General features: G+C 38.6%; 113 protein-coding genes, 1 pseudogene and 1 other annotated feature. Of the genes and pseudogenes, 91 read left to right on the top strand and 23 right to left on the bottom strand.

Going from position 1 to position 113,097, the window contains the following annotated elements; genetic code table 11:
* Positions 1 to 99 precede the first annotated feature (99 nt).
* A complete protein-coding gene (locus C9J34_RS07845) occupies positions 100 to 579 on the top strand; it encodes a DUF2247 family protein (RefSeq protein WP_107839305.1) in 480 nt (159 codons plus the stop codon).
* Between the two features lie 607 nt (positions 580 to 1,186).
* The gene (locus tag C9J34_RS07835; RefSeq protein WP_107839304.1) at positions 1,187 to 1,438 is read left to right on the top strand and encodes a hypothetical protein; all 252 of its coding nucleotides are present in this window, start codon (positions 1,187 to 1,189) and stop codon (positions 1,436 to 1,438) included.
* A gap of 212 nt (positions 1,439 to 1,650) precedes the next feature.
* Here C9J34_RS07835 and C9J34_RS07830 read toward each other — a convergent pair whose 3' ends face one another.
* Positions 1,651 to 1,866 carry a DUF5325 family protein gene (locus C9J34_RS07830; protein WP_107839303.1) on the bottom strand — a complete coding sequence of 72 codons (216 nt, stop codon included), beginning with the start codon at positions 1,864 to 1,866 and terminating at the stop codon, positions 1,651 to 1,653.
* A 119-nt stretch (positions 1,867 to 1,985) separates the two neighbouring features.
* Here C9J34_RS07830 and typA point away from each other — a divergent pair, with 119 nt between their 5' ends.
* From typA to C9J34_RS07805, 5 genes are all read left to right on the top strand, one after another.
* Positions 1,986 to 3,833: a translational GTPase TypA gene (gene typA, locus C9J34_RS07825; protein WP_107839302.1), complete on the top strand. Its 1,848-nt coding sequence runs from the start codon at positions 1,986 to 1,988 to the stop codon at positions 3,831 to 3,833.
* 86 nt (positions 3,834 to 3,919) lie between these two features.
* Positions 3,920 to 4,240: a YlaH-like family protein gene (locus C9J34_RS07820; RefSeq protein ID WP_107839301.1), complete on the top strand. Its 321-nt coding sequence runs from the start codon at positions 3,920 to 3,922 to the stop codon at positions 4,238 to 4,240.
* Between the two features lie 399 nt (positions 4,241 to 4,639).
* Positions 4,640 to 5,635 carry an ABC transporter substrate-binding protein gene (locus C9J34_RS07815; protein ID WP_107839300.1) on the top strand — a complete coding sequence of 332 codons (996 nt, stop codon included), beginning with the start codon at positions 4,640 to 4,642 and terminating at the stop codon, positions 5,633 to 5,635.
* Position 5,636: 1 nt separating this feature from the next.
* Entirely contained in the window at positions 5,637 to 6,407 is a 771-nt protein-coding gene (locus C9J34_RS07810; protein WP_107839299.1) for an ABC transporter ATP-binding protein, read from the top strand.
* On the top strand, positions 6,343 to 7,179 hold the full coding sequence (locus tag C9J34_RS07805) for an ABC transporter permease (protein WP_107839308.1): 837 nt from the start codon (positions 6,343 to 6,345) through the stop codon (positions 7,177 to 7,179). The genes C9J34_RS07810 and C9J34_RS07805 overlap by 65 nt, the downstream gene beginning before the upstream one ends.
* Positions 7,180 to 7,281: 102 nt before the next feature.
* On the opposite strand, the gene C9J34_RS07800 is transcribed toward C9J34_RS07805, so the two are convergent.
* Complete coding sequence (locus tag C9J34_RS07800) at positions 7,282 to 8,514, bottom strand: MFS transporter (protein WP_238600593.1); 1,233 nt, start codon at positions 8,512 to 8,514, stop codon at positions 7,282 to 7,284.
* A gap of 203 nt (positions 8,515 to 8,717) precedes the next feature.
* Here C9J34_RS07800 and C9J34_RS07795 point away from each other — a divergent pair, with 203 nt between their 5' ends.
* A complete protein-coding gene (locus tag C9J34_RS07795) occupies positions 8,718 to 9,299 on the top strand; it encodes a TetR/AcrR family transcriptional regulator (protein WP_107839297.1) in 582 nt (193 codons plus the stop codon).
* Between the two features lie 237 nt (positions 9,300 to 9,536).
* On the opposite strand, the gene C9J34_RS07790 is transcribed toward C9J34_RS07795, so the two are convergent.
* Both C9J34_RS07790 and C9J34_RS07785 read right to left on the bottom strand, forming a co-directional pair.
* Entirely contained in the window at positions 9,537 to 9,740 is a 204-nt protein-coding gene (locus tag C9J34_RS07790) for a YlaI family protein (protein WP_107839296.1), read from the bottom strand.
* Between the two features lie 14 nt (positions 9,741 to 9,754).
* Positions 9,755 to 10,252, bottom strand: coding sequence for a hypothetical protein (locus C9J34_RS07785; protein WP_107839295.1), 498 nt, complete (start codon positions 10,250 to 10,252; stop codon positions 9,755 to 9,757).
* 247 nt (positions 10,253 to 10,499) lie between these two features.
* On the opposite strand from C9J34_RS07785, the gene C9J34_RS07780 reads away from it, so the two are divergent.
* The 3 genes from C9J34_RS07780 to pyc are packed head-to-tail and all read left to right on the top strand — an operon-like array spanning position 10,500 to position 15,466.
* Positions 10,500 to 10,781: an Fpa/YlaN family protein gene (locus tag C9J34_RS07780; protein WP_107839294.1), complete on the top strand. Its 282-nt coding sequence runs from the start codon at positions 10,500 to 10,502 to the stop codon at positions 10,779 to 10,781.
* Positions 10,782 to 10,837: 56 nt separating this feature from the next.
* Positions 10,838 to 12,016, top strand: coding sequence for an FtsW/RodA/SpoVE family cell cycle protein (locus tag C9J34_RS07775; RefSeq protein ID WP_107839293.1), 1,179 nt, complete (start codon positions 10,838 to 10,840; stop codon positions 12,014 to 12,016).
* A 15-nt stretch (positions 12,017 to 12,031) separates the two neighbouring features.
* Positions 12,032 to 15,466, top strand: coding sequence for a pyruvate carboxylase (pyc, locus tag C9J34_RS07770; protein ID WP_107839292.1), 3,435 nt, complete (start codon positions 12,032 to 12,034; stop codon positions 15,464 to 15,466).
* Positions 15,467 to 15,760: 294 nt separating this feature from the next.
* Here pyc and C9J34_RS07765 read toward each other — a convergent pair whose 3' ends face one another.
* Complete coding sequence (locus C9J34_RS07765; RefSeq protein ID WP_274523355.1) at positions 15,761 to 16,681, bottom strand: COX15/CtaA family protein; 921 nt, start codon at positions 16,679 to 16,681, stop codon at positions 15,761 to 15,763.
* 867 nt (positions 16,682 to 17,548) lie between these two features.
* On the opposite strand from C9J34_RS07765, the gene coxB reads away from it, so the two are divergent.
* The 4 genes from coxB to C9J34_RS07745 are packed head-to-tail and all read left to right on the top strand — an operon-like array spanning position 17,549 to position 21,571.
* Positions 17,549 to 18,616 (top strand): cytochrome c oxidase subunit II, encoded by a 1,068-nt coding sequence (gene coxB, locus C9J34_RS07760; RefSeq protein WP_107839290.1) that lies wholly within the window; start codon positions 17,549 to 17,551, stop codon positions 18,614 to 18,616.
* Positions 18,617 to 18,652: 36 nt separating this feature from the next.
* Positions 18,653 to 20,593 (top strand): cytochrome c oxidase subunit I, encoded by a 1,941-nt coding sequence (locus C9J34_RS07755; RefSeq protein ID WP_107839289.1) that lies wholly within the window; start codon positions 18,653 to 18,655, stop codon positions 20,591 to 20,593.
* Positions 20,593 to 21,228, top strand: a complete 636-nt coding sequence (locus C9J34_RS07750) for a cytochrome (ubi)quinol oxidase subunit III (protein ID WP_107839288.1) — start codon at positions 20,593 to 20,595, stop codon at positions 21,226 to 21,228. The genes C9J34_RS07755 and C9J34_RS07750 overlap by 1 nt, the downstream gene beginning before the upstream one ends.
* Before the next feature lies 1 nt (position 21,229).
* A complete protein-coding gene (locus C9J34_RS07745; protein ID WP_107839287.1) occupies positions 21,230 to 21,571 on the top strand; it encodes a cytochrome C oxidase subunit IV family protein in 342 nt (113 codons plus the stop codon).
* A 49-nt stretch (positions 21,572 to 21,620) separates the two neighbouring features.
* Here the strand turns inward: C9J34_RS07745 and C9J34_RS07740 are convergent, their stop codons facing one another.
* Together C9J34_RS07740 and dapF are read right to left on the bottom strand one after the other, a co-directional pair.
* The gene (locus C9J34_RS07740; RefSeq protein ID WP_107839286.1) at positions 21,621 to 22,799 is read right to left on the bottom strand and encodes an LL-diaminopimelate aminotransferase; all 1,179 of its coding nucleotides are present in this window, start codon (positions 22,797 to 22,799) and stop codon (positions 21,621 to 21,623) included.
* Positions 22,800 to 22,830: 31 nt separating this feature from the next.
* Positions 22,831 to 23,670, bottom strand: a complete 840-nt coding sequence (dapF, locus tag C9J34_RS07735) for a diaminopimelate epimerase (RefSeq protein WP_107839285.1) — start codon at positions 23,668 to 23,670, stop codon at positions 22,831 to 22,833.
* Between the two features lie 461 nt (positions 23,671 to 24,131).
* Here dapF and ctaG point away from each other — a divergent pair, with 461 nt between their 5' ends.
* Both ctaG and C9J34_RS07725 read left to right on the top strand, forming a co-directional pair.
* Entirely contained in the window at positions 24,132 to 25,046 is a 915-nt protein-coding gene (gene ctaG / locus C9J34_RS07730) for a cytochrome c oxidase assembly factor CtaG (RefSeq protein WP_107839284.1), read from the top strand.
* A 23-nt stretch (positions 25,047 to 25,069) separates the two neighbouring features.
* Positions 25,070 to 25,531, top strand: coding sequence for a DUF420 domain-containing protein (locus C9J34_RS07725; RefSeq protein ID WP_107839283.1), 462 nt, complete (start codon positions 25,070 to 25,072; stop codon positions 25,529 to 25,531).
* A gap of 104 nt (positions 25,532 to 25,635) precedes the next feature.
* Here C9J34_RS07725 and C9J34_RS07720 read toward each other — a convergent pair whose 3' ends face one another.
* Positions 25,636 to 26,127: an Lrp/AsnC family transcriptional regulator gene (locus C9J34_RS07720; protein WP_107839282.1), complete on the bottom strand. Its 492-nt coding sequence runs from the start codon at positions 26,125 to 26,127 to the stop codon at positions 25,636 to 25,638.
* 387 nt (positions 26,128 to 26,514) lie between these two features.
* Here C9J34_RS07720 and C9J34_RS07715 point away from each other — a divergent pair, with 387 nt between their 5' ends.
* A complete protein-coding gene (locus C9J34_RS07715) occupies positions 26,515 to 27,438 on the top strand; it encodes a DMT family transporter (protein ID WP_107839281.1) in 924 nt (307 codons plus the stop codon).
* A 69-nt stretch (positions 27,439 to 27,507) separates the two neighbouring features.
* On the opposite strand, the gene C9J34_RS07710 is transcribed toward C9J34_RS07715, so the two are convergent.
* A complete protein-coding gene (locus tag C9J34_RS07710; RefSeq protein WP_107839280.1) occupies positions 27,508 to 27,864 on the bottom strand; it encodes a YugN family protein in 357 nt (118 codons plus the stop codon).
* A gap of 150 nt (positions 27,865 to 28,014) precedes the next feature.
* Between C9J34_RS07710 and C9J34_RS07705 the strand changes: the two genes are divergently transcribed.
* The 4 genes from C9J34_RS07705 (at position 28,015) to C9J34_RS07690 (ending at position 32,350) form a co-directional block, all read left to right on the top strand.
* Positions 28,015 to 29,091 carry a CAP domain-containing protein gene (locus tag C9J34_RS07705; protein WP_193768931.1) on the top strand — a complete coding sequence of 359 codons (1,077 nt, stop codon included), beginning with the start codon at positions 28,015 to 28,017 and terminating at the stop codon, positions 29,089 to 29,091.
* Between the two features lie 47 nt (positions 29,092 to 29,138).
* Positions 29,139 to 30,587 carry a UDP-N-acetylmuramoyl-L-alanyl-D-glutamate--2,6-diaminopimelate ligase gene (locus C9J34_RS07700; protein WP_107839278.1) on the top strand — a complete coding sequence of 483 codons (1,449 nt, stop codon included), beginning with the start codon at positions 29,139 to 29,141 and terminating at the stop codon, positions 30,585 to 30,587.
* A gap of 280 nt (positions 30,588 to 30,867) precedes the next feature.
* Positions 30,868 to 31,836 (top strand): 2-hydroxyacid dehydrogenase, encoded by a 969-nt coding sequence (locus C9J34_RS07695; protein ID WP_107839277.1) that lies wholly within the window; start codon positions 30,868 to 30,870, stop codon positions 31,834 to 31,836.
* A gap of 67 nt (positions 31,837 to 31,903) precedes the next feature.
* The gene (locus C9J34_RS07690; protein WP_107839276.1) at positions 31,904 to 32,350 is read left to right on the top strand and encodes a YlbF/YmcA family competence regulator; all 447 of its coding nucleotides are present in this window, start codon (positions 31,904 to 31,906) and stop codon (positions 32,348 to 32,350) included.
* Positions 32,351 to 32,402: 52 nt separating this feature from the next.
* On the opposite strand, the gene C9J34_RS07685 is transcribed toward C9J34_RS07690, so the two are convergent.
* A complete protein-coding gene (locus C9J34_RS07685) occupies positions 32,403 to 33,311 on the bottom strand; it encodes a glycerophosphodiester phosphodiesterase family protein (protein ID WP_107839275.1) in 909 nt (302 codons plus the stop codon).
* Between the two features lie 512 nt (positions 33,312 to 33,823).
* On the opposite strand from C9J34_RS07685, the gene C9J34_RS07680 reads away from it, so the two are divergent.
* A complete protein-coding gene (locus C9J34_RS07680; RefSeq protein ID WP_107839274.1) occupies positions 33,824 to 34,096 on the top strand; it encodes a YlbG family protein in 273 nt (90 codons plus the stop codon).
* Here C9J34_RS07680 and C9J34_RS07675 read toward each other — a convergent pair.
* Positions 34,091 to 34,486, bottom strand: a complete 396-nt coding sequence (locus tag C9J34_RS07675) for a DUF7147 family protein (RefSeq protein WP_107839273.1) — start codon at positions 34,484 to 34,486, stop codon at positions 34,091 to 34,093. The two genes, C9J34_RS07680 and C9J34_RS07675, sit on opposite strands and share 6 nt — an antisense overlap.
* 54 nt (positions 34,487 to 34,540) lie before the next feature.
* On the opposite strand from C9J34_RS07675, the gene C9J34_RS07670 reads away from it, so the two are divergent.
* The 3 genes from C9J34_RS07670 to coaD are packed head-to-tail and all read left to right on the top strand — an operon-like array spanning position 34,541 to position 37,040.
* Positions 34,541 to 35,959: an RNA polymerase II gene (locus C9J34_RS07670; RefSeq protein ID WP_107839272.1), complete on the top strand. Its 1,419-nt coding sequence runs from the start codon at positions 34,541 to 34,543 to the stop codon at positions 35,957 to 35,959.
* A 24-nt stretch (positions 35,960 to 35,983) separates the two neighbouring features.
* Positions 35,984 to 36,559 (top strand): 16S rRNA (guanine(966)-N(2))-methyltransferase RsmD, encoded by a 576-nt coding sequence (gene rsmD / locus C9J34_RS07665; protein ID WP_107839271.1) that lies wholly within the window; start codon positions 35,984 to 35,986, stop codon positions 36,557 to 36,559.
* Positions 36,552 to 37,040: a pantetheine-phosphate adenylyltransferase gene (gene coaD / locus C9J34_RS07660; RefSeq protein ID WP_107839270.1), complete on the top strand. Its 489-nt coding sequence runs from the start codon at positions 36,552 to 36,554 to the stop codon at positions 37,038 to 37,040. Before rsmD ends, coaD begins: the two co-directional genes overlap by 8 nt.
* A gap of 73 nt (positions 37,041 to 37,113) precedes the next feature.
* On the opposite strand, the gene C9J34_RS07655 is transcribed toward coaD, so the two are convergent.
* A complete protein-coding gene (locus tag C9J34_RS07655) occupies positions 37,114 to 38,031 on the bottom strand; it encodes a hypothetical protein (protein WP_107839269.1) in 918 nt (305 codons plus the stop codon).
* A gap of 66 nt (positions 38,032 to 38,097) precedes the next feature.
* Between C9J34_RS07655 and C9J34_RS07650 the strand changes: the two genes are divergently transcribed.
* Positions 38,098 to 39,144, top strand: a complete 1,047-nt coding sequence (locus tag C9J34_RS07650) for a SepM family pheromone-processing serine protease (RefSeq protein ID WP_107839268.1) — start codon at positions 38,098 to 38,100, stop codon at positions 39,142 to 39,144.
* Between the two features lie 96 nt (positions 39,145 to 39,240).
* On the opposite strand, the gene C9J34_RS07645 is transcribed toward C9J34_RS07650, so the two are convergent.
* Entirely contained in the window at positions 39,241 to 40,440 is a 1,200-nt protein-coding gene (locus C9J34_RS07645; protein WP_107839267.1) for a nucleotidyltransferase, read from the bottom strand.
* 186 nt (positions 40,441 to 40,626) lie between these two features.
* Here C9J34_RS07645 and C9J34_RS07640 point away from each other — a divergent pair, with 186 nt between their 5' ends.
* The 23 genes from C9J34_RS07640 to ftsZ all read left to right on the top strand — a co-directional run bounded on the left by C9J34_RS07640 (position 40,627) and on the right by ftsZ (position 63,272).
* Positions 40,627 to 41,160 (top strand): YceD family protein, encoded by a 534-nt coding sequence (locus C9J34_RS07640; protein WP_107839266.1) that lies wholly within the window; start codon positions 40,627 to 40,629, stop codon positions 41,158 to 41,160.
* Between the two features lie 23 nt (positions 41,161 to 41,183).
* The gene (gene rpmF, locus C9J34_RS07635) at positions 41,184 to 41,357 is read left to right on the top strand and encodes a 50S ribosomal protein L32 (RefSeq protein ID WP_107839265.1); all 174 of its coding nucleotides are present in this window, start codon (positions 41,184 to 41,186) and stop codon (positions 41,355 to 41,357) included.
* A 142-nt stretch (positions 41,358 to 41,499) separates the two neighbouring features.
* Positions 41,500 to 42,264 carry an enoyl-CoA hydratase/isomerase family protein gene (locus tag C9J34_RS07630; protein WP_107839264.1) on the top strand — a complete coding sequence of 255 codons (765 nt, stop codon included), beginning with the start codon at positions 41,500 to 41,502 and terminating at the stop codon, positions 42,262 to 42,264.
* Positions 42,265 to 42,598: 334 nt separating this feature from the next.
* Positions 42,599 to 42,976: a transcriptional regulator gene (locus C9J34_RS07625; RefSeq protein WP_107839263.1), complete on the top strand. Its 378-nt coding sequence runs from the start codon at positions 42,599 to 42,601 to the stop codon at positions 42,974 to 42,976.
* 130 nt (positions 42,977 to 43,106) lie between these two features.
* Positions 43,107 to 43,319: an acetyl-CoA carboxylase biotin carboxyl carrier protein subunit gene (locus tag C9J34_RS07620; RefSeq protein ID WP_107839262.1), complete on the top strand. Its 213-nt coding sequence runs from the start codon at positions 43,107 to 43,109 to the stop codon at positions 43,317 to 43,319.
* Positions 43,320 to 43,340: 21 nt separating this feature from the next.
* Entirely contained in the window at positions 43,341 to 44,876 is a 1,536-nt protein-coding gene (locus tag C9J34_RS07615; RefSeq protein WP_107839261.1) for an acyl-CoA carboxylase subunit beta, read from the top strand.
* Positions 44,877 to 44,986: 110 nt separating this feature from the next.
* Complete coding sequence (locus C9J34_RS07610; RefSeq protein ID WP_107839260.1) at positions 44,987 to 45,892, top strand: ketopantoate reductase family protein; 906 nt, start codon at positions 44,987 to 44,989, stop codon at positions 45,890 to 45,892.
* Positions 45,889 to 46,278: a DUF3397 family protein gene (locus C9J34_RS07605; protein WP_107839259.1), complete on the top strand. Its 390-nt coding sequence runs from the start codon at positions 45,889 to 45,891 to the stop codon at positions 46,276 to 46,278. Before C9J34_RS07610 ends, C9J34_RS07605 begins: the two co-directional genes overlap by 4 nt.
* A 94-nt stretch (positions 46,279 to 46,372) precedes the next feature.
* Positions 46,373 to 47,989 carry a bacillithiol biosynthesis cysteine-adding enzyme BshC gene (gene bshC, locus C9J34_RS07600; protein WP_107839258.1) on the top strand — a complete coding sequence of 539 codons (1,617 nt, stop codon included), beginning with the start codon at positions 46,373 to 46,375 and terminating at the stop codon, positions 47,987 to 47,989.
* 176 nt (positions 47,990 to 48,165) lie between these two features.
* Positions 48,166 to 48,597 (top strand): division/cell wall cluster transcriptional repressor MraZ, encoded by a 432-nt coding sequence (mraZ, locus tag C9J34_RS07595; RefSeq protein WP_107839257.1) that lies wholly within the window; start codon positions 48,166 to 48,168, stop codon positions 48,595 to 48,597.
* A gap of 21 nt (positions 48,598 to 48,618) precedes the next feature.
* A complete protein-coding gene (gene rsmH / locus C9J34_RS07590; RefSeq protein ID WP_107839256.1) occupies positions 48,619 to 49,557 on the top strand; it encodes a 16S rRNA (cytosine(1402)-N(4))-methyltransferase RsmH in 939 nt (312 codons plus the stop codon).
* Between the two features lie 15 nt (positions 49,558 to 49,572).
* On the top strand, positions 49,573 to 49,959 hold the full coding sequence (gene ftsL / locus C9J34_RS07585) for a cell division protein FtsL (protein ID WP_107839255.1): 387 nt from the start codon (positions 49,573 to 49,575) through the stop codon (positions 49,957 to 49,959).
* The gene (locus C9J34_RS07580) at positions 49,956 to 52,178 is read left to right on the top strand and encodes a penicillin-binding protein (protein WP_193768930.1); all 2,223 of its coding nucleotides are present in this window, start codon (positions 49,956 to 49,958) and stop codon (positions 52,176 to 52,178) included. The genes ftsL and C9J34_RS07580 overlap by 4 nt, the downstream gene beginning before the upstream one ends.
* A 72-nt stretch (positions 52,179 to 52,250) precedes the next feature.
* Positions 52,251 to 54,179, top strand: a complete 1,929-nt coding sequence (locus C9J34_RS07575; protein ID WP_107839253.1) for a penicillin-binding transpeptidase domain-containing protein — start codon at positions 52,251 to 52,253, stop codon at positions 54,177 to 54,179.
* Between the two features lie 21 nt (positions 54,180 to 54,200).
* Positions 54,201 to 55,175, top strand: a complete 975-nt coding sequence (gene mraY, locus C9J34_RS07570) for a phospho-N-acetylmuramoyl-pentapeptide-transferase (RefSeq protein ID WP_107839252.1) — start codon at positions 54,201 to 54,203, stop codon at positions 55,173 to 55,175.
* Positions 55,172 to 56,524, top strand: coding sequence for a UDP-N-acetylmuramoyl-L-alanine--D-glutamate ligase (gene murD, locus C9J34_RS07565; RefSeq protein WP_107839251.1), 1,353 nt, complete (start codon positions 55,172 to 55,174; stop codon positions 56,522 to 56,524). Before mraY ends, murD begins: the two co-directional genes overlap by 4 nt.
* A 20-nt stretch (positions 56,525 to 56,544) precedes the next feature.
* Positions 56,545 to 57,630 (top strand): putative lipid II flippase FtsW, encoded by a 1,086-nt coding sequence (ftsW, locus tag C9J34_RS07560; RefSeq protein ID WP_107839250.1) that lies wholly within the window; start codon positions 56,545 to 56,547, stop codon positions 57,628 to 57,630.
* A 3-nt stretch (positions 57,631 to 57,633) separates the two neighbouring features.
* Positions 57,634 to 58,446, top strand: a complete 813-nt coding sequence (locus C9J34_RS07555; protein ID WP_107839249.1) for a cell division protein FtsQ/DivIB — start codon at positions 57,634 to 57,636, stop codon at positions 58,444 to 58,446.
* On the top strand, positions 58,424 to 59,152 hold the full coding sequence (locus C9J34_RS07550; protein WP_107839248.1) for a DUF881 domain-containing protein: 729 nt from the start codon (positions 58,424 to 58,426) through the stop codon (positions 59,150 to 59,152). Before C9J34_RS07555 ends, C9J34_RS07550 begins: the two co-directional genes overlap by 23 nt.
* A 12-nt stretch (positions 59,153 to 59,164) precedes the next feature.
* Positions 59,165 to 59,884, top strand: a complete 720-nt coding sequence (locus C9J34_RS07545) for a DUF881 domain-containing protein (protein ID WP_107839247.1) — start codon at positions 59,165 to 59,167, stop codon at positions 59,882 to 59,884.
* Between the two features lie 3 nt (positions 59,885 to 59,887).
* Positions 59,888 to 60,250, top strand: a complete 363-nt coding sequence (locus tag C9J34_RS07540; protein ID WP_107839246.1) for a small basic family protein — start codon at positions 59,888 to 59,890, stop codon at positions 60,248 to 60,250.
* Between the two features lie 316 nt (positions 60,251 to 60,566).
* Entirely contained in the window at positions 60,567 to 61,859 is a 1,293-nt protein-coding gene (gene ftsA / locus C9J34_RS07535) for a cell division protein FtsA (protein WP_107839245.1), read from the top strand.
* Positions 61,860 to 62,129: 270 nt separating this feature from the next.
* Positions 62,130 to 63,272 (top strand): cell division protein FtsZ, encoded by a 1,143-nt coding sequence (gene ftsZ, locus C9J34_RS07530; RefSeq protein ID WP_107839244.1) that lies wholly within the window; start codon positions 62,130 to 62,132, stop codon positions 63,270 to 63,272.
* 339 nt (positions 63,273 to 63,611) lie between these two features.
* On the opposite strand, the gene C9J34_RS07525 is transcribed toward ftsZ, so the two are convergent.
* Entirely contained in the window at positions 63,612 to 63,824 is a 213-nt protein-coding gene (locus C9J34_RS07525; protein WP_107839243.1) for a hypothetical protein, read from the bottom strand.
* A gap of 123 nt (positions 63,825 to 63,947) precedes the next feature.
* Here C9J34_RS07525 and C9J34_RS07520 point away from each other — a divergent pair, with 123 nt between their 5' ends.
* The 11 genes from C9J34_RS07520 (at position 63,948) to C9J34_RS07470 (ending at position 75,060) form a co-directional block, all read left to right on the top strand.
* On the top strand, positions 63,948 to 64,772 hold the full coding sequence (locus C9J34_RS07520) for a sigma-E processing peptidase SpoIIGA (RefSeq protein WP_107839242.1): 825 nt from the start codon (positions 63,948 to 63,950) through the stop codon (positions 64,770 to 64,772).
* A 16-nt stretch (positions 64,773 to 64,788) separates the two neighbouring features.
* A complete protein-coding gene (gene sigE, locus C9J34_RS07515; RefSeq protein WP_107839307.1) occupies positions 64,789 to 65,493 on the top strand; it encodes an RNA polymerase sporulation sigma factor SigE in 705 nt (234 codons plus the stop codon).
* Between the two features lie 91 nt (positions 65,494 to 65,584).
* A complete protein-coding gene (gene sigG / locus C9J34_RS07510; protein WP_107839241.1) occupies positions 65,585 to 66,358 on the top strand; it encodes an RNA polymerase sporulation sigma factor SigG in 774 nt (257 codons plus the stop codon).
* Between the two features lie 301 nt (positions 66,359 to 66,659).
* Positions 66,660 to 66,899: a YlmC/YmxH family sporulation protein gene (locus tag C9J34_RS07505; protein ID WP_107839240.1), complete on the top strand. Its 240-nt coding sequence runs from the start codon at positions 66,660 to 66,662 to the stop codon at positions 66,897 to 66,899.
* Between the two features lie 427 nt (positions 66,900 to 67,326).
* On the top strand, positions 67,327 to 67,995 hold the full coding sequence (locus C9J34_RS07500) for a YggS family pyridoxal phosphate-dependent enzyme (protein ID WP_107839239.1): 669 nt from the start codon (positions 67,327 to 67,329) through the stop codon (positions 67,993 to 67,995).
* Between the two features lie 16 nt (positions 67,996 to 68,011).
* Positions 68,012 to 68,503 carry a cell division protein SepF gene (locus tag C9J34_RS07495; protein WP_107839238.1) on the top strand — a complete coding sequence of 164 codons (492 nt, stop codon included), beginning with the start codon at positions 68,012 to 68,014 and terminating at the stop codon, positions 68,501 to 68,503.
* A 24-nt stretch (positions 68,504 to 68,527) separates the two neighbouring features.
* On the top strand, positions 68,528 to 68,788 hold the full coding sequence (locus C9J34_RS07490) for a YggT family protein (protein ID WP_107839237.1): 261 nt from the start codon (positions 68,528 to 68,530) through the stop codon (positions 68,786 to 68,788).
* A gap of 64 nt (positions 68,789 to 68,852) precedes the next feature.
* Positions 68,853 to 69,641: a YlmH family RNA-binding protein gene (locus tag C9J34_RS07485; RefSeq protein WP_107839236.1), complete on the top strand. Its 789-nt coding sequence runs from the start codon at positions 68,853 to 68,855 to the stop codon at positions 69,639 to 69,641.
* 94 nt (positions 69,642 to 69,735) lie between these two features.
* The gene (locus tag C9J34_RS07480) at positions 69,736 to 70,257 is read left to right on the top strand and encodes a DivIVA domain-containing protein (protein ID WP_107839235.1); all 522 of its coding nucleotides are present in this window, start codon (positions 69,736 to 69,738) and stop codon (positions 70,255 to 70,257) included.
* Between the two features lie 63 nt (positions 70,258 to 70,320).
* Positions 70,321 to 70,544: a binding site (T-box leader), on the top strand.
* Positions 70,545 to 70,593: 49 nt separating this feature from the next.
* Positions 70,594 to 73,353, top strand: coding sequence for an isoleucine--tRNA ligase (ileS, locus tag C9J34_RS07475; RefSeq protein WP_107839234.1), 2,760 nt, complete (start codon positions 70,594 to 70,596; stop codon positions 73,351 to 73,353).
* Between the two features lie 477 nt (positions 73,354 to 73,830).
* Positions 73,831 to 75,060 carry an EAL and HDOD domain-containing protein gene (locus tag C9J34_RS07470; RefSeq protein WP_107839233.1) on the top strand — a complete coding sequence of 410 codons (1,230 nt, stop codon included), beginning with the start codon at positions 73,831 to 73,833 and terminating at the stop codon, positions 75,058 to 75,060.
* A gap of 58 nt (positions 75,061 to 75,118) precedes the next feature.
* Here the strand turns inward: C9J34_RS07470 and C9J34_RS07465 are convergent, their stop codons facing one another.
* Both C9J34_RS07465 and C9J34_RS07460 read right to left on the bottom strand, forming a co-directional pair.
* Positions 75,119 to 75,646, bottom strand: a complete 528-nt coding sequence (locus tag C9J34_RS07465) for an isoprenylcysteine carboxyl methyltransferase family protein (protein ID WP_420799122.1) — start codon at positions 75,644 to 75,646, stop codon at positions 75,119 to 75,121.
* A complete protein-coding gene (locus C9J34_RS07460; RefSeq protein ID WP_107839231.1) occupies positions 75,643 to 76,725 on the bottom strand; it encodes a type III polyketide synthase in 1,083 nt (360 codons plus the stop codon). The genes C9J34_RS07465 and C9J34_RS07460 overlap by 4 nt, the downstream gene beginning before the upstream one ends.
* A 164-nt stretch (positions 76,726 to 76,889) precedes the next feature.
* On the opposite strand from C9J34_RS07460, the gene lspA reads away from it, so the two are divergent.
* The 12 genes from lspA to pyrE all read left to right on the top strand — a co-directional run bounded on the left by lspA (position 76,890) and on the right by pyrE (position 90,023).
* Positions 76,890 to 77,369: a signal peptidase II gene (gene lspA / locus C9J34_RS07455; protein ID WP_107839230.1), complete on the top strand. Its 480-nt coding sequence runs from the start codon at positions 76,890 to 76,892 to the stop codon at positions 77,367 to 77,369.
* Positions 77,366 to 78,271 carry an RluA family pseudouridine synthase gene (locus C9J34_RS07450; protein ID WP_107839229.1) on the top strand — a complete coding sequence of 302 codons (906 nt, stop codon included), beginning with the start codon at positions 77,366 to 77,368 and terminating at the stop codon, positions 78,269 to 78,271. Before lspA ends, C9J34_RS07450 begins: the two co-directional genes overlap by 4 nt.
* A 220-nt stretch (positions 78,272 to 78,491) precedes the next feature.
* Positions 78,492 to 79,070 (top strand): bifunctional pyr operon transcriptional regulator/uracil phosphoribosyltransferase PyrR, encoded by a 579-nt coding sequence (pyrR, locus tag C9J34_RS07445; RefSeq protein ID WP_107839228.1) that lies wholly within the window; start codon positions 78,492 to 78,494, stop codon positions 79,068 to 79,070.
* A 127-nt stretch (positions 79,071 to 79,197) separates the two neighbouring features.
* Positions 79,198 to 80,529, top strand: coding sequence for a solute carrier family 23 protein (locus C9J34_RS07440; protein WP_107839227.1), 1,332 nt, complete (start codon positions 79,198 to 79,200; stop codon positions 80,527 to 80,529).
* Positions 80,530 to 80,562: 33 nt separating this feature from the next.
* A complete protein-coding gene (locus C9J34_RS07435) occupies positions 80,563 to 81,441 on the top strand; it encodes an aspartate carbamoyltransferase catalytic subunit (RefSeq protein WP_107839226.1) in 879 nt (292 codons plus the stop codon).
* Position 81,442: 1 nt separating this feature from the next.
* On the top strand, positions 81,443 to 82,717 hold the full coding sequence (locus C9J34_RS07430) for a dihydroorotase (RefSeq protein ID WP_107839225.1): 1,275 nt from the start codon (positions 81,443 to 81,445) through the stop codon (positions 82,715 to 82,717).
* Positions 82,718 to 82,719: 2 nt separating this feature from the next.
* Entirely contained in the window at positions 82,720 to 83,814 is a 1,095-nt protein-coding gene (locus C9J34_RS07425) for a carbamoyl phosphate synthase small subunit (protein ID WP_107839224.1), read from the top strand.
* Entirely contained in the window at positions 83,807 to 87,007 is a 3,201-nt protein-coding gene (gene carB / locus C9J34_RS07420; protein ID WP_107839223.1) for a carbamoyl-phosphate synthase large subunit, read from the top strand. Before C9J34_RS07425 ends, carB begins: the two co-directional genes overlap by 8 nt.
* On the top strand, positions 87,004 to 87,777 hold the full coding sequence (locus tag C9J34_RS07415) for a dihydroorotate dehydrogenase electron transfer subunit (RefSeq protein WP_107839222.1): 774 nt from the start codon (positions 87,004 to 87,006) through the stop codon (positions 87,775 to 87,777). Before carB ends, C9J34_RS07415 begins: the two co-directional genes overlap by 4 nt.
* On the top strand, positions 87,774 to 88,685 hold the full coding sequence (locus C9J34_RS07410) for a dihydroorotate dehydrogenase (RefSeq protein WP_107839221.1): 912 nt from the start codon (positions 87,774 to 87,776) through the stop codon (positions 88,683 to 88,685). Before C9J34_RS07415 ends, C9J34_RS07410 begins: the two co-directional genes overlap by 4 nt.
* The gene (gene pyrF, locus C9J34_RS07405; protein WP_107839220.1) at positions 88,685 to 89,392 is read left to right on the top strand and encodes an orotidine-5'-phosphate decarboxylase; all 708 of its coding nucleotides are present in this window, start codon (positions 88,685 to 88,687) and stop codon (positions 89,390 to 89,392) included. The genes C9J34_RS07410 and pyrF overlap by 1 nt, the downstream gene beginning before the upstream one ends.
* Before the next feature lies 1 nt (position 89,393).
* The gene (gene pyrE / locus C9J34_RS07400) at positions 89,394 to 90,023 is read left to right on the top strand and encodes an orotate phosphoribosyltransferase (protein ID WP_107839219.1); all 630 of its coding nucleotides are present in this window, start codon (positions 89,394 to 89,396) and stop codon (positions 90,021 to 90,023) included.
* Between the two features lie 249 nt (positions 90,024 to 90,272).
* Here the strand turns inward: pyrE and C9J34_RS07395 are convergent, their stop codons facing one another.
* The 5 genes from C9J34_RS07395 to C9J34_RS07380 form a co-directional block, all read right to left on the bottom strand.
* Entirely contained in the window at positions 90,273 to 90,791 is a 519-nt protein-coding gene (locus tag C9J34_RS07395) for a GNAT family N-acetyltransferase (protein WP_107839218.1), read from the bottom strand.
* A gap of 91 nt (positions 90,792 to 90,882) precedes the next feature.
* A complete protein-coding gene (locus C9J34_RS07390) occupies positions 90,883 to 91,272 on the bottom strand; it encodes an NUDIX hydrolase (protein ID WP_238600594.1) in 390 nt (129 codons plus the stop codon).
* A gap of 29 nt (positions 91,273 to 91,301) precedes the next feature.
* Positions 91,302 to 92,081, bottom strand: coding sequence for a class I SAM-dependent methyltransferase (locus C9J34_RS07385; protein ID WP_107839216.1), 780 nt, complete (start codon positions 92,079 to 92,081; stop codon positions 91,302 to 91,304).
* A gap of 144 nt (positions 92,082 to 92,225) precedes the next feature.
* Positions 92,226 to 92,366 (bottom strand): hypothetical protein, encoded by a 141-nt coding sequence (locus tag C9J34_RS21885; RefSeq protein WP_193768928.1) that lies wholly within the window; start codon positions 92,364 to 92,366, stop codon positions 92,226 to 92,228.
* 259 nt (positions 92,367 to 92,625) lie between these two features.
* On the bottom strand, positions 92,626 to 94,290 hold the full coding sequence (locus C9J34_RS07380) for an Rqc2 family fibronectin-binding protein (RefSeq protein ID WP_107839215.1): 1,665 nt from the start codon (positions 94,288 to 94,290) through the stop codon (positions 92,626 to 92,628).
* Positions 94,291 to 94,594: 304 nt separating this feature from the next.
* Here C9J34_RS07380 and C9J34_RS07375 point away from each other — a divergent pair, with 304 nt between their 5' ends.
* The 16 genes and pseudogenes from C9J34_RS07375 to C9J34_RS07300 all read left to right on the top strand — a co-directional run bounded on the left by C9J34_RS07375 (position 94,595) and on the right by C9J34_RS07300 (position 109,856).
* Positions 94,595 to 95,470 carry a YicC/YloC family endoribonuclease gene (locus C9J34_RS07375; protein ID WP_107839214.1) on the top strand — a complete coding sequence of 292 codons (876 nt, stop codon included), beginning with the start codon at positions 94,595 to 94,597 and terminating at the stop codon, positions 95,468 to 95,470.
* Positions 95,471 to 95,492: 22 nt separating this feature from the next.
* A complete protein-coding gene (gene gmk / locus C9J34_RS07370) occupies positions 95,493 to 96,110 on the top strand; it encodes a guanylate kinase (protein WP_107839213.1) in 618 nt (205 codons plus the stop codon).
* Between the two features lie 3 nt (positions 96,111 to 96,113).
* The gene (gene rpoZ, locus C9J34_RS07365) at positions 96,114 to 96,338 is read left to right on the top strand and encodes a DNA-directed RNA polymerase subunit omega (protein WP_107839212.1); all 225 of its coding nucleotides are present in this window, start codon (positions 96,114 to 96,116) and stop codon (positions 96,336 to 96,338) included.
* Between the two features lie 72 nt (positions 96,339 to 96,410).
* Positions 96,411 to 96,944: pseudogene (gene coaBC / locus C9J34_RS07360) on the top strand (bifunctional phosphopantothenoylcysteine decarboxylase/phosphopantothenate--cysteine ligase CoaBC); the annotation flags it as partial.
* Between the two features lie 20 nt (positions 96,945 to 96,964).
* Positions 96,965 to 99,379: a primosomal protein N' gene (gene priA / locus C9J34_RS07355; RefSeq protein ID WP_107839211.1), complete on the top strand. Its 2,415-nt coding sequence runs from the start codon at positions 96,965 to 96,967 to the stop codon at positions 99,377 to 99,379.
* Positions 99,380 to 99,400: 21 nt separating this feature from the next.
* A complete protein-coding gene (gene def, locus C9J34_RS07350) occupies positions 99,401 to 99,895 on the top strand; it encodes a peptide deformylase (RefSeq protein WP_107839210.1) in 495 nt (164 codons plus the stop codon).
* Between the two features lies 1 nt (position 99,896).
* Complete coding sequence (gene fmt, locus C9J34_RS07345; RefSeq protein ID WP_107839209.1) at positions 99,897 to 100,838, top strand: methionyl-tRNA formyltransferase; 942 nt, start codon at positions 99,897 to 99,899, stop codon at positions 100,836 to 100,838.
* A complete protein-coding gene (gene rsmB, locus C9J34_RS07340) occupies positions 100,835 to 102,193 on the top strand; it encodes a 16S rRNA (cytosine(967)-C(5))-methyltransferase RsmB (RefSeq protein WP_107839208.1) in 1,359 nt (452 codons plus the stop codon). The genes fmt and rsmB overlap by 4 nt, the downstream gene beginning before the upstream one ends.
* 5 nt (positions 102,194 to 102,198) lie before the next feature.
* Positions 102,199 to 103,338: a dual-specificity RNA methyltransferase RlmN gene (gene rlmN, locus C9J34_RS07335; RefSeq protein ID WP_107839207.1), complete on the top strand. Its 1,140-nt coding sequence runs from the start codon at positions 102,199 to 102,201 to the stop codon at positions 103,336 to 103,338.
* Between the two features lie 9 nt (positions 103,339 to 103,347).
* Entirely contained in the window at positions 103,348 to 104,097 is a 750-nt protein-coding gene (locus C9J34_RS07330; RefSeq protein ID WP_107839306.1) for a Stp1/IreP family PP2C-type Ser/Thr phosphatase, read from the top strand.
* Between the two features lie 3 nt (positions 104,098 to 104,100).
* A complete protein-coding gene (gene pknB, locus C9J34_RS07325; protein WP_107839206.1) occupies positions 104,101 to 106,053 on the top strand; it encodes a Stk1 family PASTA domain-containing Ser/Thr kinase in 1,953 nt (650 codons plus the stop codon).
* Positions 106,054 to 106,065: 12 nt separating this feature from the next.
* On the top strand, positions 106,066 to 106,947 hold the full coding sequence (rsgA, locus tag C9J34_RS07320; protein ID WP_107839205.1) for a ribosome small subunit-dependent GTPase A: 882 nt from the start codon (positions 106,066 to 106,068) through the stop codon (positions 106,945 to 106,947).
* Positions 106,948 to 106,950: 3 nt separating this feature from the next.
* The gene (gene rpe, locus C9J34_RS07315; RefSeq protein WP_107839204.1) at positions 106,951 to 107,619 is read left to right on the top strand and encodes a ribulose-phosphate 3-epimerase; all 669 of its coding nucleotides are present in this window, start codon (positions 106,951 to 106,953) and stop codon (positions 107,617 to 107,619) included.
* A complete protein-coding gene (locus C9J34_RS07310) occupies positions 107,616 to 108,263 on the top strand; it encodes a thiamine diphosphokinase (RefSeq protein WP_107839203.1) in 648 nt (215 codons plus the stop codon). The genes rpe and C9J34_RS07310 overlap by 4 nt, the downstream gene beginning before the upstream one ends.
* A 12-nt stretch (positions 108,264 to 108,275) precedes the next feature.
* On the top strand, positions 108,276 to 108,365 hold the full coding sequence (gene spoVM / locus C9J34_RS22835) for a stage V sporulation protein SpoVM (RefSeq protein WP_107839202.1): 90 nt from the start codon (positions 108,276 to 108,278) through the stop codon (positions 108,363 to 108,365).
* 279 nt (positions 108,366 to 108,644) lie between these two features.
* On the top strand, positions 108,645 to 109,856 hold the full coding sequence (locus tag C9J34_RS07300; protein ID WP_107839201.1) for an MDR family MFS transporter: 1,212 nt from the start codon (positions 108,645 to 108,647) through the stop codon (positions 109,854 to 109,856).
* A gap of 26 nt (positions 109,857 to 109,882) precedes the next feature.
* On the opposite strand, the gene rpmB is transcribed toward C9J34_RS07300, so the two are convergent.
* A complete protein-coding gene (gene rpmB, locus C9J34_RS07295; protein ID WP_004227417.1) occupies positions 109,883 to 110,071 on the bottom strand; it encodes a 50S ribosomal protein L28 in 189 nt (62 codons plus the stop codon).
* Positions 110,072 to 110,318: 247 nt separating this feature from the next.
* Here rpmB and C9J34_RS07290 point away from each other — a divergent pair, with 247 nt between their 5' ends.
* Both C9J34_RS07290 and C9J34_RS07285 read left to right on the top strand, forming a co-directional pair.
* The gene (locus tag C9J34_RS07290; protein ID WP_107839200.1) at positions 110,319 to 110,681 is read left to right on the top strand and encodes an Asp23/Gls24 family envelope stress response protein; all 363 of its coding nucleotides are present in this window, start codon (positions 110,319 to 110,321) and stop codon (positions 110,679 to 110,681) included.
* Between the two features lie 19 nt (positions 110,682 to 110,700).
* Positions 110,701 to 112,344: a DAK2 domain-containing protein gene (locus C9J34_RS07285; RefSeq protein WP_107839199.1), complete on the top strand. Its 1,644-nt coding sequence runs from the start codon at positions 110,701 to 110,703 to the stop codon at positions 112,342 to 112,344.
* 227 nt (positions 112,345 to 112,571) lie between these two features.
* Here C9J34_RS07285 and C9J34_RS07280 read toward each other — a convergent pair.
* Positions 112,572 to 113,097: Rgg family transcriptional regulator (locus C9J34_RS07280; protein ID WP_476638796.1), on the bottom strand; the 526-nt coding region annotated here is incomplete at its 5' end.

Here is a 113,097-nt window from a genome sequence, read left to right as displayed (position 1 = left end):
GAAAAGTCAGATTTATTTTTCGTATTGAATTATTTTAATGCGACGCTAGTGAATTAATATAAAAAATACATTTATTTAAAAAAACAGAAGGTTAATAATATGAACTTAAAAGATTTAAAAAGTAAAAATATTAAGTATGATTGGAAAACTATTTTTGTAGGTGTCCAAGAAAATTATTTTAGTAGAGACATTATTTCTGAATATGCGGTAGAGTTGATGGAGATTGGTGATGAAAGTGAATTTGTTAGTGAACTTGCATGGGGAGTATCTAGTGAAGATTTGGATAAAGTGATGTTAGAAATAAAAACTAATTATTTTCCTCATTTAGATGATGACAGCGCAATATTAGTAGAGGAGAATAGAAAACTTAGATTTGTTTGTTTATCTGAAATAAAAAAAAGATATAAAGAAGATAATGAATTATTAAATAAAATTGCAGAGTTTTATGGAAATCATCACTATCCAGAAGATATAGTGAGTTTTGTTAATTATATGCCTCAAGAAGTCCTAACTACGAAAGAAGATATGGTAAATAGATTTAATAAATTTTTAGAATTAGAGAGAGTGAGATTTAGTTAGCTACTTTGCTTGATTTTAAAAGAAAACAGAAGAACTTAAAAACAAAAAAATCAAACTATGAGCATCTTTAATGGAAAAAACGATGCATATTTTTGAGTTGGTCACCAGACAGATACGTTCCTTTGATGGATGGTTGTGTAGGAGTTTCTGTTTTAACCAAAAGAGCGGATTGAACTGCGCCTCAATTGTTAGACACCATCTAACAATTGGAGACGTAGTTTTTTCTATATTATCAATGATAACATATTAGAGATATAAGATAACCTCACAACAGTCATTATAAATAAAGGAGATGTGGTGAGCCAAATAAGGAAATGCTAGAATTAAAAAATCATACCATAGTGGAAAGGAGAAATCGGATTGGTCGGGGAAGGGTACAAAGAGCGTATTTAAGAACATGGAATTGGGTGCTTTGAGTCAGATTATGAAATTGCACAAGCGTGGGATAGGCTCCAAAAAGGAACCTATAAAAAGAATGATATTGATTTATTAAATCATGAACTTTTTGAATCAAAATTTGAAGGAATATTTAAAAAGACTATATGAAAGCGCATGCTAGAACAGTAGAGTCTCGGCGTCCATGGTATCCACCTGAGGAGGAATAAAAATGGCTTCACATGTTTTGCTATTAAAGGAATATGAAGATAATGAAATTGTGGTTTATAGGTTTGGACCGAATGAAGATATTATGGGGAAAATTGAGTTAAATAAATTTACTAGAAAATTTTCGGAGCTAGAAGCTATTCCAAACAGCAATTTCCCATCTAAATTTTATTATGAGAGGGCTGCTCAAAGATTGGCAGTTTGTCTAGTAAGAGAAGGTGGTATATTTCCAGATAGAACAGCTTTTGAATCCTAGTAACTAAAAAATTCCTTGATAGACTCTATGCTTTTCAAGGTTTTACTAAATAAAGGAATAAAGTGAATGTGCGAATTAGATATCCTTTAATATAAAAGCAAAGTTTTCAATAAAATTTCATTGGCAAATACCTCTAAGCATGTTCAATCAACTGGATTTGCGTGAGAAAATGAAAACAGCACGAGAAATCAACATGTTCTCGCGCTGTGTTTTTATAATAACCCTTGCTCTTTAAATTTCCGCTTTGTTTTGAATGCCATCATAAAAATAATGCACATGACAACGATACAGGCGATAACACCCATGATGCCTGCTTTGTCATATTCTGTTCCTGTTACACCGATAAGCGATACGGAAAATCCGATGCCAATCATTGATAAAATAGCAGCTAATGCATAAATAAACATCACGAATTTTGCTTTATTCACTATTTTTCCTCCAAACTATTTTCTATATTAATTAGTCAATCAATTGACAAAGACAATTAACTATTCTTATGCTATAATATCACAGTTAAACATTCGAAAAAAGAATATGGAGTGGAATAATGACAAACTTACGTCAAGATTTACGTAATATCGCGATTATCGCACACGTTGACCATGGGAAAACAACTTTAGTAGACCAATTATTAAAGCAATCGGGTACATTTCGTTCAAATGAGCAAGTAGAAGAACGCGCAATGGACTCAAATGATATTGAACGTGAGCGTGGGATTACAATCCTCGCTAAAAATACAGCAGTAAATTATGAAGGTACACGCATCAACATTTTGGATACACCTGGACACGCCGACTTTGGTGGAGAAGTAGAGCGTATTTTAAAAATGGTAGATGGCGTATTGCTTGTAGTAGATGCTTATGAAGGCTGTATGCCACAAACACGCTTTGTATTGAAAAAAGCGTTAGAGCAAAATTTAACACCAATCGTTGTTGTCAACAAAGTAGATAAGGATTCAGCTCGTCCAGAAGAAGTAGTGGATGAAGTACTTGAATTATTAATCGAGCTTGATGCAAACGATGATCAATTAGATTTCCCTGTTGTTTATGCATCAGGTGTAAACGGTACAGCAAGCCTTGATTCAAATCCAGCAAATCAAGAAGAGAATATGAAATGTTTATTTGAGCAAATTATCGAACATATTCCAGCACCAGTGGATAATTCAGAGGATCCTTTACAATTCCAAGTAGCTCTTTTAGATTACAATGACTTCGTTGGACGTATTGGTATCGGTCGTGTATTCCGTGGCACAATCTCAGTTGGGCAGCAAGTATCATTAATGAAGCTTGATGGCACAGTGAAAAACTTCCGTGTAACGAAAATTTTCGGCTTCTTCGGCTTAAAACGTGAAGAAATTCAAACGGCTAAAGCGGGCGATTTAATCGCTGTATCTGGTATGGAAGCAATCAACGTAGGGGAAACAGTATGTCCGATCGAGCACCCAGAGGCATTGCCACCATTACGTATTGATGAGCCAACATTACAAATGACGTTTTTAGTAAATAACTCACCATTTGCTGGACGCGAAGGGAAATGGGTAACTTCTTCAAAAATCGAGGAGCGTTTACGTGCACAATTACAAACGGACGTATCGCTACGCGTAGAAGATACAGATTCACCAGATGCATGGACAGTTTCTGGTCGCGGTGAATTACACTTATCAATTTTAATCGAAAACATGCGTCGTGAAGGCTTCGAGCTACAAGTATCAAAGCCACAGGTTATTATTAAAGAAGTGGACGGCGTGAAATGTGAGCCAATCGAGCGCGTTCAAGTAGACGTACCAGAGGACTGTGTAGGTTCAATCATTGAATCACTTGGTACACGTAAAGGCGAAATGCTTGATATGATTAATAATGGCAATGGACAAGTGCGTATTATTTTCAATGTACCTGCACGTGGCTTAATTGGTTATACGACAGAATTCATGTCATTAACGAAAGGCTTCGGTATCATTAACCATACATTCGATTCTTACCAACCAGTTGTACAAGGAAAAGTTGGTGGACGTCACCAAGGCGTGCTCGTTTCAATGGAAAATGGTAAATCAACAACTTATGGTATGATGCAAGTCGAGGACCGTGGTACATTGTTCTTAGAGCCTGGTACAGAAGTGTACGAAGGTATGGTCGTTGGTGAAAATACGCGTGAAAACGATATTACGGTTAACATTACTAAAATGAAGCAAAAAACAAATATTCGCTCTGCGAACAAAGACCAAACGAATGTCATTAAAAAGCCACGTATTATGACGTTAGAGGAAGCACTTGAATATTTAAGTGATGATGAGTATTTAGAAGTAACGCCAGAGTCAATTCGTTTACGTAAGCAAATTTTAGATAAAAACGAACGTGAACGTATGGCGAAAAAGAAAAAATACGCTGAAATGGAGTAATAACGAAAAAGCATCGAGTGTTATGATGCTTTCCGCCCATTAAAGAGAGAAGCAAATCTATTCATAGCAAAGAAGGGGGAGATGAAATGAGAGAGGGGACAAGAGAAGAGGTATTTGCAGATTTAACTGGTATTGTTCGTTTTATTTATGAGTATTCACCGAGCGATACAGTAGCTGGATATTTCGTGTTCTTCTCAGTTTTTATTTTATCTGCAATTGTTTATAAACTAGGATTTTCTAGAAAAATAAAGCTCTGGCAAAATGTTGTTGTGTATTTTTGTTTATTCTTAGGATGTGTAGTTTTAACGTTCTTTGCTCTGTCTTTACCAATGATTGAAGGATTAATAGTTGCAGCTTTGTTTTTAGCTATTTATAAAATTCGTTTGGCACGCGAAAAAACCACATAGATTATTATGAGGAAAGAAATTAATTTCAAAAGCTAAATTATTAATACCTGTGATGCGTAGATAAAGCACTATATTGCTTTATCTACGTTTTTTGATAGACAAAAATAAAGGAACTTCCTTTTACAATTCATTATATATGTATGAGAAGAGTTATTCTTTGGGGTGTCTTGTGTGCGAATTTCAATGTTTAACGGGCGAAAACACGCATTGGTTGGGCGAATTCACCTGTTCGCTGGGCGAATCGTTGCTGTTGAACTAGAGAGTTTAAAAATACGCGCTGCACTGTCTTTTCCTTCAATCAAAAGTATTTTTGGATGGCTTTTTAAGCTAGCGAACACTTTTTTCCTTTAATGCATACGCTACTCTAGATATAACAGTTGTAGGTAAGGAGGTTTGACAATGTTTAGACGGAGGACGATTAGTTTTTTTGTTATGCTGTCGTGCTTGGTGTTTCTTCTATTAGGTGCTTGTAAACAAGAGGAGCTGACGGAAGTTCGAGTTGGAGAAGTGACGCGTTCTATTTTTTATGCGCCACTTTACGTAGCGATGGAGGAAGGCTTTTTTGAGGAAGAGGGCTTAAAGGTTGATTTAAGGACGATTGCTGGTGGAGATAAGACAATGACGGCACTCTTATCTGATGGTATCGATGTGGCACTTGTTGGCTCGGAAACATCGATCTATGTTAATGCACAGGAAGCGAACGATCCGATTATTAATTTTGCGCAGTTAACACAAACAGATGGAACATTTTTAGTAGCTCGGGAGGCTATTGATGATTTTTCATGGGAAATGCTGAAGGGCTCTGTATTTCTCGGCCAACGTAAAGGTGGCATGCCACAAATGGCTGGAGAATATGTGTTAAGGAAGAATGGCATTGATCCACATAATGATCTCGAGTTGATTCAAAATATTGACTTTGCTAATGTGGCAACAGCCTTTGCTTCGGGTACAGGTGATTTTGTGCAACTGTTTGAGCCAACAGCAAGCTTGTTTGAGCTAGAGGGAGTTGGACATATCGTCGCTTCTTTTGGCGCACAATCGGGTCATTTACCGTACACTACTTTCATGTCGAAGAAAAGCTATTTAGAGAAGCAGGCAGCTACTGCTGAAAGCTTTACACGGGCTATACAAAAAGCGCAAAACTTTGTTTATGCAAATAGTGCAGAAGATGTTGCGAAGTTGATTGCTCCGTATTTTGAGAATACGGAACTATCATTAATTGCTACGGTTGTTGAGCGCTACAGAGCACAGGAGTCCTATGCGAAAAATCCTATTTTGGATGAGGCTGAATGGGAGCTGTTACAGGATGTAATTGAGCAAGCAGGCGAGCTACCACGCAGAATGGATTACAATGAGTTTGTGGATACTTCATTTGCTGAGAAAGCAATGAATTAATATGGCGATATTGACAGTACATCATGTTGATCATACGTATTTTTCGCAAGAAGTAGCAACAGAAGTGCTACGAGATATTCATTTCTCTGTAGCACATGGTGAATTTGTTTCGATTTTAGGTGCAAGTGGCTGTGGTAAATCGACATTGCTTTCAATTATCGCAGGTTTACTTGAGCCAACTAACGGTGATGTGATGATTGAAGGGCATAATCAAAATATATCCATCGGCTATATGCTACAGCAAGATTATTTATTTCCGTGGAAAACGATTGAAGAAAATGTCACACTCGGTTTAAAATTATTGAAATACGATGATGTACAGGCAAAAAATACAGCGCAACAATTGTTGCAATCTGTTGGCTTGCCAAACATTGAAAAAAAGTTTCCACGACAGTTATCAGGTGGGATGCGGCAGCGTGTTGCACTCGCAAGAACCTTGGCAGTAGATCCTAAAATATTATTGTTAGATGAACCATTTTCAGCATTGGATTATAAATCGAAATTAAAGCTAGAGGATTTAGTGTGTGCCATGTTAAAAAGCTATGAAAAAACGGCGGTTTTAGTGACGCATGATATTGGTGAAGCCATTGCTATGAGCGACCGGATTATTTTAATGAGTGCAAAGCCAGGCAGGATTCATAAAATTTTCGATGTGCCGCAGGAGCTAGCTGTTTTAACACCATTTGAAGCTCGTACACATGCAAGCTATGGCGCCTTTTTCCAAAGCGTTTGGAAGGAGCTTGAAAGCCTTGAACATTCAACTTCTTCATGAACAATATAAGAAAGCATTAAAAAAAGAGAAACGTCTTGTTCGTTTCTTTCAGTTAGTGATTATTGTAGGCTTTATTAGTTTATGGGAGCTAGCCTCACATCAACGTTGGATTGATCCACTTATTTTTAGTGCACCTTCCAAAGTATGGCGATTATTTATGGAAAAATGGTCAGATGGGACATTAATGCCACACGTCAATATTACATTGTTTGAAACGGTGCTTGGCTTTATTATTGGTACATTACTCGGTACAATTATTGCCGCAATTTTATGGTGGTCGCCATTTTTCTCAAAAATTGCAGATCCTTATCTCGTCGTTTTAAATGCGATGCCCAAAGTCGCGCTTGGCCCAATTTTAATTGTAGCGATGGGGCCCGGTATGCCATCGATTATTACAATGGGTGCAATTATTTCCGTTATTATTTCCACTATTGTGATTTATACCGCTTTTACAGAAGTTGATGCAAATTATGTAAGAGTCTTACAAACCTTTAATGCCAGTCGAGCACAAATTTTTAAAGAAGCAATTTTACCAGCATCTTTTCCAACCATTATTTCAACCTTGAAGGTTAACGTTGGGTTGTCTTGGGTTGGGGTAATCGTCGGCGAATTTCTTGTATCAGCAAAAGGGCTGGGTTATTTAATTATTTATGGCTTCCAAGTGTTTAATTTTAATCTAGTATTTTTAGCTTTAATGATTATCGCAGTGTTTGCTACAATTATGTATCAGCTTGTAGAAATGATTGAAAAGAAGCTTATGAAAGCAAGATGATCAAATGCTTATTTTATATGTCAGCAGGAGACGATGTTAGAGAAGTAGGCTTATGCCAAGAACCTTGGTGTAAGCCTACTTTTAGTATTCGGAGACGCTTTTCTATGTTGTAAAGCGTCTAGTTGTTGCCCAAAAAAGCAGAGCGACCACACTAACAGCTGCGCCAAGTAAGCAAACGCCTTCCCAGCCAAAGTGCGCATACATCTTAGTTGAAGCGATTGACCCACAAGCACTACCAATCGAATAAAATATCATATAGCCGGCAGTTAAACGACTTCGTGCTTCTTCACGCAATGGAAGGATCATCGTTTGATTTGTAACATGTATTGCCTGTACGGCTAAATCAAGTAAGATAATTCCTATAATTAATGCAAGCAATGATTGCTTTGTATAAATGGTAAACAACCATGAGATGGATAAAAGGACTAACGCTATGCCTGTTGTTCTTTGGCCATAACCTTGATCAGCCAATTTCCCTGCATGTGCTGCGGCCAATGCACCCACTACACCTATAAGACCGAAAGCGCCAATTGTGCTATGTGATAGTGCTAATGGAGGCGTGCTTAATGGTAGTACAAGAGAAGTCCATAAAATGCTGAAGTCGGCAAATATCAGCATTGCTAGAACAGAACGAATACGTAATGTTCTTTCTTCAATAAATAATACAAGCACGGACTTTAATAATTGAAAATAGGAAAGTGATGGTTTCATCCGCTCAACATTGGGTAACAGTTTCCAAAAAATTAAAGCCATTAAAAATGTAAGTATTGCAGAAAATAAATAGACAGAACGCCAGCCAGCAATATCTGTTAGAATGCCTGCAATTGTTCGTGCGAGCAATATGCCAATAACAATTCCACTTGTGACGATACCGACAATACGTCCACGTTCTGTAGAGGAAGCCATTGATGCTGCGAATGCTACAATCGTCTGCGTTATAACTGCGAGTAGTCCAACTAAAGCTAGAGCACTGAAAAGCGCAGTGCTAGTAGTAGCGAAACTAACAAAGACCAAAGCTATTGTCGATAAAAGCATCTGCCCAATAATTAACCGACGTTGGTTCAATAAATCTCCAAGTGGTACAAGTAATAGTAAGCCAAGACCATAAAAAATTTGGGTAATCGTAATAACAAAGCCGATAATTGCTTGGTTAATATTAAAATCATGTGCCAATTCATCGAGTAAAGGTTGGGCAAAGTAAATATTAGCCACTGATATGCCACAAGTTATTGCTAACAATAATGTTATAAAGCGGGGTATAGATACTTGTCGTTCCTCATTAGGTATGTGTGTATTGGTATTAGCACAGAGCGTTTTATGTCCTTGCTCATTCATATGGTTTCCTCCATTTATCATTAGTTGTTTACAGATATATAACATACCGTTCGGTAATTTATTTTTCATGCTAAATATATATGTATTTTTTGGATAATGTCAAGGGTTTTAATATTAATTGACGTAAATAATTATTTTTAATACAATTATTACATACCGATTGGTAATGAAAGTTGCCAACTTACACAATGGAGGATATTTAAATGGCAAGAACGCGAGAATTTGATGAGGAATCAGTATTAGATGCAGCAATGCAGCTGTTTTGGGAAAAGGGGTATGAGGCTACTTCTTTAAGCGATCTTACAGCTAGAATGGGAATTCAACGTCCTAGTATTTATTCAACTTTTGGAGATAAAAAAGAATTGTTTGAAACTGCACTTCGCAAATACACTATGGTTCATGCGTCTAAGGTACGAGCTACACTACAAAGTTGTACGTCTGTAAGGCAGGCGTTTGTCAATTTTTTTGAGGAAGTAGTTGCGGCTAAGTATACAGGCGATTTGAATAGGGGATGTTTTTGTATTAATACAATGGTGGAGCTTGCACCGCATGATGAAAGGTTTGAAATCTTAACTAGAGAGCATCAATTATATTTAGGGGTTATTTTTCAAGAAACAATCGAACGAGGCATCCAATCTGGTGAGCTAGAAGCGAATACAAATGCAAAATCTTTAGCACAAACACTTATTGTTACGTTAATTGGCATAACAGTTATGATGAAATCTCAACCACAACGCTCATTTATTGACAATGCAATCACTGCAACACTGACATTGCTAAAGTGATTAGTTTAACTAGTAGTATGAAAAATTATCAATTTTGATGGTGAATAAAAGAATGCATTTTACTTCGAATATAGGTCGCTTATCTAATGAATCTCCTAAAATCGGTGAGGTAGTAAGCTGCTCAATCAAAATACAAATAGCTGTTGAGAAAGACAAAACCTTTCCCAACAGCTACCACTTATAGATTCTGTATATTTAAAGATTAAATAAAAATCATTCTTACATAATTTAAATGAATTAAAATTCCTCATCAAATTTTGAAGAGGTGCGGAAAAATCGGAACTTTCCTGTAGCAATCCTTTTTTCGGTCTCATCGGCAATGCGTGTATAGCATGGATCACACATATACGTATGGATTGGCCGATTACGCAGCTTTTTAGCAAGAGGTAAATCGTCCTCGAGCTGCTGTATGGTATCACAAATGACGCATTTAACACGCATAACTAAATTTCCTCCTATTGAACGCGAATCGCTTCTACATGTGTAATTGGGTGGTTGACGTTTGAGCCATCGGCAAATAATAAGTGGACAGGTCCATCTTCAGTTAATGGCTTGCCATCGTGACTATATTTAAAAATAAGCGTTTTTGCTTCTTCAATTGAAAAGCGATGTTCTTCTCCGTTACGGCATTCAAAAACAACTTCTGTCGCGCCTTCTTTAATGCCAGCATTGTTTAAAAAAGGTTTAATTTCGATGCCAAATGTCCCTGTTAACATGCCTTTGCGGTCGAATTTTCTTTCCGTTTTTAAAGTAGGAGGGAAGACAGCTCCTTCCATAATTTCACGTGACCAGTGTGCGCCAACCTCGCGTAAATATTTTTCATCGTCTTCTTGTGTTGGCTTTTCGTCGAAGTATGTTTTTAAATCGAGTTTGCGGTCATCAAAAATCCAAACTGTTGGGTCAAGTGTTAAAGTATATGTAACAGCACCTTTAATCGGAATTATACCTTGCATCTTTGTGGAATCCTCCTTCTTACTTACATCAAACTATAGTATACCGTTTTTCTAGCTCAATAATCAATTCGTGGTTATTAATTTCCATTAACAAAAAGTAGCTTGCTTATAGTAGTTACCATGGTTTATCATAAGGAAATACGAGAAAAGAGTAGATTGCTTATATAGATACTTGCATTTTTACTCACTAAAAGATAAAATTTATTAATATACAATCCAAGAAATATCAAATAATGGGGGCGTCCTCATGGATACTAAAACACAATCTTCTTTTCAAGAGAAGGCATTAACATTATTACAGGCGGATGCAGAGAAAATTGCCCGCTTAATTAAAGTGCAAATGGATCATTTAACGATGCCGCAATGTCCTTTATATGAAGAAGTATTAGATACACAAATGTTTGGCTTATCACGTGAAATTGATTTTGCTGTGAAGCTCGGCTTAATTGAACGTGAGCAAGGGAAGGAAATTCTTGATTCGTTAGAAAAAGAATTATCTCTTTTACATGATGCGTATACAGAAAAATAAAAAAACTCAAACGCTTTACGCGCTTTGAGTTTTTTTTCTAAACGAGGTTTTTTTAAATGAAAAAATATTTCGCAACGTATTTCCGCAATTTTGATTACCCGCTATTTATTACATATATTTTATTATGCTTATTTGGACTTGTCATGATTTATAGTTCTAGCATGATGGTAGCGATTATGGAACTCAGACCTCCAGATTATTATTATGCAAAGCAATTAACAAACTTAAAATTTGCAGCAGTCGCATTTTTATTTGGGGCATTTTTTCCTTATAAACATTATAGTAATAAAATGATCCTTGTGATGATGATGATTGTGATGGCAATTTTATTATTTTGGGTTACTTTTTTCGGAGTAGGTAAAGCCGAAACGGGATCGCAAAGTTGGATTTCATTATTTGGTCTTATGAATTTCCAGCCTTCTGAATATGCAAAATTATTCGTCATTCTTTATTTAGCCGGCTCGCTTTATAAAAAAGGATTAAAGGAAAATGCCATTCAAAACGTGCAGCCAAATGATATTATTTATCCAATCTCGATATGGCTGTTAATTTTATTTAGCGTTGGGATGGAAACAGACTTAGGAGCTGTTGCAATTATCGGAGTGATTGCGATGTCTATCCTTATATTTAGCGGTATTCGAGGTAAAACATTAGGAAAGTTTGCAGCGGTATTTGGCATTTTTGGCACGATTATTATCGGTGCTGTGTTAATCATTAAAGATGATATTTTGAATGCCAGTCGGATGGGACGCTTTTTAGTTTTAAAAAATCCATTTGAATATGCTGATGGTTCTGGGTATCAAATTGTGAATGGCTATTTGGCAATCGGGGCCGGAGGGCTTGAAGGTCGAGGGCTCGGACAATCCATTCAAAAGCTCGGTTATTTGCCACACCCAGAAACCGATTTTATTATGGCCATTATCGCTGAGGAGCTTGGGATATTTGGTGTAACAATTGTTATTGCTGGACTCGCCTTTATTGTTTTAAGAGGTTTATATATTGCTATGACCACAAAGGACCCATTAGCACGAATGATTGCTGGTGGGATTGCTGTATGGATTGGCTTTCAAGCATTTTTAAATTTATCGGGTTTATCAGGGATCTTCCCTTTAACCGGTGTTACGTTACCATTTATTAGCTATGGTGGTACGTCAATACTGATACTATCGTTAGCGATGGGAATATTAATCAATATTTCTATGTACTATAAATTTGATAAGCGTAAGCAATCATAGGAGGGGTTTTGGGAAATGAAAAAAATCAGCAAAATATTAGTAGCAAACAGAGGGGAAATTGCAATTCGAATTTTTCGAGCATGTAATGAACTCAATATTAAAACCGTTGCGATTTACTCGCGCGAGGATAGCGGCGCTTATCATCGCTATAAAGCAGACGAGGCTTATTTAGTCGGAATTGGCAAAAAGCCAATTGATGCTTATTTAGACATAGAAAGTATCGTCGCAATTGCTAAGGATGCACAAGTTGATGCAATTCACCCAGGCTACGGCTTTTTATCAGAAAATGTTGATTTTGCTAGACGCTGTGAGGAAGAAGGCATTCAGTTTATCGGTCCAACTTCCGCTCATTTAGATATGTTTGGCGACAAAGTAAAGGCACGTGAACAAGCAATTAAAGCGGATATTCCCGTTATTCCAGGAACAGATGGCCCTGTAGCAGATTTAGCGGAAGTAGAGGCATTTGGTGAAAAGCATGGCTACCCAATTATGATTAAAGCAGCTTTAGGCGGCGGTGGTCGAGGTATGCGTATGGTGCAAGCGAAGGAAGAGCTTGCTTCCGCTTATGAGCGAGCTAAATCAGAGGCGAAAGCAGCCTTTGGGTCTGATGAAGTGTATGTTGAAAAATGCATTGTGAAGCCAAAGCATATCGAAGTGCAAATTTTAGGTGATACAACAGGTGAAATTATCCACTTATACGAACGTGATTGCTCGATTCAACGCCGCCATCAAAAAGTGGTAGAAATTGCGCCATCAAACTCGATTTCTGGAGATTTACGTCAACGTATTTGTGATGCAGCAGTAAAGCTAATGCGCAATGTTGGCTATATTAATGCAGGGACGGTGGAATTTTTAGTAGCAGGTGATGAATTTTATTTCATTGAAGTAAATCCACGAATTCAAGTAGAGCATACAATTACAGAAATGATTACAGGAATCGATATTGTGCATGCGCAAATTAAAGTAGCGGAAGGGCACGCGTTACATTCAGAAGCAATCGCTATTCCTAAACAAGATGATATTCCATTATTCGGTTATGCAATTCAATCACGCGTAACAACAGAAGACCCAACAAATGACTTTATGCCAGACACAGGGAAATTAATGGTCTACCGTTCAAGTGGTGGCTTTGGCGTGCGCTTAGATGCAGGAAATGGCTTCCAAGGTGCTATTGTGACACCTTACTATGATTCACTACTTGTTAAAATTTCAACATGGGGTATGACATTTGGGCAAGCTGCAGCTAAAATGGACAGAAATTTGCGAGAATTCCGTATTCGTGGTGTGAAAACTAATATTCCATTTTTAGGTAATGTTGTTGTACATGAGAAATTTTTAAATGGACAATTTGATACAAGCTTTATTGATTCGACGCCAGAGCTATTCCAATTCCCGGAAAGGAAAGACCGTGGAACAAAGCTATTAAGCTATATTGGTAATGTGACACTTAACGGCTTCCCAGGAGTAGAAAAGCATACAAAGCCAATTTTCGTGCAGCCAAATAAACCTAAAATTGATTTATTAACGCCACCACCTGCTGGTACAAAGCAAATTTTAGATGAGCGCGGAGCAGATGGTTTAGTTGAATGGATTAAAGCACAAGATGATGTACTATTGACAGATACAACATTTAGAGATGCACACCAATCATTGCTTGCTACGCGTATGCGTTCACAGGATATGTTCCAAATTGCAGATGAAACAGCGCGCATGATGCATAATTTCTTCTCGCTTGAAATGTGGGGTGGTGCAACATTTGACGTAGCATATCGCTTCTTAAAGGAAGATCCTTGGGCGCGCTTAGAAAAACTGCGTAAGCAAATGCCGAATGTGCTGTTCCAAATGTTATTGCGCGGAGCAAACGCAGTTGGTTATACGAACTATCCAGATAATTTAATTCGTGAGTTTATTCAAGAATCAGCGGCATCAGGTATTGATGTCTTCCGTATTTTCGATAGTTTAAACTGGATTAAAGGAATGGAAGTAGCAATTGATGAAGTACGAAATACAGGCAAAATTGCAGAGGCGGCAATTTGCTATACAGGCGATATTTTAGATGATACACGTGCAAAATATACAGTGCAATATTATAAAGATATGGCACGTGAACTAGAAGCAGCAGGCGCGCATATTTTAGCGATTAAAGATATGGCTGGCTTATTAAAACCAGAAGCAGCATATCGCTTAATTTCAGAGCTGAAAGAGGCAACAAACTTACCAATTCACTTGCATTCACACGATACGAGCGGTAATGGTATTTTCTTATATGCCAAAGCAATTGAAGCGGGGGTAGACATCGTTGATACGGCTTTAGGTTCAATGGCAGGCTTAACATCTCAGCCAAGTGCCAATTCGTTATATTACGCTACAAAAGGTGGTAGCCGTAAAGTACGTGCAGATATTGAGTCATTAGAGCAATTAAATTATTACTGGGAAGATGTACGCAAATATTATAAGGATTTTGAGAGTGGGATGAACAGCCCGCATTCAGAAATTTATGTGCATGAAATGCCTGGTGGACAATACAGTAACTTACAGCAGCAAGCAAAGGCAGTTGGACTTGGTGATCGCTGGGATGAAGTGAAGAAGATGTACTCACGCGTCAACTTTATGTTTGGGGATATTGTCAAAGTAACACCATCCTCAAAAGTTGTTGGCGATATGGCATTGTTCATGGTGCAAAATGATTTAACGGAGGACAATGTTTTAGAACGTGGACAAGGTATTGATTTCCCAGACTCTGTTATTGAGTTTTTCCAAGGCTATTTAGGTCAACCGCATGGTGGCTTCCCTCAAGATTTACAGCGCGTTGTATTAAAGGAGCGCGAGGCTATTACAGTTCGTCCAGGTGAATTATTAGCACCGGTTGACTTTGAACAGCTAACAACAGAATTAACGGAGAAAATCGGACGTACTGTGACGAAAAAAGATGTACTGGCGTATGCGCTTTATCCGAAAGTATTTGAAGAATACGCAAATATCTATTCACAATTTGGTGATACATCTGTTTTAGATACACCGACGTTCCTATACGGCCTAAAGCTTGGAGAAGAAATTGAAGTTGAAATTGAAAAAGGAAAGACATTAATTGTAAAATTAGTATCGATTGGTGAGCCGCAGCATGATGGTACACGCATCATCTATTTTGAGCTAAATGGACAGTCACGCGAGCTTGTTATTCAAGATTTAACAGTTGAAGCTGATGGAAATATTGCATTGAAGGCAGATCCATCAAATCCAAATCAAATCGCGGCAACGATGCCTGGTACAGTGCTAAAAGTGGTTGTATCAAAAGGTAGCCCAGTGAAGCGAGGAGATCACTTGCTGATTACGGAAGCGATGAAAATGGAGACGACGGTTCAAGCACCGAAAGATGGCATTGTGAAAGAAATTTACACAGCAGCGGGCGATGCGATTTCAACAGGTGATTTACTAATTGAATTAGAATAAAATAAGGCTGATGGGAAATGTAGGCTAGCTCTAACGTTTCCCATCAGCTATTTTCTACTTTAAAAATTAAACAGGGAGAGATTAAAGTCACTTTTGAATAATGAAAAATTTAGTTAGTTTATTCGTCGAAAAAGTTCAAAGGTCATGATTCGCTCAACCAATCGCCAAATTCGCTCAACGAACAGGAGAACTCGCCCAACCAATCCCTATTTTCGCACGTTAAACGCTGTAGTATTGCTATATTAGTCGCAAAAGAGCCGTCTGAAAAGTCATTTTCAGACGGCTCCTTCTTAGTTATTTTCTTTGATTTAAATTGCTACGAGAAACGAGTAGAATCATGTAGCAAAATAGACCGAATAGTAATGAAATGAATAGTGAGTGAAGCAATGAAACGAATAAATTTAATCTTGTCATTACAACAAACATTCCCGCTAGTGCTTGTACCATGACAAGACCGAAAGCGATAATCCAGCCCCAATAAAGAGCAGCTTGATTTTTATAATGTTTAACTGCATGCCATGTAATGTAAGCAATCCAAATGACGATTAGTAATACTGCGAAGCGATGTCCCATTTGTACCCATTCATACATGTTTCTTGGTAATGCAGTAGGGTCGCCATTACGGCAGAATGGCCAATCAGGACAAACAAGACTAGAATCTGTATGGCGTACTAATGCCCCCGTGTAGACAACAAAATAAGAATAGAGCGTAACGCCGATTGTGTGCCATTTTAGTTTGTCACCGATATAAACTTTATCTGCATCGAATTTGCGGTCTACCTCAAATACAATTAATGCTAAAAGCAATACAGCGGCAAAGGAAATTAATGAAATACCGAAATGCAGTGCTAAAATGAAGTCACCCTGTCCCCAAAGTACTTGGGCAGCACCGATTAAAGCTTGTGCAACTAAAAAGAAAATAGCTAGAATACCTAAAAATTTTACTTCACGAATATGACCAAGCGCACGCCAAGTCCATGCTACTAGGAGAACGATAAGAATGGATACTGAGCCAGTTACAGCACGATGAGAGAATTCGATTAATACTTCTGTCGTAATCTCTTTTGGGATTAGTGAACCGTTACAATCAGGCCAATTTCGTCCACAGCCTAAACCGCTATCCGTTTTTGTAACAAGTGCGCCGCCCAGTAGAATTAATAACATGCCAACTGTTGCTGCTACTGCAAGCCACTTTAAATATTTACTATGTTGCAATGATAAGCCACCTACTTTGTCTATCAACATCGCTTAAAAAAGCGTCTCTAGTTTTAGATGATAGCGAATTATAGCGTAAAAGACAACTTCATTTATAGAATGACATTTTAATGTAGAAAGCTTTTCACAAATTGTTCATAAATTCGTGCTGTTACATTCACAAAAGCAATTGTAAAATAGCTTACTATAGAATATGGTATTTCTATATTTCAGAACAGTTATAGACTTTTTCTGTATTCTTCACTGAAATTTCACCAAACGTCTAGAAATTGAAGGCAAATTTCGCTATAGTTATGTTAGCGGAATATGCTTACAAAAATGAAAGGCAGTTTTAAGTAACAATTTAGACCATACTTTTATATTAAAAAATAGAGCGTAGACGATTTCTATCGTACCAAAATCTTCTTGCATTTATTAGACAGATTGTGATCGTTTAATCTAATTTTTCGATTAGCTTTTCCTTGCAGAGGTTATTGAAGGTAATTGAGAGATGCTCTACTTTTAATTATTGAGTCAAATTGTCAAAGCTGTTTATCAATGACGTAAGCGAGATTTTGTAATTTTAGCATTACATAGTGCTAACATGTGAAGAGATACGAGGGTTGTTCAGTGGGCATTCAATGAGTAATTAGAAAATAATATTCGTTCTATTAAATAACATTATACTAGTTGCTCATTTAGGATAAGCTAGTATGGGCAATCCATGTTATTAAAATAATGAGCGTAGCTAAAGTAAAGGTAGTACTATAGCTGTAATTACTCTGAGCCGCTAGATAAGGATTCTTTCTGTAACAAGAATTCATATAGAGAACCACAATCCGAGTCACACATGGAAATACAAAAAAGAAAGAGGGGTTTAATTAAGCTATGATGAAAGGGCTTAAAAAATGGCGTCTATTTTCACTTTTGGCAGTAATGACAGTATTCCTTGCAGCTTGTGGTGAAGAGCATCTTTCCACTTTAAAACCATCTGGTGCAGTAGGGAAAGAACAATTGAATCTTTTGCTGTTAACAACTGTCATCATGACGATCGTAGTAATCATTGTTTCAGTAATTTACTTACTTGCATTTGTTAAATTCCGTCGCTCAAGAGTCGGAGAAGACGTAATGCCGAAGCAAGTAGAAGGAAGTCACACGCTAGAAGTAATTTGGACAGTTATTCCAATTATTTTATTAATCATTATCTCTGTTCCAGTTCTAACAGCTACTTATAAATTTGCGGATGTTGCTGCAATGGAAGAAGTAGATGAAAATGGAGAGAAAACAGCTTTAACTGTTAACGTAACAGCAAAATTATATTGGTGGGAATTTGAATATCCAAACCAAGGAATTGTCACTGCACAAGAGTTAGTTGTGCCGACTGATGAAAAAGTTTACTTTAACTTAATTGCAGCAGATGTTAAGCACTCGTTCTGGATTCCAGCAGTAGGTGGTAAAATGGATACAAACGTGGAGAACATTAACAAATTCTACTTGCAATTTGATAAAGAATCTAAAGATTTAAAAGAAGGCGTATTCTTTGGTAAATGTGCGGAGCTTTGTGGACCATCACATGCTTTAATGGACTTTAAAGTAAAAGCTTTAGAGCCTGAGGCATTTAAAGCTTGGGTAGCAGCAATGCAAGCAACTGAAGGAAATACAGCATCAGCAGAGTCTTCAGATTTAGGTGAAGCGATGTTTGCTAATAGCTGCTTAGGCTGTCACGCAATTTCAGGTGCAGGTGTATCTGGCGCATTCGGTCCAAACTTAACAACGTTTGGTGACCGTAATCGTGTAGCTGGCTTCATGGCTCATACTGTGGAAGATACAGCAGATTGGATTATGGACCCAGAGTACTACAAACCAGGTAACTTAATGACTGGTAAATATAATGTTACAGAGGCAGAAGCTCAAGCAATTGCTGAGTACTTAATGACATTGTCAGTAGAAAAATAATTACAAGAGATAGAAACTTTGAAGGAGGTTAAAGTTGTGAGCTCTGTTGCACAGAAAAAAGGCTTTGGCGCACACGTATGGGACTACTTAACAACAGTCGACCATAAAAAAATCGCCATTATGTATTTAGCTGCTGGTACGCTATTCTTCGCGATTGCCGGACTTGAAGCATTGTTTATGCGTTTCCAACTTATGTTCCCTGAAAGTACATTCGTATCAGCGGGTACTTTCAATGAATTATTAACAATGCATGGTACGACGATGTTATTCTTAGCAGCAACACCGTTACTATTTGCATTTATGAATGCGATTGTCCCGTTACAAATTGGGGCACGTGACGTAGCGTTCCCATTCTTAAACTCACTAGGATTTTGGTTGTTCTTCCTAGGAGCTATTTTCCTTCACCTATCATTCTTCTTAGGTGGGGCGCCTGATGCAGGGTGGACTTCATATGCATCGTTATCTTTATATTCTCCAGGACATGGTATTGACTTCTATGTTCTTGGTTTACAAATTTCAGGTGCTGGTACGTTAATTTCGGGTATCAACTTTATCGTAACAATTATTACGATGCGTGCACCAGGTATGACATTTATGCGTATGCCACTATTTACGTGGACATCTTTAGTATCAAGTACATTAATTTTATTCGCATTCCCTCCACTTACTGTAGGTTTATTCTTAATGTTAGTGGACCGTATGTTTGGAGCTAACTTCTTCGAGCATACTATGGGTGGTAATACAATTATTTGGGAGCATTTATTCTGGATCTTTGGTCACCCTGAAGTTTATATTTTAGTATTACCAGCGTTTGGTTTATTCTCTGAAATTATTCCAGTATTCGCTCGTAAACGTTTATTTGGATACTCTTCAATGGTATTCGCAACAATTTTAATCGGTTTCTTAGGATTCATGGTATGGGCTCACCATATGTTTACAACTGGTCTTGGTGCAACAGCGAACGCTATTTTCGCCGTAGCAACAATGACAATTGCCGTACCAACTGGTATGAAAGTATTCAACTGGATTTTAACAATCTGGGGTGGATCAATTAAGGTTACTGTGCCAATGCTTTATGCACTTGGTTTTATCCCGTCATTCGTAGCGGGTGGGGTAACAGGGGTTATGCAGGCTGCTGCACCGCTTGATTACCAATTACACGATTCTTACTTTATCGTAGCGCACTTCCACTATGTAATCGTAGGTGGTATCGTTACAGCTTTATTCGGAGCGGCTCATTTCTATTGGCCAATCATGTTTAACCGTGCTTTAAATGAAAAGCTAGGTGTAATCACTTTCTGGGTATTCTTTATCGGATTCCATTTAACATTCTTCTTACAGCATTTCTTAGGCTTAATGGGTATGCCACGTCGTGTATTCACGTATATGCCAAACCAAGGTTGGGATTTATTCAACATGATTTCAACAATCGGTGCTGCAATGATGGGTGTAGGTGTAATTTTATTAGTTCTTAACGTATTATTATCAATTAAATCTGAGCCACTTAATCGTCGCGATTACTGGGAAGATGGACGTTCACTTGAGTGGGCACTTGAAACGCCACTACCATTCTATAACTTTAAGCAAACGCCACTTGTACGTGGATACGATCCATATTGGATTGAGAAGCATGAAGGAAATAAAGAAGGTATGATATATGCCGAGCCACTTGGTGATATTCATATGCCAAATAACTCAATTTTACCGTTAATTATCTCAATCGGTACATTTATTGCTGCATTTGGTGCACTATATAGTCCATGGGGCAAACAAGCAATTGCTGGCACAGCTACTAGCGTGTCACCAGCATTATCCGTTGGTTTAATTGTTGTAGGTTTAGGTATTACAGTTGGTGCAATGATAACTCGTTCATTAAAAGACGACTTAGGTTATCATGTACACTTAGCTGAAGTAGAAGCAATCGAAAAGGATTTAGCACAATTCCGTGCAGCAGGTAAAAAAGGAGGTAACAACTAATGGATTTAAATACTAAATTCACTCCTCAAAATTGGCCTGAACATGCTGAACAAGCAACATTGGAAGGGAAAAATAAGTTTGTTGGCTTTTGGATTTTCCTTGCCTGTGAAGTAGTTCTGTTCGCAAGTCTTTTTGCAACATACTTAGCGTTAAAGGATTCAGGTCCTGCTGGTATGGACTTATCAAAATACTCAGCGAAGGCACTTTATGAGTTGCCTTTAGCATTTGCCATGACGATGTTACTGTTAACATCATCATTAACATCAGTTTACGCGATGTACCATATGAAAAACTTTAACTTTAAAGGTGTACAAACGTGGATGGGTATTACAGTAATTTTAGGTATAGGTTTCCTATCTCTTGAAATTTATGAGTTCTATCATTATGTACACATCGGTTTTGGTTATACACATTCAGCGTATTCTTCTGCATTCTTTACTTTAGTAGGAACGCATGGTTTACACGTTATTATCGGTTTAGTATGGATTTCTAGTTTAATTTTCCGTAATATGAAGCGTGGATTAAACTTATACAACGCACCGAAGTACTTTATTGCATCTCTTTACTGGCACTTTATTGACGTTGTTTGGGTATTCATCTTTACTGTAGTTTACTTGATGGGAGTGTTGGGATAATATGGCACACGATACACATTTCGAAGCTCGAACTCAAGTTCAACAAGAATATTACCGCAAAGCAAATGCAGCTAAAATGCGTTCACAAGTAACGCAATTTGCGCTTATGATTTTATTAACTTTCGTCGCATTTGCAGCAGCACTAGCAGATTTTTCACCAAACTTTGTGAAACCTGTAATTCTTTTATTAGCAGGTATCCAAGTAGTACAACAGTTGTACGCATTTATGCATATGGATGATAAGAATGGTCATCACATTGGAGTTATTTCATTCTTCATGTGGGGCGGCGCTTTAATCGCCTTTACATTCTTCCTATGTTTCTTAACAATTATTTGGTGGTAATTAAAAAAGCTGTCGGGAATTAATTTCTCGACAGCTTTTTGTATATATTTTATTTAAGGTTACGAATTCTTTTCATAGCTTCTACAACATTGACTCTATCGCCAAAAGCGGAAAGCCTGAAGAAGCCTTCACCATTCGAGCCGAATCCTGCCCCTGGTGTACCAACAACTTGTGCATTTTCCAAAAGGTAATCAAAATAATCCCATGAGTTCATATTATCTGGACATTTAAGCCAAATATATGGAGAGTTTTCACCGCCAACATGCCAAATGTTTAGCTCTTTTAATGTTTCAGAAATTAGCTTTGCATTTTCCATGTAATAGGAGATATTTTCTTGGGTTTGCTTTAGTCCATCGTCTGAAAAGACAGCCTCTGCGCCTTTTTGTATAATGTATGGTACGCCATTGAACTTTGTTGTTTGTCTTCTTAACCACAGTTTATTAAGTGATGTGTTATCTTTGACAAGTGCATGTGGAACGACCGTATAGCCACAGCGTGTACCTGTGAAGCCCGCAGTTTTGGAAAGAGAGCAAAATTCGATAGCGCATTTTTCTGCCCCTTCAATTTGATAGATGCTTGTAGGTAAGCTTTCATCTTGAACGAATGCCTCATATGCACTATCAAAAAGAATCACAGCATCATGTTGCAATGCATAGGATACCCAGCTTTCTAACTGTTCTTTATTGTAAACTGCTCCAGTAGGGTTGTTTGGTGAGCAAAGATAAATAATATCTGCTTTTGTATTTTCATCAGGAAGGGGAAGGAAGCTATTTTCCTCAGCACCATTTGAATAAATAATCGTTCTTCCTACCATTATGTTTGTATCTACGTAAACAGGATAGACAGGGTCAGGAACAAGAACGGTATTATTAATATCGAAAATATCAAGAATGTTTCCGATATCACTTTTGGCACCATCGCTTATAAAAATTTCTGTATTGGAAAGAGTGACGTTCTTTTTAGCGTAATAATTACTAATCGTTTGACGAAGGAATTCATAGCCTTGTTCTTCACCATAGCCTTTAAACGTACTTTTCTCGCCTTGCTCAGCAACAGCCTTGTGCATTGCTTCTACAACAGCAGGAGCAAGTGGTAAAGTGACATCACCTATGCCAAGTCGAATCACTTCTTTTGTAGGATTTTGTTCTTTAAATGCGTTTACCTTTTGTGTTACAAGAGAAAAAAGGTAGCTATCTTGAAGCGCTAAATAATTTTGATTAATATTCAATCTGTCGTCCTCCTTGTGATTGCTCTCTGGCTTATATATTAATTGTACCTTCAAATACTTTTGTACAGCTGCCTGTCATAAATACCGTGTCATCAGTATAATGAATTGTAAGGACGCCACCTAAAAGCTCAACATCTATATCCGAGTTTTTCTCGCAGTGTCCATTTAACACCGCTGCAACAGCTGAGGCACATGCTCCAGTCCCGCAGGCAAGCGTTTCACCACTACCACGTTCCCACACTCTCATTTTTAAACGATTGCGCTCTACCACTTCGATAAACTCTGTGTTGATGCGGTCAGGGAAGAGGGCGTTGTGCTCAAATAAAGGGCCAATTTCTGACAGCTTTACATTGTCCACATCATGACAAAATACAACACAATGTGGATTGCCCATTGAAACACAGGTAATTTCATAATTTTCTGTGCCGACTGTTATAGGACTTGCGATAATGCTTTCTCCTTCTAGTAGAACGGGAATTTTTTCAGGGATAAGCTCAGCTTTCCCCATGTCGACCTTCACCTTTTCTACAAGCCCATTTTCTATGTACAGGCTCAACGTTTTAACACCAGAAAGTGTTTCAATAGTTAGTTCTTCCTTTGCTACAATTGTGTTATCATATAAATATTTAGCGACACATCTTATAGCATTTCCACACATTTTCCCTTCACTGCCATCAAGATTAAACATGCGCATTTTCGCATCAGCTATACTTGACGGCATTATTAAAACAATGCCATCACCCCCGATGCCGAAATGTCTATCAGAAAGCGTGATAGCAAGCGTTTCAGGAGATTCAATTACAGTGTCAAAGCAGTTGATATAAATATAGTCATTTCCTAGACCGTGCATTTTTGTGAATTTTAATTCCATAAATTCACCCTTTCTAGATTGTTTTGTGAAATTAAACAAAGGGATGGTTTATCACGATAACTCGAGGTTAATCTGTGGTTGTAATATTTCTAAAGAAGGCTATTCACCCAAGGCAACAGAAATCAGCTGCTTTTTTAGCCTATGTTTAAAAAAGCAGAATAATTAGCATATTCATTTTAGAAAATGGTATTTCTTCTAGCAACCACATTTTTTAGTGATAAAGCAAAGGAATATATTTCATACTATTTAACTTTGTTTAATGTGCTAAAAGCATACAGCACATGTTGTTTTGCTGTCAACAATAGAACTAATTCTAAAATTAGATAGGTATTATGCCAAAACGTATTGCCATTTGAGCCATCTTGACTTGAAAATTGCTGTAATTGTCATAGTTCTTCTATTGATGTTATGGCTTATGGCACTTTATAATAGAAGTATTGAAGTAAAAGGAGCGCGGTAGTATGCCATTGAGTATTTTTGGATTTCAGGCATTGTGGAGTCCTTATTTTATAGGTGTTATAATATTTTTAACAGTTATCTATTTTTTAGTAACGGTTACATGGCGAAAAGATTTTAAAGTAAGTGAGCCTTTGAAAAAAAGCGAGGCTATTTATTTTCTATTAGCTATGATTGTTCTTTATGTTATTAAAGGCTCTCCCGTCGATTTATTAGGTCATATTATGTTTACAGTGCATATGATCCAAATGGCATTTTTATTATTGTTAGTGCCTATATTTTTGATTAAAGGGATACCTTGGTGGGTGTGGAGTGTCGTAGTCAATGCCCCTGTTGTAAGAAAGGTTTTTAAAATCTTTACACAGCCATTAGTTGCAATTTTTCTTTTTATCGCATTGTTCTCGTTTTATCATATCCCATCTATTTTTGATACGATTAAGCTGAGTGAAACAGCGCATGGCTTATACACATTCGTTTTATTTGTTGCTGCAGTTTTCATGTACTGGCCTTTATTAAATACAGTTGAAGGGCAGCATCAGCTTAAGCCATTATATAAAATTGCTTATATAATCGGAAATGCAGTATTAATTACGCCAGCCTGTGCCTTAATTATTTTTGCATCAAACCCAATGTATGCAACATATACAGATGCTGATGTATGGTTGAAGGCAATGGAGCTATGTGTGCCTCAATCAACATTATCAGGGTTATCATTATCAGGGCCAGAGTTATTTTCTTCGATGAGTCCATTGAGTGATCAGCAAGTTGGTGGCGTTTTGATGAAAATTATTCAGGAAATTATTTTTGCTGTTATTTTAGCTAGAGTTTTCCGTAAGTGGTGGAATAGTGAAAGAAAAGACCCTGACGAAATTACAGCTAATGCTTTAAAGGAATTTCAACAGCAAACGATTTATAAATAAGATAGAGAATTGGAGAATGGGAAATGGGTGTACCACTTTTACCTACAATCAGTACAACTTTTATCGTAATTAGTGCCGTTTTAGTTGCGATTGGCTGGTATTTAATCTATAAGCGAAAAATCGAGGCACATAAAAAAGTAATGCTAGCAGCAGGTGTAGCTGCGTTAATCTTCTTTATTATTTATGCATCGCGTACAATTTTTGTTGGAAATACGGCCTTTGGTGGACCAGATGAAGTAAAAATATACTATACCTTCTTTTTGGTTTTCCATATTATTTTAGCTACTGTTGGAGCAGTATTTGGGATTGTTAGTATTTTATCTGGTTTAAAAACAAACTTAAAATTGCATCGCCGTATCGGACCAATTACAAGCCTTATTTGGTTTTTCGTCGCAATTACTGGTGTAGCGGTATACATGCTGCTATATGTTATTTATAAAGGCGGAGAAACGACTTCAGTGATTAAGGCAATTTTAGGGCTTTAGTAAGTCCGAACTACAAAAGATATTATAGCGTAAAAATTGAAAAGTCCTCTAACCTGAAATTTCTTGGGTAGAGGACTTTTTTATATATGTAGCTTGAGTTACCTTCAATTAGATTTCTCATCGTCTATTATTGGTAAAATGGTAGAGTTTTTAACTTCCCTCAAGGATAAATTTGTTTGTATTTTAGATATGCCCAGCTTATTTAATTTCCTTATAAAATAATCTAACTCTTTTCTATCCCGAATGACCGCTTTTAATAAATAATCATGCTCACCAGTTAAACAATGACACTCTAATATTTCAGGCATTGTCGCTAGCGCATTTTCAATCTTTTCTAGCAGTTCAGATTGATGGATATTTGTACTAATAAAAATATAGCAGAGCAAATCAAATCCAAGTTTTTCCTGATTTAAAATAGCTACTTGCCGTTCAACAAAGCCTTCATTCTCTAGCCTTTTAATTCTAGTATGTGTAGCTGGCGATGATAAATTGACACGTCTTGCTAATTCAGCATTACTAATATGTGATTCTTTTTGAAGCAAGTCCAAAATTTCAATATCAATTGCATCTAATACTTTACTTCCATAGGACTCCATAAAATTCCCTCCTTAATAATCATTCAAAATATAGGTTATATCCAGTATATATTCCGAATGTTATTTCATCAATATTAAACTTAAACTAACTTTATTTTGTTTTTATTCAAAATGAAAAAACATTATTTTGTATTATACATATATCAATTATAATCATTATATAGTGATCCTTCAATCAATGAGCGTTTTCGCATGTTTCGTCCTGATTGATGATAAAGGAACATAAGTTAAGCACTTCACATTCTGTACTTGTCACTTTGCTTGCGGCACATAAAAGATTGCCGCTGACGCTACGCTTTCGCACAAAAAATATCTGTGAATACGGGATAAATGTCATTGCGCAATGGCTTCTATTTTCAGTGATGAAAAGAAAGGAACTAATATGATATGCCCAAACGTTATGTAATATTATTGCTTGTTACAAGCTTATTTTGGGGAGGCAATTTTGTTGTTGGAAAATCCCTCGTAGAGCATGCTTCTCCATTAACATTAACAAGTTTAAGGTGGTTAATCGCTATTCTTTGTCTTTTTCCAATCGTTTTGTGGAAAGAAAAAAAGTTACTTCCACCACGACAAGCTCTACTCCCACTAATTTTAATGGGAGGAACTGGAGTTGTTTTATTTAATATATTTCAATTTTTAGCATTAGAGCAGACAACATCCACAAATGTTGGTTTAATTTCTACATTGATTACGTTATCGATTGCGATCTGTTCATACATCTTTTTAAAAGAAAAGATAAATCTCTTGCAAATATGTGCGATGCTTATTTCCTTATTTGGCGTTATTTTAGTACTCTCTCAAGGGGAATTTGGATTACTTCTATCTGCTAATTTTAACAAAGGAGATTTATGGATGATTGTTGCGGTCTGTATATGGGGTATATATTCTATTTGTAGTAAATGGGCAATGCAAACAGCTTCCCCTTTAATGTGTACATTATATTCAGGGGTTTTTGGCCTTATTATTTTATTGCCTTTTAATGTGCTAAACTTTTCGATTACGAATATAAACGCTTCCTTTATTCAAGCATTGTTCTATACAGGTGTCATTTCAACTGTTGTTTGCATGTTGCTATGGAATATTGGTGTACAAAAATTAGGAGCTACGACAGCAGGAATCTTCTTGAATTTTAACCCTATATTTACCGCTATTTTAGCATTTCTTTTTTTAGGTGAACAATTGACATGGATACAAGGGCTAGGAGGAGTTTTAGTAATAGCAGGATGCTATTTATTTTCTCATTTTAAAAATAAAGTGGCTTTAAAAAGTAATTATCGCTTAAAAAAAGAGACGGCAGTATCATCGTAATTAATTAGATAAATGAATAAGGAGCTGACTGGAAATTAATCTCGGTCAGCTCCTTTATTTTGGGAAAAATTAAATACCAAATTCAGTTAAATCTTTGCGAACGTCTGCTAAGATTTTTTCACAATCTTTGACTAAATGAGCAGGGAATACTTCGTCTGTGTATTCTACACCATGCGGATAGTAGTATTTACCAATAACAGGTTTAAGTAATTTTAATGTTGCATCATGAGCGCCTACATCACCTGAAATAGCAGTGCAGAATAAACGTAAATAGTAACGTCCTTCACGTACATCAAATCGACGATCGAAAGTCATACGATCATAATCCCAAGCGCCATGACATTCTAAGCCATGGTTTTCTAAAAGTCTTGTCAACACTTGTTGATCAACTACTACGTCTTCAAGATTTGTGTTTTCAAAATACATTGCATAATCCTCCTCTAAAAAAATCGTACATACTATATATGCTCCATTTTATAATAGAGCAAATTCAGCTTTGTTGCAATGACAACATTGTGTCAAGCTTGCTTTAATTGCTATAATAAGATAGTAAGAAACATAGCTAAGGAGGTACAAATGGAATCCCTTTTCCGAATTTTAATTATTGTGGCCTTTTTAGGCATTATATATTACTACGCAGGTCCTAATGCTAAGCAGCATAGTCCGCTAGAAGGACCTAGTATCGTGCAACAGCCGATTTTGGAAAACAAAGCCATTATCGACAACGAAGATGCTTTAACACGACCTACAGAAGGTTTATCAACATATATAGGGAAATCAAGTAAAGATATACTCTCTACATATGGTCGACCTACGCGTATTGACAAAACACCATTCCATTATAAATGGTGGGTCTATCATAATAAAGATGGATTTAAAATGTTTGGTATTGCAGATGATACAGTCGTGCAAGTTTATACAAATAGTTTGAATATGAATGTTGCTCCTTATGAAATTGGGCAAGTGCTGGGCGATATTTATCGCATGACAATTATTGATTCAGAAGTAACGGCTCAGATTGACGATAATATTTATATGTTTGCAATGAATGATTATGATTTGCATAGTCGTATATTAGTGAAGTTTCAAGATATTTTTGCTCAGCTTTATATTGATACAGAAACAGAAAAACTAATTGGCATCCGCTACTTAGATAAGAAAACGCTTGTGACACATAAGCCTTATGAAATGCAATTTATTGGAGAAATGATTCATGCACCTGTGCCATCTTCCTATCATCAGCTATATATTCATCAGGCAAATGCTGCGCAGTTGGCAGATTTAACAAATGTTTTTAGGGAGCAGTATGGGGTGCTAACATTAGTGAATGACTTGATGTTAAATGATGTAGCCATGAAGAATAGTGAGAATTTATTTTTGCAAAGCACAACAACACAGCAAACAGAGAGTAGTGATATTTCATTAAAGGAGCGTTTATCTGCTTTGGATATTCAATTTAAATCAGCAAGTGAAATAACCGCTACAACTTATATCGATGTTGTTGAGGCAATGCATGGCTGGTTAAATTCAAAAGAGCATCGAAAAGTATTGCTAGATGAAGGCTTTACGCATATAGGCACGGGTGCGTATATGGATTATTATACGCAAATATTAGTTACTAAAAATGGTCGGGATGTATCAGGAATGCAGTAGCAATTATCGCTTCTTTTCATACAGTAATGAAAAGGAGTGAACTAAATGTGCAGCTAGCTGAATTGTTAAAAGATTGGCCATGTATTGTGAAAGGCTCAATTCGGGAGCAAGTAACAGGAATAGATGATTATGCGCAAAATATTCAGCAAGGTTATATTTATGTGCTGCGAAAAGGAAAAAAGTTCAATGGTCGGACATTTTTACAGCAGGCAATTCAAAATGGGGCGAGCGCTGTCGTCGTAGAAGATGATGCATTGCTTGACTTAAAATTGACTGTTCCGATTGTTTGGGTGCCAAATAGCATGCAATTTTTATCATTTGCTAGTGCAAAGTTACGAAATTTCCCCGCAGAGGCTTTAACAGTTATAGCGATTACAGGGACAAATGGTAAAACAACGGTCAGCCACTTTATTAGTCAAATGCTCCAAATGCAAGGAAAAAATTGCATTGTCATTGGAACGAACGGTGTATTTTTAAACGGGGAGCGTTGGTTAACTTCCTATGAATCCTTAACAACATTACAGGCAAAACAGCTACAAGAAATATTTCAACTTGCTGTGCGGCAAGGTGTTGATTATGCGATTTTAGAAGCTTCCTCGATGGGGTTGGCGAATTACCGATTGGATGATTGTGCGATTGATGTCGGTATTTTTTTAAATTTATCAGCAGAGCATATCGAAGACCATGGTTCGCTTGAAAATTATAAAAAAGCTAAGCAGCGGCTTGCGATATTGGCGAAAAATGTCGTTTTAAACGGAGATGATCCGTTCAGTCGCTCTGTTGGAATAAATTTGAAGAAAAAAACGGTGCTATTTGGCTCAAAGGGACGAGTTGATATGCAATGGCAGCTGTTGACTGAAAGCGAAGGGCATAGCACATGCTGCCTGCAATACAAAGGGGAGGAACACATACTTGTACTCCCCTTTATAGGTGAATATCAAATCCAAAATACCTTGGCAGCACTTGCTACATTGTATATATTAAATTTCGACATTGCACAGTTGATTCCAGGCTGCTTGCATTTAAAGCTACCTGAGGGACGTATGCAGGAAATCGAGAATGATAGAGATTTGCGTATCATTATTGATTATGCACATACACCAGCAGCGTTAAAGGCGGTGCTCCAAGCATTAAAACAGGAAAGGGTGCGACTTGTTTTTAGCTGCGGCGGAGAGAGAGATAAAGATAAAAGGCGAAAGATGGGCACAATTGCATCAACCTATGCTTATAAAATTTATTTGACGACAGATAATGCTAGAAACGAAAAACCATCGGACATCAATGCGCAAATAAAGTCGGGCTTTTATAGCGAGCAGCCATACGAGGAAATAGAGGATCGAGCAAAGGCGATTGAGAAAGCAATTCGTGAGGCAAAGCGCGGAGATGTCGTATTAATTGCTGGAAAAGGCCATGAGCAAACACAAACAATCGGCTCTACAACAATTCCTTTTTCGGATAAGGCTTGTGTAGAAAGTGCTTTACGGATTATTAATTGATGGAATATTCTATCTTTTGTTGTTACTTTCTAATTTTTAGACTACAATATATTGAATAAAGATGAAGGTAGTTGTCCGAAAAGCAGGCTAGCGCACCGCTTTTCGGACAACGATATGCTTTTATTGAGATATTCATCAGTTAGAAAAGTGATTGTCTTCTTTGAAATATTGACAACGCAGGATTCACTGCCTTTGCATTCACTTTTAAAATGAATAAGTAAAACTAGGTTTTCGTTATTTGGAGGTATTTTTGATTCTTTGGAAATAAGGAGGATTTTATTTGAAAAAGCAATTGTTCATTACGCGTAAATTACCATCGCATATTATAGAACCTTTACATACTTATTATAATATTGTGGAATGGCCTGAAGAGGAGGCCGTGATGCCACGTGAGAAGCTTTTAGCAGCTGTGAAGGATTGCGAAGCGCTATGGGTGACGTTAGCTGATCAAGTAGATGCAGAGCTTTTGGCGTATGCACCGAATTTAAAAATAGTTAGCACATTGTCTGTAGGCTTTAATAATATCGATATGAACGCGCTGCGCGGTCGAGGGATAATTGCAACGAATACGCCAGATGTGTTAACAGATACAACAGCCGATTTAGTATTTGCTCTATTGCTAGCTACTGCTCGTAGAATTCCGGAGGCAGAACGCTATTTACGCGAAGGGAAATGGCAAGGCTGGTATCCTTTGCAACTTGTTGGCAAGGATGTAGGTGGTGCGACAATAGGTATCATTGGACTTGGTAGAATTGGTCAGGCTGTAGCAAAGCGGGCATTAGGCTTTGATATGAAGGTACTTTATCATAATCGCAATCGTAAACTTGCGGAAGAAGAGCGATACGGTTTTCACTATAGAGCGCTTGAGGATTTGTTACAGGAATCGGATTTTGTTGTCGTTATGACGCCATATAGTAAGGAAACAGAGGGACTTATTGGTGAGCGAGAGTTGGCGTTAATGCAGGAAGATGCCGTATTAATTAATGTGGCACGCGGAGGTATTGTGAATGAAACAGCTCTTTATGATGCATTGAAAAATAACAAGCTATGGGCGGCAGGATTAGATGTTTTTGAACAAGAGCCAGTTGCTTTACAGCATCCTTTGCTAACATTGCCGAATGTCGTAGCCTTGCCTCATATCGGTAGTGCTTCTTTACAAACAAGGACAGCGATGATGAATTTAAATGTACAGGCATTGCTAGCCTATGCACAAGATGAGACGATATTGAATCGAGTTGATAGATATTAGGAAAAGCATTCCGATTCCACATCCCTTATTTTTCTGTTATGATAATAACAGACTGGAGGAAAAAAGAATGTTAATGACTTCTGAATGGGCATTTATTTTAGATGAAGCGGATGAGCTAAGTGCGATGATTCTTTCTTCAGGGCCAGTAAAAAGGCTGAAAGAGGCATATGCAATAGTTTACACAGATGTCGAACTTGCTAGTCAAATTCAAGCATTTGGGCGAATGAAGGAGCACTACGAGGATGTGCAACGCTTCGGTAAATATCACCCAGATTATCATACAATTATGAAAAAAATACGTGAGCAAAAGCGAGCATTAGATTTGGATGATCGCATTGCTGCTTTAAAGCTAGCAGAAAATGATATGCAAGATTTATTGGACGAAGTTAGCCTTATCATAGGGCGTTCCGTTTCAGAAGCGGTAAAAGTACCAGTAAGCAATCCATTTTTCAATAGCGGTAGTAGCTGTGGCACAGGCTGTGGTACAGGTGGTAGCTGTTCTTGCTCGGCGTAGAGTAAGTTAATAAGGCACATGAAATCAATTTGATTTCATGTGCCTTTACTGTTCACGCTTCTTTATACTTTAATAACACAGGCTGTGCCAAATCTGGACGGTCTGTAATAATACCTTGTGAGCCTGTGCGTAATAAGCGACTCATTGCAACTAAATCATTGACTTCTTTAAAGAAAATCGCTACATTTAACCCATTTAAAAATTGCATAAACTTCGCTGAATCAAATAGAATAAGAGCCGATTTTGTTGGGACAATGAACACATCAGCTTTCGGGCTAAATAAATGACCGAATTGACTTGTAAACGACGTGTAAGCTTTTGTAGCCTCACCTTCACCAGCGCCTAAGACAATTTGATTTTGTGCATATAAATTAAAGCGTTCAATCTGCTCATTATAAGGGCTTGTTACGACAACTTGTGGAGCAAGATTAAATTCCTCAATGATGCGCCATAGCTTTGATGGGATTAAGCTACCTTCATATGTGTCAGGGCTATCTTGGATATTTAAAATAAATTTCTTATCTTGATATTTTTGTAATATTTCTTGTAATGTCGCAACAGAGATTTGCTCATTGGCAAATGGTTGATGACCTTCTAGATCCTCAAATTTTACACCAAAATTAATTTCTTGAAGCTCGGCTAGCGTGAAATCTTTAACGAAGCCAATCGCGGTAGATGTGCGTTCTAATGTTTCATCAGTAAAAGCGATAATTTCCTCATCTTTCGTTAGGCGTAAATCTACATAAAAGCCATCAACCCCTAGTTCAGCTGCCTTATCGAATGCTAGAATTGAATGTTCTGGTGCTAAATGAGCACCTCCACGATGTGCAAAAATTAATGGTTTTCCTTGTAGCAAATTTTTTGTTTGACGCTTTTGTGGCTTAACTACTGCTTTAGAGCCAGCCCAGATTGCTGCGCTCGCTGCAGCAATTGCAAGTGCAACCTTTGTTTTTTTCCCCATATGCCTTCCTCCTCAGATTCTTCCATCAATCATTGTGAACTGAAAACAAATAAGCTGTATAGAAACTATTTTATCCTGCATTAACAGGCAATAAGGCTCCTCACCTCAAAAGTTTAGGTGGAGATAGCTACCTGTAAAAGCCAGATTAGAGGCCAACATGATGTTGGTCACACAAGCGTTTTAAATGATTGTGTTCCTCTAGCAACAAGCAGTGGAGGGCATGCGAAAATCCCCCTCTGATTGAAGTTTCACTTTATTTACAATAAGCCTATTATTACTCATTATAGCTGAAAATGTTATCTACTGTCTAAACTCTGTTGCCATCAAATTAGACATTTGGTATGCTTTTATCATGATTCAGTTGTAAACATCCACTTCTATAAGATAAGGAGACGATGAGTTCATCGTGGTAGCTTGTGTTTGGCAGAATGAATAATAGCTCTTTATTAATTGGCTCTAGTACTTTGTTGAGCGTTTACGGAGGCTGTTGGATGAAGAAATGAGGGGATTTTATGAACGAAAGACAGGGACTTATTGTTTACGTTAATCAATTGAAGCATGCCAAATCTTTGCGTAAGTATGGACATGTTCACTATATTTCAAGAAGATTAAAATATGTTGTGATGTATTGTCAGCGGGAAGATATCGAAGCGATTCAAAATAAATTACAACGCCTTCCATTTGTAAAAGACGTTGTAGAATCATTCCGTCCGTTTTTAAAAACGGAATTTGAAAATGCGAAGCCTGATAAAGCGAAGGAATACGATTATAAATCGGGCTTATAATGCATGCATAGCAGGAATGTAGTGATTTAATCGCAAAATGCCAATTAAGTATTGGTAAAATAAAGTTGTTTCAGTAAAATTAGAAGAATGCTTTACTTCAAGATAATGTATTTGCTGATTTACTTGTTCAGAAGCTTGTTTAAAAATTTCTAAGCGCTGTGATGGTTTTTCCTCACTATAAGGAATTCCTTCACGGCAAATGTAAATCGGCATGAATTTGCTTTCTTGTGCTGGTTGTAAAGCAATTGCGAGTGAGGCGTATGTTTTGCCTTCCTTTTGTGAAGTAAAGAGGAATGCGCGATGGATACGAGCTTTATTTGTATCCATGAGCTCACAAAGCTCAAAAACGTCGCCATAGCCTTGCCCTAATTCGATAAATTGTTGAATCATTATAAATCACACCTTTCCACCAATAATAGTATCATGATGCAGGAGGATGAGCACATGAAATTTGCCGTTAGTTTTTTTGTTATATTAGTTAGTACAATAAGCGCACTGCTTTTTATGCAGTTTCAAGTTTACTCGGATCAAATTGATTTAGATGAGCATGCGTTTAACTATTCACAGGAAATTGAAATTGTTTATCGTGGCGAAAGCTTAGATATCCGTCACCATTTCAAAAATTTACCGAATGATGATGTAACGATTGTTTGGCCAAGCAAGGCTGAAAATCCAAATTGCTTTATTGAAACAGAGTATAGCTGTTCCCGTTTAAGTGAAGATTTAAATACTTTTAATAGTGGAGAGAATCGAACACAGTCACTATCTTACATAATCCCTTTAAATGGTGGTCTTAAATCGAATCACTTAATGGAAGATTTATTTATTAAATTGAAAAATGGTACTGTTAAATTTTCAACCGTACATATTTCAACAGATAGTGATATTGGTGGTCAGTGGGTGACTGGTTTACCGTTAATTGGGCAACAATCATTATCACTTGTCAATTATTCAATGTTCAGTGGTGAAGGGGAAGTGCAAGACCTTTACTGGAGAGCGGGGAATTTGGCATTACAGCAAGTGACAAATACCGTTTCTGTATATGCTAAAGATCCAACCTCTACCGCTTTTAATGAAAAGCTAGCACAGCTTAAATTTTTAAATGATGAGCATATCGCTGTTGTCGAAGGGGAAAATAATTCAAAGCTACAAGGCGAGCGTATTTTATTTTTACCGCAAATAACAACGAAGCAGATTCAACAGCATGTTATATTTGCCCAATTAAACGCGATGTATGACTTTGTTGACACACCGAGATGGATAAAGGAAGTTGTTGCAAGCTATTTAACTGGAAGTTCTTTAGGTGGAGAGCGTGCGACAGCAATTATTCAAACGTTGACAAATCAAATGACGGATGAGCAGCTGAAAAAATGGCATGAGCAATTGGAGGCATTACGAGGCAAAGAAGTAACACCAAGTATTTTAGATGAAGCTTTATCTACTGTCTTCGGCATCCACACGTCATATTTTTCATTAAATGTGAATTCTAATGAAATATTCCCGTTTTTATTCAATGATAAGCGTGATGTTTATATAGATGGAGAACAACAGGAAACGATTGATGTGATTTTTAAGGATGGACTTGTTTTATATTCAGCGCAAGAATTGCTGAATGAGTTAGGCTATAGCGCTACAAAAGGTCCTAGAGGCTATTATGTTGAGAGTGAGACACGTGCTTTCCGTTTCCCTAATGAACCAGGTTTCTATGTCTTTAATCAACGTCGTTATAACGCAATTTCAGAACCGATTGTTCAAGTAGCAGGACAATATTATATCGAGGAAACATGGCTACAGCGTCTGTTTTTAGTAGAGATACAAAAGACAGAGGAAAATATTAATTTACTTACTACTGAAATTCAGTAGGATGAATAAAGGTTTGGTGAAAATATGCGCGTCGTAGCAGGAGAACGAAAAGGAATGCCGTTAAAGGCAATAGATGGCACAACGACAAGGCCGACAACAGATAAAGTAAAGGAATCTTTATTTAATATCATTGGTCCGTTTTTTGATGGTGGTATTGCATTAGATTTATTTGCTGGTAGTGGAGGGCTAGGTATAGAGGCGCTTAGTCGAGGCGCTGAGAAAGCCATCTTTGTTGAAAAGGATGGACGCGCTTTTCAAGTGTTGCAGGAAAATATAAAAAAATGTCGTTATGAGGGTGTGACGGAGCTTTTCCGAACAGATGCAGTGCGCGCAGTGAAGGGTTTACTAAAGCGAGAAATCACACTTGATTATGTATTTGTAGACCCTCCTTATCATAAACAGGCGTATTATGATTTGGTAACACAACTTGTAGAAAATGATAAAGTAGCAAAAACAGGTATTATCGTCTGTGAGCATGCAAAGGAAGTAGCATTACCTGAAAATTACGGTGCATTTCAATTAACGAGGCAAGAAACATATGGGGCAGCGATTATATCAATTTATCGTTGTATAGAGGAAGAGGGAGAAAACGTTGGCTGAAAAAATTGCGGTAGTACCGGGGAGCTTTGACCCTGTTACGAACGGGCATCTGGATATTATTAATCGAGCAGCAGATATTTTTGATATTGTTTACGTAGGGGTACTCAATAATTCATCAAAGCAGCCATTATTTACGATTGATGAGCGCATTCATTTGATAAAAGAAATAACGAAGAATCGACCAAATATTCGCGTTGAAAGCTCTACAGGCTTATTGGTAGATTATGCAAAGGAAAAAGGAGCACAGGCCATTGTACGCGGCTTGCGTGCAGTATCTGACTTTGAATATGAAATGCAAATTACATCGATGAACCGTGTGCTTGATGAAAGTATCGAAACATTTTTCATTATGACAAAAAATCAATATTCCTTCCTGAGCTCCAGTATTGTAAAGGAAGTAGCAAAATATGGTGGCAATATCGGAGAGCTTGTGCCGCCTCTTGTCGAGCAAGCGTTAAAAGAGAAGTTCAATCAAAAATAATTAGAGGTTATTCGAAAAGTCCACTTTTCGAATAACCTCTTTTGCATTCAATGAGCGAATTGGAACTTTAGAATTAAATAAAAATTAACCAATACGCTGCTGGAATAATTGCTACATAAAGGAGGCGCATGTATATATAGGGACGAAAAGCAATTGCATTTGATTTGGCAATTACGAGCACCTGCATATGGATGCTTAAGCTTTGCGCGGTTAAGCCTGTTACGAGCGCTAATAGTAGCAGCTTGCCTTCGTAACTTTGCTGCATTAACTGCAATCCGTTTGTCATTTCGAGTAAAGAGGCAAAGAAAATTTGCAAATTGTTATTCAAAGTGAAAAAGTGATTCATACTATGCAATAAAACAGCATAAATCGTTGTGAAAAACACGATTGTCGCACAAACAATTAGCACGGTCGGCACGCTATCCTTTATGCTATGTGCAAAGGCGTGACGCGCAGTAACAGACTGTGCTAACTTTGAAGTTTTTTGATGTGGCAAAGCAATATAAACGATACAAAGCAATACCAGTGAGAAGATATGTAGCACAATTAAATATTGCCAGCCTATTGTGACATCATTTATTAAATCTAAACTGACGAAGCCTATAACAAATAAAGGGCTTGGACAGTGGCAAATACCGAGTAAAATAGCCGCCTCCTTTTGCGACAGCTCCTTTGATTTGAAAAGTTGAGCAATAGCCGCTGCCCCTGTTGGAAATCCACCTAAGGCACTAATCGCATATGTTTTCATATATAATAAAAATGGGTGTGCAGTATATTTACCTGTAATGCGCAGTAGCCAGCTTGTTAAAATTAAATACGGCAACAAGTATGGAAACAAAGCCTCCATAAATAAATGAATACCTAAATCCGCTCCTTCGTGTGCGACACCAGGGAAAAGAAGGAGTAAAATAATTAATGTGAAACAAATGAAAATAGCAAAAAAATGTGTGATAACATCAACTCTTTTCAATATTTTGTGAAGTATTGTCACAAGTGTTACACTAACTATATGCATTCAGGCTATTTAATAGTCGTAAGTAAAAGGAGTCGGGGCGTCATGAAAAAAAAATTAGCCATTATTGCTGTGGCTTTTGTTATGTTCAGTTTTTTAATGTTTTATAAGCTTGATTCATACATTATGAGCCCTGGAAGCGCATATGATGTCAGCGAATTTGTGAGCGTTCAAAATGGGGATACAGAAGATAAAGGAACATTTAATTTAATGACCGTATCAATGATGAGAGCAACACCAATTTTATATGCAGTTGCTTACTTTAAAGAGCATCAGGAAATTATGCAGTTAAACACAGTGCGTCAGAAGGAAGAAGATGATGAGGAGTATAATATACGTCAATTAAAACTCATGACAGACTCACAATTTAATGCGCTATACGTAGCATTTTCAAGAGCTGAGTTAGATTATAACATTACGTGGAAGGGTGTATACGTATTAAATGTACTAACAGGGGGAGCTGCTGAAGGAATTGTCAAAGCTGGTGACGAGATTATTGAGGTCAATGGACAGCGAATCCAAAAGCAGTCAGAGTTAGTGGAGATTATTAGCAAAGCGCAGCAAGATGATGAGGTGGAACTTGTCATTAACCGTAAAAATGAATTATTAACGAAAAATGTACAATTAAAGGAAATTCCTGATTCGGATGGGCGAGTAGGGTTAGGTATCATGTTTACAGAGAGCAAATCCATTAAAACTGATCCAAAAGTGAATATTAATGCAGAGGACATCGGTGGACCATCCGCTGGCTTGATGTTTACATTAGAAATTTTAAATCAATTGTTGGATGAGGATTTAACAAAAGGCTATGCAGTTGCTGGGACAGGTGAGATGAATGAAAATGGTACTGTTGGACGTATCGGTGGTGTCGAACGTAAAGTAGTAGCTGCTGACCGTGATGGTATGGAAATTTTCTTTGCACCAGATGACGAGATTACAGATGAAATGCGTCAGTATAACCCGAAAATCGAGTCAAACTATGCAGCGGCAGTGAAAACCGCAGAAGAAATCGGTACAAAAATGAAAATTGTTCCAGTGAAAACGATTGATGATGCATTAGCTTATTTAGAAGCATTGCAGGAGAAAAAATAAGGAAAGGGCTGTTAGAAAAGTAGGCGGATGCCTAGTGTTTCTGACAGCCTTTTGCACTTTGCTCAGAAGTGATTTTGATTAATCAACTTCTAATCTTCATCTACGTATTGGCGGTGTATTATAATCATCATTCATTGTATGGAATGGCAAGCCTTGTTGGTACATGGTTGTTGCCCGTATATCAAGCGATAGCATATCGTTTTGAGTTGCAGCAACGCGGCTAATTAAAGGCAATGTCATGTGCTTTTTATACATGGATAAATAACGCTGCCCATTTTCTGTCATGCCAAGTAAACGAATATAGGATGGCTCTGTATGGGCATGAAGTTGCTGCTTTGTAATGCCCGTATAAATATGTGTTAAGATTCGTTGCAAGCGCGTCCAAGTGTAGCGTTTTGATTTTATTTTATCCATAAAATCATTGAATGAGAGTGCATTTTTGGCATGTTTTATCAAGGCATATTCAATCCCTTCTGATACATCAGGAAAAGCACTAAGTTGCTCTGGCGTATGGCGCAAAATAGCAAAGCGTAGCAAGGGCCAAAAAGTATGCCAACTTGCAAACGTGCTGTGTACTTGCTGCCATTCCTCCAAAAGTTGATAAGTTGGAGGCGGGACAAACTGATTTACATTTTGTAACACCTTCTCTTGGAAAAGTGCTTGTCGTATGCCCGTAGCGCTTGCAATTTGGCTTTGCTCGTTAATTGCATCATGGTAGCCAGCCCCAATACGTGTAATTGTAGCAGGCTGTATTTTGTTTTTTAGTAAATGTGCTGCTTCAATATAATGAAAGCCTAAAATATTATTTGGTTTGGCTAAATCAATATAAGTGCCAGGGAATTGCTGCTGTAAAGCTGTATAAGCCTCCTGTAAAGCCTTTGGGTAACTAATACCTGTTGTCATAAATTCCTTAATAAACGCATCATATAGTTCTTTATTTTGCTGGATAAGGACAAAGCTATCAAGAAAGGGCTCTAATCTACCATCCTCGCTACCGAAAGCGAATGTTTGGCAGCCTGCCGCCTGAAGTAAAGAAATCGCACCATAGGCAAACTGTTTTGCATGTGCAGTACTAAAAACATAGGGTAACTCGATTACGATATCAACGCCGCTTGCCAAGGCCATTTTCGTGCGAGCCCATTTATCAACAAGCGCAGGCTCGCCACGTTGTAAAAACTGACCACTCATTACAGCAATGACAACATCGGCCTCTGTTAATTTTTTTGCTTGCTGAACATGGTACGCATGTCCATTATGAAAAGGGTTGTACTCTACTACAACACCAACAGCCTGCATAAATTCTCACCTCGCTATAAGTATGCTTATTGTATAATATACACATTATACATGATAGAGATGTTGCTTTCTTGCCTACTTTAAAAACAGTTCTAATGTAATTTCATATAGTGACAAGAAATTATCTTGACATCTAATTTATAAATCTATATAATCAACATTGTTGTCTAACGAGGTGATTAATGAATGAAATGGTCAATTCATCAACTGTCGAAATATCGTCAAGACGGGCTTCCACTTGATGCAGTAATACAATTGGATGAAGTGAAAGAACGGAACACAGATATTCGTGCAATCTCACCCGCACATGTAAAAGGGCTATGCACATTTGGTGCATCGCAAATGACTTGTCAATTTACATTAAGTGCGACATTAACGCTTCCTTGTGCAAGAACATGGGAAGATGTTGAATTTCCGATTGAGGTCGATACAGTTGAAGTGTTTAGCTGGATTGATGAGGATAAGCGTGGCGATTTAGACGGAGATATACATTATATCGATGGCGAAGTAATCGACATGAAGCCAATTTTAGAGGAGTTAGTGCTTCTTGAAGTACCAATGCAAGTATTTAAAGAAAATACCGAAGGACAAGTGCATGGTGGAAAAAACTGGTCTTATGCTACGGATGAAGATGTAGCGCTTAGTCGTAAAGATGACGAACCAAAAGTGGATCCAAGACTGGCTGATTTAGCTAAGTATTTTGATCAAACAGATGAATAACTATCTGTAAGGAGGTGCCAATAATGGCTGTACCGTTTAGAAGAACTTCTAAAACTGCAAAAAGAAAGCGTCGTACGCATTTCAAATTATCTGTACCTGGTATGGTAGCTTGCCCAAACTGTGGTGAACATAAATTAGCTCACCGCGTTTGTAAAGCTTGCGGACACTACAAAGGTAAAGAAGTAGTAGCGAAATAAGACAGTATTGCGCTATATAAAGGCGAATGAAGAGGCCATGGCTCTTCATTCGCCTTTTTTCATATTGTCAAATGAAGCGTTATTCGCTAGGATGGAATTGTGTGTAAATTGTATGTGTGCCTGGCACGGAGGGGAGAGAGAAATGGCTTATTTATTAGAGCATAAAGATGGCATTGTAACATTCACAATCAACCGTGAAGAGAAACGCAATGCAGTAAACGATGAAGTGATGGATGGCTTACAAGAGGCAATTACATATGTAGAACAAAATAATGATGTACGCTTTTTAGTTGTGACAGGAGCTGGAGAAAAATCATTTTGCTCTGGTGGAGATTTATCTGTTTTTCATGCATTGGAAACGGAAGATGAGGCATTTGGCATGCTTAGCAAAATGGCAAATATTTTATATAAGTTAGCTACGTTGCCAGTACCAACAATTGCATTAATTAATGGAACCGCTGTTGGGGGAGGCTGTGAAATTGCGACGGCCTGCGATTTCCGTTTGATGGCGTCTCATGCAAAGGCGGGCTTTATACAAGGAACGCTAGCCATTACGAGTGGCTGGGGAGGCGGCACTTATTTATTTGAAAGAGGGCTACGCCATGATCGCGCATTAAAAATGCTTGTTGATGCCAAAGCTTATGATGCACAAGTATTATATGATATTGGCTGGGCGATGCGTGTTTTTGAAGGAACGAAGCGAGAGGCTTTAGCGGATTTTATAGAGGATATGCGTAAAATTCATCCTTCTGTGCACCAAGCTTATAAAGAAATCGAATTGCGCAAATGGCGTGAGCGTAATATATATGAACGTGTCATGGAGGAAGTACGTACATGTGCAAGATTGTGGGAAAGTGAGGCGCACCATCAAGCTGTGAATAGCTTCTTAACAAAATCGAAGAAATAAGGGCTACCATGAAAGTTTACTTTCATGGTAGCTATTCGCAGTTACTTGAAAGTGATACAACTTTGGAAAAGCGTCTATATTCTATGGAGTTTGGAGGCCTATCCACTAAATTTTAAAATGAGATTGTTGTTCGGGAGCAATTTAAGCTTTTTGAACAACTTTTTTTATTTTAGGCAGAAAATGTTGATTGCGTGTCCAATTTGTCCAAAACCCTAATTCATTTTTGAGCATCTGCTAGAATAAGAGGGAATTTTTAATTAATGTTTTCAATAGATTCGCGATTCTATTTCTTTACCTGCTGCATATAGTAGTAAAAAAATACGAGGTGATAGAGATGGAAGCAAAAAGAAGAAAAGATCAATGGACGATTGCTGATGATGAAAAGTTAGCGGAAATCGTTATTCAATTTGTACAAAATGGAAAAACGCAGCTTGAAGCGTTCGAGGAAGCAGCATCCGTGCTAAATCGCACGAAACAAGCATGTGGCTTTCGTTGGAATAAAACATTACGAGCACAATATGGGCAAATGCTTGGCACTGTAAAGAAAAGACCGAAGCAGCTTATGCGTAGCCACTTGAAGCTGGCTTTAACGAGCTTTGAAGAGCTAACAGAAGCATATGGGCAGCTAGAGTTAAAATACCATGAGTTACAAACAGAGCATGAGCGTTTGCTCAAGTGGCTAAAGCAAGGAGCGCAGTTTGTGCAAAAATAAAAAGAAAGGCTAGAGTAGAAAATAGACTGCGTAAAAGAAGAAAAATTGAAAAATAGTTGGAATCCATTATACGAGTAACGTACAATAAAGAGGAACAACTTTGTTCAATTATACAAAGGGGGATTTTCAAATGACACAAGTAAAAGCACCAATGGCAGGTACAGTTTTCGAGGTAAGTGTAAAAGAAGGAGAGACTGTAACAGTTGGACAAACATTAATCATCTTAGAATCAATGAAAATGGAGATTCCATGTGAAGCGGAAGTTGCTGGTACTGTAAAGAAAATACTTGTAGCAGAGGGCGATTTTATTGATGAAGAGGCGGTCCTTTTAGAGCTAGAATAGTACCGCGAAGGGGGGAGTAAAATGACAAAACAATATAATGAACAGCTACAGCAAAAAATTGATGCCATTTATGCAGGAGGCGCACAGAAGTATCACGATAAACTAGCTGAAACAAATAAATTATTTGTGCGCGATCGCCTAGCCCTGCTATTTGATGATGGACAATATGAAGAAGATGGTCGCTTTGCAAATTGCGAAGCTGGTGATTTACCAGCAGACGGTGTTGTATGTGCCATCGGAAAAATCAATAATGAGACAGTTTGTGTAATGGCAAATGATTCAACAATTAAGGCAGGCTCGTGGGGCTCGCGTACAGTTGAAAAGATTATTCGCATTCAAGAAACCGCTGAAAAGCTACAAGTTCCGATGCTATACTTAGTGGATTCAGCGGGAGCACGCATTACGGATCAGCTTGAAATGTTCCCTGGTCGACGTGGGGCAGGTAAGATATTCCATAATCAAGTGAGAATGAGTGGCGTTGTACCACAAATTTGTATTTTATTTGGTCCGTCAGCAGCAGGAGGCGCTTATATTCCAGCATTTTGCGATATCGTTATTATGGTGGAAGGTAATGCCTCGATGTATTTAGGCTCACCACGTATGGCAGAAAAGGTTATTGGTGAGAAAGTAACATTAGAGGAAATGGGCGGAGCACGTATGCATTGTTCGGTAAGTGGCTGTGGTGATGTTCTTGCTACAACCGAGCAGGAGGCAATCGAGCAAGCGAGAAAGTATATTAGCTATTTCCCGAGTAATTTTGGGCAAATGCCACCTGTAAAAGAATCACTTCAGCCTGTTACAGGTCGAACACTAGAGGAAATTATTCCAGAAAATCAAAATGCACCTTTTGATATGTATGAAGCAATTAATCAATTAATTGACGAAAATAGTTTCTTTGAAATTAAAAAGCTATTTGCATCAGAGCTAATTACAGGTTTAGCAAGAATCGATGGGCAAGTAGTTGGTATCGTTGCGAATCAACCTAAAGTAAAAGGTGGCGTGCTCTTTATTGATTCAGCAGATAAAGCAGCCAAATTTATTACATTATGTGATGCCTTTTCAATTCCATTGCTATTTTTAGCAGATGTACCAGGCTTTATGATTGGTACAAAGGTGGAGCGAGCTGGCATTATACGACATGGTGCCAAGCTGATTTCAGCGATGAGCTCTGCAACAGTGCCAAAAATTTCTGTTATTGTGCGTAAAGCGTATGGAGCAGGCTTATATGCAATGTGTGGTCCAGCATTTGAGCCAGATGTGTGTATTGCACTTCCAACAGCACAAATTGCTGTAATGGGACCAGAGGCTGCTGTAAACGCGGTGTATTCAAATAAAATTGAAGCGATTGAAGACCCAAAAGAGCGCATGCAATTTGTAAAAGAGAAGATTGAGGAGTATAAACAAGAAATTGATTTATACAAGCTTGCTTCAGAGTTAGTTATTGATGAAATCATCGCACCAGGACGTTTACGTGAAACATTAGTAAAGCGCTTACACTATTATGGTTCGAAGCAAATTTTACCACCATTCCGTAAGCATCCTGTATATCCAGTCTAATAATGAAATAAAAACTGCTCTGAAAGTCATGTATAATGGCCAGTAAGAGCAGTTTTTTGAGTGCCAGGCACACAAACAATTCTGAAAATTTACGACAAAGAGGTGAGCGAATGGAACATGTTTATGTAATTGGCGCTGGCGCTGTCGGTTTATTAATGGCAAGCTTTTTAAGTGAGGCAAATTATCCAGTAACGATGGTGACAAGACGAGAGGCGCAGGCTGAAGAAATTCGTGCACATGGGATAACGCGCTTTAATATAGATGAACAGCAGCAAACATTTCGTGTTGCTGCGATAACGGAGCAGCAATTACGCATTGAAGAAGAGGCAATTGTTATTGTTGCGACGAAGTATGATGCTTTGCAAATTCTTTTGCCTACATTGGAAGGGCTGTCAGATGTTCCGTTATTGTTTATGCAAAACGGCTTGCTACATTATGAGCAAGCGTTGGCATTAAAGCACCAGCATATAACGTTTGGATCGGCGCAGTTTGGCGCTGAAAAAGTGAATGAAACGACCGTTTATCATCGGGGCATAGGTGTTTTAAAATTAGCGATTGAGCGAGGGAATACTGACATAATTAAAGTTTTTCAAGCAGCTAGTAAAGAGGAATTTTTTATAGAGCAGCAGCAAGATGCGGAGCAAATGCTTCTTGAAAAAGCATTGCTAAATTGTTTTGTTAATCCACTAACCGCACTTTTACAAGTGAAAAATGGACAATTGATTGACAATGCACATGCATATCATTTACTACAACAGCTATATCGAGAGTTGATGCAGGCTTTTCCACAAATGGAGCAGAAATTTCCATTTCAAGCTGTCTATCAACTATGTGAGCGTACGGCTGAAAATACTTCTTCAATGCTTGCAGATCGACAGGCAGGGAGAAAATCAGAAATCGAAACGATTGTTGGCGCAATTATAAAAAAAGTGAGAAAAAAGGGGGCAGATGTACCAACGCTTGGCGTGTTATACTATTTACTGTTAGCGATAGAGGAGAGCGGTGAAAAAATGTGAAGTTTTTGTCTTTTTTAATAGCGATCATTATTATTTGTCCTTTAATTGCACTTGTGATTACTTACTTTGTATGTCGGAAACTGCGTTTAAGCAATGCGAAAGCATTTGGTTTTGCAGCTGATGTTGTAACATTTTTGCTCTTCTTTTCGGTTCCAATGGCTGTTGCAAGTATATGGGATATATCGATTGTTATTCCACTTATTATTATGGCTATTTTTATAGCGATTACGTTTACATATATTGATTGGCGAACAAAAAAAGAAATTGTTGTGCCGCAATTGTTGAAAAAAATATGGCGTGTTTATTTTATCTTGCTAAGCGTTAGTTATTTTTTCATTTTCATTGCTGGTTTAACGTTAAATGTACTTGAGTATGTCACGATGTAAGCAAATTCTTTTTCGAAATGCTACAGAACGATTACAATAAAGTAAGTTGGCATATCATTTTAGAAGTTAGTAAGGGATAGAGAGGGTTTGAATAATGAAGCTGGAACAAAACGTTTTACCAGTACAAAATAAAATAATGGCACAGTATTGGAGTAAACAATCCACTATTCATGATTTTTTTGATTATGCATATAGTGATGATGCCTTTCAAGCGCGTGCGCAATATTTAGCTACCAAAACATATGATACAGCGCAATTAAGCAATATTATTCAGTTATATATGGCGCCATTTGGTGTATCGGAGGCAAGTCAGCAGCATTTAGAAGAACTAGCAGCAGGTGCTTATGTCATTGTTGGGGGGCAACAAGCGGGTTTGTTAACAGGGCCATTATATTCAGTACACAAGGCGATTTCCGTTATTTTACTTGCCAAACAGCAGCGTGAAAAGCTTGGAAAGCCAGTTGTACCACTATTTTGGATTGCTGGTGAGGACCATGATATTGAAGAAATCAATCATACGTATACAACAGTTGATGCAACATTAAAAAAGCGTGTTTATAAAGAACGTTCAAAACGTAAAACGATGGCATCTACAACCGTTATCAATAAAGAAGAGATGGAACAGTTTGTACGTACGGTTTTTGCAGACTTTGGAGAAACAGCGTATACGAAAGATTTACTACATAATGTATTGACGCATTTACAAGGAAGCAAAACATTTACAGACTTCTTCACAGCGTTGATGAATGAACTTTTTGCAAAGCATGGCTTGCTTATGTTAGATGCGGCGTTTCCTACATTCCGTCAATATGAAGCAAACTTTTTTGTGAGACTAATAGAACATAATGAGGAAATTGCACAAGTAGTTGTAGCGCAGGAGGAAGCATTTGAGCAAGCTGGCTATGGCAAACCAATCGAAGCAACTGTGAGCAATGCAAACTTATTTTTTGTGCAGGATGGCGAGCGATTTTTATTAGAGCGTAAAGAAGAATATTATACGAATACGCTAGGGCATATTAAGCTGACAAAAGAGCAACTGCTGGAAATTGCACAGCAAACGCCTGAAAAATTAAGCAATAATGTCGTGACACGTCCTCTGATGCAGGAAATGACAATTCCGGTATTGGCTTTTGTTGGTGGACCTGGTGAATTGGCTTATTGGGCAACATTAAAACCAGCCTTTTCTTTGTTACAATTACAAATGCCTATTTTTGCGCCAAGATTAAATATGACGCTAGTATCACGTATAGTACAGCCTTTACTAGCGCAGCACGATTTAACGATCTTTGATGTTATGGAAGGGCAAGTAGAACAATTAAAAAATCGCTTTATCGAGGAAGTACAAGACGAGCAGGCGAAAGAGAATATTGCGCAAATGCAGCAGCAGTTGCTTGCTCAATATGAAGAACTGGAACAATACTTACGTGGCGAGCAATTAGATTTACGTAATATCATACAAAAAAATAAACAATATCATCGTATGCAATTTGATTATTTAGCATCAAAAATAGAGCAAGAAATATTGCGAAAGCACGATGTGAAAATCAAACAGTTCGACTTGTTGCTAACAGAGCTTTTCCCTAATAATAATTTACAAGAGCGTTTATTTAATCCCTATCAATATTTAAATATATATGGATTCACATTAATAGATGGGCTTATTGAACTAGATTTAGTTCCTTCGTTCCAACATAATTATGTGATTTTATGATACAAAAAAGCTATTTCGCAAAAGAAATAGCTTTTTTGTATGCATATATTATCAGTTTACTTTGTTGAAGTAAGGTCTATTTACGTAATTTCTTATTATGTTAGAAGAAATGGGAGGAATAGGTGGTGAAAAGTGGGGGCTTGTGGTACATTTATTAGTAAAGTGGGGTGAGTAGCATGTTCATGGGGGAATACGTGCATTCCATTGATGTAAAAGGACGTCTCATAGTGCCTTCGAAATTTCGAGAATCACTAGGAGAAGCGTTTGTTATTACACGTGGATTGGACAACTGTATTTTTGGATACCCTATGGATGAATGGCGAAAGCTTGAAGAAAAATTAAAAAGCTTACCGATGACGAAAAAGGATGCTCGTGCGTTTGCACGTTTCTTCTTTTCAGGTGCAACGGAGGTTGAATTAGATAAGCAAGGTCGCATCAATATTCCAGCTACATTAGTCCAATATGCAAATCTCGAAAAAGAGTGTGTGGTATTAGGTGTATCAAGCAGGATAGAAATTTGGGCGAAGGAAGCTTGGGACACATATTATGATGAATCTGAAGCATCATTTAACGAAATAGCAGAAAATATGATAGGCTTTGACTTTTAAAGCTTTGAAGGAGTAAAAACTATGTTCAATCATACAACTGTATTATTGAAGGAGACGGTTGATGGATTGAACATCAATCCAAATGGGGTATATGTGGACTGCACATTAGGTGGCGCTGGTCATAGCGAATACCTCGTACAGCAATTGTCTCCGAATGGAAGGTTGATTTGTTTTGACCAAGATACAACGGCCATTGACAATGCAAAACTACGATTAGCCAATTATTTAGATCGTGTAACATTTGTCCACTCGAACTTTAGATATTTAAAGGACGAGCTATACGCATTAAATATTCAGCAAGTAGATGGTATTTTATACGATTTAGGTGTATCTTCCCCACAACTTGACACACCTGAGAGAGGTTTTAGTTACCATCATGATGCACCACTCGATATGCGGATGGATCAAACAGCTGAATTAACGGCATTCCATGTAGTGAATGAATGGTCATACGAGGATTTAGTAAGAATTTTCTTCCGTTATGGTGAAGAAAAATTTTCGAAGCAGATTGCTCGCAAAATTGAAGCGGCACGTAAAAATGCGTCGATTGAAACGACAGGACAATTAGTCGAATTAATTAAAGAAGGTATTCCTGCTGCAGCTCGTCGCACAGGAGGGCATCCTGCGAAGCGAGTATTTCAAGCGATTCGCATTGCTGTCAATGATGAGCTTGGAGTGGCTGAGGACTCAATCATTGATGCGTTAGACTTATTGGCGATTGGTGGAAGAATTAGTGTTATTACATTCCACTCGTTAGAGGATCGCCTATGTAAAACAATATTTAAAGAGGCTTCCTCATTGCCAGAGTTACCACCGGGCTTACCGATCATACCGGATGATATGAAACCAAAATTAAAATTAATTACGAAAAAGCCAATTCTCCCTTCAGAGGAGGAACTAGAGGCTAATAACCGTTCGCGTTCAGCGAAATTGCGTATCGCTGAAAAAATTAATCAATAAGGGAAGTGGATGACGATGGCAGTACGCGTAAGGCAACAATCGTATATACAACAGCCTGTAATATCACCACAACCACAGCAACCGGAGCAGCAACCTAGTAAAAAGCCGAACTACAAAAAAAGCAAAAGTTTTATTTCTAAACGTGAAAAATTTTTATACATGTTATTTTTAATTGTTGTAGCAATCATGGCAATTGCAATCCTGCATACACAAAGCAAAATTCAAACAACAAGTATGGAAATACAGCAAGTAGAAAGAGAAATATCTCAAGTTGCGAATCAAAATGTAGGCTTTAAAGTGCAGGTTAGTGAGTTGTCGGCTTATGAGCGAATTATGAAAAGAGCGCAAGAACTCGGTTTAACTCTTAACGAGAAAAATGTAAAGGTAGTGCCGGGAGAATGAAAAAGAGTACATTTCGTTTCCAAAAAGGAGCCTTCCTGATGTTTTTACTATATGGAGGGCTCTTTTTGCTATTATTTTGGCGTATTGTTCATTTGCAAACAGCTAGTGAGGTGAATGGTTACTCACTTCAGGCGGAGGCGGCTGCTAAATATGCACGAGAAGTGCATCTTGCGGCGAATCGAGGACGTATTTTAGATCGTAATGACAATGTTGTGGCTGAGGATACACTGGCTTATAAGCTTGTAGCAGTTGTGAATGAATCCGCTACGAAAAATTTAAAAAGCCCTAAGCATGTTGTTGACCCAGCAGAAACGGCGAAAATCTTAAGTCAATATATTGAAATGGAAGAGCAAGAAATTTATCAAATTTTGACGAGAAAGAAATCGGATGGATCGACACCATATCAAGTTGAATTTGGGGCTGCTGGGCGAAAGATTAGCTATGACACGAAATTGGCAATCGACGAAGAAAAATTGCCAGGGATTATTTTTGAGGAGGATACGAAGCGCTATTATCCGAATGGTCCATTTGCATCGCATTTAATCGGCTTTGCTGTAGAAGAGAAGCAAGAAGGCGATAGCACATTTAAAACAGTTGGTAAAATGGGGCTAGAGTACACGTACAACGAACAATTGACAGGTACACCTGGATCAATCTCTTATGACAGTGATCGCAAAGGTTACTTATTGCCAAACAGCGAAAAAATGATTCAACCTGCAAAAAATGGTGCTGATATTTATTTAACATTAGATAAAACAATTCAGAACTTTTTGGAGGAAGCGATGTCACAGGTTGACCAGCAGTATAAACCTGAATCAATGACGGCAATTGTAGCGAATCCAAAAACAGGTGAAATTTTAGCGATGTCACAGCGCCCGACCTTTGACCCTGCAGACCGTATTGGCTTAGAAAGTAATTGGCTGAATGAAACGATTGAAAATGTCATTGAGCCAGGTTCGACATTGAAAACTTTCACATTAGCCGCAGCGATTGATTCAGGAAACTGGTATCCAAATGAAAAGTTTATGTCTGGACAATATACAGTATTAGACCGAACAATTCGTGACCATAACAGAGTTGGTTGGGGATTGATTAGCTATTTAGACGGCTTCCAGCGTTCCTCAAATACAGGGATGGCTCATATGCTATCCATTATGGGAGCAGAAACATTTTATGACTATTTAGATCGCTTTGGCTTTGGGCAAAAGACAGGCATTGATTTACCTGGAGAAGTAACGGGAACTCTGTTATCGAGATACCCAATCAATAAAGTAACGACGACATATGGTCAAGGTTCTACGGTTACACCAATGCAGCTGATTCAAGCGATGACAGCTATTGCAAATGATGGTAAGATGATGCAACCATATGTGATTGATAAAATCGTTGATCCAAGTACAGGTGAGATTATTTTAGATGATGAGCCTGTTGTAAAAGGCGAGCCCGTTTCAGCAGCAACCGCCAAGCAAGTACGAGAAATCCTTGCATCTACTGTCACAAGTGATATTGGAACAGCAAGACGCTTTGCCTTAGATGGCTACGAGGTTGCTGGAAAAACAGGAACAGCAGAAATCGCTAGAGAAAATGGCGGCGGTTATTATTCTGGAAAAAATAATTATCTATATTCATTTTTAGGAATGGCGCCAGTAGATGATCCGCAGCTTATTATGTATGTTGCTGTGAAAAAGCCGAAGCTTGCAGAAACAGAGGGTGGTTCTGAACCAACTGCAGCAATTTTTAAAACGGTAATGGAAAATAGCTTGAAATATTTCAATATTAACCCTGAAGAAGTAGCAGAAGTACAAATGACAAAATTAGCTAATTACGAGAAGCAATCAGCGGAAAGTGTACAAGTAGAGCTAATCAATCAAGGGTTAAAACCAATCATCATTGGTGAAGGTGGACAAATAATAGAGCAGTATCCAGCACAAGGTATAGCAGTAGCGAAAGGAAGTGTCGTCTTTTTAAAGACGGATGGAACGATTACGTTGCCATCATTTAGCGGTTGGTCATTGCGCAATATGTTAATATATAAGGCGTTATCTGGATTACCAATTGAAATTGTCGGAGAAGGCTATGTAGATAGTCAGAGCGTATCGGAAAATACGGCAATTCAAGACGCAGCACCGATTGTTGTGAAGCTAAAGACACCTGAAGAATCCTTTGCACCACAAGTGGAGGAAACTGACGAAGAAGGCGAACAGTTACCACAAGATTAAAGTTGTTCGTTTCGTATAGTTAGAATAGAAATCCACTTCTATACATACTTTGTTAAAAACGGAGTGTGTCGAATGAAGTGGATTTCACTGCCTTCCAAAAAGCGTTTGAGAATTATTATTTATGCCTTTTTTTTGTACGGGCTAGCAGTTATTGCGAGATTAGTCTACGTACAAATTATTCAACATGAGGAATTAACAGAGCTAGCGAAGGAAAATTGGGACCGAGAAATCCCTTTTGTCACAGAGCGTGGTAATATTGTAGACCGTCAAAATGAAATTATCGTAACGAATAAATTAGCACCTACACTCTATTTTATTCCGAAGCAAAATGATAATGTGGAGCTTGCAGCTAAGCAAATTGCGCCTATTTTACAAGCAGATGAATCCGAATTGCTAGAAAAGATGAAGAAGCCTGCTTATTTAGTAAAGCTCGCACCAGAGGGAAAAAATATAACGGAGGAGCAAGTGGAAGCGATACAAGCTTTAGAAATTAAAGGCTTATACAGCGGTGTTGACTATGTAAGGCAATATCCATATGGCTCGTTATTATCAAGGTTTCTAGGCTTTACTGGCTACGATAATCAAGGCTTAGCTGGCGTTGAATATGAATACAATCAAATATTGACAGGTAAAAATGCAGCCATTCGTTTGTTTACAGATGCTAAAAATATTGAAATGGCGCATGTTGATGATGAATGGAAAGAGGGCGTAGGAGGGGCGACTGTTCAGTTAACAATTGATTTAACAATCCAGCAAGTAATGGAGCGTGAATTAGCCCAAGCGATGCAGCGTTACGATGCAGACCAAGCTATCGGCATCGCGATGAATCCGAATACGGGGGAAATTTTAGCGCTGTCTTCTTTTCCAACATATGACCCAACAAATTTTAAAAATGTTGATTCATCTATTTATAATCGTAATTTGCCTGTTTTTATGACCTATGAACCGGGTTCTACCTTTAAAATTATTACGTTGAGTGCGGCCTTGGAGGAAGGGGTTGTTGACCTTGAGAAAGACCGTTTTTACGATCCTGGCTATGCGATAGTTGAAGGAGCACGTTTGCGCTGTTGGAAGCGTGAAGGGCATAAAGATGAAACATTTTTAGAAGTTGTTGAAAATTCTTGTAATCCAGGCTTTATTGAGCTAGGACAACGCGTTGGTTCAGAGAAGTTACTCCAATACATTAAAGATTTTGGCTTTGGTCAAAAAACAGGATCCAATATAGCTGGTGAGGCGAGTGGCATTTTATTTTCAGAAAAGGCATTTGGCCCTGTCGAGCATGCGACGACATCTTTTGGGCAAGGAATTTCCGTGACGCCAATTCAGCAAATGCAAGCTGTCGCAGCAGCAATTAATGGTGGCATGCTTTATACACCACATGTTGTTTCACGTATAGTTGCAGATGATGGCGAGGTTATTTTAGAGCATGAGCCAGAAGCGAAGCGTCAAGTTATTAGTGAGCAAACATCAGCTCAAGTACGTCATGCATTGGAGTCTGTCGTTGCAAAGGGCTCTGGTAAGCAAGCATTTCGTGAGGGTTTACGTATAGGTGGGAAAACAGGAACAGCACAAAAGGTAGAAAATGGACGATATAAAGAAGGCGATTATATTGTATCATTTATTGGGTTCGCACCAGCAGATAATCCAGAAATTATCGTTTATGTTGCTATTGATAATCCGAAAAGTCATTTGCAATTCGGTGGAGTAATTGCGGCACCAATTGTTGGGCAAATTATAGAAGATGTTGCACCGATTGTTGGCATTGAGAAATCGGATGAGCAAATTGAAAAAGTAACAGTTTGGACAGATCCAATTATGGTAGAGGTAGCGGATTTTATTGGAAAAACGGTTGATGAAGTTGTTCAGCAGCACTATCCATTGACGATTGAGTGGCACGGTGAAGGAACGATTATTTCCGAACAAATGCCTTCTGCGGGGAGCAAGCTTGAGCAGCAAGGGACATTACATTTATATTTAACAGAAGAAAAACATGAACATTGATGAATTTAAAGGAGATTTAACATGAAACTTGCAACAACATTGACCATTTTGGTAACAGCATTCACAATAACTGTTGTTTTAGCACCTATCGCTATTCCGATTTTAAGAAGATTGAAGTTTGGTCAAAGCATTCGAGAAGAAGGCCCACAATCCCATCTGAAAAAAGCAGGGACACCAACAATGGGCGGTATTATTTTCTTGTTGGCAATTATTGCTACTACATTGATTATGGGAACTATGTTTAACTTATTTACAACACTAACGGTCGTTCTGTTACTTGTATTAGTTGGCTTTGGTGTGATTGGCTTCTTAGATGATGGCATAAAAGTGATATTCAAACGTAATTTAGGTTTAACGTCATTACAAAAGTTAATTGGCCAAATTATTATTTCAATTGCAGCATTTATGTTATTGCGACTAGGGACATTTAATACGGTTGTTGAAATTCCGTTTACAGGCTACTCTATTGACTTCGGATTATTTTATATAGCCTTTTTAATTTTTTGGCTTGTCGGCTTCTCTAATGCAGTTAATTTAACGGATGGATTAGATGGTCTTGTTGCAGGAACAGCTTCTATTGCTTTTGCAGCCTTTGGTGTGATTGCTTTATTTAATAAACAGGCAGATATTGCATTAGTCGCATTTGCGATTACAGGCGCATTGCTTGGATTTTTAATCTTTAATATAAACCCAGCAAAAGTATTTATGGGAGATACGGGCTCACTTGCACTCGGAGGGGCTTTAGCAATGATTTCGATTTTAGTAAAGGCAGAGCTTTTACTTTTATTAGTTGGGCTTGTATTCGTTATTGAAACATTGTCTGTTATTTTACAAGTAGGTAGCTTTAAATTACGTAAAAAACGTATTTTTAAAATGAGTCCTATTCATCATCATTTTGAATTATCTGGTTGGTCTGAATGGAAAGTTGTATTAGTATTTTGGTCTACAGGATTAGTTGTTGCATTAATCGCAGTAATGATGGAGGCGTTCTTATGATTGACTATACAGGATTGCAATATAAAAAAGTGCTTGTGCTAGGCCTTGCAAAAAGTGGTGTTGCTGCTGCAGAACTGTTACATGAGCTTGGTGCTTTTGTCACAGTAAATGATGCGAAGCCCTTTGACGCAAACCCAGCAGCACAAAGCCTTTTGGCAAAAGGGATTACCGTCATTTGTGGTCGTCATCCAGAGGATTTGCTTGACGAGGGCTTTGAGTTAATTGTGAAAAATCCGGGTATTCCATATAGTAATCCAATTATCGCAGACGCTATTAATCGTGAATTACCAGTCATTACGGAGATGGAGCTCGCATATTTAGTAAGTGAGGCTCCTTTTATTGGTATTACGGGGTCTAATGGTAAAACGACAACGACAACTTTACTATTTGAAATGCTGGAGTATGGACAGAAGCAGCCTTTAATTGCTGGCAACATTGGGACAGTTGCTTGTAGCGTTGCTTCAGAAGCAACAAAGGAGCAGGTTTTGGTAACAGAGCTTTCTAGTTTTCAGTTAATGGGGACACGTGCATTTAAGCCGCATATTGCTATTTTAACGAATATTTATGAGGCGCATTTAGATTATCATAGTTCGTTTGAGGAATATGCAGAAGCCAAGTTTGCTGTAACACGCAATCAAGATGGGCAAGATTATTTCATTTACAATGCACAACAGCCAATTGTAGTAGCCTATGCAGCTAAATCGAAGGCACAAAGAATTCCTTTTACGACAAGCGGAAGAGCAGCTGAAGGAATTAGTGCGGATGCGACATCTATTTATTGGCAAGGTGAGTATTTATTAGACCGTTCGAGCATTGTACTGCCAGGGGAGCATAATTTGCAAAACATTTTATGTGCTGTAGCTGCTGCTTTATTAATGGGATGCCCGATTGATGCAATGAAGGATGTGTTAGCTACCTTTACAGGCGTAAAACACCGCACGCAATTTGTACGCAATTGGCAAGGTGTACAAATTTATAATGATTCAAAAGCAACAAATTGTCTTGCCACGAAAAGCGCACTTACTGCATTTTCACAGCCGATTGTCCTCTTAGCTGGCGGTTTAGATCGCGGTCATTCTTTTGAAGAATTGCGCGATGTCATGGGGAATGTCAAGGCGGTCGTTACATTTGGAGAAACAGGGTCACGTTTTATTGAATTTGCAAAATCGTGTGGGGTTGAGCAAACTGTTGCGGCAACGAATGTTGAAGATGCGGTTATGTATGCAGCAAAGTTTGTGACAGCAGGAGATGTTATGCTTCTGTCTCCAGCATGTGCAAGCTGGGATCAGTACGCTAGCTTTGAAATTCGTGGTGATTTATTTATTGATGCGGTGATGAAGCTCACTTAAATAAAGAAAGGATGCCCTGACTGACGCACCATTATCAAAAGCTATTTGTTTTATGTGCATTGTTATTGACAAGTATTGGAATTGTGTTTGTGTACTCAGCAAGTACATATTGGAGCTCAGTTCATTATGCAGGACAAACGCCCTTTTATATAAAGCAAATTATTTATTTTGCCATAGCATGTATTGTTTTTGTGATGATTATAAAAGGTCCAGCATTAACAGAAAAAAAGCTTTTAATGCTCTATGTATTTTCCTTAGTATTGCTCATACTTGTACTAATACCAGGCATTGGCATTTGGCGCAATGGATCTCGAAGCTGGATAGGAATTGGTTCGTTAACAATTCAGCCAGCAGAACTTGTAAAAATTACGACGCTGTTATATTTAAGCGCTCGTTTGGCAAAAGTTAAGTCCTTTGAAAGAGTCGTTAAACTAGAGCATTTTGTCATCATATTTTTACCAGCACTGTTGATTATGCTACAGCCCGATTTTGGTTCTGTTTTTATTTTAGTCGTTACAGCCTTTATGTTACTTTTTATCGCAAAGTATCCGATTAAGCTTTATATTTTTTTACTGCTTGCAGGTATAGCTGGTTTAACAGCACTGATTATTTCTGCTCCGTATCGTTTAAAGCGCATCCAATCATTTTTAGATCCATGGTCTGATTCGCTTGGCAGTGGCTTTCAGGCGGTGCAATCTTTAATGGCAATTGGACCAGCTGGATTATTTGGACATGGGTTTTTGCAAAGTCGTCAAAAGTATTTATATTTGCCAGAGCCACAAAATGATTTTATTTTTTCTATTATATTAGAGGAAATGGGGTTTGTTGGTGGAATTGTTATTTTAGTGCTGTTCGCTACTTTGTTTTATTGTGGCTATGCATTAGCAATAAGAGCATATAGCTTAAAACAATTTTATATGATCGGTGCTTTAATAACGATGCTTGTCTTGCAAACTTGTTTAAATATCGGTGTAGTTATCGGCTTGCTACCAGTAACTGGAGTAACACTACCTTTTATTAGCTATGGCGGTACTTCATTAATCGTTATTTGGATAACGGTTGCTTTAGTTATTAAAATCATGAATACAAATAGGAAGGAGGAGTAAAAGTTGAAAAAGGTAATTGATATAGAAGAACGTATCCCTACACTACGAGCGAAACGGCGGCGGCGCTCGAATGTTAAATTTATATTATTGACAACAATATTCGGTATAATTTTATTTTTACTCCTTTATTTCCAATCACCTTATAGTGATATTAAAACCATTGATGTCACTGGAGGAAGTATTGAAGATGCTACATTTTATACGAAGCAATCAGGCTTAAATATTGGAGACTCTATGTGGAGCTTTAAAGAGGATGACATCGAGAAGCAAATATTGAGACAAGATTGGGTGAAGACTGTTACTGTCAAGCGTAAATGGCTAACAACTGTATCAATTCAAATAGAGGAATGGAACAAAGTTGCTTATATTGCAAAAGATAATGATTTTTACCCAATGCTGGAAAATGGTGTTATTTTATCAGTACAAGATCAACTAATTCCAATTGATGCACCGATATTTCTTAAATTTGATGATGAAAAAATTCGTAAACGCTTATTGCAAGAGCTAGCAAAGCTTAATCCAGAGGTGTTAGCGATGATTTCGCAAATTAAAGCAACACCGACAAGTACAGATCCTTATGCAATCACATTATTTATGAATGATGGCTATGAAGTACGTGCAGAAATTACAACACTTGCGAGTAAATTGAATCACTATCCATCGTTTGTAGCATGGATTGAAAATACAGAAGGTCATGAAAAAGGGATTATTGATATTGAAGTAGGAGAATATTATCGCTCTTATTTCAAAGAATATATGAAAGCAGAGGGCGAGCAACAAGGAGTGGAGCAAGATGAAGAACAATCAGAGGAATAGCAGACCATCCTTGTTTCAACGCAAATATTTTATTATGCTCATCGTCTGTATCATGATAGGCTTTATTATTGGTATTTCCTACAATTTAACGAAGGATAATAAAAAGTTAAGTTCACGCTCACCGATTTATTTGCAGCAGCAGGAAACCTATCGCGAGGAGCTAATTACACAGCAGGAGCGCAATAAAGAGTTAGCAGATGAACTGAATCATTTGCAACAAACCATCCGAAACTATGAAAAAGAATTAACTTTAAATACAGAGCAACATGATGATTTAGTTGCTGAAGCTGAGCGTTTACGGCTTTTACTTGGCGACATTGAAGGGCAGGGACAAGGTATCCGCTTAACATTAGCAGACGGTGGATATAATCCAAATTCAACGAACCCAAATGATTATATCGTACATGAGAGCCATATTTTTAAAGTGTTGACCGAGTTGAAGATTGCAGGGGCAGAGGCAATCTCCATTAATGGTCAGCGCTTGAAAACAAATTCTTATATAAGCTGTAACGGCCCTGTTATTACGATTGATGGTAAACAATCACCAGCGCCATTTGTGATTGAAGCGATTGGAGAGCCAAACACACTAATCGCATCATTAGAAATTCCAGGGGGAGTTTTTGATCAACTATTAAATGAGCAGATTAATGTTACTTTTGAAAAAAGTAGTTTAATTTCAATGCCTTCCAATACGGCAGAAAAATGAGGGGGAGGGTAGATGAAAAACAATAAAAATCTGCATATTACACTTATTTCCTTTATCATTGGTTTTATGTTAGCAGTGCAATATAATACGATGCAAAATCCAAAAGAGCGTGACACGAGGGATATTTGGGAAATTAGACAAGCATTATCAGAGGAAAAAAAACGACATTCTGAATTATTAACAAATATTCAAGGGATGAATGAAGTCATTCGCAAATATGAGGATGTTAACTCAAGCGACCCAGAGCTTGTGTTACGAGAAACAGTTCTAGATTTACATCGGCAAATCGGCTTATCACCTGTTACAGGTCCAGGGTTAACTTTAACGATAAAACCAGCTAAAGAATTAATTGAGTACGGTTATAACATTGACGCAATATCGCCGGAGCTATTATTCCGTTTAGTCAATGATATTTATCGCAATGGTGGTCAATATGTTGAAATTGATGGACAGCGTCTCTTGCATACTTCGGCTATTCGAGATATTAATGGTGCTACAACCATAAATAGTGTACCGATAAGTAAAGTGGATGTAGAAGTGAAAATTATTATGCCATCTGAAGAGCTAGCGCAAAAATTATATAATTATTTACTTTCATCTTCACTGATGGACGAGTTTTATATCGATAATTTAGAGCTTGTTGTTGGTGACGTAAAAAGTTTTATTCAAATTAAAAATATAGCAACTCAAATAACCAAGAGCCATTTGAGTGAGGCAAAAAAAGGGGATTAGAATATGTGGCTGCCATTGTTAGGACTGATTTTAGGCGTTGCGCTAGGTCTACTAACGGATATTCAAATTCCAGCGGTATATGAAAATTATTTATCTATTGCAGTATTAGCTGCACTTGATACGATGTTTGGGGGGATACGTGCAAAATTGCAGGAAGTTTACGATGATAAAGTATTTATTTCAGGATTCTTCTTTAACATCGCACTTGCGGCAGGACTTGCCTTTTTAGGTGTCCATATTGGGGTTGATTTATACTTAGCTGCAATTTTTGCATTCGGTGTTCGATTATTTCAAAATATAGCCGTCATTCGACGTATACTATTAACGAAACTAGACGAGAGAAAAACCAAAAAGCAAGAAAATTAATAGCGATTACGCTTTGACTAACTCTCGTATAGATTGAGTGGGAAGTTAGCTTAAACCATGATGATATACGCAAATGGTTAACTAATTTGTTTCGTGTAATCTTTGCCACAAAACTTACTTCATGTAATGAGTATTTAGTCACTTGTTGAATCGAATAAGAAAGAAGCAATCCTCTTACGAGCTATAGAGATGGGAGTATTGTACTGAATGAAGATAAATCTCATTAAAATTTCGTTACAAAAGCGAATAAGCTTAGACAACAGCGAAAAATTGCAATAGAATGAACATTAGGAGTATTAGAAGGAGGTGCAGCGAGTTGAGTCAACAAGATATTTATATTTCGCTGGATATTGGATCATCCTCTATTAAAGTGCTAATAGGTGAAATGAGTGAGCAACAATTACATGTAATTGGTGTCGGCCACGTAAAATCGACTGGAATTCGTAAAGGCGCCATTGTTGATATTGATGCGACAGTACAATCAATTAAAAAAGCAGTTGAGCAAGCTGAAAGAATGACAGGTATCAAAATACACGATGTTATACTAGGTGTACCAGCAAATCAAACATTTTTACAACCGGTAAAAGGTGTTGTTGCTGTAAATAGTGAGAATCGTGAAATTGGTGATGATGATTTGGAACGTGTCATCGAATCCGCACAAGTTATGTCTATCCCACCAGAGCGTGAGTTAGTAAACTTAATACCTAAGCAATTTATTGTGGATAATCTTGATGAAATTAAAGACCCGCGTGGTATGATAGGCATTCGTTTAGAAATGGATGCAACAATGATTACGACTTCGAAAACTTTATTACATAACGTATTGCGTTGTGTAGAGCGAGCTGGTTTACAAATTCGAGAAATTTATTTACAGCCTTTAGCGGCAGGTTACTTTGCTTTGACAGAAGATGAAAAAAATCAAGGTACGGCTTATATCGATTTAGGTGGAGGTTCAACAACGATCGCTGTATTTGAAGAAGGCTTATTAAAGCATACAGGGGTTATCCCGGTAGGCGGAGAACATATTACAAAAGACTTATCAATCGTCCTAAAGACACCGACTGAACAAGCTGAAAAAATAAAAAGACAATTTGGACATGCGTTCTATGATGATGCTTCAGATGACGAATTATTTGAAGTACCTGTAGTAGGAACAGATACAACAGACCAATATAATCAGCGTTATATTGCTGAAATTATCGGCGTGCGTCTAGAAGAAATGTTTGAGCTCGTGTTAGATGAGTTAGCGCGTCTAGGTGTGAGTGATTTACCAGGAGGCATTGTAATGACTGGTGGAGTAGCACAGCTAGAAGGGATTGCTCAGCTTGCACGGGAAGTAATGCAGACGCGTGTACGTGTGTTTGTGCCAGATTATATAGGTGTACGTGATTCAGCATTTACAACATCGGTAGGGCTAATTCGTTATGCATATGCGGATGATAAGTTCTATGGAAGAAGTTCTGTAGCAGATGCTTCACCATATATTGCTGCAACGGTACAATCGACTCCTGCTAAAAAGCAATCTCAGCAAGTTGAATATACAGATAATGGCAATAAAGTAAGCGTTATCGATAGAGCAAAAAATATCTTTAATAAGTTTTTTGAATAGTGAGCTTACGATAAAGTGAAACTTCAATCAGTGGGGATTCTACTGATTATTGATAGAGGAACATAGGTTAAGAACTTCACATTTTGTGAGAACGCTTGTGTAATCAACGTGGTGTTGACCTCAATCGAGTTTTTACGGATAGTTGATTTACTCATCAATCCTTTTAGTAAGGTTCAAGGTGGGTGTCTTGTAACTGTTATCTATCACTACAGAAAACATTACTGTCCGTTAATACAGGAAAAAGTCGAGCGAAGTAGGAGGATAAATTAAATGTTAGAATTTGATACAAGTAGTGATCAGCTTGCTGTCATCAAAGTAATTGGTGTAGGTGGTGGCGGTAATAATGCTGTTAATCGTATGATTGAACATGGTGTACAAGGTGTAGATTTTATTGCAGTGAATACAGATGCTCAAGCTTTAAATCTATCAAAGGCAGAACATAAATTACAAATTGGTGGAAAACTTACACGAGGCTTAGGAGCGGGTGCGAATCCAGAAGTAGGGAAAAAAGCAGCCGAAGAAAGCCGTGAGCAAATCGAAGAAGTATTACGCGGAGCAGATATGGTCTTTGTCACTGCTGGTATGGGTGGAGGTACTGGTACTGGTGCAGCTCCAGTTATCGCTCAAATTGCGCGTGATTTAGGTGCATTAACAGTAGGTGTTGTTACACGCCCGTTTTCATTTGAAGGTCGTAAACGTCAAACACAAGCTGTAGGTGGCATTGGTGCAATGAAAGAAGCTGTCGACACGTTAATTGTTATCCCTAACGATAAGCTATTACAAATTGTTGATAAATCAACACCTATGTTAGAGGCATTCCGTGAAGCAGATAATGTATTACGTCAAGGTGTACAAGGTATCTCTGATCTAATCGCAACACCTGGTTTAATTAACTTAGACTTTGCTGATGTAAAAACGATTATGTCTGATAAAGGCTCAGCATTAATGGGTATCGGTATTGCTTCAGGTGAAAACCGTGCGACAGAGGCTGCTAAAAAAGCAATCTCAAGCCCACTTCTTGAAACATCAATCGATGGTGCAAAAGGTGTGATTATGAATATTACTGGTGGGACAAACCTAAGCTTATTTGAAGTACAGGAAGCGGCTGATATTGTTGCTTCAGCATCAGATGAAGAAGTAAATATGATTTTCGGGTCTGTTATTAATGATAGCTTAGATGATGAGATTATCGTAACGGTTATTGCAACAGGCTTCTCAGATGATATATTAACACAGCGTCAAAGTGTACGACCAAGCATGGGAGCACGCCAACAAGCAGCTCCTACACAGCAGCAGCAACCGTTGCGTCAAGAGCCTGTGCAGCAAGAAGCACCGCGTCAAACACAAAACTATCAGCAAGAAGACGCATTAGATATTCCAACATTTTTACGCAACCGTAGAAATCGCGGGTAGTAATTGATGAGGATGTTAGGAAAGGCACAAGCTTTTCCTAACATCCTCAGTTTTTTATACTTCGTGTTAGTCTTTACGCGTCGTTATTCGAAGTAAAAGGCTTAATGAAAAGGGCTGTCCGAATTTTTTTCGGACAGCTCTTTTCTAATTGGATTGAGCGAATTTTGAAGTTCAACGAGTGAGTTGTTATTTTTGAACTAGTTAGTGGTCGTCTCAAAAGCATATAAATAAACATTTTAAAATTTAGCAAACAAACTCTACATCCAACTTTCCAAAGCATAGAAATATAGCAAGCATGTTAATACGATTACTTGTCACAGAGAAAATTTGTTACTATCACTATATTCTTGCGATAGGAAAAATATTGCTGCTGTCGCTTCGCTTTCGCGCAGAAAGGATTGCTGCTGTCGCTTCGCTTTCGCGCAGAAAAACATGTGCTGAATCAAAATAAAGGTTCATTAACATATCTACCTGTAAATATATCTCTAAAAAAATACGAATAACTACAGAAAAAGAGATATGTTTATCTACCTTTTCTATCGTTTGCCTCACGTTTTGTCATTTCCTCAATTTTTTTGCGTTTTCTTGTCTAAATTTTTTGTTAACTGAATACAATGAAGTGACAATTTCTAACATAGTGTTAATGGTAAGCTTCTAACTAGGAGGAAGCGATACATGGTTGGCGAATGGCTTGTATTAATAAATACACTATTTAATTATTTGCTCGTCTTGTTTATTAGCAAAATAACAAATGTCTATGTGACGAAAAGGCGAGCTTTCTTTGCAGCTTTTATAAGCGGTACGCTGAGCGCAATTTTTACACCTTCATTAGGGATTGCTGTTGTGAGTGCTCTTTTATTAGCTGGCATTGCGTTTTCGTTTCAGTATCGAATTTTATTGAAACAAACAGCGGTACTTGTTGTGGCAACTATATTTTTAGGAGGCTTATTAACAGCGGCACAACCTTTCCTAGCAGGTCGTTCATTGCTTTTTTATATTGTACTTTGTAGCCTGCTTGCTATTTGTAGCTCAAAATGGGCAGAAATAAAATGGCGCAGCTTTTGGCAACAAAAAATACAGGCAAGCTATGTAGTGACATGCAAATTGCATTTAGGTGATACACAATTAGAGCTACGCGGCTTTATTGATACAGGAAATATGTGTACGGAACCTATTAGTCAGCAGCCTGTCCATTTTATTTCTTATCGTATGATTAAGGATAAGCTACCTGCATCCATTAATGACGCCATTGGTTTATGGGACGCAGCATCACCTTACAACTTATCGATGTTTCCACGTGAATGGTTGACATCTATTCGTCTTATTCCATTAACAACTATACAGCAAAAGGCGATTGTACCTGCATTTCGTTTAACAGAATGGACGATTAATGAACAAAAGGTAACAGGACATTATGTCGTACTCACAAAAAATGATGCTAATTTTCCGCAACAAGCTGATATGATGCTTCATGTTTTAGCGCTTTCCAATCAACAATAAAGGAGGAGAATGATTGATTCAAAAACTAGTAGCGTATTTGCAAAATATTTGGAGTAAGTTCTTTCACAAAGGAACATACTATATAGGAGGACATGATTCATTGCCAGTACCATTAACTAGAGAAGAAGAATTAACTGTCGTTGAAGCCTTTATGAATGGAGATTTATCCGCAAGAGATACATTGATTGAACGAAATTTGCGTCTTGTTGTTTATATTGCACGACGCTTTGATAATACAGGTACACCAATTGAGGATTTGATTAGTATTGGTTCGATTGGTTTAATTAAAGCGATTGAAACGTTTAATAAAGAGAAAAATATCAAGCTTGCAACATATGCATCACGTTGTATTGAAAATGAGATTTTAATGCATTTGCGTAAAACAAGCCGTATGAAAGGGGAAGTATCGTTTGATGAGCCACTGAATTCAGATGCGGATGGCAATGAGCTATTGTTATCTGATATTTTAGGAACAGAAGTGCATATTATCACGAATGATGTGGAGCGCAAAATCGAGCGTCAACATATGTTTAGTGCAATTAATTGCCTAAACCCACGAGAAAAATACATTATGGAATGTCGCTTTGGACTGAACGGTAAGGAAGAAATGACGCAAAAGGAAGTAGCGGATCATTTAGGTATTTCGCAATCATATATTTCAAGGCTAGAGAAAAAAATCATACTAGAGCTGCGAGAATATTTAAATGCGCCAATTGCATAACTTGGATGAATTTGCCGTCTTTTTTTACGCATAGCCAACTTTACTTGGGGACAAACTGAACGAAAGATAATCGTTCGGAGGGGAAAAGTTGATGCGAACAAAAGTAGAGCTATGTGGTGTAGATACGGCTAAGCTCCCAGTGTTAAAACATGAGGAAATGCGCGAGTTATTCATTCAATTACAGGCGGGAAATATCGCTGTACGTGAGGAGCTTGTTATTTGTAATCTACGCTTAGTATTAAGTATTGTAGGACGCTTTTCATATCGTGGTGAGCAAGCTGACGATTTATTTCAAGTAGGCTGTATCGGTTTATTAAAAGCAATTGATCATTTTGATTTAAAGCATAATGTACGATTTTCGACATATGCTGTACCGATGATTATCGGTGAGATTCGCAGGCATTTACGCGACCATCATGCAGTGCGTGTGTCGCGCTCATTAAGAGATATTGCTTATAAAGCAATGCAAGCAAAGGAGCGCTTCATCACGGAGAATTTGTATGAACCGACCATTGAACAATTGGCGGCAGCGATTGAAATGAAACCTGAAGATGTGTTATTTGCACTTGATGCCATTCAAGATCCTGTTTCATTACAAGAGCCGATTTATTCAGATGGTGGAGATGCAATGTATTTAATGGATCAATTAAAGGGTGATGTGTCTGAGGATCAATGGGTAGATTATGTATCGGTGAAGGAAAGTCTACAAAAATTAGATGAGCGACAACAGCTTATTGTAGCAAAGCGCTTTTACTATGGTGAAACTCAAACAGAAATTGCGAAATCACTTGGGATATCGCAAGCACAAATTTCCCGCTTAGAAAAAAGCGCAATTGAAATGATGCAGTCCGATTATTTAAATTAATAGATGTGAAGGCATTCACTAAAGCAGACTAATGAGCCGCTTTGGTGAATGCTACTTGCACTTATCCGTTTTAAAAGTTAGAAGAAAAGAGTTTGAATTCAGTGTTTTTAATTTCTCAAATTAACCGTTTTTAATACTTTAACAAAATAGCAAATCGTTATCTGAAAAGTGGTCTAATGTACCACTTTTTAGATAACCCAATAATGGAAATCCACTTAGATGCACTCGTTATAAGTGGATTTTTGGCGTTTAATTAAGTGCCAGGCACAGACACAATTGTCTACAATTTAGGAGGGATGTTATGCGTTTTTCGGTAGCGCAGCAAAAGGAAATTATTGAGGCGGGGAGTGGCCGCTTTATCGGTTATATTGTCGATGCTGAAATTTGTGAAAACAGTGGCATGATCACAGGGTTTCTTGTGGCAGAGCCGAAAAAAATACTGCATATTTTTCAAGGGGAAGAAGTGACGAGGAAGATAGCCATACAAGACATCTTAACAATTGGTAAGGACGTTATATTAGTAAAGGGTGTGTTATCATGAATAACTCAAGCTATTCATTGATAAATCATAGTAGGCTTGTTACAATGAAATAAAGTAAAAATACTTGAAAGGCTAATTGGATATTAGCTATAAATAAAGGCTCACATACATTTTTTATTTGAGGTGAGCATGTTGCATCTGCTAAAATAGGTATAATACGATAAAGGGAAACTTCAATCAGTGGGGGTTTTTTCTCATCTCCCACTGATTGTTGATAAAGGAACACAAGCTAGGAACTTCACATCCTGTGAAAACGCTTGTGAGACCAACATCATATTGGTCTCAATCGGGCCTTTTATGAATAGTTATCGCTCATCTATCTTTTTGTTTTTCTCAAGTCTTGAGATGGGCGTCTTGTGCTTTCAGTACAAAAATATTACTGTCCGTTGAATGTAGGATAAAATTTTGATGTAAAGTTGGGAACAGAGTGGCGAAAATTATTGAAAATTTAGCACAAATTCAAGTTAATATAGAACAAGCTAAAAAACGAAGCAATACAGAACAGCAGGTTCATATTATTGCTGTGACAAAAGAGGTAGACGTAGCACGTACAACAGAAGCGATTGAGGCAGGTTTATCGCATTTAGGAGAAAATCGTCCAGAAGGATTGCTAGCGAAAAGAGAAGCGATACAGCAAACGGCAAGTTGGCATTATATTGGCTCATTGCAAACGCGTAAAGTAAAGCAAGTCATTCATGAAATGGATTATTTACATTCATTAGACCGTTTAAGCTTAGCAGAGGAAATTGAAAAGCGTGCACAGCATGTCGTTAAATGCTTTATACAAGTAAATATCTCAGGTGAAGAGTCGAAGCATGGCGTAACGGCTGAAGAAACAATTGCATTTCTTCATAGCTTGAAGGAGATGACAAAAATTGAAGTTGTAGGCTTAATGACAATGGCTCCATATACCGATGACGAAGAGCTGATACGCTCGGTGTTTCGCAATTTGAAAAAATTACAGCAGGAAGTTGTGGCTCTAAAGCTACCGTATGCGCCTTGTACAGAACTTTCGATGGGTATGTCAAATGATTATGAGATTGCCGTTGAGGAAGGTGCGACATTTGTAAGAATTGGCACAGCTCTTGTTGGCTAGAAGGAAGGGATAAAATATGAGTATGAAAAATAAAATCAAAAACTTCTTTTATTTAGATGAAGAAGAGGTGGAAGTCGCGCAAGCAACACCTAAAACTTCATATGAGCCGCCCAAACAACAAGAACAGCTAAAGCCTGTCGTTAATAATCGCGTAAAAAAAGAGCGTAAAATTCAAATGAATGAAGAGCCTGCACCAGTGCAATCGATGAATAATGTAGTGAGTCTACAAGCAGCAGCATCGTCGAAAGGTTCAAAAGTGATACTAATCGAGCCACGAGTTTATGCAGAGGCACAAGATATTGCAGAACATTTGAAAAATAAGCGTGCGACGATTGTTAATTTACAGCGCATTGACATTGACCAAGGTAGACGTATTATTGACTTTTTAAGCGGTACAGTCTATGCATTGGGGGGAGATATTCAACGCGTAGGTGTAGATATTTTCTTATGCACACCAGACAATGTTGAAGTTGCGGGAGAAATCTCAAGCTATTTAGAAGATATTTAAAAACTTAGTGAGGATATATATTATATGATTATTTATCAAATTATTAACCAAGTCTTTACAATATACACATTTATGATTATCGGTTATATTTTAATGTCTTGGATTCCAGCAGCACAAGGATCAGCTGTAGGGCGTTTTTTAGCAACATTAGTAGAACCTTATTTAGGGGTTTTTAGAAAATTCATTCCACCACTTGGTATGATTGATATTTCACCGATTATCGCATTGTTTGCATTACGCTTTATTCAACAAGGTGTAATTATTGTCCTGAGTTATATTGTTTAACTAATTTAAAAACAAGTGCCTCCTTTGTGGAGGCTTTTATTATATTTGCAAATGGAGATAAAAGATGGAACATTTAATTCAGCATTTTCGGAAGGATGAGCAGCCGTTTATTGAACAAGTTGTTGGCTGGCAACGTGAGGTAGAGGATCGATATGCACCAAAATTGACTGATTTTTTAGATCCACGCCAACGCTTTATTGTCATGGCGATTGTTGGACAGGTGGATGATTTGCAAGTAAAGTCGACAGGAATTTTTGATACGGCAGAGCGCGAGCGCCTAATGATTGCGCCGAACTATTTTGATGCGCTGATGGAAGATTTTCAAATTGCAATTTTTCGTGTGAACTATCCAGCGAAATTTGTACAATTAAAGCATCCAGATGTTCTTGGTGCACTATTATCATTAGGAATAGATAGAAGCAAGTTTGGTGATATTCGAATAGCAGAGAATACAATTCAATTTGCAGTTGCTAAGGAAGTAGCTGATTATGTAAGAGCTAATTTAACGTCTATTGGCAAAGTAAAGGTTCATATAGAGGAATTGGGTGAACAAGCTCCTCTCATCCAATTAGAAGAGCAGTGGGTAGAACAGCTTGTTTTAATTTCATCAATGCGGCTGGATGTAGTGATTGCAACGGTGTTAAACATATCGCGCCAGAAATCGCAAAGTTTAGTGACCTCAGGTAGAGTGAAGATTAATTGGACAGTGCGTGAACATGTCAGCTTTGAATTGCAGGAAGGCGATATTGCTTCTGTTAGAGGCTTTGGACGTTTCAAAGTTCTTATGACCGAAGGACGAACAAAAAAAGATAAAATTCGGTTACAAATAGGTCGTTTAGAGCAAAAATCATAAATATGGGCTGTTTTTTATGAATAATCGTATTCATAATTGCATAAAAGCTTTATAATAAACGAAAAGATGATATGGATAAAGGAGTTGTCATGTAATGCCGTTATCACCGCTTGATATACATAATAAGGAGTTTACGAGAGGCTTTCGCGGCTATGCGGAGGACGAAGTAAATGAATTTTTAAACCAAATCATTAAAGACTATGAAATTATTTTGCGTGACAAAAGAGAGCTTGAAGAAAAAGTGAAAATGATGTCAGAGCAAATAGGTCATTTCAATACATTAGAGGATACTTTACAAAAATCAATCATTGTGGCACAAGATGCAGCAGAGGAGCTTCGTCGTAATTCACAAAAAGAAGCGAAGTTAATTGTCAAGGAAGCGGAAAAAAATGCTGATCGCATTGTCAATGAAGCGTTGACGAAGGCACGTAAAATTACAATTGAAATTGATGAGCTAAAAAAACAGTCAAAAGTTTTCCGCAATCGCTTTAAAATGCTTGTAGAGGCGCAGTTGGATTTATTAAATACGGATGACTGGGAGCATTTGCTTGAGTATGATGTAGCGTTAGTTGACATTCAAGAGCAAATTAGAGTTGGAGAGGACAATGAAAAATAGGGTTGTCCTTGCTATAGCGCTTGACGTTTTTTTCTGTTTTTCATATACTTTGAATAGATGTGAATAATGGCACTTGAGGAAGACAGTATGTTTTAATTGTGGGTTAGCGATCTGAGGATAGTGAGAGCTCAGACAAAACAATTAAAGCGGAATATCACTTCTGAGCTAAATTACTGAAAACGCAATGAGTAAGTAATTTCGATTAACGCGACGTTATAGCGTTCTAAGAGACACAATTTTTGTGTAAATTAGGGTGGTACCACGAGTTATAGCTTCTCGTCCCTTGATGTGAGGGATGTGAGGCTTTTTTATTTATTTTAAGGAGGAATTTAATAAATGGTAGAGTATAAAAACACGTTATTAATGCCAAAGACAGATTTCCCGATGCGTGGAAATTTGCCAGCAAATGAGCCGAAAATGCAGGAAAAATGGAACGAGCAAAACATTTATGAGCTTGTAGCTGAACGTACGAAGGATCGACCACATTATGTATTGCATGACGGTCCCCCATATGCAAATGGCGATATCCATATCGGTCACGCTTTAAATAAAGTATTAAAAGATATGATTGTGCGTCATCGTTCTATGACAGGTTATCATGCGCCATATGTACCGGGCTGGGATACGCACGGTTTACCGATTGAGCAGGCGTTAACGAACAAAGGTGTAAAACGTAAAGAAATGTCAGTGGCAGAATTCCGCAAGCTTTGTGAGGAGTATGCATACGAGCAAATCGACAATCAACGTGAGCAATTTAAACGTTTAGGTGTGCGTGGTGATTGGGAAAATCCATATATCACATTAAAGCCTGAATTCGAAGCACGCCAAATTGAAGTGTTCGGGAAAATGGCGGAAAAAGGTTATATTTATAAAGGCTTAAAGCCTGTTTATTGGTCACCATCTTCTGAATCAGCATTAGCGGAAGCGGAAATTGAATATAAAGATGTCAAATCGGCATCTATTTATGTAAGCTTTGCAATTAAAGAAGCAAACGGGGTTGTACCAGCTGATGCGAAATTTATTATTTGGACAACAACACCTTGGACATTACCAGCAAACCTTGGCATTACAGTAAATCCAGAATTAACATATGTTGTTGTGGCAGTAGCTGACAATAAATTTGTTATTGCAAAAGATTTACTTGAAACAATCGCGCAAGAATTAGAATGGGAAAGCTATGAAATCGTGCAGGAGCTAAAAGGTGAGGCGTTAGACCGTATCGTTGCAGCGCATCCATTTTATGACCGTGATTCACTTGTCATGCTTGGTGACCACGTAACAGCAGAGGCTGGTACAGGTTGTGTTCATACAGCACCAGGACACGGGGAAGACGACTTTAATGTCGGTAAATTATACGGCTTAGAGGTGTTATCACCTGTCGATAATCGTGGCTGTTATACAAGCGAAGCACCAGGCTTTGAAGGTATTTTTTATGATGATGCGAATAAAGTGATTACAGAAAAATTAAAGGAAGTTGGCGCATTAGAAAAGCTAAACTTCTTTACACACTCGTATCCACATGACTGGCGTACGAAAAAGCCTGTTATTTACCGTGCGACACCACAATGGTTTGCATCTGTTGAAATGTTCCGTAGCGAACTATTAGATGCAGTGAAGGCGACAGCATTCACACCAACATGGGGCGAAACACGTCTATATAATATGATTCGTGACCGTGGTGACTGGGTAATTTCTCGTCAACGTGCGTGGGGCGTGCCGATTCCGATTTTCTATGCGGAAAATGGTGAGCCGATCATTACACCAGAAACGATTGCACATATTGCGGCATTATTCCGCGAGCATGGTTCAAATATTTGGTTCCAAAAGGAAGCGAAAGAGCTATTACCAGAAGGTTTTACACATCCAGGTAGCCCGAACGGCGAATTTACGAAAGAAAACGATATTATGGACGTTTGGTTCGACTCAGGCTCATCTCACCAAGGTGTCTTAGTAGAGCGCGGTATCGCATATCCAGCTGACCTTTATTTAGAAGGCTCTGACCAACATCGTGGCTGGTTTAACTCATCGTTAATCACATCTGTAGCAATCAACGGACATGCACCATATAAAGGTTTGTTAACACATGGCTTCGTATTAGATGGCGAAGGACGCAAAATGAGTAAATCATTAGGCAATGTTATCATCCCACAAAAAGTGATGGATCAATACGGGGCGGATATTTTACGTTTATGGGTAGCATCTGTTGACTATACAGGTGATGTGCGTATTTCAATGGATATGTTAAAGCAAGTATCGGAAGCATATCGTAAAATCCGTAATACATTGCGTTTCTTACATGGTAATGTAGCGGACTTCAATCCAGCGACAGACCGCGTTGCCTATAGCGAGCTACGCGAAATGGATCAATATATGTATATGCGCCTGCAAGATGTATTAAAAACAGTGCGCGCGGCATATGACCGTTATGAGTTCTCAACAGTTTATACAGTTGTCAACAACTTTGTAGCAGTAGAATTATCTTCATTCTATTTAGATATCGCCAAAGATGTTGTCTATATCGAAGGAGCAGACCAAAAAGACCGTCGTGCGATGCAAACGGTTATGTACGATACATTAATGACATTATTAAAAGTATTAACGCCAATTTTACCGCACACGACAGATGAAATGTGGTCGTACTTAGGTCAAGAGGAAGTATCCGTACAATTAACAGACTTCCCAGAAGTTGACGAGCAAGCAAACTTCGAAGAGCTACGCGTAAAATGGACAAAAATCATTGCAGTGCGTGATGAAGTGTTAAAAGCGTTAGAGGAAGCACGTAATGCGAAAACTATCGGTAAATCGTTAGAGGCAAAATTAACGGTTTATGCGGATGCAGAAGTGGCAGAATTGCTACAAGATGCAAATATTAATTTTGCGCAGTTATCAATCGTTTCAGCATTTGAAGTAGCTGGCACAAAAGCAGATGCACCAGCAAATGCTCTAGCTTTGGATAAAACGGCAATCGTTGTGGAAAAAGCAGAGGGGGAAAAATGTGAGCGTTGCTGGACAATTTCACAAACTGTTGGTACAAATGACAAGCATGCGACATTATGTGCGCGCTGTGCGGATGTTGTAGAAAAATATTACGTTTAACTTAATTCAGAATATTTATTGCGGATCTCTGTGTAATTGATAAATAATTTTAACTAAAAGCCTGAACTACTCTATGAAATCCAGTAGTTCAGGCTTTTTAGCTTAACTTTAATATTTGCTATGATATGAAAAGTATTAGACTATAAAACATAGTTAATTCTTAAAATATTGATGAATTACTGTATCAAAATAGCCTTTCTACTGGTGGATAAAGATATAGCAATTTCATATGAGATACTCAAGATTAAAATATTAGGTCCTTCAGTCCTTTTTAGTTATTCGTAATTTACCTATACTAAAAGTAAGAAATTTAAGTTTATTTTTTCTCATATATTATATATAATGCTATACAGCTAAGCTTTTTCATAAATTGGTGATGTTCAGAAATTATTTATGACTTAATACTTAAGTGTATATTTTTCACAAAAATAAATGGAATAATTGTACAATAAATTATATAAAAAGAAGGGTAATGAGATGGAGATTTTTGTTGGAAGACAACCAATCCTTAATGTTAAAAAGGAAGTTATTGCTTATGAATTATTGTATAGAAGCAAAGATTTAAACGAATTCCCTAATATTGATTCTGACACTGCAACGGTAAAAGTGTTGGTAAATACTCTTCTTCTTTTTGGTGCAGAAAGAGTGATGAAGGAGAAGCCTGTTTTTGTGAATTTTACTGAGAATTTATTATATAGTTCTATTTTTGATTGGTTAGAACCTACTCAAATAGTAGTTGAAATACTGGAAGATATTCCGATTACAAAAAAGCTTACTGCAAGAGTACGAAGATTAAAAGAAAAAGGTTTTCAAATTGCACTGGATGATTTTATTTTAAATGAGCAAATAGAAGAATACGATGAACTATTTCAATATGTAGACTATATTAAAATTGACTTTTTACTGTCTCCTGTGGAGGAGCGCTATAAAGTCGAGAGAAAAGTAAAAATGAATTTTCCACATATTCAATTGCTAGCAGAAAAAGTGGAAACATATGATGATTTTAATAGTGCTAAATATTTAGGATATACATTATTCCAAGGCTATTTTTTTGAAAAGCCGCAAACGTTGGCTGGCACGAGTATCCCCTCTAATACAATTCAATATTTAAATACATTAGTGTTGTTAAATGATGAAGAGCCGGATGTTCAGTTAGTAGCTGAAAGTATAGAAAATGATTTATCATTGACGTATAAGCTTTTACAAACAATCAATATTACGACCGTACAGTCCAAATCGAAAATTCAATCGGTTAGACAGGCCATCATGATGTTTGGGCTACCGAACTTAAGAAAATGGATTTATTTTATAGCGATGAGCGAGCAACATTTTGGAGATAGCGGAGGTTTTTATGAAGAAATTATGCGTTCATCTTTCTTTAGAGCGAAAGTGTGTGAATTGCTAGCGAAGCGTCATCATAATCAAAATCCGTCAGAATATTTTTTAACAGGTATGTTTTCATTAATTGATACACTATTAAGAAGCAATTTAGAAGAGATCCTACAAAAGCTTCCTTTATCGAACAATGTTATTCATACACTTTTAGGTCACCAAACAGATATCACGCCTTATTTACAATTTAGCATTACGCTAAGTAAGTTAGAGTGGGATAAACTTGAGGAAATAGGAGCCGCTTTAGGCTTAGATGCTTATGAAATGGATGATTTGTATAATGAAGCATTAACTTGGGCTGAAAAATTACTATGAAAAGAAACTACATTGAAAAGAGAAGCTAGCTCCTTTCGATGTAGTTTCTTAAATTTCTTTATTTAAAGGCTTTGCTATAATCAGTTGCTTGTCGTAATGCTCGTTCCTCAATTGGAATACGTACAGATAGCATGGCAACGTTTAACACAGTGAAAATAAATGCGCTGAAATAAGCTTGGAACATGAAGGGGAGTATAAGAAATTCTAGGCTGACAACAATATAATTAGGATGGCGCAAAAAGCGATAAGGTCCTTTGCGAACGACTGTTGCATTCGGCAAAATAAAAATTTTTGTGTTCCAAAAGCGCCCTAAAGAATAGATGCACCATATACGCATTGCTTGAACACCGATAAATAATAACAACAATAGCAAAAACACAGGAGACACTAACGTTTTTTTCAATGTTATTTCTAAAATTAAGATAATAAAAAAGCTGCTATGCAGTGCAAGCATGTACGGATAGTGTGATGCTCCTACCTCATAAGCGCCTTGTGCACGTAGCCAGCGCTCATTATGACGTGCAATAATTAATTCTGTGAAGCGTTGTAAAATAACAATGGCTAGAAATAAATAGGCCATCCTCATGCCCCCCATTTTACTAATACAGCTTCACCACAAAAACCAGGTCCTAACGCAACGAGCATACCAAACTCATTGGATTCTTTGTTTTGTAACATAAATTGCTCTAGCACATAGAGCACAGTAGGTGAAGACATATTACCATATTGTTGTAACACCGTCTGAGCAATTACTGTTTGTTCATTTGTTAGGCACAACGCCTGTTGATAAGCTTCAAGCACTTTTTTTCCACCGGGGTGTGCGATAAAATGTGCCACATCACGTTCTGTTAAATATTGCTCTTCTAAAAATTCTGTAATAAATGAAGGTAGCCAGCTATGAATAATTGCAGGAATGCTTTTTTGGAAAATAACATGTAAGCCACTGTTTTGCACATCCCAGCCCATTACTTGTTCAGAATTAGGCAATAATTTAGAAGCGCTATGAATAATATAGGGCATATTGCACTGTAGCTCGATATTTGCTTTATCACCGCATATGAGAACAGCAGCAGCACCGTCAGCGAATAATGAAGCACCAACGATATTGCTTTTGCGCACATCCTCCGTTTGGAATGTTAAGCTACAAAGTTCTACACAAACGACAAGCACTTTCGCCGTTGGGTACGCTTGGCAGAAATCAAATGCTCGACTAATACCTGCCGCACCACCAGCACAGCCAAGTCCCCAAAGTGGTATACGTCTTAGTCGATCAGAGAAAGGTAAGTTATTCATAACACGCGCATCAACACTAGGGGTAGCTAAACCGGTTGTACTAACAAAAATAATCGCATCAATATCAGATGGAGCGATAGGAGAGACGAGAAACTCTTGATTTTTTAAGCATTGTTGAATGACTTCAATGCTATACTGTGTTGCTAGTTCTACATATAATTGATTGCGCTCCGCGAACGAATGTGGTGTGCGATGCCACTCAGGTGATACACAGAGCTGTCGCGTTGCAATGCCTCCATTATCAAAAACTTTCAATAGTCTCTCGAGTCGAGGCATCTGCTGTTGAAAAAGCTCTTTTGTTAATTGCTGTGCATCCTGCTGCGTTAATGTGTAAGGTGCTTGATATGTACTAATTGAGCAAATTTTAGGCATATAAACTTTCCCTCCAATTCAAGTATGATGTAATGTATGCAAGGAAGGTGGAAGAACATGCCTTTTTCATAGAGGAATGAAATACGGTAGAGAAGATAATATTATTCGTCCGTCCCAGTCTGTGGTAAAATAAAGAGCATATTGTGTAAACGGAGGCGGCATTTTTGAAAAAATATTATGGAATAGCGATACTAGCTATTTTATTAGATCAAATTACAAAATGGATGATCGTTAAAAATATGGAGGTTGGCGAGCGTATTGGCATTTGGGACCCGTGGCTCGGTTTATTATCACACCGCAATAAAGGCGCAGCTTGGGGCATGCTACAAGGGCAAATGTGGCTGTTTACAATCGTAACAATCGGTGTTATCATTGCTATTCTTTATTTTTTCTATACAGAAGCAAAAGGCAAGCCGTTGTTCCAAGCAAGTTTAATGTTATTATTTGGTGGAGCGGTAGGAAACTTTATCGACCGCTTATTTAGAGGAGAAGTCGTTGATTTTGTAGATGTTCTTATTCCTATTATCAATTATGAATTTCCGATTTTTAACGTAGCGGATGCCGCATTATCGATTGCGGTTGTCATGCTATTAATTGCCGTTATTTTAGACGACCAACAACAAAAGAAAAAGGTGAAACAATGACAGTAGTCACATATACAATTGAAGCACAACAAGCAGGAGAGCGTATTGATAAAGCGCTAGCAAGCTTGCAAGAAGAATGGTCACGCACACAAATTAACAATTGGGTAACAGACGGTGTTGTGAAAGTGAATGGCGCAGAAGTGAAAGCAAAATATAAGGTGAGGGAAGGCGACATCATTGAAGTTGATGTTCCAGAACCAGAATCATTAGAAGTAATTGCGGAAGATTTGGCATTAAACATCGTTTATGAGGATGCGGATGTTGTTGTTGTCAACAAGCCAAAAGGAATGGTTGTTCACCCTGCACCAGGGCATATGACAGGTACCTTGGTCAATGGTTTAATGCATCATTGTAAGGATTTATCTGGCATTAACGGTGTACTACGACCAGGGATTGTCCATCGTATTGATAAAGATACGTCAGGCTTATTAATGGTTGCCAAAAATGATGTTGCACATGAATCTTTAGTCAACCAGCTTGTAGAAAAATCAGTGACACGTAAATATACAGCCTTAGTGCACGGTCATATTGCACATGATAAAGGAACAATCGATGCGCCAATTGGACGCGATACAAAGGATCGTCAAAAACAAGCAATTGTTGATAATGGTAAAAATGCTGTGACACATTTCCAAGTAATTGAACGATTTGGGGATTATACGTTAGTAGAATGTCGCTTAGAAACAGGACGCACGCATCAAATTCGTGTTCATATGCAATACATTGGTTTTCCACTAGTAGGAGATCCAAAATATGGGCTGAAAAAAACAATTGATTTTGATGGACAAGTTCTTCATGCAGGAATTTTAGGCTTTATCCATCCGGCTACAGGCGAGTATTTAGAGTTTTCTTCACCGCTTCCAGAGGACTTTCAACAATTACTTACAGAGTTACGTCAATAGTTATTGACAGTATCTTGAGATAGCATTATAATAAGTAGCAGTTAAAAATGAATATTGCACCTTTAATGGCAGTCCAGAGAGGCTGAGAAGGTAACTTGTGAAGTGTAGGGGATTTTTGTGCGCAAAATTCTTACTACGCGTTATTTCAACACGGACTTTTCAACCTCTCAAGCAAACTGCTTGAGAGGTTTTTTGCATAGCGAAAGAAAGGGGATTACATATGTCCAATATTAACGTTTTGCTTGATAGTGCCTCAATGAATCGTGCTTTGACACGTATCGCACATGAAATCATTGAGCGTAACAAAGGAATTGATGAATGTATTTTAGTAGGAATTAAAACACGCGGTGCCTTTTTAGCTAAGCGATTAGCGGAGCGCATTGAGAAAATCGAAGGCAAGCCCATTCGCACAGGGGAGCTTGATATTACATTATACCGCGATGATTTGACGACAAAACAAGATGAAGCACAAGTACAGCAAGTAGCAATTGACTACAAAGTAGGCGAACAAAAAATTGTTTTAGTTGACGATGTGTTGTACACAGGACGTACCGTGCGCGCAGCACTTGATGCAATTATGGATTTAGGAAGACCAACACAAATTCAGCTAGCTGTTTTAGTGGATCGTGGGCATCGTGAATTACCCATTCGTGCGGATTATGTAGGGAAAAATATCCCGACATCAGGTCAAGAGCGTATTGTTGTAAGTTTGACGGAAGTGGACGAGCTAGATCAAGTAAGTATTCATAAAGTGAACCTTCAATCAATGGGGAAGGCTTTCCTCCCCACTGATTGGTAGTTTCACCAATCGGGTTTTTACAGGCTGTTCTATACTTTGGCTGTACCTAATGATTTGGAGTGAGGTCTGTGTTACCCGTCGTAGAAGTACAGCCTGTTAATACGGGATAAAAATTAGGAGGAACGATATGTCAAAGCCGCTATTAGATATTCATGAAAAGCCATCTGGCATTCAACTAGTTACTTTAAGTTTCCAGCACATGTTTGCCATGTTTGGCGCGACAATCTTAGTGCCAAAGCTAGTTGGCTTAAGCCCTGCAATTGCCTTATTAACGAGCGGAATTGCTACAATTGTTTTTCTTTTAATTACACAGTTTAAAGTACCAGCTTACTTAGGCTCTTCATTCGCCTTTATCGCACCGATATCGATTGCAGCTGGGTTAAACAATGGTGAGAGCATCAATCCAGGGAACGCGATGATTGGTGCGATGCTTGTAGGGCTTACATATGGAATTGTGTCATTAGTCATATGGAAGACAGGCTACAAATGGTTAATGGGCATTTTACCACCAATCGTTGTTGCGCCAGTCATTATGGTGATTGGTCTAGGGTTAGCTGGAACTGCTGTCGATATGGCGATGAATATTAAAGTTGAGACGCTAGATGCAGCAACAGGCGAAATGGTGAAAGAGACGGTTTATAGCTTTAAGCATTTTACAGTAGCATTAGTTACGCTATTTTCAGCTATTATTTTCACGGTGTATTTTAAAAATATTTTAAGTGCAATGCCGATTTTGCTCGGTATCATTATCGGTTATCTATACGCTGTCATCCTCGGAATTGTCGATTTCACAGCAGTGAGTGAAGCACAATGGCTTGCGCTACCAGACTTTTTAATACCAGGTATCCATTATGAATTTACGGTTACTTCCAAAATCTTCTGGGCGATGGTGCCGATTGTCATCGTAACATTGTCGGAGCATATCGGGCATCAGCTTGTATTAGGGAAAGTTGTCAAGCGCAATTATATTAAAGATCCAGGCTTACATCGTTCGATATTAGGGGACGGAATTGGGACATTTTTGAGCGCTTTAATCGGTGGTCCACCGAAAACGACATACGGTGAAAATATCGGCGTACTTGCAATTACCCGTGTCTACTCAGTGTACGTGATTTTAGGTGCCGCAGTACTTGCAATTGTCTTCTCTTTCGTAGGGAAAGCGATGGCGTTGATTCAAACGATACCAACAGCTGTGCTAGGTGGTATTTCAATCTTACTCTTTGGGATTATCGCATCAAGTGGCTTACGTATGCTTGTTGAAAACAATATCGACTTTGGCAACAACCGTAACTTAGTGATTTCATCTGTTATTTTAGTCATCGGTATAGGCGGTGCAGCCTTCCACTTCACAGAGGCGTTTGCAGTAGAAGGGATGGCATTAGCAGCAATCGTCGGTGTTTTATTAAACTTGCTATTACCAGGGCGTGAAAAAACGGTTGCCAATTTAGATGAAGAATAAAAATCTTAGCACATTGTAACTGGAGGCATGAAAATGAAAAATTTATTATCCATGGAGCATTTAACGAATGAAGAAATTTTACACATACTAGAGCGAGCAAGAGCCTTTGAGAATGGTGAAGGATCACAGTTAGCACGCTCCTACAATGTCGCTAATTTATTTTTTGAGCCGAGTACGAGAACGAAAACAAGCTTTGAAATGGCGGAGCACCGTATAGGTTGTACAGTTATTCCCTTCGACGCAGGATTTTCGAGTGCATTAAAGGGTGAAACGATGTACGATACAGTAAAGACGCTTGAAATGATTGGGTTAGATGCAGTTGTTATTCGGGCAAAAGAAGATGAATATTACAATGAGCTTTTAGAAGGCATTAATTGTGCTGTCATCAATGCAGGGGATGGAGCAGGTCAACATCCGTCACAAAGTCTGCTTGATTTATATACAATTCAAAAGGAATTTGGCACATTCGAAAATTTAAAGATTACGATTGTTGGGGATATTTCACATAGTCGTGTAGCGAAATCGAATGCAGCCGCTTTAACGAAGCTAGGGGCGAATGTTCGCTTCCTATGCCCAGAAGAATGGGCAGGACAATTTGAAGCACATCATTCATGGGATGAGCTTATTCATGATAGCGATGTGATTATGTTGCTGCGCATTCAGCATGAGCGTCATTCAGTAAGTAAAAGCTTTTCTAAAGAAAGCTACCATGAGCAATATGGCTTAACGGTGGAGCGTGAGGCACAAATGAAGGATGGGGCAATCATTATGCACCCTGCACCTGTGAATCGGGATGTGGAAATCGCTGATGAGCTAGTGGAATGTGAACGTTCGCGTATTTTCCAGCAAGTACGTAACGGCGTTTTTGCACGTATGGCAATTTTAGAAACAATTTTGAAGGGGAGAGAATAATATGACAACATTTATCCACAACATCAAAATGGTGAACGAAGCAAGCGAGCTAGTAACGACAAGCATTACGATTGAAGAAGGCAAAATTACAGCAATCGGCGGCGAACAGCCAGCACATGCGCAAGTGATTGATGGAAAAGGCAACTTAGTAGCACCAGGCTTTGTTGATGTACATACACATTTACGTGAGCCAGGCTTCGAGCATAAAGAAACAATTGCGACAGGGACAGCATCAGCAGCAAAAGGTGGTTTTACAACAATTTGTGCAATGCCAAATACGAAGCCAGTACCCGATTCAATTGAAAACATGCAATTAATCAACGGCTTGATTCAAGACAGTGCTGTCATTCGTGTATTACCATACGGCTCACTAACGAAAGACATTTCAGGTGAGGTACGTACAAATATGGAAGAGCTAAAAGCACAAGGGGCAGTAGCCTTCTCAGATGACGGTGTCGGCATTCAGCTAGCAGCAACGATGTATGAGCAAATGAAGGAAGCAGCACGCATTGATGCAGTCGTTGTGGCGCACTGTGAAGATAACTCACTTATTTATGAAGGGGTTATGCATGAAGGAACACGTAATAAAGAGCTTGGTCTACCAGGTATTCCATCAATTTGTGAATCAGTACAAATCGCACGTGATGTATTATTAGCGGAAGCAGCAGGTGCTCGCTATCATGTTTGTCACGTATCAACGAAGGAATCTGTGCGCGCAGTACGCGATGCAAAAGCTGCAGGTATTCGCGTGACAGCAGAGGTTTGTCCACATCACTTATTACTTGAAGAAATGGACATCCCTTCAGATGATGCAAACTGGAAAATGAACCCACCATTACGTGCAGCAGACGATAAAGATTCTTTACATGCGGCATTATTAGATGGCACGATCGATTGTATCGCAACAGACCATGCACCGCACACAGTCGAAGAAAAATGCTGTGGGATGGTAGGAGCACCATTCGGTATCGTTGGCTTTGAAACAGCATTCCCACTTTTATATACAAGCTTTGTTGAAACAGGGAAATGGACATTAAAGCAATTAATTAACTGGATGACAGTGAAACCTTCTCAGATTTTTGATTTACCATACGGTACATTAACAGTAGGCGCATCAGCAGACTTAACAATTATCGATTTAAACAAAGAGCAAACGATTGATGCAGAAGGATTTGTTTCAAAAGGTCGCAACACACCATTTAACGGCTGGGTAGCAAAAGGCTGGCCGGTATTAACGATGGTAGAAGGTAAAATCGCATTCGAGGAGGCACAATAATCATGAAAAAGCGTTTATTAATTTTAGAGGATGGCACAGTATTTAGTGGTGCTGCATTCGGTAGCGATAGAGCGTCACAAGGTGAGGTAGTCTTTACAACAGGTATGGTAGGCTATCAAGAAACATTATCAGATCCTTCTTTTTATGGACAAATTGTTACATTAACATATCCGTTAATCGGAAACTATGGCATTAATCGTGATGATTTTGAAAGCATTACGCCAGCAATTCGTGGCTTTGTCGTGCGTGAGCTAGAGGAACATCCGTCAAATTTCCGCTGTGATACAACATTAAATGACTATTTAACAAGTCAGGATATCCCAGGAATTGAAGGCATTGATACGCGTAAATTAACACGTATTATTCGCTCAAAAGGTGCAGTGCGTGCGATTTTAACAGCGGCAGATGAGGAAGTAAATGTGGATGAAATTGTTGCACAATTACAAGCAACACCACTGATTACACACCATGTAAAAGAAGTGTCACCAAAAGCGGCATACCCATCACCAGGTCGTGGTCAGCGCGTTGTTGTAATGGATTTCGGTATGAAGCATGGTATTTTACGCGAATTAAATAAACGCGATTGTGATGTCTTAGTGGTACCTTACAACACATCAGCAGAGCAAATTTTAGCATGGCATCCAGATGGCGTAATGTTATCAAATGGCCCTGGAGACCCAGCGGATGTAACAGAAGGTGTGGAAACGATTAAAAAATTAATTGGTCAAGTGCCGATTTTCGGTATTTGCTTAGGTCACCAGCTATTTGCATTAGCGAGCGGTGCAACAAGCTTTAAATTACCATTCGGACACCGTGGGGCGAACCATCCTGTGAAAGATTTGCGCACAGGGCGTACAGAGTTGACATCTCAAAACCATGGCTACGCGATTGATGTAGAATCATTAGGGAATACAGATTTAGAAATTACACATATCGCGTTAAATGATGGAACAGTTGAAGGGGTACGCCATAAAACACATCCAATCTTCACTGTGCAATATCACCCTGAAGCTTCACCAGGCCCAGAAGACTCAAATCATTTATTCGATGAATTCATTGACATGATGGAAGCAGAAAAGGAGAAAAAACATGCCTAAACGTACAGATATCAACACAATTTTAGTAATCGGCTCAGGCCCAATCGTGATCGGTCAAGCAGCAGAATTTGACTATGCTGGTACACAAGCTTGTTTATCGTTAAAAGAAGAGGGCTACCGCGTTATTTTAATTAACTCAAACCCTGCGACAATTATGACAGATACAGAAATTGCAGATAAAGTATATATCGAGCCAATTTCATTAGAATTCGTTTCACGTATTTTACGTAAAGAGCGTCCAGATGCAATTTTGCCAACACTTGGTGGGCAAACTGGTTTAAACATGGCGATTGAATTAGATGAATCAGGTATTTTAGATGAGCTAGGCATTGAAATTTTAGGAACGAAGCTTGATGCCATTCATAAAGCGGAAGACCGCGATTTATTCCGTAATTTAATGTATGAGCTAGGTGCACCTGTGCCTGAATCGGATATTATCCATAATTTAGATGAAGCGAAGCGCTTCGTTGAAAAAATCGGCTACCCTGTTATCGTACGTCCAGCCTTCACATTAGGCGGTACAGGCGGTGGTATTTGTCACAATGATCAAGAGCTAGAGGAAATCGTGACATCGGGTTTGAAATATTCACCAGTGACACAATGTTTACTTGAAAAATCAATCGCAGGCTTTAAAGAGATTGAGTATGAAGTAATGCGCGATGCTGCGGACAATGCGATTGTTGTATGTAATATGGAAAACTTTGACCCAGTTGGTATTCATACAGGTGACTCGATTGTTGTCGCACCATCTCAAACATTATCTGACCGTGAATATCAAATGTTGCGTAATATCTCTTTAGATATTATCCGCGCATTAAAAATTGAAGGTGGCTGTAACGTACAATTAGCACTAGACCCAAATAGCTTCCAATACTATGTAATCGAAGTAAACCCACGTGTTTCTCGCTCATCTGCATTAGCATCAAAAGCAACAGGCTATCCAATTGCGAAGCTAGCGGCGAAAATTGCAGTAGGTTTAACATTAGATGAAATTAAAAACCCTGTAACAGGTTCAACATACGCTTGCTTTGAGCCAGCACTTGACTATATCGTAGCGAAAATTCCTCGTTGGCCATTCGATAAATTCGAATCAGCGAAGCGTAATTTAGGTACGCAAATGAAGGCGACAGGTGAAGTAATGGCACTTGGTCGTACATTTGAAGAAGCATTATTAAAAGCGGTTCGCTCACTGGAAACAGGTCATGTCCATATCGAAATGAAACACCCTGAGGAGCTAACAGATGCTTGGATTGAAAAGCGTATTCGCAAAGCGGGCGATGAGCGATTATTCTTCATCGGTGAGGCGTTACGTCGTGGTGTCACAATCGAGCAAATTCACGAATGGTCAGCAATTGACTTATGGTTCCTGAAAAAGCTAGAAAAAATCGTGACGATGGAGAGCACAGTAGCAGCTAATAAAAACGACAAAGATGTATTGCGCACAGCAAAACGTTTAGGCTTTGCGGATAAAAAGATTGCGGAGCTTTGGGACACAACAGAAGCAGCAATTTACGCATTGCGTAAAGAAAACGGCATTATCCCTGTTTATAAAATGGTAGATACATGTGCGGCAGAATTCGAATCACAAACACCATACTTCTACGGCACATATGAAGACGAAAACGAATCGGTGCGCTCTGATAAGCCATCTGTTGTTGTACTAGGTTCAGGTCCGATTCGCATCGGTCAAGGTGTAGAGTTCGACTATGCGACAGTGCATTCTGTATGGGCGATTCAAGAAGCAGGCTATGAGGCAATTATTATTAACTCAAACCCTGAAACGGTATCAACAGACTTCTCAATTTCAGACAAGCTGTACTTTGAGCCATTAACAATCGAGGACGTGATGCACATCATCGATTTAGAGCAACCAATCGGCGTAGTTGTGCAATTCGGTGGACAAACAGCGATTAATTTAGCAGATAAATTAGAAGCAAACGGCGTGAAAATTTTAGGTACGACATTAGAAGATATCGACCGCGCGGAAAACCGTGATAAATTCGAGCAAGCATTACAAGCATTAGACATTCCACAGCCTCCTGGTGATACAGCCACTTCAGCAGAAGGGGCAATGGTGATTGCTGAAAAGCTTGGCTTCCCTGTATTAGTACGTCCATCCTACGTACTTGGCGGTCGTGCAATGGAAATCGTTTATAATATGGAAGAATTAGCGCACTATATGGAGCATGCGGTAGAAGCTTCTCCAGACCATCCAGTATTAGTTGACCGCTATTTAACAGGTCAAGAAATTGAGGTTGACGCAATTTGTGATGGTGAAAATGTCTTAATCCCAGGTATTATGGAGCATATCGAGCGTGCAGGTGTTCACTCAGGTGACTCGATTTCTGTCTACCCACCGCAAAAATTAACGGCTGCGCAGCAAGAAACGCTAGTAGATTATACAACGCGCTTAGCAAAAGGCTTAGGCATCGTTGGTTTGATGAATATTCAATATGTTATGAGCAAAGGTGAAATTTACGTAATTGAAGTAAATCCACGTTCATCGCGTACAGTACCGTTCTTAAGTAAAATTACGAATATCCCGATGGCGAATATCGCAACAAAAGCGATTTTAGGTCAATCGATTCCAGCACAAGGCTACCCAACAGGCTTAGCACCAGAGCAAGCGGGCGTATTCGTCAAAGTACCGGTATTCTCATTCGCGAAGCTGCGTCGCGTCGACATCACATTGGGCCCTGAAATGAAATCAACAGGCGAAGTAATGGGGAAAGATGCTACATTAGAAAAAGCACTTTACAAAGGCTTAGTAGCAGCTGGTACAGAAATTAAAACATACGGTACAGTATTATTCACGGTATCGGACAAAGATAAAGAAGAAGCAATTGTTATCGCTAAACGCTTCTCAAAAGTAGGCTATCGCATTATGGCAACAGAAGGAACAGCACGCAGCTTTGAAGCGGCAGGCGTACGCACAGATGTTGTAGAAAAAATCGGGGCAAAAGGCAAAACATTAATCGATGTGATTCAAAATGGTGAGGCACAATTAGTTATCAACACATTAACAAAAGGCAAACAACCAGCGCGTGATGGCTTCCGTATTCGCCGTGAATCGGTAGAAAATGGAGTACCATGTTTAACATCTTTAGATACAGCAGAGGCAATGCTACGTGTAATCGAGTCGATGACATTTACAGCAGAAGAAATGCCAAAGGCGGAGGTTAAGCATTCATGATTCAAAGTGAACGTATGACAGTCGTTCGCCAAGCAAAAATTGCGCATAATATTTTCGAGCTTGTACTACATGGAGAGCTTGTTCAGGCTATGACGCCTGGGCAGTTCGTCCATGTCAAAGTATCGGACACATTGGAGCCACTATTGCGCCGACCAATTAGTATCGCTGATGTCAATAAAGACAATAGCCAGTTTACGATGATTTATCGTGCGGAAGGTCGCGGAACAGAAGTGCTATCATTAGCAGCTACAGGTCAACAAATAGATGTATTAGGTCCACTTGGTCACGGCTTCCCTGTTGAAGCTGTGCCAGCGGGTGGCACAGCGCTATTAGTAGGTGGAGGAATCGGCGTACCACCATTGCATGAATTAGCGAAACAGCTCAATGCGCGTGGTGTTCGCACAATTCATGTACTTGGCTTCCAATCGGAAAATGTAACATTTTATGAGCAACAATTTAGCAAACTAGGCGACACATATTATGTAACAGTAGATGGGACAAAAGGGACAAAAGGCTTTGTCACAACATTGCTTGATGAGCTAAAGCCAGAATTTGATGCATTTTATTGCTGTGGTCCACTGCCAATGTTAAAGGCGATGGAAAATGCCTACCCAGAAAAGGAAGGCTATTTATCATTTGAAGAGCGTATGGGCTGTGGTATCGGTGCTTGCTTCGCTTGCGTTTGTCAAACAACAGACAAAGTGGAAAAAGATTATGTAAAAGTGTGCTCAGATGGGCCAGTATTCCCGAAAGGAGTTGTCCAACTATGAGCCGCATTAACTTAGAATTACCAGGACTATCATTGAAAAACCCGATTATGCCCGCATCAGGCTGCTTCGGCTTCGGTCGCGAATACGCACAGCTTTATGATCTATCAAAGCTAGGTGCAATTATGATTAAGGCAACGACGCTCGAAACACGCGCAGGTAATCCGACACCACGTGTAGCAGAAACAGCGGCAGGTATGCTGAATGCAATTGGTTTACAAAATCCAGGTCTTGAAAAAGTAATGAACGAGGAATTAAAGTTTTTAGAAGGCTATGACGTCCCGATTATCGCAAACGTAGCTGGAACAGAAGTGTCTGACTATGTAGAGGTAGCACGTCAAATTTCAACTGCACGAAATGTCAAAGCACTTGAATTAAACATTTCTTGCCCGAATGTTAAATGTGGCGGAATTCAATTCGGTACAGACCCAGCGACAGCGCAAGAATTAACAGCAGCTGTAAAAGCGGTATCAAGCGTTCCTGTTTATGTCAAACTATCACCAAATGTTACCAATGTTGTAGATATTGCAAAAGCAGTAGAAGCAGGTGGAGCAGACGGCATTACAATGATTAACACATTGGTCGGCATGCGTTTACATGAAAAAACAGGCAAACCTGTTATTGCGAATGGTACGGGCGGTTTATCTGGCCCAGCCGTAAAGCCTGTGGCAATCCGTATGGTCTATGATGTCTACAAAGCAGTGGAAATTCCGATTATCGGCATGGGTGGTATCACGAATGCACAGGACGTAATCGACTTTATGTCAGCGGGGGCATCAGCTGTAGCGGTTGGCACAGCAAACTTCGTCGACCACTTCGTCTGCCCAACAATCATCGATGCATTACCAGCGAAGCTAGACGAGCTAGGTGTAGAGCATATTTCAGAAATTATTGGAAGGAGCCACCGTTAATGAACAACAAACCAATTATTGCACTAGACTTTCCTAGTGAGAAAGAAGTGTTTAACTTTTTACAACAATTTAATGAACCATTGTTCGTGAAAGTCGGCATGGAACTTTATATGCAGGAAGGTCCAAGCATTGTCAATAAAATCAAGGAGCAAGGACATGCTATCTTTTTAGACTTAAAGCTTCATGATATTCCAAATACAGTGCAATCTGCAATGAAAGGTTTAGCACGCTTAGGCATTGATTTAATCAATGTCCATGCAGCAGGTGGCAGACCAATGATGGAAGGCGCTTTACAAGGCTTAGAAGCTGGCACAACAGCAGGCAACAAGCGTCCGGCATTAATCGCTGTGACACAATTAACATCGACAACCGAAGAGCAAATGCAAGCGGAGCAAAAAATTGTTTTATCATTGCAGGAGTCGGTATTGCATTATGCCAAGCTAACAAAAGAAGCTGGCTTAGACGGTGTCGTATGTTCTGTTCATGAAGCACAAGCAGTTGCCGAAGTGTGTGGCGAAGACTTTTTACGCGTAACACCAGGCATCCGTATGCTAGGTGGCGATGCACATGATCAAAAGCGCATCGCAACACCGGACGGCGCAAAGCATGACGGTTCTTCATTAATCGTTGTAGGGCGTGCCATTACAGGCGCAGCAAATCCAGTTGAAGCATATAAAGAAGTTTGTCAATTATGGGAGGCACAATAACATGACATTACAAAAAGAAATCGCTGCGGGAATGTTACAAGTAGGCGCAGTAGAACTAAATCCAACAGATCTATTCACATGGGCATCAGGCATCAAATCACCAATTTACTGTGATACACGTCTAACAATCTCAGACCCAGCAATCCGTAAGCAAATCGCAAACGGTTTAGCAGCGAACATCAAAGAATTTTTCCCAGAAGTAGAAGTGGTAGCAGGCACAGCAACAGCAGGTATTCCACATGCTGCTTGGGTAGCAGACATTTTACAATTACCAATGGTCTATGTGCGCTCAAAAGCAAAAGAACATGGTCGTGGCAAGCAAATCGAAGGTAAATACGCAGCAGGTCAAAAAGTAGTCGTAGTAGAAGACATCGTCTCAACAGGTGGCTCATCGATCACTGCGGTAGAAGCACTACGCGCGGCAGGCTGTGAAGTACTAGGCGTAGTATGTGTTTACACATACAACCTACCAAAAGCAGAAAAAGCCTTCGATGAAATCGGCGTAAAATATGTTTCTTTAACAAACTTTGATTATTTAGTAGAAGCAGCTTCTGAATCAGGCAATGTTTCAGAAGAACACATTCCATTTTTGAAGGAGTGGCATAGCAAACTTAAAGCAGGAGAGCTTTAAGTTTGCTATGTACCGAAAGCGAAGCGGCAGGTACACAACGGATAAAAAGTTTGACGAGTAGTCAAACTTTCACTGCTTAAAGCAGGAGAGCTTTAAGTTTCGCAACAGAAAAGAGTTCGGCGAGCAGCCGAACTTTTTTCTCATTTCAAAGGGAATTTTTTTGGAACGTAGAATAAACTTCCGAAAACGTGGAATAAATGTTTGAAAACGTGGAATAAAACTAGCACTAGAGAACCCCACTATATAATATTAAGGGGTATTGAGAGAAAACCTCCAAAAGAATAACACTTCTGTTTCTTTATACAGCTCTGCATTGTTCTTTTCTAATACTTTATGTGACGCAATATTATCTTTTTCCGTATCAGCAATAACGTAAATCACATCATCATTAGTTAACAGCCAATTTTTAAAATTGCCTACAGCCTCAGTCATAAAGCCATTTCCTTGATGCTCAGCATTAGTGTAATAACCAATCACTACTTCTCCGTTATTATTAGGAGGACCTTTTATCATGATTCCTCCAATAATTTTGTTTATATCTTTTGAGACGATGAGCCAGTTGGTATGCCAAAAATATTTTTGCTTATCATCCATTAAAACTTTTGAAAGCCGGACTTCCATAGCCTGCTTAAGTTCTTGATTAAGCATAGTGCTTGATTCATTTAATGATAAATTGGATTCTAGCTGTTTTTGATTACTAATTAATAACCTTAGATTTTCTGCGTTCAAAGCAATAATCCTTAATCTTTCCGTATTTAAGTCATTCATAAAGTAACACCCCCTATTATAATTTGAAAGCCATGTCAATAGCTAAAACAAAATGGGATATCTTAATGGCAACAACTCTCCTGTTCTATGGTTAATCAAAGAATAGAGTGAACGGCTGAGCAGATTCATGAAAGCAAGCTACTAACTCCGCTTTAAAATCTTCGTTCGTTATTAATTGCAAAGCCTGTTCTAGGCTATAAAAGCCCACTTCTAAACTTTCGTTACTTGTAGTTAGGTTACCACTTATTGGTCTACCTATCCACCAAATATTGCATAATTGCTTACTTAATTCTTGTGAGATTCCACAAAAGCGCTCGATTACAATTTCTATACCTGTTTCTTCTCGCACTTCTCGTATAGCGGCTTCTTTAAAAGTTTCATTCAATTCAACCATTCCACCAGGTAGCTCCCAGCCACGCTTTGGGCCTTTCTTTAAAAGGATTTCTTTTTGCTCATTCAATACGAGGCATGCTGATGTCATCTGATAGTTCATTTTTTCACCCAATTCTATTAAATTGATACTTTCACAATATAGCGTGAATATGTAATCGGTAACCCACTAGTTGTTGCATGTTGTTCAAAAATAGCAGTGATTTCATCTCTGTTTTTTTCTTTCAGCGCTTCATAAATAGATGGATGCTGACCAAAGCAGCGCAGCTTTAATATGTCTTCTGGTGAGTGAATATACTCAATGCTATTGATTGTTTCAATCGTGGACTCTGAAAAGTCGCTACTTGCAAGATTTTCTTTAATTTTGTTTAAAATAGGTGTTCCGATAGTAGGTTCGAAAAGATTAGGAAATAAAATAGGTAGCTCCTTACCTATTGTATCTCCAGGGTGTAATCCAATAACTGTACCACCTTTTTTCACAACATTTTTAAGAGATAGGTAGGCAGAGGTAGGGCCTTTCCTTATGTAGGCACAATCGAATTCATCTTTTGGAAAAGGTAATCCGTCTTTTGTGTTTCCCATAACGAAGGAGGCATTCGGTCTCGTGTTGTTGAGACCTGTTTGAATAAAATGATTGGTTACATCAAAGCCAACGATATCCTTTGCTAATAAGCTACATTTCATTGTAAAGTCACCATGTCCACAGCCAACATCTAATACTTTCTTGCCCATGATAGCTTGAGCGACGATTTCATCAAATAGAGATTCTCCATTTGGTCCTGTAAGAGTAGAAGCCCATGAATATTCATAGCGCTGTTGGAGGTTGCCTAATTGCTCATACCACTCGACGGAATGGGGTATTAACCAGTTAGAAAAAGTTGTTGGATTCAGTAATGTCATATACTCATGCTCCTTTATAAAATGATATTGAATGAAAATTTTAACAAATTATCATTTTCAAGTCTATTTAAAAACAAAAAATGTATGGCATCATCTACCATACATTTCCTAAATATCTCCAGTTGTCATAATTATGCTCCTTTGTTAGAAGTCATTATCGCCGAAGTAATCGATTGTGTCTTCACAACGCTCCTCGTGTAAGTAAGAATTATTGTTGTCGCAAGTTTCCTCATAAGTATATGGATGTTTGCTTTGTACTTGCTCTAAATATACTTTATATGCCATATGCAGCACCTCCTAATTGAATATTTATAAATTATATAATATTCTGAATAATATGTAAATATGGAATTGAAAAAATTTTAAAAATCAGAAGTAGATTTCATAGTTCAAAAGTAGTGATTCGCTCAACGGATAGATGAATTCGCCCGTGAGACATCCATATTCGCCCGTTAAACAGTGAAATTCGCCCGCAAGATGCCAAAATTCGCTCAACCAAACCACAAACAAGGGGCTATCCGACTTGGACAAACCCCTTTCCGTTTTATTTTTTCTTCAGCTTCAATACCAATTCATCATCAGGTGTGACGTACAATGTTTTTTGCTCGAAATAAATGACGAAGCCCGGCTTTGAACCGTTTGGCTTTTTGACTTGGCGAATTTCTGTGTAGTCGACAGGGACGGAGGCAGATTCTCGCGCTTTGCTAAAATAGGCGCTAAGCATAGCCGCTTCATGTAGTGTCGTTTCGTCAGGTGTTTCGCTATGGATGACGACATGAGAACCAGGAATATCCTTTGTATGTAGCCAAATCTCATTTTTCTTTGCTAATTTAAATGTTAAGAAATCATTTTGTTTGTTGTTTTTACCGACAGAAATAACTATGCCTGTTGAAGAGACAAATTGCTCTGGCATTGGCTTTGTCGGCTTTTTCTTTTTCTTTGAGGCACGTAGGCGTAAAAATCCTTGCTCCGCTAATTCCTCACGAATTTCCTCGATATCGCTTGGCGCTGCTTGAGTAACTTGCTGTGCAAGCATTTCAAAATAGTCGATATCTGCACTTGTTTTTTTGAGCTGTTCCTCAATCATCACGAGCGCATTTTTTGCTTTATTGTAGCGCTGGAAGTAGTGCTGTGCATTATCAATCGGTGTTTTACGCGGGTTAATCGCAATTGTTACAGTTTCGCCATTATAGTAGTTTTCCACTGTTACGCTTTCTTGCCCTTTTGCAAACTGATAAATATTGGCCATTAATAGCTCACCATATAGTTGCAATTGGTCGAGCTTTGAAGCTTGCTCGTAGTCCTTTTTTAGCTTTTTTATTTTGAGTTTTAACTTATCAACCTCATTGCTGAGCCAGCGTTCTAAATCTCCTGCTTGTTGCTTCACACGTTCGCGTTCAGCTCTTGCAAAAAAGACGCGATCTAACAAAGTGCCGAGCGTTGGGTATGTCGTAACATGCCCTGCTAAATGTGTCAGGTCGCTTGGTGAGAATGAAACCTTGCCATCCACTTCGACATAGGTAGGGTTTGCCGCAGTCGTTAGCTCCTGCAAAAATGGCTGAAATACAGTTGAATTATGTGACAAACGAGCTAATAATTCCTCAGCATGTAATGGTGAGAAGCCTGCAAAATGAGCAACCACCTCTTTTGCACTTTTCGGCTCAGCAAAAAAATCTTCGCCTGTCGCTTCATATGGATTCACCTTATGCTGTGCTGGTGGAGCAATATATGCTTGCCCTGGCAAAACAGTACGGTAGCTATTTAAAGATGGTGGTAAATGTTTTAAGCTATCGAGTATTTTGTCATTATCTGCATCAACTAATATGCAGTTGCTATGTCTGCCCATAATTTCAATAATCAGCTTGCGCATAATAGGGTCGCCAATTTCATTTTTACTTTCAACAAGCATATGTAAAATACGCTCGGTTCCATCCTGTGTAATTGCGTGAATAAAGCCTCCCTCTAAGTGCTTGCGCAGCAACATGCAAAACATTGGCGGCTCGGCAGGGTTATCAATTGTCTGCTCTGTTACATGTATGCGTGCATAAGAAGGATGGATAGAAATGATAAGTTTATGATTTGCACCGTTTGCTCGAATATGAAGTACGACTTCCATCGCATTCGGCTGGTGAATTTTTGTAATGCGTCCTGTTGTTAATTGTTGTAGTTCCTGCGCCATTGCGCGTGTAAATAATCCATCAAAAGCCATATTCATTCCTCTTTCGTTCATTACTTGATTCTTCTATCCCGCATTAACGGACAGTAATCTTATTTGCAACAGTATGCTTGCTAGGGCAAAAAGAAAATGGCGAGAGGTAACTGTCCGTAAAAGCCCGATTGATGAAAGCTAACAAACAATGGGGAAGCTACCCCTGTTGTTTGAAGTTTCACTTTATCATAGCATTTTTCCTACGTAATGCTCTAGTTGAAGGTTTTTCTTTAAAATGCACGAAAAAATGGTCCATACTATGTTATAATGGTTTGCAGTATTTTAAAGGAAGGTGTGACGTACCTTGGTGCGTAGTATGACAGGCTTTGGCAGGGGTGTCACAACGACGAAATCACATCAATTAACGGTTGAAGTTCGCGCTGTGAATCATCGCTTTTTAGAAATCAGCACAAAATTTCCGAAAGAGTGGATGGAAGCGGAAGTATTAGCAAAAAAGATGCTTTCTACAGCCATTTCACGCGGAAAGCTAGATGTACTCATTGTAGTGAAGGAGCTTCAAGCAGAAGAGCAGTATGTACAAATTAATTGGGCTTTACTTGAAGCATACATAAATGCGAAAGAAGCGTTGTCACAGAAAATTGCGATGCAGGAAAAGTGGTCGATGCAGGAGATTGCGATGCTTAATCAAGTCTTGGTCGTTGAAAAACAAGAGGCAGTGCAAGATGACTTCTTAGCTTCTGTAGAGCGAGCAATGCAGGAAGCAATTGAAAATTTAGTGCAGATGCGTGAGCGTGAAGGGCAAGAATTAAAGCTAGTTATGTTACAATATAAAGAACAATTACAACAGCAAATTGCGCAAATTCGCATGACATCACCAGATGCTGTGAGAAAGTACCGTGAGCGTTTAAAAACGCGCATCGAAGAAATTGTCAGTGGGCAGCTACTAGAGGAACGTTTGTTAATGGAAGTAGCATTATTTGCAGAGCGTGTCGATATTACGGAGGAGCTAGACCGTCTTGATAGTCATTTTGGACAGCTTGAAGAAACATTGAATGAACAAGGTGCAATTGGGCGGAAGCTTGATTTCTTAATGCAGGAAATGCATCGAGAAATTAATACGATTGGCTCGAAAAATCAATCTTCTGAAAGCTCAATCGCTGTCGTACAGGCAAAGGCAATTTTAGAAAAAATGCGTGAGCAAGTTCAAAATATTGAATAGCTAAAGGGAGTTTTAAAAATCAATGAGAAAACAACGTGGCTTATTAATTGTATTATCTGGTCCATCTGGCGTTGGTAAAGGAACGGTTCGTAAGGAATTATTCTCACAGGCGAATACCAATTACGAATATTCGATTTCGATGACAACACGTCAGCCTCGTGAAGGAGAAATAGATGGTATAGACTATTTCTTTAAAACACGTGAGGAATTTGAAGCATTAATTGAGCAAGGTGGTTTATTAGAGCATGCGGAATTTGTAGGAAATTACTACGGTACGCCGCTTGCTTACGTAAATGATACACTTGAAGCAGGGCGAGATGTATTTTTAGAAATTGAAGTGCAGGGCGCTGCGCAAATTCGCGCAAAAGCACCAGATGCACTATTTATTTTTTTAGCACCACCAAGCCTCTCAGAATTAAAGGAACGCTTAGTTGGTCGAGGAACAGAAACAGAAGATATTATTGCAAAGCGCATTGCTACGGCGCGTGAAGAGCTTGAAATGATGAGCCTTTATGACTATGTTGTAGAAAATGATGAAGTGCAAAATGCGTGCGATAAAATCAATGCTATTATTAAAGCAGAACATTGCCGACGTGAGCGCGTCGAAAAAATATATTTGTCAATGTTGAGAGGAGAATAATTCATGTTATACCCATCAGTAGATACTTTAAAAAAGGAAATCGATTCAAAATATTCACTTGTGAGCTTAGCTTCTAAGCGCGCACGTCAAATGCAGGAGCAAGGTGGCGAAAAGCTTGGTAAGTATGTATCATACAAACCTGTAGGGCGTGCTTTAGAGGAAGTAGCAGCAGGTGTTTTACGTAGAGAAGCAGCAGACGCTTCAACTATTTACGAGGATGAAATTTAACCGAAAGACTAATGATGTAGCTCCCGAGAAAATGTTCTTTGGGAGCTTATCGTTTGAAAGGGTGAGAAATCGATGAGCAAAAAAAATATTTTATTATGTGTGACAGGAGGCATTGCCGTTTATAAAGCGGTAGCGCTCGTAAGTAAGTTATCGCAGGCAGGAATGAATGTAAAAGTGATAATGACCTCATCTGCAAGGCAGTTTGTCACGCCATTAAGCTTCCAAGTCATGTCTAAAAATGATGTTTTTTTTGATACATTTGATGAAAAGGATTCAAGCGTCATTGCCCATATCGATTTATCAGACTGGGCGGATTTAGTTATTGTTGCGCCTGCAACGGCGAATGTTATTGGCAAGCTGGCAAATGGTATTGCGGATGATATGGTAACGACGACATTACTTGCAACAACAGCGCCTGTTTGGATTGCCCCTGCGATGAATGTGCATATGTATGACCACCCAGCAGTGAAGCGTAATATTCAGCAATTGCATGAGGATGGCTGCCATTTTATCGAGCCTTCTGAAGGATTTTTAGCATGTGGCTATATCGGGAAAGGGCGCTTAGAGGAGCCAGAAAAAATTACAGCGCTCGTGCTTGCGCATTTTAAAGAAGGAGCGCAGTAGCAATGACACGCATTGCAAAAGTCATCGTCGATGTGGCGGCCTACCCTGTTGACCGCCCGTTTGACTACCTGATACCAGCGGATTGGCATGATTTAATTGAATGTGGTTGTCGTGTTAAAGTACCATTTGGGCCACGTAATGTGCTTGGCTTTGTCGTGGAACTTGCGAGTGAAACGGATGTACCACTTGATAAAATAAAGCCGATTACACAAGTTTTAGATATAGAGCCTGTATTAACAGAGGAAATGCTGCGCTTAGCAAAATGGCTAAAAAAGCAAACGATTTGCTATGAAATTGATGCGTTGCAAGTGATGTTGCCATCCGCATTACGCGCAAAATATGAAAAGATGGTGTATTTACAAGTAGAGCTAGAGCAACTTGACCCTTCATTAGCATCCTTCTTCCAAAAATCGCAAAAAATAAATTTCAAGCAATTTGAAAAGCAAGAGCTATTAAAAGAATTGAAGCAAGCAATCAAAAAGGGCTATGTTCGTATTGAAAACGAAGTGAAGCAGCAAGGCAATATTAAAGAAATTCGCAAAGTACAAATTCATGTAGAAGCAGACTATATAGATAAAATCAAGCAGCAGCTATCGAAGCGAGCAAAAAAGCAAATTCAATTGGCGGAGTGGATGCAAAATCATTGTGGTGAAATTTTCGCACCAGAGGAAATTTACGAGCAAGCAAGTGTAACGGCAACGGTTTTGCAGGCACTTATTGAAAGTGGCGCGGCACAATTTATTCAAGAGGAAGTGTATCGCGACCCGTTTACCAAGGATATAGTGCAAACAATGGCGTTACGTTTAACAGATGAACAAGATCAAGCATTAAATCAAATTACAGCAGCGATGGAACAACAGCATAATGAAACATTTCTGTTACATGGTGTCACAGGGAGTGGCAAAACTGAAGTGTATTTGCAGGCGATTCAACAAGCGTTACAAGACGGTAAAGAGGCGATTATGCTTGTGCCTGAAATTTCGCTGACCCCGCAAATGACAGAGCGCTTTCGTTCGCGCTTTGGTGAGTTAGTCGCTGTTATGCATAGTGGATTGTCGGTTGGTGAAAAATACGATGAATGGCGCAAAATCCAGCAAGGCAAAGTGAAAGTTGTTGTTGGCGCACGTTCTGCTATTTTTGCCCCATTTCAACATGTCGGACTTATTATTTTAGATGAGGAGCATGAATCGACATACAAGCAAGAGGATGCTCCTCGTTATCATGCGCGTGATGTGGCGATTTGGCGCAGTGAATTTCATCAATGTCCTGTAATTTTAGGGAGCGCAACGCCAGCGCTTGAATCATATGCGCGCGCGAAAAAAAATGTTTATACGCTCTTATCATTAAAGGAGCGTGCCAAGCAACAAGCGTTGCCGAGCGTTACAGTTGTCGATATGCGCGAGGAGTTAAAGCTAGGTAATCGTTCGATGTTTTCAACAAGTTTAATTGAGGGAATGCGTGAGCGCTTAATGCGTAAAGAGCAAATCGTGTTGTTTTTAAACCGCCGTGGTTATTCAAGCTTTGTGTTGTGCCGTGATTGTGGAACAGTTGTGCAATGCCCGAATTGTGATATTTCTTTAACGTACCATCGCTATAATGAAAAATTAAAATGCCATTACTGCGGCTATGACGAATATGTACCGCAAAGCTGTCCGCAATGCCAAAGCGAGCATATTCGCTTTTTCGGTACAGGTACGCAAAAAGTGGAAGAGGAAATTTATAAGCTGTTCCCAGAAGCTAGAATTGTGCGCATGGATGTTGATACAACGTCACAAAAGGGTGCGCATGAGCAACTATTAGATATATTCGGGAGTGGACAAGCGGATATTTTACTCGGCACACAAATGATTGCCAAAGGGCTTGATTTCCCAAATATTACGTTAGTTGGGGTGTTAAGTGCAGATACATCCTTGCATTTACCTGATTACCGATCAGGTGAGCGTACATTTCAATTATTGACACAAGTAAGCGGTCGGGCAGGGCGTCATGATTTACCAGGTGAAGTCATTATTCAAACATATACGCCAGAGCATTATGCCATTGAACTAGCACAGGAACAGCAATATGAGCCGTTTTATTTGAGGGAAATGCAATCTCGTCATCAGGCAGGTTACCCACCGTATTATTATTTAGCGCTCGTGCAAGTATCACATGAGGATGTAATAATGGCGGCAGAATATGCGGGGCGAGTGGCGGATTATTTGCGTTCAAATTTATCGTTTAACGTGTCGATTATCGGTCCGACAACAGCGAGTATTAGCCGTCTCAACAATAGATATCGCTACCAATGTTTGATAAAATACAAAAGAGAACCAAACTTGATTGATACATTATTGCAATTGATTAAAATATATCGCACAGATTGGAGTAAAAAGGGGATTCAACTAATTGTAGACCTCGATCCATCTGTCATTTAGAAAGAAAGAAGGATTTAAAAAATGGCTATTAAAGAAGTAGTAAAAAACCCTGCAACAATTTTAACGACACCGACGAAGGAAGTAGAAGTTATCAATGAAGAAATCATTGAGTTATTGGATGATTTATATGACACGATGGTGGAATATGATGGTGTCGGTATAGCGGCACCGCAAATCGATGTGGGCTTACGTGTAGCGATTGTTGAATTAGGGGAAGATATTTTAGAAATGATTAACCCAATTGTTTTAGAAACGAAAGGGGAAGAGGAAGATGTGGAAGGCTGTTTAAGCTTCCCTGAATTATATGGCATGGTGAAGCGTCCGACTTATGTGAAAATCGAAGCGGCTGACCGTGAAGGGCGCATTTATGAGCTAGAGGCAGAGGATTTTGAGGCGCGTGCCATTTTACATGAAATTGACCATTTAGATGGTGTGTTATTTGATTCAAAAATTACGCGCATATTAACAGAAGAAGAGTTGGAAGAAATGTATGCAGAAGAGGGCGAGGAGGAATAATATGACATCCATCGTTTTTATGGGAACACCCACCTTCTCCGTACCGATTTTACGTATGCTGCATGAGGAAGGCTACAAGATATTAGCCGTTGTGACACAGCCTGATCGTCCTGTAGGGCGTAAAAAAGTATTAACGCCACCGCCTGTCAAGGAGGAGGCACTACGCTTAGGCATGCCTGTTATTCAGCCTGAAAAGCTGCGTGGTTCAGCAGAATTAGAGCAAATTTTAGCGTTGCAACCAGATTTAGTGGTGACGGCAGCATTCGGTCAAATTTTACCGAAAGTGTTGCTTGAGGCACCGCGCTTAGGTTGTATTAATGTCCATGCTTCACTATTACCTGCATACCGCGGTGGCGCACCAATTCACCAAGCGATACTTGACGGGCAAAAGGAAGCGGGTGTAACGATTATGTATATGGCGGAAAAACTAGATGCAGGCGATATGATTAGCCAGCAGGCGATTCCGATTGAGGAAACCGATCATACAGGTAGCTTATTCGATAAGCTAAGCATCGTTGGACGTGATTTATTGAAGCAAACATTGCCTGCGATTGAGGACGGCACAAATAATCGTACCGTACAAGACGAAACAATGGTGACGTATGCGCATAATATTAGTCGTGAGCAGGAGCGCATTGATTGGCAGCAAAACGCGCGTACGATTTACAATCAAGTGCGTGGCTTGCATCCATGGCCTGTTGCTTATACAACATTGGAAGAGAGCAATGTGAAAATTTGGTGGGCACAAATTGGTAGCGCGAAGCATACGGCAGTACCTGGTGAGGTTGTGCATATTGCGAAGGATTATTTTGAAATTGCGACAGGTGAGGGTGAATCGATTGCCGTTTATGATTTACAGCCTGCGGGGAAAAAGCGCCTAAGTGCAGAGGAGTATTTGCGCGGCACAGGAGCAAAATTGCAGATTGGAGATCGCTTTGAATGACAAAGAAAAAGCAACAAGTATGGAATGGTAATGTGCGAGATGCTGCTTTAAGCATTTTATTAGCAGTTGATAAAAATCAAGCATATAGCAACTTATTATTACATCAAACAATTGAAAAGTACAAAATAGAAGCAAAAGATCGCGCATTATTAACGGAAATTACGTACGGTACATTGCAGCAGAAATTAACGCTCGATTATTATTTAGCACCATTTGTGCGTGGCAAGGTGGAAACATGGGTACAATGGCTACTTCGTTTATCTTTATTCCAAATGCATTATTTAACGCGTATTCCACCACATGCAGCGGTGAACGAAGCGGTAGAAATTGCGAAAAGACGCGGACATCAAGGGATTGCCTCAATGGTCAACGGTATTTTGCGCTCGATTTTACGTCAAGGTGTGCGTTCCACAGACGAAATCCAAGATGAAAATGAACGTTTAGCTATTGTAACAAGTCACCCTCAGTGGTTAGTTGAGCGTTATATTGCGGCATACGGTATGGAAAAAACAGCGACGATGCTTGCGCAGAATAATTTACCAGCAAAGCAAACAGTGCGTGTCAACACCTTAAAGACAACGCCTGCTGAAGCAATTACAGCGCTAGAGCAACAAGGAATTACAGCGGTACAAAGCGCCTTTTTACCTGAATGTTTAACGATTACAGGTGGGCAAGCAGCGCGTACAGATGCTTTCAAAAAAGGGCTTATTACAATTCAAGATGAAAGCTCGATGCTGCCAGCAAATGTGTTAAATCCACAGCCAGGGATGCGTGTACTTGATATGTGTGCCGCACCAGGTGGGAAAACGACGCATTTAGCGGAAAAAATGCACAATGAAGGCTTATTGCTCGCATTAGATTTGCATCCGCATAAGCTTGAGCTAATTGATGAGAATACTGCACGTTTAGGCATCGATATTGTACAAACTGCGCCATTAGATGGGCGAAAGGCAGCAGATACTTTGCAAAAGGAAAGCTTCGACGCAATTTTAATCGATGCACCATGCTCAGGGCTTGGTGTCATGCGCCGCAAGCCAGATATTAAATATACGAAAAAAACAGAGGACTTCACTAATTTGCAAGCGATTCAACTGGCAATTTTAGCGAATGCAGCCGAGCTATTAAAGCCGAACGGACGTTTAGTTTATAGCACATGTACGATTAACAAAGAAGAAAATGAAGGCACAGTACAAGCCTTTTTAGCAGCGCATCCAAATATGGAGGCGATCACAATGGAAAATTTACCACAACAGCTTGCAGATGAGCAGCACAACGGAATGCTTCAAGTATTCCCACAACATATGGACAGCGATGGATTTTTCGTTGCTGCCTTCGTAAAAAAGGAGAAAAACTAAACTTTATGGAACAAAATAAATTCGATGAACGTATTTTAGACTTAGTCGAGGAAGCAGAAGAGAAACCCGCCCGCCGTGAGAAAAAAGAAAAGCCACAATTAAAGGAATCCATCTATTCCTTGCGCCCTGATGAATTGCAAAACTGGTTAGTAGAAAATGGGGAAAAGGCATTTCGCGCAGGACAGATTTTTGATTGGCTGTATTATAAACGCGTCAAAACATTTGAAGAAATGTCGAACTTATCAAAGGCATTACGTGAAAAGTTAAGCGCAAACTTTGCCTTAACGACTTTATCGACAATTATTCAGCAAGAATCAAAGGACGGCACAATCAAGTTTTTATTCCAATTGCAAGATGGCTATTCGATTGAAACCGTATTAATGCGCCATGAATATGGAAATTCAGTTTGTGTAACGACACAAGTAGGCTGCCGTATTGGCTGTACGTTTTGTGCCTCGACTTTAGGTGGCTTAAAGCGTCACTTACTAGCTGGTGAAATCGTAGAGCAAGTTGTCAAAGTACAGCAAGCGCTTGATGAGGTAGATGAGCGTGTGAGCCATATCGTCATTATGGGAATTGGAGAGCCATTTGATAATTATGATGCCATGATGAATTTCTTAAAAGTGATTAATGATGAAAAAGGCTTAAACATCGGTGCCCGTCATATTACCGTATCGACATCGGGAATTGTGCCGAAAATTTATGATTTTGCGGATGAACAGCTACAAATTAATTTCGCTTTATCGTTACATGCGCCGAACCAAGAGTTACGTCAAAAGCTTATGCCAATCGCACGTGCCTATAAGCTGGAACAATTAATGGAATCAATTCGTTATTATACGAAGAAAACGGGACGTCGCGTTAGCTTTGAGTACGGTTTATTTGGTGGAGAAAATGATTCGGTTGAGCATGCAGAGGAACTATCAAAATTAATTAAAGGTATTAAATGTCATGTCAACTTAATCCCTGTGAACTATGTACCAGAGCGAAATTATGTAAGAACACCACGCAATCAAATTTTTGAATTTGAAAAAACGTTAAAGAAGCATGGCATTAACGTGACAATTCGTCGTGAACATGGCTCGGATATTGATGCAGCATGTGGACAGCTGCGTGCAAAGGAGCGAGCACAAGAAACAAAGTAGGTGGAAAATGTGAACTTTACAGTTGAAAGTGATGTTGGCTTAAAGCGTTCAGAAAATGAAGATCGAGTAGCTTTTTGTGAGCGTCCAGACAAGTATAAGCTAGCGATATTAGCTGATGGGATGGGCGGACATAATGCGGGAGATGTAGCAAGTGAAATGGCGATTACAGCGTTACAGCGTGCGTTTTTACAGGCTGAGGCTGCCATATTATCAACAGAAGATGGGCGACAGCAATGGTTAAAAGGCGTTATATCGCAAATAAACGAAGACATTTATCATTATTCATTGTCACATGAAGGCTGTAAAGGCATGGGAACGACGTTAATCGCCGTTATGATTGATGGTGCAAATTGCACAATTGCCCATATCGGCGATAGTCGCGTTTACCATTTCACGACAGAGGATGGCGAGCTTATTACACGTGACCACTCCTATGTCAATGTATTAGTTGATAATGGTGAAATTAGTGAGGAAGAGGCGCAGCATCATCCGCAAAAAAACTTTATTTTAAGAGCTTTAGGTACAGAATTAACGATTCAAGCTGATTTTTACAGCATGGAGATGCAAGAAGACTCCTATTTACTTATTTGCTCGGATGGTTTAAGTGATAAGCTAAGCCTATATGAAATGGCTGCCTTAATTACGTTGCCCCTTGCGTTACAGGAAAAGGGGCAAAAGCTTGTACAGCTTGCGAATGAGCTAGGTGGCGATGATAATATTTCGCTTATTTTATTGACGCTAAAGGGTAAGGAGGTGTAAGGAATGATTATCGGCAAAAGAATTAGCGACCGTTATAAGATAATGGAACTAATCGGCGGCGGTGGGATGTCTAATGTTTATTTAGCACATGACATGATTTTAAACCGCGATGTAGCCATTAAAATTTTACGTTATGATTTTACAAATGAAGAAGAATTGCATCGCCGATTTCAACGTGAAGCACTTTCAGCAACGAGCCTTACACACTCCAATATTGTTAGCATTTATGATGTTGGCGAAGACGGCGATATGCATTATATCGTCATGGAGTATATTAAAGGCAAAACATTAAAGCAGTACATACAAGAATTTTCGCCTTTATCGCCAGCAAGAAGCGTTCATATTATGAAGCAACTCACGTCAGCAATTGCTCATGCACATGAAAATGGCATTATTCATCGCGATATTAAGCCGCAAAATATTTTGATGGATTTAGATGGCAATGTAAAAGTAACTGATTTTGGTATTGCGACAACGTTAAGTGCAACAAGCTATACACAGACGAATTCGGTTATTGGTACGGTACATTATTTGTCACCAGAGCAAGCACGGGGTGGTATTGCAACAGAGAAATCTGATATTTATGCACTAGGTATTGTGTTTTATGAGCTATTAACAGGAGAATTGCCATTTTCAGGAGAATCGGCAGTATCCATTGCCTTAAAGCATTTACAGGCAGAAACACCATCGGTACGTGCATTCGATGGCTCGATTCCTCAAAGCGTTGAAAATATCGTTTTAAAGGCAACGGCAAAAGATTCGAATCATCGCTATAGGAGTGCAGAGGAGATGGAGCATGACTTAGAAACATGCTTGTCAGCAGATCGCATTCATGAAACGAAATTTACTTTACCAATCGATGACGATGCAACGAAAATTTTACCGATTATTAAAGATGATAAAATGCCTGTGCATGATATAGCGGAAACGAAAAAGATGGAAGCGAAGAAACACACACCACCACAACCAGAGCCACCAGCACCGCCAAAAAAGAAGAAGTGGCCAATAATAATAGCAAGCATTGCGTTACTCGTGATTATTGCAGTAGCTGCTGTTTATTTTATGAAGCCGAAAAAAGTTGAAATCCCAAAGGAGATTATTGGGATGACGCTAGAGGAAGCAACAGAGGAATTGAAATCATTAGGCTTTAATATTGGTGAAATTGAGGAGCGAGACGATGAGGAAGTTGATGAAGGGAATGTTATTGAAACAAGCCCAAGAACAGGTTTGCTAAAAGTAAAAGGCACCGAAATCAAGCTTATTGTGAGCAAGGGTGCAGCAACTTCCAGAATGGCAAATTATGTGGATCAACAGCTTTCACAAGTGTCGTCATTACTTGGCGATTTTAAAGATCACAAGTTAGAATACGAAAATAGCGATGCAGAAAAAGGCATAATCATTCGCCAAGATCCAGCAGCTGGAGAGGATATTATTGTGAAGGACACAGTCGTTACCCTTGTTATCAGTGAAGGGAAAAAGACTGTTAAATTGACGAATCTATCTAATTATTCTAATTCAGCGCTTGAGGAATATACGCAGCGTCATAAACTTAAATGGAAAATTGTGGATGAAAGAACATCTGAAACCATCCCTAAAGGTAGTGTCATCTCACATAAGCCAAGCGCAGGAGAAGAAGTTGAAGAAGGGAAAACGATTGAAGTCGTTATTTCATCAGGCCCACCAGCTAAAAAGACGAATTTTAGAACTATAGAAATTGAAATTCCATATGAGCCAATATTCAATGAAGAGGGCGAAGAGGAATATCGAGAACAGACTATCCATATTTATATTCAAGATAAAAACAATAAAATGCATGAATTATATGATACGTTAACAATTACAGCAACAACGAAGTATAGTATGAATTTTGAAATTGAGGAAGGTAGCGAAGCAGCATACCGTATTGACCGTGATTCCTTCAAAATTGCGGATGGAACGATTCCGTATTCAAACTAAAGGGGGCATTTGATGGCGCAAGGCCGAATTCGTAAAGCGTTAAGTGGTTATTATTATGTGTATCAGAACGGGGAGTTGATTCAATGCCGCGGGCGAGGCGTTTTTCGCAACCGCGGTGAATCACCGCTCGTTGGAGATATTGTTGATTATACAAAAGAGGGCGAATCAGATGGCTATGTGATGAAAATTCATCCGCGTAAAAATGAGCTGGTCCGCCCACCGATTGCCAATGTCGATCAAGCGATTTTAGTGTTTTCTGTTAAGGAGCCTGATTTCAATACGGTGCTGTTAGATCGCTTTTTAGTCGTGTTAGAATCATTTTCCGTTCAACCTATTATTTGCTTAACAAAAATGGATTTACTAGCAGAGGATGAAAAACAACAATTACAAGAGAAAATTGCTGATTATGAGGCGATTGGCTATACGGTATTAACAACTTTTCAAGATGATAACACGCTGATGGAAAGATTATATCCATTGTTAGAAGAAAAAATTAGCGTTTTGGCAGGGCAGTCTGGTGTTGGTAAATCAACGTTATTAAATACATTGTTGCCTGAATTGCAATTGAAAACGGGTGAAATTTCACAAAGCTTAGGGCGAGGCAAACATACGACACGTCATGTTGAGCTAATCGAGGTTGGGAATGGTTTGCTTGCCGATACACCAGGCTTTAGCTCCTTTGATTTTGATACGATTGAAAAAGAGGAGTTAACAGCATGTTTCCCAGAGTTTTTACGATTGAGCGAAAATTGTAAATTCCGCGGCTGCTTACATACGAAGGAGCCAAAATGCGCGGTTAAGGAAGCCTTGGCAAGAGGGGAAGTTCGCCCATACCGTTATGAGCATTATGAACAGTTTTTACAAGAAATTATGGAACGAAAGCCGAGGTATTAGAAGATGATTAAAATTGCACCATCTATTTTAGCTGCGAATTTCGCGAAATTAGGAGAAGAAGTAAAAGAAGTTGAAGCTGCTGGCGCAGAGCTTATTCATATCGATGTGATGGACGGGCATTTTGTCCCGAATATTTCATTTGGATCAATTGTATTAGATGCGATTCGTCCTTTAACATCGTTACCACTCGATGTTCATTTAATGATTGAAAACCCTGACCAATATATCGAGCAATTTGCGAAAGCTGGCGCAGATTATATTACGGTGCATGTAGAGGCTTGTCGCCATCTACACCGCACAGTTCAATTAATTCGTTCATACGGTGTGAAGCCGGGGGTCGTGTTAAATCCACATACGCCGATTGAAACGATTCAACATGTGTTAGAAGATATTGATATGGTATTGTTTATGACGGTAAACCCAGGCTTTGGCGGACAAAAATTTATTGCGTCAGTTGTGCCTAAAATTGCTGCATTATCAAAAATGATTAAAGAACGTGGTTTGGCTATTGATATCGAAATTGATGGCGGTATCACAGCGGAAACAATCGTGCCATGTGCTGAAGCAGGTGCCAATATTTTTGTCGCAGGCTCTGCTATTTATAATCAACAAGACCGCACAGCTGCATTGCAACAAATTAAAGCGGCTGGTGAAGCGGCATACGTGCGATGATTGCTGTTATTTGCTCAGGTGGACCAAGCGAGGAGCTTTGTTCATTTGAGCCTTTTATTAATAGAGAAGATGTTATTTTTATCGGTGCAGATCGAGGAGCTTATCGTTTGTTAGAGCGAGGAATACGCCCTGCAGTCATCGTTGGCGATTTAGATTCTGTCACACAGAATGAGCAGCAAGAGTTAATAGAAGCTGATATACCAATTGAAATATATGCCGCTGAAAAAGACGAAACAGATACTGATTTAGCACTGATAAAGGCAATCTCGTATGCACCAGAGAAAATTATACTAACAGGTGTTACTGGTGGACGCTTAGACCATTATGAGGCTGTGTTAAGAACCGTATGTGGCTTACAGCAAAAATATAGCGATATCGTTTTTGAGATTCGTAATCGTTATAATCAGCTGTGCTTTTTGGTGCCAGGCACACACACAATTCACGACAATTTAGATTACCCATATTTATCTTTCTTTGCCTATGGTGAGGCTGTACAAAATGTAACACTGCGTGGCGTAAAATATGAAACGACGAATGAAGAAATTGGCTTATGGTCATCGCGCTTTACAAGTAATGAGATTATCGAACAAGCGCATATTACCTTTACATCTGGCATATGTTTAATGATAAGAAGTGCCGATTAAGGGGGAGCGAGTGTGAAGGTGTACACATTTCAATTACCAAAGTTTATTAGCTCAATGACACGTGCGTGTATAAAGTTATTTAAGAGAGAGAAGAAGAGTTAAATAGCAGTCGGAAAAGCTTGCCTATGCAGGACTTTTCCGACTGCTATTTTATATTTTATCTTAAAAAAGACTAGAGAAAAATTAGCACTTTTCCTCTAGTCTCTTATTTTTTATTGGGAACGTATGTTCTTTTTGTAGTGCTCATCAAATAGAGCTTTTTATCCCTTTATTTCCATATTATTAGTATAAAATAATTTTTTTTATTAGTCTATATTTTTATAGGTTGGATAGCTAAGATACATATATCGGCCGAAATAAACAATGTGGAGTTACTCAAGCATGCAAGAGAAATATGTTTGGGATACAAGTTTAAAAATTCGATTAGGCGGAGAAACACTTTTTCACCTGTTTTACTGGATGTACTTCCCGTTTATTGCGATTTACTTTAGTCAATCGCTAGGTAAGGGATGGACAGGCTTATTGATGATGCTACCACCTGTCATTAGTTTAGTAGCGGGCATGGTAGGTGGAAGTTTAACGGATCGACTAGGACGGAGAACCATGATGCTTTGGGGAACTGCGATGCGATGTACGATGTTCGTTCTATTTGCTAGTTCGCCCTTTATCTGGTTAGATTATATGGCTTTTTTAGGCATTACGATTGGCACAAGTATATATAAACCTGCCAGTGATGCGATGGTGGCTGATTTAGTGCCAGCAATCTATAAAAAAGAGGTGTTTGCGGCATTTTTGACAGGTAGTAACATAGGGGCAGTGATTGGCCCAATACTTGGCGCTTGGCTATTTTTCAATTATCGCGAGCTCTTGCTTTGGGGGTGTGCGTTGATTCTTATCATTTATTTCCTATTCATTTTGATAAAAGTAAAGGAAAGTGCGCCTATCAGCAATGAAAAAATGCCGATTTCTGTAGTCGCTGAATGCAAAAGCTGTGTAGCAATCTTAAAAGATCGTTTATTTGCTTGTTATTTAGTGGCAGGAATTTTTTCCGTTATTGCGATTATGCAGTTAGATTTATATTTGGCTATCTATGTTTTTGAATATGTTCCAACACAAACAATATGGTCACGACTAACACTATCAAGTCAAGAAATTTTAGGTTGGATGCTAGGGATAAATGATTGTATGTTTGTACTATTTGTGTTGCCTACCGCAATTTGGCTAAAGAAGTGGACAGATCGAAATGTGTTTATTTTCAGTTGTTTATTAGCGGGTATTGGAATATTTTTAGTAGGGTTTACAACAAGCTTTTGGATGCTTCTTATTTGGACGGTAGTGTTCACATTCGGAGAAATTATTCGAGCTCCTGTGCTTTATAATTTTGTTAGTGAATATGCACCAGTCAATGCAAGAGGACAGTATATGGTAGCCTCTAATATGCAGTTTACGATTGGGCATTTTTTAGCACCAATGACAGTGACTTTATCAGCGTGGTTATCGCCAATATTCATTTTCGGTGGTATTTTATTATGTGCATTCATCAGCATGCTACTATATATGATGCTTTATAAACAAAAAACATCGACCATATAGAAGATGGTCGATGTTTTTTATCGCGATTATACGCGCTCAATTTTACCTGATTTTAATGCACGAGCAGAAACCCATACGCGCTTTGGCTTACCGTCAACTAAGATACGAACCTTTTGAAGGTTAGCACCCCAAGTACGTTTGTTAGCGTTCATTGCGTGTGAACGGTTGTTGCCTGTACGAGCTTTACGGCCAGTGATAACACATTGTTTTGGCATGTAAATTCCCTCCCTACAGTTGATCTGAAAGCAATATATTTCAGTTCGATATTTCACATACCATATTAATTTAACACAGTCTCCATGCGAGTGCAACAGTTTTTCGATAACCTTTCAAGAAAAAAACCTTTACACATGAAAAAGAGCGTAAATAAGCTGCACTAGACGAAATGTGGCGTTTTCTTTTATAATTATTGTTTATGTAGTACAATAAAGAGTAGTTTAAAAGTACTTAGGGGGCGTATTTATGTCAATAGAAATCCACAATGAATTCGGACAAATCGATATTTCGAACGATGTGATTGCACAAATTGCAGGTGGGGCAGCAGTTGAATGCTACGGCATCGTTGGAATGGCAAGCAAACATCAAATTCGAGATGGATTAACAGATATTTTACGTAAAGAGAACTTTACAAAAGGTGTGCTAGTTCGTCAAGAGGGCGAAGATTTACATATTGATATGTACATTATCGTAAGCTATGGTACAAAGATTTCTGAAATTGCTTACCAAGTTCAATCAACAGTAAAATATACAGTAAATAAAACATTAGGTATGAGCGTGAAGTCCGTTAATATTTTCGTGCAAGGCGTTCGCGTAATGAATGTGTAATGAGGAGGAAATAAATCCAATGAAGTCTTTAGGCGGAATAAAATTTGCAGAAATGGTACAAATGGGAGCGCACCATTTATATCAAAATGCGGCTTATGTAGATTCGTTAAATGTATTCCCAGTGCCAGATGGTGATACAGGGACGAATATGAATTTATCGATGACATCAGGTGCGAAGGAAACGGAAGTACAAGCACAGGAGCATATTGGAAAAACAACACAAGGATTAGCGAAAGGTCTACTAATGGGCGCACGTGGAAATTCAGGTGTTATTTTATCGCAATTATTCCGAGGATTTGGAAAGTCGATTGAAAAGGAAGCGGCAGTCGATGCGATTGGCTTTGCTGATGCTTTCCAAGCAGGTGTCGACACAGCATACAAGGCAGTGATGAAGCCTGTTGAAGGAACGATTTTAACTGTGGCGCGTGAAGCAGCAGCAAAAGCGGTGGAAGTAGCACAAGATGAAGATAATATCATCGTTGTGATGGAAGCACTTGTAGCAGAAGCAAAAGCCTCTCTTGCTCGTACGCCAGAGCTACTACCTGTCTTAAAGGAAGTTGGCGTTGTTGACAGTGGGGGACAAGGTTTATTATTCGTTTATGAAGGCTTTCTTGCTTCATTAAAAGGTGAGCCACTACCGCAAAAAAATGAATCTTCATTAGATGATTTAATTAATGCAGAGCATCATCGCGTACAAGATTTTATGAATACAGAAGACATTGAATTTGGCTATTGTACAGAAATTATGGTGCGTTTCGAGGCAGATAAAGAGCCGTTTGACGAAGAGCAATTCCGTCAAGAGCTAAATCCAATGGGCGATTCATTACTTGTTATTTCAGATGATGAAATTGCAAAAGTGCATATTCACTCTGAAACGCCAGGCTCCGTTTTAGCAGCAGGTCAAAAATACGGTAGCTTAATTAAAATAAAGGTAGATAATATGCGTGAGCAGCATTCTGCCATTGTGAACGAGGCTCCTGTAGCAACAGCACCAAAAGTAGAAAAGCATCCTTATGCGGTTGTGACGATTGCCATGGGTGAAGGAGTGGCGAACTTACTGCGTTCAATCGGCGCTTCTTACGTTATTGAAGGGGGGCAAACGATGAATCCTTCCACAGAGGATATCGTCAAAGCAGTAAAAGAAATCGGTGCAGAGCGCGTCGTAATTTTACCAAACAACAAAAATATTATTATGGCTGCTGAACAAGCGGTCGAGTTATTAGATATTGAAGCAGTTGTTGTGCCAACAAAAACAATTCCTCAAGGGATGGCGGCAATTTTAGCATTCAACCCAGAAGCCTCTGTTGAGGAAAACAAAGCAAGTATGACAGATAGCTTTGCTCATGTAAAAACAGGACAAGTAACATTTGCTGTACGTGACACATCAATTGACGGTGTAGAAATCCGCAAAGATGATTTTATGGCGTTAGCAGAAGGTAAAATTATTTTGTCCACACCAACGATGATGGAAGCAGCACAAACAGTTGTCACATCGCTTGTTGATGAAGATACAGAAATTGTCACAGTGATTTACGGTGAAGATGCAACAGCTAACGATGCTGTACAATTAGCGACATTTATTGAAGAAAACGCCCCTGATGCAGAAGTAGAAATTGTTGAAGGAAAACAAGCATTATATCCGTTTATTTTAGCGGTGGAATAGAATAGAATTGAAAATTATGTAAGAAAACTCCCTTCCCAAAAATATTGGTGTACGGGAGTTTTTTATTAAGAAAATTAAAAACAATTCATTCAAAGAGATTTATTACATATTCGCTTATCTTTATCGAAGAAATCAGCCATATTTATAGTCTTTAAAACAGATATAAAGGAGTGGAGTGTATGACAACTCCAAGTTACAGTAAATCTTTTTTGTTCCTTTTACCATGATTATTTGTAGCGTAGTACTTCATTACTCATAAGCTGTGCTAGAGATTTTTGTTCAAGTACGTTCAATATATCTTGGCCTTTTGCAATCCATACATCACCATCTTTACTCAATTTAGATAAACAGATACCCTTTCTAATATAAAATACAGATAAATGTATATGCATTTGTTCTTCTTGACAAAGCACAATCGCTTTTTCTGCCTCTTCAAGTGCGATATTAAATTGGTTATTTTTCATTAAAAGTAACATTGAATTGATTGATAGATTTATTTTTAAACGATGAATGTTCTGAAAAGTTTTATATTTATCAATGTTTCGTTCAGCAAATTTTTTAATATCAAGTGCTGTTTCTAATGGGAAGAAAAATAAAATAGAACTTAAAATAAACAAGTCTATGAAATATAATGTGTTACGTTTTTGTAGTTGGGTCCATATTGGTGCCACTTTTCGGGCTGCTTTTTTAAAATCATGAGTTTTAGATAATATAATTAAACTTTCTAATATAATCAATATATTCCCTAGTAAG

Source organism: Metasolibacillus meyeri (assembly GCF_003049505.1).
GTDB lineage: Bacteria > Bacillota > Bacilli > Bacillales_A > Planococcaceae > Metasolibacillus > Metasolibacillus meyeri.
Note: the sequence above shows the minus strand (reverse complement) of the source record. Positions and strands in the feature narration are given on the sequence as shown.

Excerpts from the sequence above, each read along its gene's own strand:
- C9J34_RS07845 (WP_107839305.1), top strand. The coding sequence starts at position 100 with ATGAACTTAAAAGATTTAAAAAGTAAAAATATTAAGTATGATTGGAAA.
- C9J34_RS07835 (WP_107839304.1), top strand. The coding sequence starts at position 1,187 with ATGGCTTCACATGTTTTGCTATTAAAGGAATATGAAGATAATGAAATT.
- typA (WP_107839302.1), top strand. The coding sequence starts at position 1,986 with ATGACAAACTTACGTCAAGATTTACGTAATATCGCGATTATCGCACAC.
- C9J34_RS07820 (WP_107839301.1), top strand. The coding sequence starts at position 3,920 with ATGAGAGAGGGGACAAGAGAAGAGGTATTTGCAGATTTAACTGGTATT.
- C9J34_RS07815 (WP_107839300.1), top strand. The coding sequence starts at position 4,640 with ATGTTTAGACGGAGGACGATTAGTTTTTTTGTTATGCTGTCGTGCTTG.
- C9J34_RS07810 (WP_107839299.1), top strand. The coding sequence starts at position 5,637 with ATGGCGATATTGACAGTACATCATGTTGATCATACGTATTTTTCGCAA.
- C9J34_RS07805 (WP_107839308.1), top strand. The coding sequence starts at position 6,343 with ATGGCGCCTTTTTCCAAAGCGTTTGGAAGGAGCTTGAAAGCCTTGAAC.
- C9J34_RS07800 (WP_238600593.1), bottom strand. The coding sequence starts at position 8,514 with ATGAATGAGCAAGGACATAAAACGCTCTGTGCTAATACCAATACACAC.
- C9J34_RS07795 (WP_107839297.1), top strand. The coding sequence starts at position 8,718 with ATGGCAAGAACGCGAGAATTTGATGAGGAATCAGTATTAGATGCAGCA.
- C9J34_RS07790 (WP_107839296.1), bottom strand. The coding sequence starts at position 9,740 with ATGCGTGTTAAATGCGTCATTTGTGATACCATACAGCAGCTCGAGGAC.
- C9J34_RS07785 (WP_107839295.1), bottom strand. The coding sequence starts at position 10,252 with ATGCAAGGTATAATTCCGATTAAAGGTGCTGTTACATATACTTTAACA.
- C9J34_RS07780 (WP_107839294.1), top strand. The coding sequence starts at position 10,500 with ATGGATACTAAAACACAATCTTCTTTTCAAGAGAAGGCATTAACATTA.
- C9J34_RS07775 (WP_107839293.1), top strand. The coding sequence starts at position 10,838 with ATGAAAAAATATTTCGCAACGTATTTCCGCAATTTTGATTACCCGCTA.
- pyc (WP_107839292.1), top strand. The coding sequence starts at position 12,032 with ATGAAAAAAATCAGCAAAATATTAGTAGCAAACAGAGGGGAAATTGCA.
- coxB (WP_107839290.1), top strand. The coding sequence starts at position 17,549 with ATGATGAAAGGGCTTAAAAAATGGCGTCTATTTTCACTTTTGGCAGTA.
- C9J34_RS07750 (WP_107839288.1), top strand. The coding sequence starts at position 20,593 with ATGGATTTAAATACTAAATTCACTCCTCAAAATTGGCCTGAACATGCT.
- C9J34_RS07745 (WP_107839287.1), top strand. The coding sequence starts at position 21,230 with ATGGCACACGATACACATTTCGAAGCTCGAACTCAAGTTCAACAAGAA.
- dapF (WP_107839285.1), bottom strand. The coding sequence starts at position 23,670 with ATGGAATTAAAATTCACAAAAATGCACGGTCTAGGAAATGACTATATT.
- ctaG (WP_107839284.1), top strand. The coding sequence starts at position 24,132 with ATGCCATTGAGTATTTTTGGATTTCAGGCATTGTGGAGTCCTTATTTT.
- C9J34_RS07725 (WP_107839283.1), top strand. The coding sequence starts at position 25,070 with ATGGGTGTACCACTTTTACCTACAATCAGTACAACTTTTATCGTAATT.
- C9J34_RS07720 (WP_107839282.1), bottom strand. The coding sequence starts at position 26,127 with ATGGAGTCCTATGGAAGTAAAGTATTAGATGCAATTGATATTGAAATT.
- C9J34_RS07715 (WP_107839281.1), top strand. The coding sequence starts at position 26,515 with ATGCCCAAACGTTATGTAATATTATTGCTTGTTACAAGCTTATTTTGG.
- C9J34_RS07710 (WP_107839280.1), bottom strand. The coding sequence starts at position 27,864 with ATGTATTTTGAAAACACAAATCTTGAAGACGTAGTAGTTGATCAACAA.
- C9J34_RS07705 (WP_193768931.1), top strand. The coding sequence starts at position 28,015 with ATGGAATCCCTTTTCCGAATTTTAATTATTGTGGCCTTTTTAGGCATT.
- C9J34_RS07690 (WP_107839276.1), top strand. The coding sequence starts at position 31,904 with ATGTTAATGACTTCTGAATGGGCATTTATTTTAGATGAAGCGGATGAG.
- C9J34_RS07685 (WP_107839275.1), bottom strand. The coding sequence starts at position 33,311 with ATGGGGAAAAAAACAAAGGTTGCACTTGCAATTGCTGCAGCGAGCGCA.
- C9J34_RS07680 (WP_107839274.1), top strand. The coding sequence starts at position 33,824 with ATGAACGAAAGACAGGGACTTATTGTTTACGTTAATCAATTGAAGCAT.
- C9J34_RS07675 (WP_107839273.1), bottom strand. The coding sequence starts at position 34,486 with ATGATTCAACAATTTATCGAATTAGGGCAAGGCTATGGCGACGTTTTT.
- C9J34_RS07670 (WP_107839272.1), top strand. The coding sequence starts at position 34,541 with ATGAAATTTGCCGTTAGTTTTTTTGTTATATTAGTTAGTACAATAAGC.
- rsmD (WP_107839271.1), top strand. The coding sequence starts at position 35,984 with ATGCGCGTCGTAGCAGGAGAACGAAAAGGAATGCCGTTAAAGGCAATA.
- C9J34_RS07650 (WP_107839268.1), top strand. The coding sequence starts at position 38,098 with ATGAAAAAAAAATTAGCCATTATTGCTGTGGCTTTTGTTATGTTCAGT.
- C9J34_RS07645 (WP_107839267.1), bottom strand. The coding sequence starts at position 40,440 with ATGCAGGCTGTTGGTGTTGTAGTAGAGTACAACCCTTTTCATAATGGA.
- C9J34_RS07640 (WP_107839266.1), top strand. The coding sequence starts at position 40,627 with ATGAAATGGTCAATTCATCAACTGTCGAAATATCGTCAAGACGGGCTT.
- rpmF (WP_107839265.1), top strand. The coding sequence starts at position 41,184 with ATGGCTGTACCGTTTAGAAGAACTTCTAAAACTGCAAAAAGAAAGCGT.
- C9J34_RS07630 (WP_107839264.1), top strand. The coding sequence starts at position 41,500 with ATGGCTTATTTATTAGAGCATAAAGATGGCATTGTAACATTCACAATC.
- C9J34_RS07625 (WP_107839263.1), top strand. The coding sequence starts at position 42,599 with ATGGAAGCAAAAAGAAGAAAAGATCAATGGACGATTGCTGATGATGAA.
- C9J34_RS07620 (WP_107839262.1), top strand. The coding sequence starts at position 43,107 with ATGACACAAGTAAAAGCACCAATGGCAGGTACAGTTTTCGAGGTAAGT.
- C9J34_RS07615 (WP_107839261.1), top strand. The coding sequence starts at position 43,341 with ATGACAAAACAATATAATGAACAGCTACAGCAAAAAATTGATGCCATT.
- C9J34_RS07610 (WP_107839260.1), top strand. The coding sequence starts at position 44,987 with ATGGAACATGTTTATGTAATTGGCGCTGGCGCTGTCGGTTTATTAATG.
- bshC (WP_107839258.1), top strand. The coding sequence starts at position 46,373 with ATGAAGCTGGAACAAAACGTTTTACCAGTACAAAATAAAATAATGGCA.
- mraZ (WP_107839257.1), top strand. The coding sequence starts at position 48,166 with ATGTTCATGGGGGAATACGTGCATTCCATTGATGTAAAAGGACGTCTC.
- rsmH (WP_107839256.1), top strand. The coding sequence starts at position 48,619 with ATGTTCAATCATACAACTGTATTATTGAAGGAGACGGTTGATGGATTG.
- ftsL (WP_107839255.1), top strand. The coding sequence starts at position 49,573 with ATGGCAGTACGCGTAAGGCAACAATCGTATATACAACAGCCTGTAATA.
- C9J34_RS07580 (WP_193768930.1), top strand. The coding sequence starts at position 49,956 with ATGAAAAAGAGTACATTTCGTTTCCAAAAAGGAGCCTTCCTGATGTTT.
- C9J34_RS07575 (WP_107839253.1), top strand. The coding sequence starts at position 52,251 with ATGAAGTGGATTTCACTGCCTTCCAAAAAGCGTTTGAGAATTATTATT.
- mraY (WP_107839252.1), top strand. The coding sequence starts at position 54,201 with ATGAAACTTGCAACAACATTGACCATTTTGGTAACAGCATTCACAATA.
- murD (WP_107839251.1), top strand. The coding sequence starts at position 55,172 with ATGATTGACTATACAGGATTGCAATATAAAAAAGTGCTTGTGCTAGGC.
- C9J34_RS07550 (WP_107839248.1), top strand. The coding sequence starts at position 58,424 with ATGAAGAACAATCAGAGGAATAGCAGACCATCCTTGTTTCAACGCAAA.
- C9J34_RS07545 (WP_107839247.1), top strand. The coding sequence starts at position 59,165 with ATGAAAAACAATAAAAATCTGCATATTACACTTATTTCCTTTATCATT.
- C9J34_RS07540 (WP_107839246.1), top strand. The coding sequence starts at position 59,888 with ATGTGGCTGCCATTGTTAGGACTGATTTTAGGCGTTGCGCTAGGTCTA.
- ftsZ (WP_107839244.1), top strand. The coding sequence starts at position 62,130 with ATGTTAGAATTTGATACAAGTAGTGATCAGCTTGCTGTCATCAAAGTA.
- C9J34_RS07520 (WP_107839242.1), top strand. The coding sequence starts at position 63,948 with ATGGTTGGCGAATGGCTTGTATTAATAAATACACTATTTAATTATTTG.
- sigG (WP_107839241.1), top strand. The coding sequence starts at position 65,585 with ATGCGAACAAAAGTAGAGCTATGTGGTGTAGATACGGCTAAGCTCCCA.
- C9J34_RS07505 (WP_107839240.1), top strand. The coding sequence starts at position 66,660 with ATGCGTTTTTCGGTAGCGCAGCAAAAGGAAATTATTGAGGCGGGGAGT.
- C9J34_RS07495 (WP_107839238.1), top strand. The coding sequence starts at position 68,012 with ATGAGTATGAAAAATAAAATCAAAAACTTCTTTTATTTAGATGAAGAA.
- C9J34_RS07490 (WP_107839237.1), top strand. The coding sequence starts at position 68,528 with ATGATTATTTATCAAATTATTAACCAAGTCTTTACAATATACACATTT.
- C9J34_RS07485 (WP_107839236.1), top strand. The coding sequence starts at position 68,853 with ATGGAACATTTAATTCAGCATTTTCGGAAGGATGAGCAGCCGTTTATT.
- C9J34_RS07480 (WP_107839235.1), top strand. The coding sequence starts at position 69,736 with ATGCCGTTATCACCGCTTGATATACATAATAAGGAGTTTACGAGAGGC.
- ileS (WP_107839234.1), top strand. The coding sequence starts at position 70,594 with ATGGTAGAGTATAAAAACACGTTATTAATGCCAAAGACAGATTTCCCG.
- C9J34_RS07470 (WP_107839233.1), top strand. The coding sequence starts at position 73,831 with ATGGAGATTTTTGTTGGAAGACAACCAATCCTTAATGTTAAAAAGGAA.
- C9J34_RS07465 (WP_420799122.1), bottom strand. The coding sequence starts at position 75,646 with ATGAGGATGGCCTATTTATTTCTAGCCATTGTTATTTTACAACGCTTC.
- C9J34_RS07460 (WP_107839231.1), bottom strand. The coding sequence starts at position 76,725 with ATGCCTAAAATTTGCTCAATTAGTACATATCAAGCACCTTACACATTA.
- C9J34_RS07450 (WP_107839229.1), top strand. The coding sequence starts at position 77,366 with ATGACAGTAGTCACATATACAATTGAAGCACAACAAGCAGGAGAGCGT.
- pyrR (WP_107839228.1), top strand. The coding sequence starts at position 78,492 with ATGTCCAATATTAACGTTTTGCTTGATAGTGCCTCAATGAATCGTGCT.
- C9J34_RS07440 (WP_107839227.1), top strand. The coding sequence starts at position 79,198 with ATGTCAAAGCCGCTATTAGATATTCATGAAAAGCCATCTGGCATTCAA.
- C9J34_RS07435 (WP_107839226.1), top strand. The coding sequence starts at position 80,563 with ATGAAAAATTTATTATCCATGGAGCATTTAACGAATGAAGAAATTTTA.
- C9J34_RS07430 (WP_107839225.1), top strand. The coding sequence starts at position 81,443 with ATGACAACATTTATCCACAACATCAAAATGGTGAACGAAGCAAGCGAG.
- C9J34_RS07425 (WP_107839224.1), top strand. The coding sequence starts at position 82,720 with ATGAAAAAGCGTTTATTAATTTTAGAGGATGGCACAGTATTTAGTGGT.
- carB (WP_107839223.1), top strand. The coding sequence starts at position 83,807 with ATGCCTAAACGTACAGATATCAACACAATTTTAGTAATCGGCTCAGGC.
- C9J34_RS07415 (WP_107839222.1), top strand. The coding sequence starts at position 87,004 with ATGATTCAAAGTGAACGTATGACAGTCGTTCGCCAAGCAAAAATTGCG.
- C9J34_RS07410 (WP_107839221.1), top strand. The coding sequence starts at position 87,774 with ATGAGCCGCATTAACTTAGAATTACCAGGACTATCATTGAAAAACCCG.
- pyrF (WP_107839220.1), top strand. The coding sequence starts at position 88,685 with ATGAACAACAAACCAATTATTGCACTAGACTTTCCTAGTGAGAAAGAA.
- pyrE (WP_107839219.1), top strand. The coding sequence starts at position 89,394 with ATGACATTACAAAAAGAAATCGCTGCGGGAATGTTACAAGTAGGCGCA.
- C9J34_RS07395 (WP_107839218.1), bottom strand. The coding sequence starts at position 90,791 with ATGAATGACTTAAATACGGAAAGATTAAGGATTATTGCTTTGAACGCA.
- C9J34_RS07390 (WP_238600594.1), bottom strand. The coding sequence starts at position 91,272 with ATGACATCAGCATGCCTCGTATTGAATGAGCAAAAAGAAATCCTTTTA.
- C9J34_RS07385 (WP_107839216.1), bottom strand. The coding sequence starts at position 92,081 with ATGACATTACTGAATCCAACAACTTTTTCTAACTGGTTAATACCCCAT.
- C9J34_RS21885 (WP_193768928.1), bottom strand. The coding sequence starts at position 92,366 with ATGGCATATAAAGTATATTTAGAGCAAGTACAAAGCAAACATCCATAT.
- C9J34_RS07380 (WP_107839215.1), bottom strand. The coding sequence starts at position 94,290 with ATGGCTTTTGATGGATTATTTACACGCGCAATGGCGCAGGAACTACAA.
- gmk (WP_107839213.1), top strand. The coding sequence starts at position 95,493 with ATGAGAAAACAACGTGGCTTATTAATTGTATTATCTGGTCCATCTGGC.
- rpoZ (WP_107839212.1), top strand. The coding sequence starts at position 96,114 with ATGTTATACCCATCAGTAGATACTTTAAAAAAGGAAATCGATTCAAAA.
- priA (WP_107839211.1), top strand. The coding sequence starts at position 96,965 with ATGACACGCATTGCAAAAGTCATCGTCGATGTGGCGGCCTACCCTGTT.
- def (WP_107839210.1), top strand. The coding sequence starts at position 99,401 with ATGGCTATTAAAGAAGTAGTAAAAAACCCTGCAACAATTTTAACGACA.
- fmt (WP_107839209.1), top strand. The coding sequence starts at position 99,897 with ATGACATCCATCGTTTTTATGGGAACACCCACCTTCTCCGTACCGATT.
- rsmB (WP_107839208.1), top strand. The coding sequence starts at position 100,835 with ATGACAAAGAAAAAGCAACAAGTATGGAATGGTAATGTGCGAGATGCT.
- rlmN (WP_107839207.1), top strand. The coding sequence starts at position 102,199 with ATGGAACAAAATAAATTCGATGAACGTATTTTAGACTTAGTCGAGGAA.
- pknB (WP_107839206.1), top strand. The coding sequence starts at position 104,101 with ATGATTATCGGCAAAAGAATTAGCGACCGTTATAAGATAATGGAACTA.
- rsgA (WP_107839205.1), top strand. The coding sequence starts at position 106,066 with ATGGCGCAAGGCCGAATTCGTAAAGCGTTAAGTGGTTATTATTATGTG.
- rpe (WP_107839204.1), top strand. The coding sequence starts at position 106,951 with ATGATTAAAATTGCACCATCTATTTTAGCTGCGAATTTCGCGAAATTA.
- C9J34_RS07310 (WP_107839203.1), top strand. The coding sequence starts at position 107,616 with ATGATTGCTGTTATTTGCTCAGGTGGACCAAGCGAGGAGCTTTGTTCA.
- C9J34_RS07300 (WP_107839201.1), top strand. The coding sequence starts at position 108,645 with ATGCAAGAGAAATATGTTTGGGATACAAGTTTAAAAATTCGATTAGGC.
- rpmB (WP_004227417.1), bottom strand. The coding sequence starts at position 110,071 with ATGCCAAAACAATGTGTTATCACTGGCCGTAAAGCTCGTACAGGCAAC.
- C9J34_RS07290 (WP_107839200.1), top strand. The coding sequence starts at position 110,319 with ATGTCAATAGAAATCCACAATGAATTCGGACAAATCGATATTTCGAAC.
- C9J34_RS07285 (WP_107839199.1), top strand. The coding sequence starts at position 110,701 with ATGAAGTCTTTAGGCGGAATAAAATTTGCAGAAATGGTACAAATGGGA.